The organism is Streptomyces sp. NPDC006193 (genome assembly GCF_040613915.1).
In the GTDB taxonomy this organism is placed as follows: Bacteria; Actinomycetota; Actinomycetes; order Streptomycetales; family Streptomycetaceae; genus Streptomyces.
Map to the genome: position 1 here is coordinate 113,358 of NZ_JBEXTB010000006.1, position 112,548 is coordinate 225,905.

The window sequence follows — 112,548 nt, forward strand, 5'->3', positions numbered from 1 at the left end:
CCGATCCGGAGGTACTGGTGCTGGACGAACCGACCTCCGCGGTCGACGCGCACACCGAGGCCCGGATCGCGGACGGGCTGCGCCGGCTGCGGTCGGGGCGGACGACGGTGGTGTTCACCTCCTCGCCGCTGCTGCTCGACCGCGCGGACCGGGTCGCCCTGGTCCACGAGGGCGAGGTCGTGGCGGTCGGCACGCACCGCGAACTGGTCGGCGGCGAGCCGCGGTACCGGGCCGTGGTGACCCGGGAGACCGACTCGGAACCGGCGCCGGCCGGCGAAGACGTGCTCCTGGAGAGGGAAGAGATGGAGGAACGCGCATGATCGGCGTCGCGCCGCCGGCGTACGATCCGGCCGCCCCGACCACCGCCAGCACCCTGCCCGTCGGCGCCGCCTCGACCGTACGCGCCTACGTCGTCGAACTGCTTCGCCGTCACCGCAGGGCCTTCCTGCTCCTCATCGCGGTCAACACGGTGGCCGTGATCGCCTCCATGGCGGGCCCGTACCTGCTCGGCGGCCTCGTCGAGCGGGTCACGGACGGGAGCAGGGAACTGCGTCTGGGGGCGACCGCCGGAGCGTTCGTGTTCGCCCTGGCCGTGCAGGCCGTCTTCGTCCGGCAGGTACGCCTGCGGGGGGCGATGCTCGGCGAGCGGATGCTGGCCGACCTGCGCGAGGACTTCCTCGTCCGCTCCGTCGGGCTGCCGCCGGGGGTGCTGGAGCGGGCGGGCACCGGGGACCTGCTCTCCCGTATCACCACCGACATCGACCGGCTGGCCAACGCCATGCGCGAGGCCGTGCCGCAGCTGGCCATCGGTGCCGTGTGGGCCCTGCTGCTGCTCGGCGGGCTCGTCGTGACCGCGCCGCCGCTGGCCGCCGCCGTGCTGCTCGCCGTACCGGTGCTGGTGGCCGGCTGCCGGTGGTACTTCAAGCGGGCGCCCTCCGCCTACCGCTCGGAGGCCGCCGGGTACGCCGCCGTCGCCGCCGCGCTCGCCGAGACCGTGGACGCGGGCCGCACCATCGAGGCGCACCGTCTCGGCGCCCGTCGCGTCGCCCTGTCGGAGCGGCGGATCGAGGAGTGGACCGCGTGGGAGCGGTACACGTTGTGGCTGCGTTCGGTGCTCTTCCCCGTCCTCAGCGCCGTCCACGTCATCGTGCTCGGGTCGGTCCTGATGGTCGGCGGTGTGCTCGTCCTGCACGGCTGGCTCGGTGTGGGCCGCCTGATCACGGGCGCGCTCATCGCGCAGATGCTCGTCGACCCGGTGAACCTGATCCTGCGCTGGTACGACGAGGTGCAGATCGCCCAGGTGTCGCTGGCCCGCCTGGTCGGCGTGCGGGACATCGAGCCCGACGCCGGGGACGCCGCCCTGGCCCCGGCGGGGCGGGACGTGCACGCCGACCGGGTCCGCTTCGGTTACCGGGAGGGCGTCGACGTCCTGCACGGGGTCTGTCTGGAGGTCGCCCCGGGCACCCGGCTGGCCCTGGTCGGCCCGTCCGGCGCGGGAAAGTCCACCCTGGGCCGCCTGCTGGCCGGGATCTACGCACCCCGGGACGGCCGGGTCACCCTGGGCGGGGCGGAGCTGTCCCGGATGCCCGCGGAACGCGTCCGCGCGCACGTGGCCCTCGTCAACCAGGAGCACCACGTCTTCGTGGGCTCCCTGCGCGACAACCTGCTGCTCGCGCGCCCCGGAGCGGGCGACGCCGAGCTGTGGGCGGCTCTGGGAGCGGTCGACGCGGACGGCTGGGCACGCGCGCTCGACGACGGCCTGGACACCGAGGTCGGCTCCGGCGGTCTCGCCCTGACCCCGGCGCAGGCGCAGCAGATCGCGCTGGCCCGGCTGGTGCTGGCCGATCCGCACACCCTGGTGCTGGACGAGGCGACCTCGCTGCTCGACCCGCGCGCGGCCCGCCATCTGGAACGCTCCCTCGCCCGGGTGCTCGACGGCCGCACCGTCGTCGCCATCGCCCACCGCCTCCACACCGCCCACGACGCCGACGTGATCGCCGTGGTGGAGAACGGCCGGATCAGCGAGCTGGGCAGCCATGACGAGCTGGTCGCGGCCGACGGGGCGTACGCGGCGCTGTGGCGGTCGTGGCACGGGTGACGGGGTCGGGGTCGGGGGCGGGGTCGGGGTGACGGCGCGGTGGGGCGGACGGAGGCGCCGGCCGCTTGCGGCCCAGGTCCCGTCCAGGGCGCCGGTACCGGGGCCGGCGCCAGCGTGTCCGCCCGGCGTGCCGGTGCTCGCGCGGGCGGGGCCGGACGGGCCGACCGGGCGGGCGGGGCCGGCGGCGGAGAGGCATGTGGCGCCGGCCTCGGGCGTTTCCCCGGCGCACACCGCGACGGTCCTGCCCGCGGCGCCTGTGCCGTGCGGGGCAGAGACCGCCGGACTGCCGGGCACCGGCGCCCTGCGGCCCCCGCCGCACCCGCTCCAGTGGCATCCGTCCTGGCCGGGATCCGTGGCGTTGCGCGGTCCCGAGCCGGGATGGAAGCTGGAGAGCGACACCGCCCCGGGGAGCGCCCGGCAGCCACTCGGTCCACCGCGGGTGTCCCCCGCCCCGTGCGTGCCGGCGGCCCGCCGCCCGCTGGAGCGGCGCCCGGCCGTCCTCACCACCTGGAGGTACCCGTGACCAGCGCCGACGGTTGGGGGGACGACGTCTACCAGCCCGATCCTTCGGAGATACCGGAGGACACCGGAGTGCTCGACGTCGAGGACACACTGGACTTCGACGGCGTCGCCGAACCGCTCGACCGCGGCTGGTCCCCTCCCGAGCGGCCGTGGGCGGTGGATCACACCGGTGTCACGGCGGCCGAGCGCCGGGCGGGGGAAACCCTCGACCAGCGGCTCGCCGAGGAACTGCCGGACCTCGCCGCACCCGAGGGCGACGGCATCGGCGACTGCGACGGCACCGACGGTGAACTGCTCGACAACGAGGTCGGCCGTCTGCGCTCCGGCCGGCTGGTGGCCCCGGACGAGGGAGCGCACGAGGACGACGAGGCCGCCCTCGTCGCCACCGACGTCGGGATCGACGGGGCCGCGGCCTCCGCCGAGGAGGCCGCGGTGCACATCGTCGACGAGGACTCCCTGCCCGGCTGACCCGTCCGTCCCCGGCCCGAACGCCCCGCACCAGGAGGCGCCATGCAGCAGGACAAGCACCCCGACTACCACCCCGTGGTCTTCCGCGACCGAGCCGCCGGGTACGCGTTCCTGACCCGGTCCACCGCACGCAGCGAGCAGACCATCGAGTGGGACGACGGCCGCACCTATCCCGTGATCGACGTGGAGATCTCCTCGGAGAGCCACCCCTTCTACACGGGCAGGGCCCGCACGGTGGACGCCGAAGGCCGCGTCGCGCGCTTCGAGCGCCGGTACGGCGGGACCGACACGGGCGATGCGGGCTGACGGCGGGGCAGCCGTCAGATCACGTTGAGGGCCGCGGCGCAGCCCACTCCCCCGAGCAGCATGAACACCGGCATCAGCACCTTGACCTCGACCCAGCTGCCGGCCCGGAACCTCATCGCCTTCGGCGGCCCGACCGGGTACCAGCGCTTGCGGCCCACCGGTATCGGCCACAGGATCGGGCAGCCCGACACGGTCAGCGCGTCCCCGATGTCGTGCACCAGCGCGCCCAGCACGATCGGCAGCCCCAGCCACAGGTACTCCTGCCCGGGCGCGGTGAACAGCCAGTCGGAGCCGTTGCCCGGCTTGTCCAGCACCCCCGCGATGATCCAGGCGCTGGTGGCCGCCAGCAGCCACACCAGGACATCGCTGCTGGAGCCGCGTGCCGCCCGCCACAGCAGGCCCTCGATGGCCAGCACCATGTGCACGAAAAGGATCGTCAGCACCGCCCAGCGGCCTCCTGTGATCGCCGCCGCGGAGCAGCCCGCGCCGATCAGTGCCGCCCACACCCAGGTGTGCGTCAGCGTGCGGTGGCCGCCGGAGCGGCGCGGGTCCCCCTGCATCCTCGTGGCCTTGTAGACGGCGTACGACAGCTTGTCCACGATCTCGCAGATCCAGCGGGAGACCGGTCCGAAGGACCGGGAGATGGTGGCCGCCTTGTGGTCGAGGTCCGGGGCGAGCGCGGCGCCGGCGCAGATCAGGGCGCCGGACAGGAGGACCGGCCAGGGCATCGGGTGACCGGCCGCGGCGGCGGCCGCTCCGACGCCCAGCCAGGCCGCGGCCCCCGACAGTGAGTGTGCTGGTCCCATCATCGCCGCTTCCCGCCCCATTCCTCGTATGCGGCTGTCCGGTTGACCTGGTGCACGGACGCCGCGTCGGCGACACAGCGTAGCTGTCGTGATCTTCGCACCCGCAGCCGATTCCCCGCTCGGGCCCGAGGCCAGGCAAGATAAGGGCGTGACCCTCATCGATCAGCTGCCGCCGACCGCCGACCCCGATGCCCTGTACGAAGCCTTCGAGTCGTGGGCGCAGGAGCGCGGCCTCACCCTCTATTCCCACCAGGAGGAGGCGCTGATCGAGGTGGTCTCCGGGGCGAACGTGATCGTCTCGACGCCCACCGGCTCCGGCAAGAGCATGATCGCCGCGGGCGCGCACTTCGCGGCGCTGGCCCGGGACGAGGTCACCTTCTACACGGCGCCCATCAAGGCGCTGGTGTCGGAGAAGTTCTTCGAGCTGTGCAAGCTCTTCGGCACCGAGAACGTCGGCATGCTCACGGGCGACGCCTCCGTGAACGCCGACGCCCCCGTGATCTGCTGCACCGCCGAGGTCCTCGCTTCCATCGCGCTGCGCGACGGCAAGCACGCCGACGTCGGCCAGGTCGTCATGGACGAGTTCCACTTCTACGCCGAGGGCGACCGCGGCTGGGCCTGGCAGATTCCGCTGCTGGAGCTTCCTCAGGCGCAGTTCATCCTGATGTCGGCGACTCTGGGTGATGTGTCCTTCTTCGAGAAGGACCTCACCCGCCGCACCGGCCGCCCCACGGCGGTGGTCCGCTCGGCCACCCGCCCGGTTCCCCTCTCCTACGAGTACAAGTACACCCCGCTCACCGAGACGCTCACCGATCTGCTGGAGAACAAGCAGGCGCCGGTGTACATCGTGCACTTCACGCAGGCGCAGGCCGTGGAGCGGGCACAGGCGCTGATGAGCATCAACATGTGCTCGCGTGAGGAGAAGGACCAGATCGCCGAGCTGATCGGCAACTTCCGCTTCACCACCAAGTTCGGCCGCAACCTCTCCCGCTACGTCCGCCACGGCATCGGCGTGCACCACGCCGGCATGCTGCCCAAATACCGGCGCCTGGTGGAAAAACTCGCCCAGGCCGGTCTGCTCAAGGTCATCTGCGGCACGGACACGCTCGGCGTGGGCGTCAACGTGCCCATCCGCACGGTACTGTTCACGGCGCTGACCAAGTACGACGGAAGCCGTGTACGCACGCTGCGGGCCCGCGAGTTCCACCAGATCGCGGGGCGGGCCGGCCGGGCCGGGTTCGACACGGCGGGACTCGTCGTGGCCCAGGCACCCGAGCACGTCATCGAGAACGAGAAGGCGCTGGCCAAGGCCGGTGACGACCCGAAGAAGCGGCGCAAGGTGGTCCGCAAGAAGGCCCCGGAGGGCTTCGTCGGCTGGACGGAGAACACCTTCCAGAAGCTGATCGAGTCCGAACCGGAGCCGCTGACCTCGCGCTTCCGGGTTACCCACACGATGCTGCTGTCGGTGATCGCCCGCCCGGGCAACGCGTTCCAGGCGATGCGCCACCTTCTGGAGGACAACCACGAGCCCCGCAGGCAGCAGCTTCGGCACATCCGGCGGGCGATCGCGATCTACCGCTCGCTGCTGGACGGCGGGATCGTGGAGAAGCTCGACAAGCCGGACGCCGAGGGCCGCATCGTCCGGCTCACGGTCGACCTGCAGCAGGACTTCGCGCTCAACCAGCCGCTGTCCACGTTCGCGCTCGCCGCGTTCGAGCTCCTCGACCCCGAATCGCCCTCCTACGCCCTCGACATGGTCTCCGTCGTCGAGTCCACTCTGGACGACCCCCGGCAGATCCTCGTCGCCCAGCAGAACAAGGCGCGCGGAGAGGCCGTGGCCGCGATGAAGGCGGACGGCGTCGAGTACGAGGAGCGCATGGAGCGCCTCCAGGAAATCACGTACCCGAAGCCGCTGGAGGAGCTGCTCTTCCACGCGTACAACACCTACCGCAAGAGCCACCCGTGGGTCGGCGACCATCCGCTGTCGCCGAAGTCGGTCGTGCGGGACATGTACGAGCGGGCGCTGTCCTTCACGGAACTGGTCTCCTTCTACGAGCTGGCGCGCACCGAGGGCATCGTGCTGCGCTACCTCGCGAGCGCCTACAAGGCCCTGGACCACACCATTCCGGACGACCTGAAGTCCGAGGACCTGCAGGACCTGATCGAGTGGCTGGGCGAGACGGTGCGCCAGGTGGACTCCAGTCTGCTGGACGAGTGGGAGCAGCTCGCCAATCCGGAGGAGATGACCGCCGAGGAGGCCCAGGAGAAGGCCGACGAGGTCAAGCCGGTCACCACCAACGCGCGCGCCTTCCGGGTCCTCGTCCGCAACGCCATGTTCCGTCGGGTGGAGCTGGCCGCGCTCGACCAGATCGACGAACTCGGCGAGATGGACGCCGGGTCCGGCTGGGACGCCGACGCCTGGGGCGAGGCGATGGACAAGTACTGGGACGAGTACGACGACCTCGGGACCGGCCCCGACGCCCGTGGCCCCAAGCTGCTGGTCATCAAGGAGGAGCCGGAGAACGGCCTGTGGCGCGTCCGCCAGATCTTCGACGACCCCAACGGCGACCACGACTGGGGCATCAGCGCGGAGATCGACCTCGCGGCCTCGGACGCCGAAGGCCGTGCGGTCGTCCGCGTCACCGATGTAGGCCAGCTGTGAGCACAGGAGAATCCCACCGATGACGAACCCCGCCGAGAGACTGGTCGACCTGCTCGACCTGGAGCAGATCGAGGTCAACATCTTCCGCGGCCGCAGTCCGCAGGAATCGTTGCAGCGGGTCTTCGGCGGCCAGGTGGCGGGCCAGGCCCTGGTCGCCGCCGGCCGCACCACCGACGACGAGCGCCCGGTGCACTCGCTGCACGCGTACTTCCTGCGCCCGGGCCGGCCGGGCGTGCCGATCGTGTACCAGGTGGAGCGGGTCCGCGACGGGCGCTCGTTCACCACGCGCCGGGTGACGGCGGTGCAGCAGGGCCGCACGATCTTCAATCTGACCGCCTCCTTTCACAAGCCTGAGCAAGGACCGTTCGAGCATCAGCTGCCGCCGGCCCGGACGGTGCCGGACCCCGAGTCGCTGCCGACCGTCACCGAGGAGATCCGCAAGCATCTCGGCGAGCTGCCGGAGCGCCTGGAGCGGATGGCGCGCCGCCAGCCGTTCGACATCCGGTACGTCGACCGTCTGCGGTGGAACGCCGAGGAGATCCAGGAGGCCGAGCCGCGCAGCGCCGTGTGGATGCGTGCGGTCGGCCCGCTCGGCGACGATCCGCTGATCCACACGTGCGCGCTGACCTACGCGAGCGACATGACGCTTCTGGACGCGGTGCGCATCCCGGTCGAGCCCCTGTGGGGGCCGCGGAACTTCGACATGGCCTCGCTGGACCACGCCATGTGGTTCCACCGGCCGTTCCGCGCGGACGAGTGGTTCCTGTACGACCAGGAGTCGCCGATCGCCACCGGCGGCCGCGGGCTGGCCCGCGGGCGCATCTACGACCTGCAGGGCCGGCTGCTCGTCTCGGTCGTCCAGGAAGGCCTGTTCAGGCCCCTGTAGAGCCTGACAGTGCCCGCGCCAGGTGCTGTCCGGCCCGCGTGGGGCGTGGACTTCTCCACCGCAGCCAGGCCCGCGGACCGGGGGACGGCTGCGGCGGGCCGTCCTGTCCGGTCGCGTGCTCCCGCGGCACGGGTCCGGTCTTCCGGGTCACCGTGCGCGCCATCGGCGGGATCGGCCGGGCCGCCGTCCGCAGCGCCGCAGGGCGGCGGCGCTGCGCCGGGCGGAGGGCCGGTGAGACGGCGCGGGCCTCCTCCGCCGCGTGCGCCAGGGCGCTGCGCAGCCAGCGGATCTCGTCCGCGTCCTGGGCCGTCGTGATCCGCTCGGCGAGGTCCGCAGAAGGTGATTTGGGACCACCACGGCCAGGGGGCGCGGGCCGGAACCGGTCGAGCCGCGCGCGTTCGTACGGGTTCCTGACGACGTCGGCGACCTCGGCGGGCCGGAGGAAGGCGGCCACGGCTCCGGCACGGGCCCATGGGCTCTCGGCCTGCCGCAGCAGGAAACCCAGCTGGCGTCCGCGCCAGTTGCGGGCCCGCAGGTCCACTCCGGCCGCCGACCGGGCGCGCAGACTCTCGGGCGCGCGCCCCTGGAGCAGATGGGTGTTGCGCGCGCTCGCGGCGAAGTCCCGCAGCTCCTCCGCCAGGTAGAGCCAGACCACCGCTCGGTAGCGGTTGAGGTAGAAGCGCACGGGGACGAGCAGACCCAGGCGGGCGAGCCGGGTGAACCGGCCGGCCGGGATGCGCATGAGGGCGGCGCCCTCCGCGGTGCCCACGACCCTCACTCGCTCGCGAAGCGCTTCGGGGAAGCCGTCCTGCGCCTGAAGGCGCTCGATCTCCGCGCGCTCCACCCGCCTGCCTCCTCCGCCCTCACCGGGCACGGCGCGGATGCGGCCGAGATGCAGGGCGAGGTCGAACTCGGCGCGCTGGAGACCCAGTTCAAGGGCGGCACGGCCCGGGGCGCAGGTGCTGGACCGGGCCGTGCCGGAAGTGTTCGGCGACATGGTCGTACTCCCCCGTGGAGTGAGCGGCTCACGCCCTGTGCGTAGGCCGTGCACACACCGTAGCCGGATCACCGCCGGTCGTGGTGAGCCTGTGGATAACTCCGCCGGGCCGGCGGATCCGCAGGTCAGGTGTCCGCTATCCGGGTTCGTTCGGGCTGCCTGACGTCGACGCCGAGGTGTTCGCCGACCCGGTTGACGATCAGGGTCATCTCGTAGGCGATCTGACCGATGTCGGCCTCCGCGCCGCTGAGCACGCACAGGCAGCTGCCGGTGCCGGCCGCGGTCACGAACAGCACGGCGTCGTCGTACTCGATCATCGTCTGGCGCACCCTGCCCGCGCCGAAGTGGCGCCCCGACCCCTTGGCGAGGCTGTGCAACCCGGAGGCCACTGCGGCGAGATGCTCGGCGTCCTCGCGGCGGAGGCCCGTGCTCGCTCCGGTGACCAGCCCGTCGTTCGACAGGACCAGTGCGTGGCGCACATGGTCCACCCGCTCGGTCAGATCGTCCAGGAGCCAGCCCAGTCCCTGGTTCTGCGCCATGTCCGTCTCCCCGTGTGACGACTCCCCCTGGCTGGAGGAACTCTCCGCCAGCCTTCCCCACGACCGGCGTGCGGGCAAGCAGGATGGGAGCCATGGCGGAGAAGATGACCGATGAGGAGTGGCGGGCGTTCGTCTCGGACGGCACCCGCACCGGCAAGCTGTCCACCGTCCGCGCCGACGGGAGCCCGCATGTGGCACCGGTCTGGTTCCTGCTGGACGGGGACGATCTGGTCTTCAACACCGGGAAGGACACGGTCAAGGGACGCAACCTGGCCCGGGACGGCCGGGTCGCCCTGTGCGTGGACGACGACCGTCCGCCCTTCCACTTCGTGGTGCTGAACGGCCGTGCCCGGCTGTCGGAGGATTTGGCCGAGGTGCGTCACTGGGCGACCCGGATCGCCGCACGCTACATGGGCGAGGAGCGCGCCGAGGAGTACGGCGCCCGCAACGGCGTACCGGGGGAACTCCTGGTGCGCGTCGGCATCGAGAAGGTGGTGGCGGTGCGGGATCTCGCCGCCTGAACGGCGGGCTCGGCCGGCCGGGTCCGCAGACAGCCCTCGGGACGGTGGGGAATCATGCGCAGCATGAACGACGACCGCGCTCATGTCCAGGAGTTCTTCACCGCCCGGGCGGCCGACTGGGACAGCCGCTTCCCCGACGACGGGCCCGCCTACGCGGCCGCCGTGGCCGCCCTCGGGCTGCGGGAGGGGGACCGTGTGCTGGACGCCGGGTGCGGCACGGGGCGCGCCCTGCCGCCGCTGCGGGCCGCCGTGGGCCCGTCCGGCGTGGTGCTGGGAGCCGACCTGACTCCGGCCATGCTCGAAGCCGCCGTACAGGCGGGCAGGGGCCGTGACGGGGTGCTGCTACGCGCGGACGTCGCCGCGTTGCCGCTGCGTTCGGGCTGCCTGGACGCCGTGTTCGCGGCCGGTCTGCTCGCCCACCTGCCCCGTCCGGTGGCCGACCTGCGGGAACTGGCCCGCGTGGTGCGGCCGGGCGGCACGCTCGCGCTGTTCCACCCGATCGGCCGCGCCGCGCTGGCGGCGCGTCAGGGTCGCCGCATCACCGCCGACGACGTGCGGGCCGAGAGCAACCTCGGCCCGCTCCTGTCCCGTGCGGGTTGGCGTATGACCTCGTACGTCGACGAGGACGCGCGTTTCCTCGCGCGTGCGGTCCGCGAGGACTGACGGCGCGGACGGGCCGGTCGCGGCCGCGGCTGCCGCCGAGGCGGCTTCCAGCTCTTCCGGCCCGGCGGTCCGCCGCCGCTGTCCTGACCTTGCAGGACCTCGGGTCCCGGCGGGCGACGGCACGGCGGCCGACTCACGCGAGCCGCGAGCTGCGAGCTGCGAGCTGCGAGCTGCGACCGGCTGCTTCTCCTGCGACGGGAACGGCATCCGTACGCCGAGGAACTGACGACGGGTCACCGCAGGGTTTCCCCAGTCATGCGGGCCACGAGCCGGGCCGGACCCGGCCTGCCGCGCGACACCCACACGTCACTCGACGGGGTCGGTGGCGGAGGTCTCCCGGTGCCGCACGGGGCAGCCGCGCAGTCCGGGCACCGGGTGGGTGCCGAGGTCGGCCGCGCGGTAGCCGTGCGGATAGCCCTTGACCTCCCAGTTCTGGCGCGCGAAGTGCGGTGTGCGGCGCGGCGGCAGCAACCTGACCAGCCGGCCGCGCGTCCGCACGGCCCGGCGCACCAGGGCGGAGGTGGCCGCGCCCGGTCGCGGGTAGCGGAACGCGCGCAGCAGCGACTCGTCCAGCAGGGCGAGCGTCGCCGTGCGCACCAACGGCGCCAGCGGGCGGGGATACCAGGACGCCACCAGGTCGAGGGTCGCGTCGGAGACCTCTCGGGACGCCTCGTCCCAGCCGAAGTTCGCTTCTTCGTAGCTGTCGAGAAGGGTTTCGAACTCCTCGTACGTCCGGGGAATGCCGGGGATGCCCATGTGCCGGCCGAGGGTGCGGTAGTACTCGACGGTGGCGGCGATCTCGTGCCCGGACAGCCGCCGCCAGCCGTAGGCGTCGATCCAGCGCCGGGGCATCACGACGAAGGTGCTCAGCACATACCGCATGTCGTCGTCGCTGATGTCGTAGCTGCGGTGCATCTGGTTGATGCGGCGGATCGCGGTCCGCCCCTGCTCGGCGGCGAAGCCGTGCTCCACGATCGTGTCCAGGAGAAGCACGGTGTCGTCGTACCGCTTCTGCGTGCGCTCGGTGAACTCCCCTGTCCGTGCGAGCAGCCGCCCGATGCTCGGCACCGCGTAGGTGCGGTAGAGGGCCAGCTCGAGGGCGCGTGCGTAGTCCCAGGGGAACTCCAGTGCCACACTGATCCGGTAGATCTCGTGCGCGTCCGCCACCGGGTCCAGCCGGCGGATCCGCTCGAGCCGCTCGAACCGCTTTACCACGTCGTCCCCCTTATGCCGCCGGATTCCCAACTCTACGTTGAGAAGCAGCAGATGGGCGATCGACACTGACCCCGTCCGGGGAGAGGGTGGTCCACGTGTTCGACATGATCCGCAGATGCGCCGCCAAGCTCCGCACCGCCGCGCCCGCACGGCCGGCGGGGGCCCGGGAGCGACGTGCGCACAACTTGTTCGAAGCGGCGGCCGTCTATGTCGCGGCCCGCGCGGTGGACGACCAGGACCGGATCGAGGAGGCGGCCTGGGTGTCACCGGAGGCCCTGTCGTTCGGCGTGAGCGAGCTGGCCTGCCGGGCGGTCGTGACGCTGGCCCGCGAGCGCGCCCAGTCGCCCGACGCGGTGGCCCGCGCCCTCCTCGGACTGCCCGCCGCCTGAGCGGACCACCCACGGGGCGAGCGGCAGCTCCCAGGGGTGTCCCGGGTCGTGACAAGCGGCTTCCCGCCGCACTAGGGTGCGCGCCGACGGACGGACCACTGGGGAGGCAGGGATGGCCGGGACGGACGATGAGGCCGTCGCCGCCGCGGACGACGCGCTGTACGTGCTGACCGCGGTGCTGCTCACGCCGGCGCAGTTCCCCGGTGTGCTGGGCGACGACTACCCGGAGGCGTGCGCGGCACTGGGCCTGGCGCCGCGCGCCGACGGATACGGCCTGGTGCTGGGCCAGGACGGCGAGGGCGCTCGCTGGACGGTCGTCATCGATGACGTCTCGCTGGTCGCCGTGGCGATCGCGTCCTGGGACTGCGGCATGGAGTGCGAGCTGTCGCCGGACGAGCGCACGGTCGTCACCGCCCTGCCGGGGTGGCCGCTGGCCGTCGCCGTGGCGGCCCCCGGTGTGCCCGCACCGCACGACCCGCCTCACGAGACGGCGGGCCGGCCACCGCTGAGTCCACCGGACACCACTGTCTGGGGGCCGGCCCAGCGCCGGCTGGGCGCCGACGAGATCGCTCTGCGGTGGTCGGCCTGGCGTGAGCAGATCGACGACACCTCCTTCGCGGCACCGGGCAAAGCGGCGGGGGCTGTCGCCTCGCCGGCGGTCGAGGAACGCCGGGAAGGCGGGAACGGGGCCGCGGCGGGGGGTCACGCGGGGGTACGCCGGGTGCTCGCACAGGCGCGGAGCTACGTCGACGCCCCGCCGCCGCTCGGCCGGGTGCGCTCGTCCTTCGCCCCGGGTGAGGCCCGTATGCTGCGCGCGGACGGGCCCGGGTGGTCGATCGTGGCCCGCACGGACGACATCGCGTTCGTCCTGCTGGACGAGGAACCGGGCGCGGTCGTGCCGGTGGGCCGGGGACCCGAGCTGCCGGGACTGCTGGAGGCGCTCGACAAGCTGGCCGTACGGCCTGCGTGAGCCGGGACGGCCGGAGGGGCACCCGCGCAACCCGGGGCCGTCCTGGCAGGGAGGCACGGCTCCCGCGGCCCTGCCGTCCCGGCCAGGCGCCCTCGCGCATCGTCCTGTGCGGCGCCGCGGCGCCTCAGCGTCCGATCTCCCTGCGGGCGGTCCGGCGCAGCCTGCGCCGCTGCGAGGGGTCCAGCGCCAGATACGCGGCCACCGGGACGCCCACCACGACCAGGAACGCCACCCATCAGGGCAGCCATATCAACAGGATGAGCCCGACCGCCACGCCGCCTGCGGCGATCTTCGCGTGTCCGGACATGAGCGTCGCCTCCTTCGCGGCCACTGCCGCCGTCTGAGGTGAGAACGGCTCGCTGCTCCGCGCGGTTCCGGCACGTCACCCTGATACTTCCCTGAAGCGCGTCCCCTAGTGGGCTGGGCCCGGCGGCCTGCGTGACGCGATCGCCGACCCCGGCCGCCCATCCGGGATGCGCCCTCCCCGTGCGGACCCGCGCCCGCACGGTCGGTCCCGCACGCGTACCGGGCCCGGCGGGGCCCGGTACGCGGACCGCTCAGCTCCGCGCCCCCAGCAGGTGGTCCATGGCCAGCTGGTCGAGCCGTTCGAAGGCCATGCCGCGTGCGGCGGCCGCCTCCACGTCGAAGTCCTCGAAGGATGCCCGGTCCGCGAGCAGGGCCTGCAGGCCGTCGGGCGCCGTCGGCAGGGCCAGCTGGTCCAGCCGCGACGCGCGCAGCGCCTCCTGCACCTCCGGGTCGGCACGGAAGGCGGCCGAGCGCTCCTTCAGGATGAGGTAGTTGCGCATGCAGCCCGCTGCCGACGCCCACACGCCGTCGAGGTCCTCGGTCCGCGGCGGCTTGAAGTCGAAGTGGCGCGGCCCCTCGTAGCCGGCGCTCTCCAGGAGGTCGACGAGCCAGAAGGCGGCTCGCAGGTCACCCGCGCCGAACCGCAGGTCCTGGTCGTACTTGATGCCGGACTGGCCGTTGAGGTCGATGTGGAAGAGCTTGCCCGCCCACAGGGCCTGCGCGATGCCGTGCGGGAAGTTCAGGCCGGCCATCTGCTCGTGACCGACCTCGGGGTTGACGCCGTACAGTTCGGGCCGCTCCAGGCGCTCGATGAAGGCCAGTGCGTGGCCGACGGTGGGCAGCAGGATGTCGCCGCGGGGCTCGTTCGGCTTGGGCTCGATGGCGAAGCGGATGTCGTACCCCTGCGAGGTGACGTACTCGCCGAGGAGGTCGAAGGCCTCCTTCATGCGGTCCAAGGCGGTGCGTACGTCCTTCGCGCCGCCGGACTCGGCGCCCTCGCGGCCGCCCCAGGCGACGTACGTCCGCGCGCCCAGCTCGGCCGCCAGATCGATGTTGCGGATCGTCTTGCGCAGGGCGTAGCGGCGCACGTCACGGTCGTTGGCGGTGAAGGCGCCGTCCTTGAAGACGGGGTGGGTGAAGAGGTTCGTGGTCGCCATGGGGACCGTCATGCCGGTCGCGTCCAGGACCTGCCGGAACCGCTTGACGTGCGACTCGCGCTCGGTGTCCGAGGAGCCGAAGGGGATCAGGTCGTCGTCGTGGAAGGTCACCCCGTACGCCCCGAGCTCGGCCAGCCGCTGCACCGTCTCGACCGGGTCGAGGGCACGGCGGGTGGCGTCGCCGAAGGGGTCCCTCCCCTGCCAGCCGACGGTCCACAGGCCGAAGGTGAACCGGTCCTCGGGGGTGGGCTGGTAGCTCATGCCACGGCTCCTCGCTGCGCTCGACTATTTCGTCATGGCCGTTTACAAATTAGTATGCGGACGCACCTCTGGGAAGAGACAAGATGGCGTGGACCGCCGGGTGTCTTCGACAGCCCACCGGCGCTCCCCAGGTCAACCGCACATCCCGCCGCCCCGCGGGAGAGGGAGAACCCGATGTCAGCAGCCGAGGGTCCGCTCGTCGTCGGCGTGGACACGTCCACGCAGTCCACGAAGGCACTGGTCGTCGACGCGGCCACCGGTCAGGTGGTGGCGAGCGGCCAGGCGCCGCACACCGTGACCTCCGGGGCGGGCCGGGAGAGCGATCCGCGCCAGTGGTGGGAGGCCCTGTGCGCGGCGCTGCACCGGTGCGGCGACGCGGCGCACGAGGCGGCAGCGGTGTCGATCGGCGGCCAGCAGCACGGCCTGGTCACCCTTGACGCGGACGGCGAGCCGGTGCGTCCGGCGCTGCTGTGGAACGACGTCCGCTCCGCGCCGCAGGCCCGCCGTCTGGTGGAGGAACTGGGCGGGCCGAAGGCCTGGGCGGAGCGCACCGGCAGCGTGCCCGGGGCGTCCTTCACGGTCGCCAAGTGGGCGTGGCTGGCCGAGCACGAGCCGGAGGCCGTCCGCGCCACCCGCGCGGTACGGCTCCCCCACGACTACCTGACCGAGCGCCTGACCGCGCAGGGCACGACCGACCGCGGCGACGCCTCGGGCACCGGCTGGTGGGCGTCCCGGTCGGAGGCGTACGACGAGGAGATCCTCGGCCACGTCGGACTGGACCCCGTACTGCTGCCGCGCGTGGCACGACCGGGTGAAGTGGTCGGCACCGTCCGCGAACACCATGATCTGCCGTTCTCCAAGGGCACGCTGGTGGCGCCCGGCACCGGGGACAACGCGGCGGCGGCACTGGGGCTCGGCCTGCGGCCCGGCACCCCGGTCCTGAGCCTCGGCACGTCCGGCACGGTCTACGCCGTCTCCCGGCACCGGCCGGCCGACCCGAGCGGCACGGTGGCGGGTTTCGCCGACGCACGCGGCGACTGGCTGCCGCTGGCGTGCACCCTCAACTGCACACTCGCCGTGGACCGGATCGCGGCCCTGCTGGGCCGTGACCGCGAGGCCGTGGAGCCCGGCGGCTCGGTGACGCTGCTGCCGTACCTGGACGGCGAGCGCACCCCGGACCTGCCGCACGCCTCCGGCGTGTTGCACGGGTTGCGTCATGACACGACCGCCGGTCAACTGCTGCAGGCCGCCTACGACGGCGCGGTGCACGCGCTGCTCGGGGCCCTCGACCTGGTCCTCGACGAGGACGCGGACCGCAGCGCTCCGCTGCTGCTGATCGGCGGCGGGGCGCGGGGGACGGCGTGGCAGCAGACCGTGCGTCGTCTGTCGGGGCGGCCCGTGCAGGTGCCGGAGGCGGGGGAACTGGTCGCCCTGGGCGCGGCGGCGCAGGCGGCGGGGCTGCTGACGGGCGAGGATCCGGCCGCGGTGGCCCGGCGCTGGAACACGGCCTCCGGTCCGGTCCTGGAGGCCGTGGAGCGGGACGGGGCGACGCTGGAACGGATCACCGGGGTACTCTCCGACGCGGCCCCGCTGCTGCAGCGGGGGACGCGGACGCAGTGACCCGGCCGCCGGTGACGGGCCGGACGGCAGACACCGAGGATTGACGGAGGCATGACCGCACCGCTGCACGAGGCCCGCCCGCCGGGTGCGGGGCGCGCGCTGCCGGACACCCAGCAGGGCATACGCCGGCGCAATCTCGCCCGGGTGCTGCACGCCGTCAGCGCCGAGGGTTCGCTGTCGCGGGCGGCGGTGGCCTCACGGATCGGTCTGACCCGGGCCGCGGTGTCGACCCTGGTGGACGACCTGATCCGCTGGGGGCTGGTGGAGGAGCTGGGTCCCGAGCGGCCGGGCCGGGTGGGACGGCCCGGTTCGGCGCTCGCGGTGAGCGGCCGGGGACCGGCCGGCATCGGAGCGGAGATCGGCGTCGACCACCTTGCGGTGTGCGCGGTCGACCTGCGCGGCGAGGTCCGCGTGCGGGCCGTCCGGCACGGCGCGAACCGTGGCCGGGCACCCGAGCCGGTCGTCGAGGAGTTGACGGCACTCGTCCACGGGGTCGTGGCGGAGGCCGAGCGGGCGGGACTCTGGCCCGCCGGACTCGCGGTCGCCGTGCCCGGACTGGTGGCGAGGGACGGCCGGACGGTCGTCCGGGCCCCGAACCTCGGCTGGCACGACACCGACCTCGGCCCCTTGCTGCCCGGCGGATGGCCGGTCACCGTGGACAACGAGGCCAACTTCGGCGCCCTGGCCGAACTGTGGCTCGGCCCCGGCGCCCCCGCTGACTTCCTCCACGTGTCGGCGGAGATCGGCATCGGGGCCGCGGTCGTCGTGGACGGCAGGCTGCTGCGCGGGACCCGGGGGTTCGCGGGCGAGCTGGGGCATGTTCCCGTGCGGCCGGACGGTCCCCCCTGCCCGTGCGGCGGCCGGGGATGCCTGGAGCAGTACGCGGGCGAGGAGGCGGTGCTGCGGGCCGCCGGGCTGGAACCGGGCGAGGATCTGGTGGGTCTGCTCGCGGTGCGCGCCGATCAGGGGGACGCTGCGGTACGGGCCGCCCTGCGCGACGCCGGTGCAGCGCTCGGCATAGCCCTGACCGGGGCGGTGAACCTGCTCGACCCCGAGACCGTGGTCCTGGGCGGGGCCCTGGCCGGGCTCTCGCCCTGGCTGCTGCCGTCGCTGGAGAAGGAGCTGAGGGGCAGGACCGCGGGGCCCGGCTGCCCGGTGACGGTGTCCCGGCTCGGCCCGGAGGGCCCGCTGCTGGGCGCCGCGCACTCGGTCATCCGGGCGGTGCTGGACGACCCGGCGACGGTGGGGGAACGTTCCTGACGCCGGCCACCGCCTTACGGGGATGATGATGATGATGTCCGGAGGCCGGCGGCGGACTGGCTGCCGCACGCCCGAGGGTGTGTCCCGCCGTGACGGGCGGACGCCGCCGGCGGTGTGAACGAACCGACGCCATCCGATCGGGTGATCGAGTTGTCCACATGCCAGGGGTTGTCCACGGAACCGTGGCGCACTCTTCTGCCGAGCCGGTCCGCGCCGTACCTTGAATTTCACGCGCGGCGCAGCCGACGGCCCGTCACTTCCGGCCGGCAGCTGGCGCGATCCGCGATGAGGAGAAGACACCACTGGCAGCGGGCGACGGCGGACCGACAGGATCGGGGGACGCATGCGCGGGGAGACGACCGAGGCGCTGCGGCGCGACGCCATCGGGCTGCGCGAGGTCCTGTTCCAGAGCATCACGGCCATGGCACCGGCCGCCGCGGTGGCCGCGTCGATCCCGTCCGGGGCCGCCTTCTCGGGCGGCAGTCTGCCGCTGGCGGTGCTGATCGCTCTGGTGGCGTGCCTGTTCACCGCCTCGTGCGTGGCCGAACTGGCGCGGGAGCTGCCGTCGGCCGGCTCGGTGGCGACGTATGCGGCGCGCGGCCTGCATCCGGCCGTGGGTTTCCTGGTCGGCTGGGCGTACGTCTTCGTGGAGATGCTGGTGCCGCCGCTGCTGCTGTTGCAGCTGGGCTTCACGGCGGCGGGCACGCTCCACGCGGAGTGGTCCCGGTATCCGGCGGACCTGTGGTGGCCGTGGCCGCTGGCAGGAGCCGCGGTGATCGCCGTCGCCGGCTGTCTCGGCGTCCGGGCGTCGGCCCGGTTCGGCACCGCGCTCGGCGTGTTCGAGATCCTCGTCTTCCTGGTCTTCGCACTCCTGCTCATCGGGAAGGCGGGCAGCGCCAACACCCTGTCGGTGTTCGGTACGTCCCACACCGCCGACGGGTACTCCGGGGCCGCCGGCGTGTTCGCCGGGTCCGTGTACACGGTGCTGGCGTTCGCCGGGTTCGAGGCGGCGGCGCCGCTCGCGGAGGAGACCCGGGACCCCCGGCGCACGATGCACCGCGCGGTCCTCGGAGCGGCCCTGGGCATCGGTCTGTTCTACGTGCTGACGACCTATGCGATGACGGTCTACTTCGGTCCCGACCGCTTCGCCCGGTTCGGTGCCTCGGGCGAGGCGTCCTGGGAGGGGATCGCGCGGGCCTCGTTCGGCCTCTTCTGGGTGCTGGTGTTCCTCGCGGTGGTCAACTCCGCGATCGCTAACGCCAACGCATGCGCGAACGTGTCGACCCGCACCGCCTTCGCCCTGGCCCGCGTTCGCGTCCTTCCCCGTTTCCTCGCCACCCTCCATCCCCGGTACCGGTCCCCCGTGGCGGGCGTCGCCGTGCAGACCGCCGTGGCGGTCGGGGCGGTGCTGGGGCTCGGTCTCGGCTACGGTCCCGTGACCGCGTTCGTGCTCCTCGCCACGGTGATCGTCACGGTCGTCGTCGGCGTCTACATGATCGTGAACCTCTCCTGCGCCGGGCATTTCCTGCGAGCCGGCCGAGCTTCCCTCAAGCCGCTACGGCACCTGATGTTCCCCGTGCTGGGGATCGCCGCGTTCGTCCCGGCGCTGCTGACGGCCGCCGGCCTGCCGGTGTTCTCGTTCGTGACCGAACTGACGGCTCCGGTGTCCTACGCCGGTCCGGTCGTCGGCGTGTGGATGGCGCTGGGCGTGATCGTGCTGCTGGTCCTGATACGGCGTCACCCGGACCGGATAGCCGAGACCGCGCGGGTTCACCTCGACGAGCACGACCCGGCTTCCCCGCACACGGACGGCGCCGTCCCCCGCTGACGGCCCCGCCCTCCTGTGGACCTCAGCGCCGAGCCGGCCCAGGCCCCCGAAACCGCCCGGATGACGAGCGGCGCGGCACCGGCCGCCGGGCCCGTACCCCACGACCGCCCCTCCTGAAGGGAGCCATCCCACGATGACCGATCCCCGGATCTTCACGGTACGACCGGAACCGGACCAGTACGCCTGGACGTTCGGCGGAGCGGCGCCCCTCGCGCGGATCGCGCCCGGCACGGTGCTGGACCTGTTCACGGAGGACTGCTTCGCCGGGCGGGTCCGCTCGGAGAAGGACCTCGTGTCCGAAGTGTGCACGTTTCCCTTCCTCAATCCGCAGACCGGCCCCTTCTACGTCGAGGGGGCGGAGCCCGGCGACACCGTGGCCGTGCACTTCGTCTCGGTCGAACCGGCCCGCGACTGGGCGGCGTCGACCACCGTCCCCCTGTTCGGCGCGCTCACCTCCACGCACACCACCGCCACGCTGCAGCCTCCGCTGGCGGAACGGGTGTGGATCTGGCAGCTGGACCGTGCACGGCGCACCGCCCTGTTCCGGGCCCACGACAGCGACCTCGAGCTGGAGCTGCCCCTGGACCCCATGCACGGCACGGTGGGTGTGGCCCCGGCGAACCTGGAGGTGCGTTCCGCACTGGTCCCGGACGCCCACGGCGGGAACATGGACACGCCGGAGATGCGGGCCGGGGTCACCTGCTACCTGGGGGTCAACGTCGAGGGCGCTCTGCTGAGCCTCGGCGACGGACACGCCCGGCAGGGCGAGGGCGAGACCTGTGGCGTGGCCGTGGAATGCGCGATGAACACGGTGGTGGTCGTGGACCTCCTCAAGGACGTCGCCACACCGTGGCCCCGGCTGGAGTCCGACACGCACATCGTCTCGACCGGCTCGGCCCGCCCGCTGGAGGACGCGTTCCGGATATCCCAGCTCGACCTGGTGCAGTGGCTGGTGCGCGACTACGGCTTCAGCGAGCTGGACGCGTACCAATTCACGACCCAGGCGGTCGAGTCGCCGTTGGCGAACGTGTGCGACACGAACTACACGTGCGTGGCCAAGCTCCGCAAGGAGTGGCTGCCGGCGCGGGAGACGTACCGCGGCCTGCACGCACGGCTCAGGGAGACCGCGCGGGCCCTGCGCCCCTGACGTCTCCCCCCACCCCCCGGACTCCCGAAAGGCATCCCCCGATGGACATGGACCGAGCCCAGCCACGGCTCAGCCGGCGACGGCTGCTGAAGGGCGCGGCACTCGCCGCCGTCCCCTGCGCGCTGCTCCCCGCCCCCTCCGCAGGCGCACAGGTCGCGACCGCCGACTACCCGCCCGCCGAATGGCAGCCCGCGAGCACCTCCAACTACACACCGTCCGACCGCCCGCACGCCTACACCATCGACCGTGTGATCATCCACATCACACAGGAGACGTACGACGACACGCTTGCGATCTTCGCCGATCCGCAGAGGCAGGTCTCCGCGCACTACGTGATCCGTTCGCTGGACGGGCACGTCGCACAGTGCGTGCACGAAGCCGACGTGGCCTGGCACGCGGGCAACTGGGGGTACAACACGCGCAGCATCGGCATCGAGCACGAGGGCTGGGTGGACCAGCCCGCCTACCTCACCCATGCGCTCTACGAGCAGTCGGCGAGACTCACGGCGGCCATCTGCGCCAAGTACGGCATCCCCCGCGACAGAGAGCACATCATCGGCCACTACCAGGTGCCCGGCACCGATCACAGCGACCCGGGCCCCTACTGGGACTGGGTGCGGTACATCAGAATGGTCAACTTCGCCTAGCCGGACTCGTCGCCCGTCGTCACACCCGTCGTCACACCCGTTGTCCGCGCGTCCGCCCGGGGCGACGATGGGACCGGCCGACGTACCGCCGCGCCCGACGCGTCACCGCCGTGCCGCCGTGCCGCCGTCCGGAGCGATCCCCGCCCTTGTCCATGCCGTTTCCGTCCGGGAGGCCGAGTTGACCGATCCGTGGGTGGCCCTGCAGCCGGGGGCCGACCCTGCCGAACGCGTCCGGGTGCTGCGCAGGGCGCACGAGATGTTCACCACGGCGGGCACGGTGCCGCGCCCGGTGCGGTCCGTGGTGGCGGAATCGTGGCGGCGCAGCGCACGGGCCGGGGTCGGCCCGGACGGAACGGCCAGCGTGGAGCTGGCCGACGACGACCTCGGCGCCTACCGCGCCGACCATCCGCTGGCCCGGGTGATGCCCCTGTTCCGTGAGCTGATGGGCACCTTCGCGTCCGACGGCGAGCACCTGCTCGCGGTGTGCGACGCGCACGGCAGACTGCTGTGGGTGGAGGGGCATCCGGCGACGCGGCGCCGGGCGGACCGGATGAACTTCGTGCCGGGGGCGCGCTGGTCGGAGTGCGCGGTCGGCACCAATGCGCCGGGGACGGCCGTCGCCGTGGACCGTCCGGTGCAGGTGTTCGCCGCGGAGCACTTCATACGGCGGGTGCAGCCCTGGACGTGCGCGGCCGCCCCGGTGCACGATCCCCGTACCGGACGGGTCCTGGGCGCCGTCGACATCACCGGAGGGGACGGGCTCGCCCATCCGCACAGCCTCGGCTTCGTGCAGGCGGTGGCCCGGGCGGCGGAGGCACAGCTCGCGCTGCTCGGCACGCCGTCTCCCGGCGAGGCACCGCTGCTGAGCGCACTCGGCCGGGACGAGGCCGAACTCGTCCTGGACGCCCGGCGCATCAGGCTCAGCCGCCGTCACAGCGAGATCCTCGTGCTGTTGTCCCGGCATCCCGAGGGGCTGAGCGGTGACGAGCTGCTGTGCGCGCTGTACGAGGACGGGTCGGTGACCCCGGTGACGCTGCGGGCCGAACTGGCACGGCTGAGGAGGCTGCTGGGGCCCGGTCTGCTGGCCTCGCGGCCGTACCGGCTGACGACCGCGGTGGAGTCGGACGTCACCGCGGTCGAGCGGCGGCTGGAGGCCGGTGCGCTCACCGTGGCGGCGGAGGCGTACACCGGCCCGCTGCTGCCCGGTTCGCAGGCCCCGGCGATCGTCCGGCTGCGGGAGCGGCTCGCCGGTGGACTGCGTACGGCGCTGATCGCGCAGCGCGATCCTGACCTGCTGGCGGACTGGGCCCACGCGCCGTGGGGGGAGGAGGACGTCGAGGTGTGGCGGGCGCTCGCCGCGGTGCGTCCCACGGCCCCGGTCCGCGCACGGCTGGCCGCGCTGGAGGCCGAGCTGACGGCGCCGGCCGGCCGGGCGGGGAGGTGGGCGCGCGGCGCAACGTACTTGCAACGTCCGCCTGCCTAGCCTCGCGACGAGAGCTGCCCAGCGGCGGGCAGCGCTGCACCGGGAGGCACACAGCATGACTCGTTACGCGGCGCCGGGCACGGAAGGCGCGATCGTCTCCTACCAGGCACGCTACGACCACTTCATCGGCGGCGCCTACGTGCCGCCGGTCCGCGGGCAGTACTTCGAGAATCCGTCTCCGGTCAACGGGCAGCCGTTCACCGAGATCGCGCGCGGTACCGCGGAGGACGTCGAGCGGGCGCTGGACGCGGCGCACGACGCGGCACCCGGCTGGGGCCGTACGCCGGCGGCGGAGCGCTCCGACGTCCTGCTGAAGATCGCCGACCGCATGGAGGCCTGCCTGGAGCCCCTGGCGGTGGCCGAGAGCTGGGAGAACGGCAAGCCGGTGCGGGAGACGCTGGCCGCCGACATCCCGCTCGCGATCGACCACTTCCGCTACTTCGCGGGGGCGATCCGGGCACAGGAGGGGTCCTTGGGCGAGATCGACGACGACACGGTGGCGTACCACTTCCATGAGCCGCTCGGGGTCGTCGCGCAGATCATCCCGTGGAACTTCCCGATCCTGATGGCGGCCTGGAAGCTGGCGCCGGCGCTGGCCGCGGGGAACGCAGTGGTCCTCAAGCCGGCCGAGCAGACCCCGGCCTCCATCCACTACTGGCTGAGTCTGGTCGCGGACCTCCTCCCGCCGGGCGTGCTGAACATCGTCAACGGCTTCGGCGTGGAGGCGGGCAAGCCGCTGGCGTCGAGCCCGAGGGTCGTGAAGATCGCGTTCACCGGGGAGACGACGACGGGGCGGCTGATCATGCAGTACGCCTCCGAGAACATCAAGCCGGTCACCCTCGAACTCGGCGGTAAATCGCCGAACATCTTCTTCGACGACGTGTGGGCGCACGACGACGACTTCCGGGACAAGGCGCTCGAGGGCTTCACGATGTTCGCGCTGAACCAGGGGGAGGTGTGCACCTGCCCGTCCCGGGCGCTGGTCCAGCGCGGCCACTACGCCGAGTTCCTGGAGGCGGCGGTCGAGCGCACCCGGCTGATCAGGACCGGTCACCCGCTCGACACCGAGACGATGATCGGCGCCCAGGCATCCAACGACCAGTTGGAGAAGATCCTCTCCTACCTGGACATCGGCCGCCAGGAGGGGGCCAAGGTCCTCACCGGCGGTGAGCGCATCGAGCACGAGGGCGAACTGAAGGGCGGGTACTACGTCCAGCCGACCATCTTCGAGGGCGACAACCGCATGCGGATCTTCCAGGAGGAGATCTTCGGCCCGGTCGTGTCGGTGACCTCCTTCGACGGCTTCGACGACGCGATTTCCGTGGCGAACGACACGCTGTACGGGCTGGGCGCGGGTGTGTGGACCCGGGATGCCAACACCGCCTACCGGGCCGGGCGCGCCATTCAGGCGGGCCGGGTGTGGACCAACTGCTACCACGCCTACCCCGCGCACGCGGCGTTCGGCGGCTACAAGCAGTCCGGGATCGGCCGCGAGACGCACAAGATGATGCTGGAGCACTACCAGCAGACGAAGAACCTCCTGGTGTCGTACTCGCCGAAGAAGCTCGGCTTCTTCTAGCCTCTAGCCTCGCGCTTTCACGAAGCGGGCTGTCCGCAGGTGGCCAGGAATGCAGAAAGTGCCTCTGACCAGCGGAGACAGCGGATTGCAACTGGAGTGCCAGGCATTCTCGTTCGGATCAGTCGGTTGTCGGTCCGGGTGTGCCGTCGACTGATGCGCAGTGGGCGCGGATCGAGGCGTCGCTCCCGGACCGGACGCCGAAGCGGGGTGGCCCTTGGCGGGACCATCGTGAGGTGATCGACGCGATCGCCTGCGCGTTCAAGGACCGGCACGCAGCGGGCGCACCTGCCGGAGGGGCACGCCAACTGGCGGGGCGTCCGCAACCGGCTGCGGCTGTGGGCCGTCGACGGCACCTGGGAGCGGGTCTTCACCGCCCTGGGGGCCCAGGCCGACGCGGACGAGGGCCTCGCCTGGGCCGTGTCGGCGGACTCCACCATCGTGCCGGCCCACCAGCACGCGGCAGAGGCACATCACCAGGCCGCGTCCTCGCCTTCCGGTACCGGGACGGTCCTGGCCGCCGGCTCACGGCAGGTCCCCCTGCTTGCCACCCACTCCTGTAACCCAACTCCGTTGGATTCATTGACATTTGACTCAGCAGACGTACCGTTGGGAGCGCTCCCATGACAGCCTTGCGACTGGAAGGAGTTCCCCCCACATGCGCACACAGAGTCCATCGACCGGGCGTTCAAGGTCGCCCCTCCGCCGGCCTCTCCAGACGCTCGTCATGCTGTTCGCCGTGGTTGTCGGCGCACTGACCTGGGCGGCCCCTGCCCAGGCCCACGGCACCGTCGTCGACCCCGCCTCCCGCGCGTACCGGTGCTGGAAGACGTGGGGCAGCAACCACACGAACCCGGCCATGCAGACGGAAGACCCCATGTGTTGGCAGGCCTTCCAGGCCAACCCCGACACCATGTGGAACTGGATGAGCGCGCTCCGCGACGGCCTCGGTGGCCAGTTCCAGGCGCGGACACCCGACGGGACGCTCTGCAGCAACAACCTCTCGAGGAACGCCAGCCTGGACAAGCCCGGGCCGTGGAAGACCACCACCGTCGGCAACAACTTCTCGGTCCACCTGTACGACCAGGCGTCCCACGGTGCCGACTACTTCAAGGTCTACGTGAGCAAGCAGGGCTTCGACCCCAAGACCCAGACCCTGGGCTGGGGCAACCTCGACTTCATCACGCAGACCGGCCGCTACGCCCCGGCGCAGGACATCACGTTCCCCGTTCAGACCTCCGGCTACACCGGACACCACATCCTGTTCGTGATCTGGCAGGCCTCGCACCTTGACCAGGCCTACATGTGGTGCAGCGACGTGAACTTCGGCTGAGCCGGGGGCGCCGCACGCGGCACCGGCCTCTGCCAGGCGCCGGTGACCCGCGGCTCGGCCGACCGGGCTCCGTCGGGGCAGGGGACCCATGTGGTCACCCTGCCCCGACGGGGCACCTGACCAGGCTGACGCCCGGCAGGTGCCCTCTTCCCGGGTGCGGCCGGCCGTGAGTCGAGACGCGACCCTGCTCCCGATGAGGCGCCGACCCGGAGGAATCCGCGCTCGCCCACCCGCCTCCGGGGAAGTTCACCGCGCACACGCCTGGCCTGCCCTCGCCGGTGCGACAGCTCACTGAGGGCATGGAATTCACGCAGGCGCAACCCGCGGACGGCCATAAAACTGTGGACCTCGCACATTCACCAGGGGGCACAAAAACCGTTCGGCCGCAACAGAAGTGGCGAGAAATTTTCAGCTTGACAGCCTTGCACGGCGTGCTTATGGTCCAGTCGCTCAGGTTCCCGCCGATCGACATCCAAAGGATTTCATGACCGCGCCTCCGACGTTGCCGAATTCGAGGCGTGATTCCCATTGCGGGATCGCAGCCGACCCGCATGGGGAGGGGCCGGTAAGGGCGGCCACTGACGCGCAGGACAACGGGCAGAAATGCGGCGGTGGCCGGGGTGACAGTCAAGCCACGTACCTCCTCGACCGCCATATGTTCGCCCTGTGGACCTGGTCCTGTCGGACGGTGGGAGCCGCCCCGCCCGTCGGTGACGTCCAGAAGGTTGCCTTGGTCGTCCCGACGCCGGACCTTTCCGCGTTCGAGGTGGCCGACGTCGACTGCGCGCTGATCGAGCCGGACGAGCTCGCCGGCGCGCTCCTCGACTCGCCCGGTCGGTCGGTCGATGCCTGGCGGACGCGCATCGCGGGCGGCGATTCGGCCCTGCCCGTCGCCGGGCACGCCGTCCCCGATGCCACGGGTGTCGCCGTGACATCGGCGGAGCATGCCGTGGCCGTCTTCCGTCACACCACTGCGGTGGCGGCCGAACTGCGCACCGCACTGGCCGCCGAGCTGCGGCCGTATCAGGTTCGCGGTGTGAGCTGGCTGCGCGAGGCCGTCGGCGCGCACGGCGGCGCGGTGCTCGCCGACGAGATGGGGCTCGGCAAGACGCTGCAGGCGATCGGCTGTCTCGTCGGGCGCGCCGATGAGGGGCCACAGGTGGTGGTGTGTCCCACGTCGCTGGTCGGGAACTGGGCACACGAGATCGCGCGGTTCGCACCTGGTCTGCGGACGATGATCTGGCGTGGCGGGCCGCTGGAGGCGATCGACAGCAAGACGGTGGTGCTCACCGGCTATCCGACGCTGCGCATGCACAGCACTGTCCCGATGGAGCAGCAGTGGGCCACTGCGGTTTTCGACGAGGCGCAGGTCCTGAAGAACCCCCGCACACAAGTGTCGAAGGCCGCGCGAGCCATCGCGGCCGACGCGAGGATCGCGTTGACCGGAACGCCCGTCGAGAATCACCTCGACGAACTCTGGGCACTGCTCTATCTGGTGGCACCACAGTTGTTCGGGCACAAGGCGCAGTTCCGTCGTCGCTTCGTCCGGCCGATCGCGGACGGTTCCCTCGCCGCCGCCACCCGACTGCGCGCGGCGATCGAGCCAGTCGTGTTGATGCGCAAGAAGTCCCAGGTCGCAGGATCACTGCCGCCCAAGATCCACGCCGATCTGATCTGCGACCTCACCGTGGAACAGCAGCAGCTGTACGACCGCGTGCTGGAGCAGGCGATCGACGACGGCTTCGGCAGCGGCGCACAGCGCCAGGCCCGGGTGCTGGCGGCTTTGACCGCACTCAAGCAGGTCTGCAACCACCCGAGCCTGGTCACCGACGACTGCGACGGGCTGTCGGGGAGGTCGGGCAAGCTCGACCTGTGCACCGACATCGTGGCGAACAACCTCGAAACCGATTCGCCGACATTGATCTTCACCCAATACCGGAAGACCGGTGAGCTGCTGGTGCGGCACTTCGGCGAGCAGTTCCGAGTGTCCGTCCCGTTCTTCCACGGCGGTCTCGATCAGAAAGAGCGGGCCGACATCGTGCGCCGCTTCCAGAACGACGGTGGTCCGAAAGTGCTGGTGCTCAGCCTGAAAGCCGGGGGCACCGGGCTCACTCTCACCCGCGCGGCCGACGTCATTCATTTCGACCGGTGGTGGAATCCGGCCGTGGAAGCGCAGGCCTCCGATCGAGTCCACCGGATCGGCCAGACCCGCACCGTGACCGTCACCACCCTGACCACCAGTACCACCGTCGAGGAGCACATCGCGGCCATGCATGCCCGCAAATCCGCACTGTCCGAAATCGCCGATGCGTCCGGTGTCGCCGAGTTGGCGCGATGGGATGACGACCGCCTCATTGCGACCCTGCGCCGGAAGCGAGTGCGTTGACATGGCGGACGGCGATTTCGGGTGCACGGCGTGGGGGCGGGACTGGGTGCGGCTCGCGCAGCCGTTACGCCAGACCCGACCCAACCCGCTGTTGCCGCGCGCCCGCAAGCTGGCGCGCCTGGGTGAAGTGCAGGTCACGATCGACGGCCGTGTCGTGCGCGGCGTCGTCCGGCGTGGCCGCAGCACATACGTGGCCTGCATCGAGGTGGCGTCGATGTCCACGGAGACGATCGCGTCGATCACCGGCCGGCTGTACGGTGCCCGGCCCCTGCTCACCGATGAGGTGCACCGCGCGATCACCGAGGCGGGCCACCCGCCCGCACCGGTGCTCGCAGGCGTCGACTGCTCCTGCCCGGACGGCACGGGGCGTTGTGTCCACGTGCTGGCCGTCTGCTACGAGATGGCACGACATGTCGATGACGACCCTCGGCTCGCGCTCGCCGTCCAGGACTTCTTCCGCGTCTCTTCCGGTGGCACTTCAGTGTCCGCCGGGGCATCACCGCAGCGGTGGACCGCACTCAACGCCCTCGATCCCGCCCGCTACTTCGCGGTGCCGAAGTAGCCGGACCCGCACGGCCCATACCGACGGCTGGTGTACGGCTCGGCTGCCGGTCGCGAGCGGTGCACCAGCGGACACCCCAGCGGCCAGCTCGTCCATGTCGCGAGCGGAGCGCAGGCAGGCTCCGGCCGTGACGGTGATCGCGGCCGTGCCGTACCCCCACTTCCTGGAAGCGGAAGCCCGGCCCGAGGCCTCGGCCGGGGCAGCGGACTTCCGCCGCGCGCGCCCGGCCGGTGGGCCCGGCGGCCGGCGACACCGCGCCGGGCCGCAGCCGGGCGCGGCGGCCGCGGCCGGGCGCGGCGGGCCCCGGCCGGCCGGCGGTGCGACGTGTCAGGAGGCCGCCTCGTTGTAGACGGCGGCGGCCTCACGGCCGTAGTACGGGTGGTACTCGTAGGCGCCCGCGCTGATGCTGATGTTGCCTGTCTGCATGCCCGTGCCGTTGGCCGGGTCGAAGCGCGCCAGGAAGGGGCCGCCGCTGGAACCGCCGGTCTGCACGCAGTCGATGCCCCAGATGCCGCCGCCGGCGTGCCCGCTCTGAAACGTCTCGGTACCGGCGCACCAGTTCATCTGCTCGCCGTTGCCCTCGGCCGCCGAGCCACCGTAGCCGAAGGAGTACACGTACTGCCCGGGTGTCTGGTCGAAGCCGATGCCCTGCCCGCCCACCGTGTCGACCAGGCGCCGCCCGTTCACGGTGCCCACCGTGACGAACGCGGCGTCCCAGGCCGCGTCGGGGTCGCCGATGCGCTGCGGTTCCCAGTGCAGCGCGGTCGCCGCGAAGGTGCCGAAGGGGCGGTCGCCGTGGTCGTAGGCGGGGATGAACACCCAGTTCCTGTAGGCGGTTCCGTCCGTGTCCACGACGCAGTGGCCTGCTGTGGCGACCACCGACTTGTTGCCGCTGTTGACCGCGTCGCCGGTGCAGGCGTATGTGCCACCGTTCTTGGGGTTGGTGAAGAACACCTTGCCCGCGGTGGTGCGGATCAGGCCGCCTCTCGTCCAGCGCTGCGGAGTGGATGCCGACAGGCGCGGCGTCCGCGCGCCTGTCGGCTGTGCCACCCCGCCCGGGGGCGTCGCCGGAGGAACCGAGGTGGGCCGCGCTCCGCGGCCGGGGCTGCGGGGTGCGGCGCCGTGCCGTTCGGACGGCGGCGGGGCTGTGGGGACCGTGTCGAGATCCACGGCATGCGCCATGCGTTCGGGCGTCCAGAACCTGAGCGCTGCCGCCTGCTGTTCCGCGCCGACCTGGGCGGAGGCGACGGGTACGGGACGGGCCGAGGCCTGGGGAGCGGCCAGTGCCAGCGTGCCGAGGACCGCGGCGAGGGCTGTCAGACCCCCTGTGCGACGGGTTGACAAGGTCTCCTCCTGTTCCGACAACGATGTCGGAGGATGTGGGGGGACCCGCTTCACCAGGAGAAGTGAGCGGGCTCGTTCGCACGACGGCGTACAGCGGCGCACAACGGCGTTACCGGAAGCGCCACTTGGGGTGCACACCCGGGGAGCCGGGCGTTGAGGAGGATGTTCGGGTCAGCGGGTGGGCGTGTCAATACGCGGTTCGGGCCAGTGCGGGCGCAGGCGCGAGAACGCGGGTGCCGTTCCGGACGGCGGTCCGATGCGTCGACTCAGCCGGCGGTGCCCGGAGCGGGCCGGTCGACCGCGGCTTTCAGTTCGTGCAGTCGCAGCGCCAGGTGGAGGCGGAGAGCGGAGTCCGGGGTGCGCCAGTCCTCGCCGAGCAGGACCCCGATCCGGTCCAGCCGCTTCAGCAGGGTGTTCAGGTGGACGTGCAGGGAGCGAGCCGTCCGGCTCAGGTTCCCGGAGTGGGCGAAGTAGGCGGCCGCCGTGGCCACGAGGTCGGTCGCCCGTCGTCGGTCGTACTCCAGGAGCGCGCCGAGACTGTCGGCGAGGAAGCGGTCGAGGTCGTCGGCGCGTTCGGGGTCGAAGACCAGCGCATACATCCCGTACTGCGATGTGCCGGCACCGCGGTCGTGCTCCCCCAGGGCGCGCATCACCTTGATGCAGCGCTGGGTCAGCGTGAAGGAGCGGGACCGCTCCTGGCCCGCGATCCGATCGGCGACCACGAGGGCCGGCACGCCGAGCGTGTGGCGCAGCGCGCGGTGCAGTGTGCGCGCCGTCTCCTCCGCGTCGTCGGCGCGCAGCAGCATCGTCGCCCGGCCCAGATACTCGCCCGCCAGGCCGGACGACTCCCGTGAGAGGGAGGTGAGTCGCCGGACGATCTCGCCTGCGGGTCGTCCGGGGCAGTCGACGACGACGAGGACGTCGAGGTGGTCGACGTCGACGCCGCGGGCACGTGCCCTGTCGCGCTGGGCAGGGTGCAGGGCCGAGCGGGACATCAGCTCCATGAGCAGCTCGCCGCGGACCCGTTCCTCGGCTTCGACGCGGGCGTCCCGCATGAGGCTCAGCAGGCCCATGATCTGGGCGGAGCGCTCCAGCATGCGGATGTCCGCCGGTTCCGGTGCGGCGTGACGCGTCAGGGACAGGAATCCGAAGTGGCTGCCGCCGGCCCGGACGGCCACCACGCTGCGGAAGGCCCCGTCCGTGCCGTGCGCCGAGACGCACCGCCCGGTCCTGCGTGCCTCCTCGCGCAGCTCCCGGGCAAGGTCCTGGCCGGCGTCCTCGTCCCGCTCCTCGGCGCACCGGACCGCGAGGACCCTGTCGTCCCGGTCCTCGACAGCGACCGTGCCCCGCAGATGCTCGACCAGCAGCTGTGCGATGTCGCCGGGACTGCCACCGGTCAGCACGACATGGGTGAGGGCCTCGTGCACGGCCGCGGCCCGTTCCATCGTGGCGACCTGGGCCTCGATGGTGCGATACGCCTCCGTGAGCCGCTGCAGCGAGACGCGGCTCGCTTCGTAGAGCCGGGCGTTGTCGAGGGCGACGGCGGCATGGTCGGCGAAGGCGCGGAACAGCGCCACCTCGTCCTTCTCGAAGGGACGCTCGGTGCGGTCGGCGGCGAAGAGGGCGCCGATCGCCTGATCTCCGGCCATGAGCGGTACGCCGAGCAGTGCCATGAGCCCTTCGCGGGGCACGAGCAGGTCGAACTCGGGGTCGTGCGGCAGAGCGTGGGCCTCGCGGTAGTTGCTGACCCAGTAGGGGGCTCGGGACTCGATGACGCGCCCGCCCAGGCCCAGTCCCGGCGGCACCCGGGCCGACGAGAACTCCGGCGAGATGGTACCGGCGGACGCCCTGAGGGTGAGGTACCCCTCGGCGTCCAGCAGCGACAGGTAGACGAAGTCGCATCCGATCAGCTCATGGGCGTGCCGGACGATCGAACGCAGCACCTCGTCGACCTCGCCGAGCGCGGTCAGCGACCGGGCCGTCTGGTACAGGCTGCTGAGTTCGCGCTCGCGACGCAGCCGGTAGGAGGCCAGTTCACCGTCGCCCGTGGCGTCGGCCGCGCCGGGACCGGTTCGTGCCATCGCTGCCCCCGCCGAGGAATCAGGTGGTGAGTTCGGGTGGTGCGTTCACACACCCGGACTTGGCCATGAGTGTATGCACTTTCCATCTCATGGAGGACGCGTACCGCTCTAACCTCGCCCCACGACACACGGTGGTGAGACGGGACGCAGGCGCCTGTCACACAGCGACCGAAGACGCCCAGCCGGTCGACCGCGCAAGCGCCCGCGTCCGGGCCTCATCCAGGCCGTCCGGGCCTGTTCCCAGGGGAGTGACGAGAATGCCCGCTTCCGCCGCCGGCGGCCTGTACGCCGCCGCGACCCGAAAGGCGATGCTGCGGCTGCTGCCGATCCTGTGCCTCGCCTACTTCATGTCCTACGTCGACCGGACGAACATCGCGCTGGCGAAGACCCATCTGCAGGCCGACGCGGGTATCAGCGCGGCCGCGTTCGGCCTCGGCGCCGGTCTCTTCTTCCTGACGTACGCGCTGTTCGAAGTCCCGAGCAACCTGGTGATGTACCGCGTCGGCCCGCGGCGTTGGATCGCACGGATCGCCGTGAGCTGGGGCGCGGTCACGTCGCTCATGATGTTCATCCACGACGACGTCACCTTCTTCCTCGGGCGCATCGCACTCGGTGCGGCCGAGGCCGGCCTCTATCCGGCGATGATGTTCATGGTGACCCGGTGGTTCGCGCAGCAGGACCGCGCCACCGCGATCGGGTTCATCTACCTCGCGCCCACGCTCGGCCTGCTGCTCGGCGGCCCGCTCGGCGGCGCGCTGATGGAGCTCGACGACCTGGGCGGCCTCCACGGCTGGCAGTGGATGTTCCTGACCGAGGGTCTGGTCACGATGGCCATCGGGTGGGTGGTGCTGGCCTTGCTGCCCGAGGTGCCGGCCGACGCGCGCTGGCTGACCGCGCGGGAGGCGGCGGCGCTGACCGAACAGGCGAACGCGGGCTCCGCACCACGCGGCGGGCACACCCTCAGAGGCAACATGGGGCAGGCGTTCGGCCGGCCGTTCATCCTGCTCGTCGGAGCCGTCTACTTCCTCAACCAGGTCACCATGAACGGCGTGACGTTCAACGTGCCGTCGATCATCGAGTCGCTGGACGTGAGCGGGTCGTTCCTGATCGGACTGCTCAGCGGAGTGACCGGTATCGGAGGCACGATCGGCGTGCTGGTGATGCCGGCGGTCTTCCGCCGCGTCCCGCGCGAGTCCCTCACCATCGGTGTCCTGGCCGCGGCCCCCGCCGTGATCGCGGCACTCTTCCTGGCGGTTGCGTCGCCCGCCGTGCGCATCGTGCTGATCGGTGTCCTGTCCGTGATCCTCTTCGGCACGCTGCCGGTCTTCTGGTCGGTCGCGATGGCCCGGATGTCGGGCATCGTGGCGGCCGCCGGGCTGGCGTTCATCAACACGGTCGGCCTGACCGGAGGATTCGTGGGGCCGTACGTGTTCGGTCTGGCCGAGTCCGATTCCGGTGATCCGGCCTCCGGCTTCTACATCGTGATCATAGTTTCCCTGATCGGCGGCGGACTCGCGGTGGCCCTGCGCCGGGCCCTGCGGCAGGAGGACCGCAAGGCCGCCGCCGCCTCGTCCCCCACCGTCGAGCGAGACCCGGAGGTACTGCCGTGACGTTCCTGCCCGAGGACGGATTCCCGCTGGCCGAGATCCCCGGGGCGTACGCCGCCGAGTCCGGGGACACCGTGGTGGTGCGGGCCGGCGCCGCGTCCCTGACCTGGACAGCACTGCACCGCGGGAGCAACCGGGTCGCGCGGGGTCTGCTGGCCGCCGGGGCGGCCAGGGGGCGGATCGTGTCCCTGCTGCTGCCCAACTCGACGGATCTGGTCCTGGCCGTGTTCGCCTGCTACAAGGCCGGGGCCACCCCGCAGGTCCTGTCGCCGTGGATGAGGCCGGCGGAACTCCACGCGATCCTCGAACTCGGCGACCCCGCCGTGGTGGTCACCGAAGCGGGCAACGCGCTCATCGACCGCGCCGGGGCGACGACCGTCGACGACCTGGGCGCCGGACAGCCCGACCACGACCTGGACGCGGAGGTCGCGACGTCGTGGAAGGCCCCGGTCTCGGGCGGTTCGACCGGCCGGCCGAAGATCATCCTGTCCGGCCGGCCGGCGGTGACCTCCGGCTTCGACGCGGGCATGTGGGGGATCGAGGCCGGGGAGCGGGCGCTGATCACCGCACCGCTGCACCACAACGCCCCGTTCGTCACCGCCCTCTCGACGATCTTCCTCGGCGGGTCGGTGACCCTGCTGACCAGGTTCGACCCGGAGCGGACCCTGTCGGCGATCGACGAGTACGGCGTGAGCTGGGTGTATCTGGTGCCCACGATGATGCGCCGGATCGTGGCGCTCCCGCAGGAGGTCCGTGACCGGTACTCCCTCGCCTCCCTGCGTTCGCTCTGGCACTGCGCGGAACCGTGCCCGGTCTGGCTGAAGCGGCAGTGGATCGAGTGGCTGGGGCCCGAGCGGGTCTGGGAGCTGTACGGGGGCACGGAGGCAGAGGCCGGGTGCACCGTCCGCGGGGACGAATGGCTCGAACACGTCGGCTGTGTGGGGAGGGTGACCTGGGGTGAGATCAAGCTGCTCCATCCCGACGGAGCCGAGGTCACCGAGCCCGGTGTCCCCGGCGAGATCCATATGCGGGTGACCCCGGGGACGGATGCCACGTACCGCTACATCGGCGCCGAACCCGTCGTGCGCGACGGCTGGTCCTCGCTCGGGGACATGGGACGGTTCGACGCCGACGGTTACCTGTACCTGCTCGACCGCCGGGCCGACATGATCACCGTGGGTGGCGTCAACGTGTACCCGGCGGAGATCGAGGCCGCGCTCGTCGAGCACGAGCACGTGCTGACCGCCGTCGTGATCGGCCTTCCCGACGACGACACCGGCAACCGGCTGCACGCGATCGTCCATACGCCGGAAGAGGCCGGCGTCACACCGGACGACATCCGCGCCTTCCTCGACGGCCGGCTGTCGCGCCACAAGCTGCCCAAGTCGATCGAACTGGTCCACGACTCCCTGCGCGACGCGGCGGGCAAGGTCCGGCGTTCGGAACTGCGCGCCCGACGCACAGCCGAGCCGACCCGATGAGGGTCCCCCCGGCACTCGAGGGCGACGGCCGGCCCTCCCCGCTCCCCCACACCGGCACGACCGGAAGGAACATGGCTATGCACCCGATGACCACGACCGGGAGAAGGCGCGGCGTGCGGGTGGGGGCGCTCGCCGCCGTCACCGCGCTCCTGGTCGCCCTGGTGAACGCGGCGCCGGCCGCGGCGGGGGCCGCCGCCGCCGTCACCCGGGCGGGATGCGAGGCACTGGCGGGGACGGCGATCCCCGCGGCCGTCATCTCACTGCCCACCCGCGGCGGCCGGGTCGAGGCCGCGTCCGAGGTGACGGAGACCGTCAGCGGCGCACGCGTCACGTACTGCCGTGTCGACGCGGCGCTCTTCCCCGTCGACCGCTCCGCACCGGACATCGGGATGCGCGTCGCTCTGCCCCGTGCCTGGAACCACAGGTCCATGATGTTCGGCGGGGGCGGCTATGACGGCACCGTCCCCGACATCCGGGCGAACGTCCCCTTCGGGCCGCAGGACGGCCTCACCCCGCTGGCGCGCGGGTACGCGGCCTACGCGAGCGACTCCGGGCACCAGGCGGACCCCGCCGGGCACCCCATCTCGTCGCTGGACGGCTCGTTCGCCCTGAACGGCGAGGCGCTCCGGAACTTCGCCGCGGGCGATGCGCTGAAGAAGACCCACGACGCGGCCCAGTTCCTGATCCGGCAGGGCTACGGGGCGAGCCCCGCGCACAGGTACTTCGCCGGCGGATCGACCGGCGGCCGCGAAGCGCTGACCGCGGCGCAGCGGTGGCCCGACGCCTTCGACGGCGTGATCTCCGCCTTTCCGGCGTGGAACAACCTCGCGGAAGTGCTCTACCTGGGGCACGTGACGCGCCTGCTGGCGCAGCCCGGCGCCTTCCCCGGGCCCGAGAAGCAGACCCTCCTCCACGACAGCGTCGTCCGGGCCTGTGACGGCCTGGACGGGCTGGCCGACAACGTCGTCTCGCACCCGGAGGCCTGCCGCTTCGCGCCTCGGACCCTGCGCTGCCCGGACGGCCGTGACACCGGCCCGTCCTGCCTCTCGGACCGTCAGATCGCCTCGGTCCAGGCCGTCTCGGCCCCCTGGAAGTGGCCGTACCAGGTCGCCAGCGGTGAACGGGGCTACCCCGGCTTCCCGTTCCTCTCCGGCGCCGACATGAGGACGCCGCTGCTGGGCCTCGGCACGACCGCCCCGTCCAGTCCTATGCCGCTCACCAGCGGATTCGGAATGCAGTACTGGGACCAGTGGGTCAAGTACTTCCTGACCCGCGACCCCGGCCACGACTCCTCGGCGGTCGACCCGGCCCGGCCGGGCAGATGGCTCGCGCGGATCAGCGAACTGTCCGAGCTCCAGGACCGCAACGACGCGGACCTGCGCCCCTTCGCGCGGTCCGGCGGCAGGCTCCTGCTCCTCCACGGAGCCGCCGACGAACTGGTCTCGCACCGCTCGACGAACGACTACTACGGGCGGGTGGCCGAGACGGTGGGGCCGCGCGAGACGGACGAGTTCATGCGGTACTACCTCGTGCCCGGCGCCAACCACGCGAACGTCGGCAGCCCGGCCTTCGCCGCTGCCTGGGACTCGGTCACCGCGATCGAGCAGTGGTCCGAGCAGGGTCGGCGACCCGTTGCGCCAGTGGTCGCCGACGCACGCGACGGCAGGACCCGGCCCCTGTGCGCATACCCGCTCTGGCCGCGATACCGGACCGGCGACCCCCGCATCGCCGCCAGCTTCGTGTGCTCCCGCTGACAGCGGGTTCGCCCCGGACCCGTCCTGCCGGTCGGGGCCGCCGGTGGTCGGATCCGGGAAGGAGCGGCAGGCGTTCTCCCGGCTGGCATCGCACATGGCCGGGTCACCGGGGAGCAGCGTGTATGCGGCCGGCGGCCGGGAGCCCCGTGCCGGGCACGACGGCCTCGCGCCGCTCCGTCACCACGTCCTCAGGGCTACGGCATCCGACGGCTGCGGCGCATCCGCCCGACCGGCGGTGGCGGCTCTACGGCGCGACGGGGTCGCCGTCGCCCAGCTGCAGCCACCACACGTCGTCGTGGCCGCGGCTCAGGGAGAGCGTCTGCCGCCGCCCGTCGCCGAAGCGCAGCTCGACGCCGGCCAGGTACGGCACGGCGGGGTCCTGCACGGTCGCCGCGACGGGTTCGCCGGCGTGCGGGCCGTACTCGGCGATCAGCCGTCGCGCCGCCCGTTCCCGGCCGCTGTACCAGGGCGCGCCGATACGGGCGAGGCCGGCGGCGTCGCCCGCCGCAAGGCGCTGGACGTACACCTTGACGAGGAGGTCCACGTCGTCGGCCACCTCCCCGGCCTCGGGACCACCGGAGTGCACGGCGTGGACGGTGACCCGCACCGCCGGCGCCGTGCGCAGCGCGTAGGGTGCGGGGTGCTGCAGCAGCCGCCAGGTGGCGCCGGCCGCCGCCAGGACGGCGAGGGCCAGGGCCGCCGCCCGCAGGGGTGTCGTGCGCGTCCCGGGCATCGGTGCCTCCTCGTGCGACCGGTGTCGGTGCGGGTGCCGCCGTGGCGCGCCGGGACGCTCTCGCGCGGGCGCCCCGTGCCTGCCTCGCGGGGGGGATGTGGCGCCGGCCGGTCGCACGCGCCGGCGCTCACCGTCCGGCGCGGCCGGACCGGAGCACGATCTCACGGAACGACGCGACCACGGGCCGCAGGTCGACCCGGTGCCATGTCGCCCACAGGTGCACGCACCTGTCGTGCCAGGGCAGTTCGCGCACGGCGACGGTGTCCGCCATGCCGCGGACCATGCTCTTCTGCACGAGCGCGAGTCCGAGCCCGGAGGCGACCAGCCCGAGCGCGGTCAGCGGCTCGGCGGCCTCCATGCGGATGTCCGGGGTGAACCCGGACGCGGCGCACGAAGCGACGAAGGTGTCGCGCCAGGCCTCGTCCTGGGGGTTCTCCACGGCGATCCACGGCAGGCCGTCGAGGTCCCCGGGCGACAGCTCCTCCCGGTCGGCGAGCGGGTGCCGTGCGGGCAGCGCGAGCAGCAGGGGGTCCTCCAGCAAGGGCGAGGCCAGCAGGTCCGGATCGTCCGCCGGCGGGGGCTCCTGGACGAGCGCGATGTCGAGGCTGCGCTGCCGCAGCCCCTCGAACTGCTCGGCGGGCGGCAGGCTGTACAGGGCGACGTGGATCGCGGGGCGCTCCTCGTGCAGGGCGCGCAGGGCGCCGGGCAGGACGCCGGTGTGCATGGCGTCGGCGATGTAGCCGATGCACAGGCCGCCCTCCTCGCCCCGGCCGAGCCGGCGCCCCAGGTTCTCCAGGCGGTCGGCGTGCCGCAGCAGCGCCTGGGCCTCGGCCAGGAAGACCCGCCCGTCCGACGTCAGCCGGATCCTCTGCCCGCCACGCTCGAACAGCGTGAGTCCCAGGTTCTTCTCCAGCTGGGCGATCTGCCGGCTGAGCGGTGACTGGGAGATGTGCAGCCGCTCGGCGGCCCGGCCGACGTGTTCGGTCTCGGCGACCGCCACGAAGTAGTGGAGCTGGCGTAGATCAAGCATCAAGACCTCGGAGGACTCAAGTGTGTCCAAGCAAGTCTTGGACAGTCTCAAGTCCCCGATCCTAGCCTCGAACGCGTCGGCACGACCGATCGCCCGCACGGGCCTTCCCGTCGTCGCCCGCCGCACTTTCCGCACGCTTCGACAGAAGGATCTGCACTCATGTCCATCGCCTCCCTCCTGCCCGGCGCCCTCGGCTTCGGCACCGCACCGCTGGGCAACATGTTCCGGGCCATCCCCGACGAGGAGGCCGCCGCCACCGTCGAGGCGGCCTGGGAGCACGGCATCCGCTACTTCGACACCGCCCCCTTCTACGGCGCGGGGCTGGCCGAGCTCAGGCTGGGCGAGGTCCTCGCCGGTCACCCCCGCGACGAGTTCGTCCTGAGCACGAAGGTCGGCCGCCTCATCCTCGACGAGGAGGAGGACCCCTCCGCCCGTGCCCTGGGCGAGAAGGGCGGACTGTTCGAACACGGCCGCCGGAACAAGATCGTCGACGACTACACGGCGGACGCCACGCTGCGCTCCGTCGAGGACAGCCTGAAGCGGCTGCGGACGGACCGGCTGGACATCGTGTGGGTGCACGACGTCGCGCAGGACTTCCACGGCGACGAGTGGCTGGCGGTCTACGAGACGGCCCGCACCGGCGCCTTCCGCGTCCTGCAGAGGCTCCGGGACGAGGGCGTCATCAAGGGCTGGGGCCTGGGCGTGAACCGGGTCGAGCCCCTCGAGCTGACCCTCGACCTCGACGAGCCCAAGCCGGACGCGTTCCTGCTCGCCGGCCGCTACACCCTGCTCGACCACGAGCGCGCCCTGCAGCGGCTGCTGCCGGCCGCCGCCGCACAGAACGTCGACATCGTGGTCGGCGGGCCGTACAGCTCCGGCGTCCTCGCCGGCGGGCAGCACTTCGAGTACCAGCAGGCGCCGCCCGCGGTCGTCGCCAAGGTCGAGCGGATCAAGGCGCTCGCCGCACAGCACGGCATCGGCGTCAAGGCGGCGGCACTGCAGTTCTCCCTCGCCCACCCGGCCACCGCTGCGGTCATCCCCGGAGCCACCCGGCCGAGCCGCGTCGCCGAGGACGTCGCCGCGCTCGGCGAGACGGTCCCGGCGGCCTTCTGGAGCGCGCTGCGCCAGGAGGGCCTGATCGCCGAGAACGCCCCCGTACCCACCGCCTGACCACCCGCACCTCCCCAGGAGACGACCATGGCCCACACCACCGCATCCCGCGACATCCCGGCCGAGCCCGACCGGGTGTGGCAGCTCATCGGCGGCTTCGGCTCACTGCCGGACTGGCTGCCGTACATTCCGGAGAGCAAGCTCAGCGAGGGCGGCCGCGTCCGCAGCCTCACCAATGAGGAGGGCTCGGTGATCGTCGAACGCCTCGAAGCGTTCGACGAGGACGCGCGCACCTACAGCTACTCCATCCTCCAGGCGCCCTTCCCCGTCACCGGCTACCGCTCCACCCTGACCGTGCACGAGGTCCCCGGCTCCCGTGCGTCCCGCGTGGAGTGGTCCGGCACCTTCACCCCGGCCGGCGTCAGCGACGAGGAGGCGATCGCCCTCTTCCACGGCATCTACACCGAGGGGCTGGCGGCGCTCGGCCAGGCGTTCGACGCCTGAGGCGTGCGGGGCGGCGCCCCGTTCGGGCCGCGCCGACCGGCTGCGGCCGATGCTCGGGGGGAAGCCCCGGACTCCGGTCCGGGGCTTCCCCCCGAGGCGGGCTCACCGTGGCGCCCTTCCGGCCCTCGCGTCGCGGCGCCCCCGCGACTGCAGGCGACGTATCGCCGGGCCCGCAGGGGGGCACACGGGAGGATCCGCGCCGGGGTCACACCGGTTCGGGGGACGACGTGCGGTCCGGCCTGCCGTCGTCGGCCCGTCCGTTCACTCGTCCGCGACCAGGGTGTAGCGGACGGTCTGGGCCTGGATGAGCCCGTCGCGGAAGACGAAGGTGTCGACGCCGTCCTCGACCCGCGCCGTGGCGGTGGAGGCCGTCCACTCCAGCAGGAGCACGTCCCCGGCGAACTGCGTCCTCAGGTTCCACTCGGCGTCCGGGAGATCGGCCAGCAGGCGCGCGATGCCCTGCCGGACGCCCTCGCGCCCACGCAGGACGCCGTCCGGCGTGACGAAGACCGCGTCTTCCGCGTAGTTGGCGCTGATCTGCTCCAGGTCCCCCGCCCCCAGTCTCCGGCCGTGGTCCTGGAAGATCTCCTGGGGCGTGCGGGTCATGGCGTTCTCCTCTTCTCGTCTTCTCGGGCCACGGAGCGGATCGAGCGCTCCGGTGTGCTGCCCTTGCCGTGCCCGGGCGCGCTCGACACCCGCCTGACACATGGCCCAACACTTGCATACGACCACAGGCAGCGTACGACGTTTGCTCGTTTTGCATGTAACCCGCGTATGCAACTATTGTGAACGCCCGTAAGGCACCCATGCAATGACGGAAAGGTACGCGCATGCCTCTCGCGCTGCTGGCCCTGGCCACAGGGGCCTTCGGGATCGGCACCACCGAGTTCGTGATCATGGGGGTGCTGCCCCAGGTCGCGGACGACTTCGGTGTCTCGATCCCCACGGCCGGCTGGCTGGTGACCGGCTACGCCCTCGGGGTCGTCCTCGGCGCGCCGCTGCTCACCGTGCTGGGCACCCGGGTGTCCCGCAAGAAGATGCTCATGCTGCTGATGGGCCTCTTCGTGGCCGGCAACGTGCTCTCCGCCGTCGCGCCCGTCTTCGGAGTCATGCTGATCGGCCGGGTCATCGCCTCGCTCGCCCACGGAGCGTTCTTCGGCATCGGCTCGGTGGTCGCCGCCGACCTGGTCGCCCCCGAGAAGAAGGCGTCCGCCATCTCCATGATGTTCACGGGGCTGACCGTCGCCAATGTGGTCGGCGTCCCGCTGGGCACCTACATCGGACAGGCCGCCGGCTGGCGCGTCACCTTCACCGTCGTCGCCGCGCTCGGCGTCGTCGGGCTGCTGGGCGTCGCCCGGCTCGTGCCCGAGCAGGGCCGGCCGGAGGGGGTGCGGGTACGCACCGAGTTCGCCGCCTTCCGCAACGTCCAGGTGTGGCTCGCCATGGCGATGACCGTGCTCGGCTACGGCGGCGTCTTCGCGGCGATCACCTACATCACCCCGATGATGACCGAGGCCGCCGGCTACGGCGAGGGCGCGGTCGCCTGGCTGCTCGTCCTGTTCGGCGTCGGCATGTTCGCGGGCAACCTGCTCGGCGGGAAGTTCGCCGACCGCGCCCTGATGCCCCTGCTCTTCGTGTCGCTCGGGGCGCTGGCCCTGGTCCTGCTCGCCTTCACCGCGACCGCGCACGACAAGGTCCTGGCGGCCGTCACCCTCACCCTCATCGGGGCCCTGGGCTTCGCCACCGTGCCGCCGCTGCAGAAGCGGGTCCTGGACCAGGCCGCCGCCGCGCCCACGCTGGCCTCCGCCGTCAACATCGGCGCCTTCAACCTGGGCAACGCCCTGGCCGCCTGGCTCGGCGGCATCGTCATCGCGGCGGGTCTCGGCTACACGGCGCCCAACCGGGTGGGCGCGCTGCTGTCCGGCTCCGCCCTGCTGCTGGCCGTCCTCGCCGCCGTACTGGACCGCCGCGCCGCGGGTCCGGGCCGGGCCGCGACGGCCGCCGAGGCGCACGTGCCGGCCGCCCGCCACTGATCTTCCCGTCCCCCCCGGCGGGCGCGACCGCGCCCCGCCCGGACACCCACCCCGTCAGGAGAAACGTTCTTGAGCACCACCACCGCCGTCGCCCCCCTGACCACCCGGGACGCCGAGGTCCTCGTCACCGCGGCCCGCCGCGCGGCCGAGGCCGCCGGGGTCGCCGTGAGCGTCAGCGTCCTCGACGCCGGCGGCCACCTGCTGGCCTTCCGGCGGGACGACCGGGCGGTGCTGATCTCCGGTGAGACCAGCACCCGCAAGGCCTACACGGCGCTCCAGCTCGACGCCCCCACGGCGGACCTGGTCGACGCCGTCCGGCCCGGCGGCCCGTTCCACACTCTGCCCACGGCCCTGGACCGGCCCCTGCTCTTCATCGCCGGCGGCCTTCCCGTCCGCCGCGACGGCCGCCTCGTCGGTTCCATCGGCGTCGGCGGCGGATCCCCCGAGCAGGACCACGCCTTCGCCGCGGCCGCCGTCGACGCGCCGGCCTGACCCAGCCCTTCGCACCGACGGCCCGTCCTTCCGCACCCACCCACGACCCGCGAGGAACGCACCATGACTTCCGTCCCCACCGTCCGGCTGAACAACGGCGTGGAGATCCCCCAGTTCGGCTTCGGCGTCTTCCAGGTCCCCGACCAGGAGACCACCGCCGCGGTGAGCACCGCTCTCGAGGCCGGCTACCGCAGCATCGACACCGCCGCCGTCTACGGCAACGAGGCGGGTGTCGGCCGGGCCCTGGCCGCCTCCGGCATCGCCCGCGAGGACCTGTTCGTCACCACCAAGCTGTGGAACGCCGACCAGGGCTACGACGCGACCCTCAAGGCCTTCGACGCCAGCCTCGCCCTGCTCGGCCTGGACTACGTGGACATGTACCTCATCCACTGGCCCGCCCCGGCCCGCGACCTCTACCGGGAATCCTGGAAGGCCATCGGCAGGCTGGTCGAGGAGGGCCGTGTCCGCGCGGCCGGCGTGTCCAACTTCCAGCCGGCCCACCTGCGCCGCCTGATGGGCGACAGCCCCCTCGTACCGGTGGTCAACCAGATCGAGCTGCACCCCGGGCTCCAGCAGCGGGAGCTGCGCGCCCTGCACGCCGAGCACGGCATCGCCACGGAGGCGTGGAGCCCGCTGGCCCAGGGCGCGCTGCTCGGGGAGGCCGCGCTGGCGGCGATCGCCGAACGGCACGGCAGGTCGCCGGCGCAGGTGGTGCTGCGCTGGCACCTCCAGCTCGGCAACATCGTGATCCCCAAGTCGGTCACGCCCACCCGCATCCGCGAGAACATCGACGTCTTCGACTTCACGCTCTCCGACGACGAGATGACCGCGATCGCCGGGCTGGACCGCGGCCTGCGCACGGGCCCGGACCCCGACGCCCTGAACTGAGGACGGACCGGGACCCGGTTCCGCCCGGACCCCGTCCGTCCTCCCCTCGGCGCCTCGCGCGGGCGGTGACCGCCCTGACCCCGCCCGCGCGAGGGCCGGCCACGCCCCGTCTCCTCCCCGGAAAGGTGTGCCCGTCATGCCCGCCCCGTCCCCCACCGCACTGGACCGCCTGGTCACCCCCGGCGGCCCCCTGACGATCGGCCTGGAACTCCCCCTCGACAACGACTGGGGGGCGACCCGGCTGCGCGCCGACCGCGAGGCGGGCCGTCCCTTCGGGGTGCCCTCCCTGACCGGGCACGCGGATCTCGCCCGGCTCGCCGACGAACTCGGCTTCGCGGCCCTGTGGGTACGGGACGTCCCGCTGTACGACCCCGAGCAGTTCGGCGACGCGGGGTCCGTCTTCGAGACGTTCACCCACCTGGGCCATCTGGCGGCCGTCACCGAACGCGCGGTGCTCGGCACCGCGGCGGTCGTCCTTCCGTTGCGGCGTCCGCTGCTGGTGGCCAAGGCCGCCGCGACGGTCGACGTCCTGTCGGGCGGCCGCCTCGTCCTCGGCCTCGCCAGCGGGGACCGCCCCGTCGAATACCCCCTCTTCGGCGAGGACTTCCCCGCCCGCGGGACGGCCTTCCGCAAGGGCGTCGGCATCCTCCGCGCCGCCTGGGCGCGGCGGCCGTCGGACGAGGGACTGGCCCTGCCCGAGCTCGGCCTGAGCGCCGACCGCGGGCTCGACGTCCTGCCGAAGCCGACCGGCACGACGATCCCCATCGCCGTCGCGGGCCATGCGCAGCAGTCCGCGGACTGGATCGCCGAACACGCCGACGCCTCCCTGAACTACCCCCGTCCGCTGGGGGCGCTGCGCCTGAAGACGCGTGAGTGGCAGGAGCTGACCTCCGGGGACCCCAAGCCGTACCTGACCCCGATGCAGCTGGACCTCGCGGAGGATCCGTCCACGCCGGCCCGTCCCATCCGCCTCGGCCTGCGCACGGGGCGGCGGGCCCTGCGGGAGCACCTGCACGCGATGAGCGAACTCGGCGTCGCGCACGTCTCCTTCAACCTGCGGCCGGGCGACCGCCCGGTGCGGGAGGTCCTGCACGAACTCGCGGAGGAGGTCCTGCCCCACTTCCCCTCGCCGGCCGCCGCCGCGACGCGGGCGGACGGCAACCGGGCCGCGGTCTGAGGGCACGGTTCGCGGGGGCGGCGCACCCCCGCTTCGCAGGGCGCCGCGCAGGCCCTCGGCCGCTCCGCGTGGTCGCGTGCCGCCGACGCGCACCGCGGCTCCCGGCGCCCGTGCCGCGCGAACCGCCCGGCGGACCGGACCGGCGGCGCGGGCGGCGGAGCCGGGCCGCCGCCCGCCCGTGTTCGCGATGCCGGTCACGGGCGGCTCCATGACCTTGCGCAGGTGCTCCGGCAGCGACATCGGCCAGGCCGGCTCGCCGCCCCCACCGCCGCCTCGTGCGCCGCGCTGCGGAACGCGTCGCCGGCGGCCGTCACGCCGGACCTCCGGCTGCCCACGCGGAGCGCGCCGCCGTGCCGCTTCGACGTGCGCCGGCGAGTCCCGGGCGGGGCGCCGGGACCTCGCGCGGGCTCCGCGCTCCCGCCCGCGGGCGCGACCGTTCACCGACCGTGACCGTGCACGGATTGACGCTCACCGCGACGGTTCCCAAGCTGGTGGGAGGGGCCGGCGAAGGGACCGCGGTCGTGAGTGGTGGGCAGAACGGACTTCCCCGACTGCTGACGGCAGCGGAGACGGCGGCGCCGGTGGACGCCGTCGACGTGGTCGCCGACGACCTGCGGCGGCGTTTCCAGGCCACGAAGGTCTCCTTCCTCATCGTGGACCTCACGGGGAGGGCGGTGGCCCGGCTGTCCACCGCGGCCGTGGAGGGCGGGCGGGAGGCGGAGCGGATCCCCCTGCCCGGCAGCGTCTACGAGGAGGTCATCCGGACGCAGCGGATGCACCGGGAGGCCGCCGGCCGGAAACAGCGGGTGATCATGCCGGTCACCAACCGGGGCGACGCGATCGGACTGCTGGAACTGCTGCTGCCCGGCGACCCCGGCGGCGACGTCCTCGACGCGGTCGGACAGGCCGCCCACGTCCTGGCGTACATCGTGATCGCCAACGGGCGCTTCACCGACCTCTACACCTGGGGCAAACGCTCCAGGCCCCCCACCCTGGCGGCGGAGATCCAGTACCAGCTGCTGCCCCCGTCGCTGTCCTGCGAGGCCGCGCAGTTCACGCTGAGCGGGAGCCTGGAGCCCTCCGAGGACCTCAGCGGCGACACGTTCGACTACACCCTGGACCGCGACACCCTGCACGTGTCGGTGACCGACCCCATGGGCCACGACGTCGGCGCCGCCCTGGCCGCCACGCTTCTGGTGAGCGCCCTGCGCGGCGCCCGCCGGGCGGGGGCCGGCCTGGCCGAGCAGGCCCACCGGGCCGACCTGGCGCTGCGCGACCACGGCCACGGCCACGCCACCGGGCAGCTGCTGCGCGTCGATGTCCGCACCGGGCAGGCCCGGCTGGTCAACGCGGGACACCCCTGGCCGCTCCGTGTGCGGGAGGGGTCCGTGGAGGTGATCCGCTGCGCGGTGGACCATCCCTTCGGGCTGTCCGAGTTCGCCCCGCACGCCTACCGCGTCCAGGAGGTCGACCTGCGGCCCGGTGACCGCCTGCTCATGTTCACCGACGGCATGCTCGAGCGGCACGGGGAGAACGTCGACCTGACCGGCCTGCTGGAGCAGACCCGGGACCTGCACCCGCGGGAGACCGCGCTGGCGCTGACCTCCGCGGTCCGGGAGGCCGCCGGCGGCCGGCTCGAGGACGATGCCACCGCCGTGTGCCTGGACTGGCACGGGCCCCAGGAGACCCAGCGGCACGTCAGCTCGGGGGCGGACACTCGGCAGGCCTCGGGCGGCCGCGCGCAGCGGCAGCCGTGAGCGCCGCACGAAGCAAGTGGCCGGTGTGCTGAGCGCATTGCGTTGTTTCGCATGGCATGACCCGGATACTCGCAAAGCGCGCAATCGGTACATATACACACGGGCGCGACAAGGCCCCCGCACCGCGTCGACGGACGACGACCGTGCTCAGGGGGCGACGGGGGCGATGTTCTCCCCCTGCCGGTCCTCCACCGAAGCCTGCGGGCCGTCCGCGTCCGAGGAAGGGTGACAACCATGAGTGCTGAGTCCGCCGACGGCGGGGCCGGGCGTGCGCAGGCGGCCGGACAGACCGCGAAAGAACAGGCATCGGCCACGGCAGGCCAGGCCAAACAGGCCGCCGGCGAGGTGGTGGGCACCGCGGCGGACCAGGCCAGGACGGTGGCCGGGGAGGCGCGCCGGCAGGCCGGGAGCGCCATGGGCGACCTTCGGAGCCGGGTGACGGAGGAGGTGGAGGGCCAGACGCAGCGTGCGGCCGGGACGGTGCGCCAATGGGCGGACGACCTGGCGGAGTTGGCACGCAACGCGTCCGGCGACTCCCCCGCCCGGGGCCTGGTGTCCCAGGTGGCGGACGGCGGCCGCCGGGCCGCCGACTACCTGGAGCGGCACGGGGTGCAGGGGATGACCGAGGACCTCAGGGGATTCGCGCGGCGCCGGCCCGGTGCGTTCCTGGCCGGGGCGGCCCTGGCGGGCTTCGCGGTCGGCCGGGCGGCGAAGGCCGGCGGCAAGGCGCAGTCCGGAGCGGGGGCACAGCCGGACGGGGCCGCGGTCCGGGGCGACGGGACGCCCGAGGCGGCCGGGCGGCCGGAGTTCGGCGGGTACCCGGAGGTGTCCGGGACGACCGTGCAGCCGGAGCCGCCGCCCTACCCGCAGGGGACCGTGCAGCCGGAGCCGCGGCCCTACCCGGACGTGCCCCACAGGGCGGCGCAGCCGGAGCCGCAGCCCTACCCGCAAGGCGCCGTGGAACCCGAACCGCGGGCCTACCCGGAGGTGTGACATGTCGTCGACGGCACCGGAGCCGCGCGGCCAGGACCCCTCGGTCGGCGAACTGCTGGCGGAGGTGACCTCGGACGTCCAGACGCTCCTCCGGCAGGAGGTGGAGCTGGCCAAGGCCGAGGTCCGGGAGGAGGCCGCCAAGGCGGGCAAGGCCGCCGGACTGTACGGCGGAGCCGGGTTCGGCGGCTACATGGTCGCCCTGTTCGCCTCGCTCGCGGCGATGTACGGCCTGGCCAACGTGATGGACACCGGATGGGCCGCCCTGATCGTCACCGCCGTGTGGGCGGTGGTCGCGGCCGTCCTGTTCGCGAAGGGCCGCTCCCGGATGCGGGAGGTGTCCCCGAAGCCGGAGCAGACCGTGGAGACACTGAAGGAGGACGCGCAATGGGCACGTCACCCGACCAAGTGAGAACAGAGATCGAGGCGACCCGGGGGCGCCTGTCGGAGAACGTCGACCGGCTGGCCGACCGCACCAGCCCCGGACGGATCGTGCGCCGCCGCACCGACCGGGTGCGCAGCGCGGTCTCCGGTGTGCGCCGGCGCGTCATGGGCAGCGCCTCCGGGACGACGCAGCAGGCCCAGGGCCGCGCGCAGCAGGCTGCGGCGTCGGTGCAGGACAGCGTCGGGCAGACCGCGGACACGGTGCGCGAGGCCGCCGGCCAGGTCGGCGAGGCCGTGAGCAACGCGCCGGCGCAGGCGGCCCGGCAGGCGCAGGGCAATCCGCTGGCGGCCGGTCTGATCGCGTTCGGGGCCGGGCTGCTGGCCGCTTCCCTCCTGCCCGCCTCGCAGGCCGAGGAGCAGGCCGCGTCCCGGCTCACCGAGAAGGCCGGCGCGGCGATGGAGCCGGTCAAGCAGGCGGTGACGGAGTCCGCGCAGCATGTGAAGGAGGACGCCGCCGAAGTGGCCAGGCAGTCCGCCCAGCAGGTGAAGGACACCGCCGCGGAAGCCGTGCGCACCACCAAGCAGGAGACCACCGACCAGGCCGGACAGGTCACGGAGCAGGCCCGGCAGTCCGGCCGTCAGGTGGCCGACGAGGCCCGGCAGCAGCCCCCCGGCGCCCTGTGAACAGCCGGACCCCCTGGACCACCTGACCCCGCCCGACCCACCTGTGGCCGCCGCACCGCCCCGGCTCCGCCCCGGTGCGGCGGCACCGAACGGAGGGGGTTGCCATGGCCCGCCACCGCAGGGACCACGAGTCCTCCCGCCCGGACGGGCGCCCGGCCCCGCCCGCCGAGAAGCCGACCCACCTGTCCAGGGGATCGTGGGGAGGCGTCCTGAGACGGACACTGAAGGAGTTCAAGGAGGACGACCTCACCGACTGGGCGGCCGCCCTGACGTACTACGGCGTCCTGGCCGTCTTCCCCGCCCTGCTCGCGCTGGTCTCGATCCTCGGACTGGTGGGCAGTTCGGCGATCCAGCCGATGATCGACAACCTCGGCAAGGTCGCCCCCGGCGCCGCCCGGGACATCCTCGACAGCGTCCTCAAGCAGCTCCAGGGCAACCAGGGCGGGGCGGGCCTCGCACTGATCCTCGGCATCGCGCTGGCGCTGTGGTCCGCGTCGGGGTACGTCGCCGCGTTCATGCGCGCGTCCAACGCCGTCTACGACATCGGCGAGGGGCGTCCCGTCTGGAAGACCGTCCCCGTCCGGCTGGCCATCACCCTCGTCGTGGTGGTGCTGCTCGCCCTCATGGCGGTCGGCGTGGTGTTCACCGGCACGCTGGCCAGGAGGACCGGACAGGTCCTCGGCCTGGGCGACACCTTCGTCACGGTGTGGAACATCGCCAAATGGCCCGTGATGGTGCTGCTCTTCGCGGTGATCGTCGCCCTGCTGTACTGGGCGGCCCCGAACGTCAAGCGCAAGCTCCGGTGGGTCAGTCCGGGCAGTCTCGTCGCCATCGCCCTCTGGCTCATCGCCTCCGCCGCGTTCGCCTTCTACGTGGCCAACTTCGGCAGCTACAACAAGACCTACGGCAGCCTGGCCGCCGTGATCGTGTTCCTGGTCTGGCTGTGGATCTCCAATCTCGCCATCCTGCTGGGACTGGAACTCAACGCGGAACTCGAACGCGCCCGGGCCATCGACAGCGGCCACCCACCGGGCGAGGAGCCCTACGCCGAGCCCCGCGACACCCGCAGACTGTGACGCCCGCCTCTGGCCGCACGACGACGCGACGACGACGCGACGACGCCGGCACGACGCACGTGAGCATGCGCGCACATAATTTGCTGGAGCGATAATTGCGCGCCCGCATGTACAGTCGTCGCATGAAGGCCATCACGCTCAAGAGCTACGGAACCGCCGACGACCTGGAACTCACCGATCACCCAGAGCCCAGGGTCGCCCCCGGAGAGGTGCTGATCCGGGTGAAGGCCGCCGGCGTCAACCCGGTGGACTGGAAGCTGGGCGAGGGCAGGCTGGACGCCCTCATCGAGAGCCGCTTCCCGCAGATCCCCGGGTGGGACGTGGCCGGAGTCGTGGAGCGCGTGGGCTACGACGTCAGCGAGTTCGCCGCCGGGGACGAGGTGTTCGGCTACATCCGCAAGGACACCGCGCAGCTCGGCGCCTACGCGGAGCAGGTCTCGGCGCACGTGCGCATGCTGGCCCGCAAGCCGGCCTCGCTCTCCTGGGAGGAGGCCGCCGGCATGCCGCTGGCCGGGCTGACGGCGTATCAGGCGCTGGAGCGCGTCGGGGTGCGGGCGGGCTGGACCGTCCTGGTGCATGCCGCCGCCGGCGGGGTCGGCGTGCTCGGCGCGCAGATCGCCGTGGCCCGCGGCGCCCGGGTGATCGGCACGGCCAGCGAGTACAACCACGACTTCCTGCGCGGCCTCGGCGTGGAACCCGTGAGCTACGGAGAGGGCCTGGCGGACCGGGTGGCCGCGCTGGCCCCGGACGGAGTCGACGCGGCCCTCGACTTCGTCGGCGGAGACGCCGTGGACGTCTCGCTGGACCTGCTCGGCAGCCCGGACCGGCTGGCCTCCGTCGTCGACCCGGAGGTCACCGCCCGCGGCGGCCACTACGTCTGGGTCCGGCCGGACCCCGGCCACCTGGCCGAACTGGGCCGGATGGCCGACGAAGGGCGCCTGACCGTGCCCGTCGCCAGGACGTTCCCGCTCGCGGACGCGGCCGAGGCCTGGCGGCTCAGCCGCGCGGGCCGCACCCGGGGCAAGCTGGTCCTCACGATCGACCGGTGAGGGCCCGCCCGACGGCGGCGCTCGTCGCGGCGGGCCGCCGCTCCCCGCCACCGGGGGGCAGGCCGGTGTGGGCCCCGCCGCCCGGCGCCGGCCACGAGTCCGCACCGGCCGCACTCCGGCACGTGCCGTACGGCGACGGCACCGCGCTCCGCCGGGCCGTCACCGCCCCTGCGCGGGAGGCGGAGGGTTCCGGCGCGGCCTGATGGTGGCGCGGGGGAGGACGGGCGCGGGGAGGCGGTCGCCGTCGTAGCCGTCGACGCGGCCGAAGCGGTCCGTGCCGTCCTGCCAGTCCTCGCGCGCCCGCACGATGTCGTCGTGGCTGCGGCCGATGAAGTTCCACCACATGACGATCTCCTCCTCGAACGGGGGCCCGCCGAGCAGCACCAGCCGCGCGGTCCCGCGCCCGGGGTTGGCCAGGGTGAGGGCGGTGCGGCCCGGCGCCGCGTAGCCGAGGTCGGACGGACCCAGGGCGGTGCCGTCGAGGTGCAGCTCGCCGGTGTCGACCAGGACGCCGTGCTCGAAGTCCGGGTCGACGTCGAGGGTGAGGACGGCGCCGGGGGCCACGGACAGCTCCGCCCCCAGCAGCGGGGTGAAGGTGCGCACCGGGGACGTGTCCCCGGCGAGGGAGCCGAGGAACACGCGGGCCTCGCCGCCGTCCAGCGGCACCGCGACGGGGGCGTGGTGCCGGAAATCCGCTGCCGTGTCGCGGTGCCGTTCGGGCCGGGCCACCCAGAGCTGCACGCCGTGCAGGGTCGTGGTGGCGGAGGTGGAGACCTCGGAGTGGCTGATGCCGCGCCCGCTCGTCATGAGGTTCAGCTCACCGGGGCGGACCAGGGCGTGGGTGCCGAGGCTGTCGCGGTGCTCGATCTCGCCGCTGAAGAGCCAGCTGACCGTCTGGAGGCCGGTGTGCGGGTGCGGGGGGACGACCATGCCCCCGGTCGCTTCGACGTCGTCGGGACCGTAGTGGTCGGCGAAGCACCAGGCGCCGATCAGCGTCCGGGCCCGCTGGGGCAGCGTGCGCCGCACCCGCATGGCCCGGGGGCCGCCGAGGGGGACCTCACGGGGGGCGAGGATCTGGATGCCCGCCGGCGCCGGCCCGGCGGCCTCGGCTCCGCAGAGGAGTGCGCCGGGCAGTGCTTCCGTGTTGCTCACCGGCCGACTCCTCATCCGTCGAGGGAAGTTCGATTTTCAACCTTCATTGGACGATGATAGTCCGCACACCGCCGGGCCGCGCGCCCGAGCGGATCGGCACACCGGGGCGGACCGCCGTGACGACCCACGCGGGACACGCCGCCCACGACACTGCACGCATCCTCCATTGCGCACGCATTGTCCCGGCGAGCGCGTATAGCATGCGCATGCAAGCATTGACGCCTGAAGGGAAGTCAGCGGATGCGCATCGATCTGGCAGGACGTACCGCTCTGGTCACCGGCTCGACACAGGGCATCGGCGCGGCCATCGCCTCCGGCCTCGCCCGCGCCGGCGCCCGGGTGGCGCTCAACGGCCGCACCGAGCGGCGCGTGGCCGACGCCGCCGCCCGCCTGGCCGAGGAGGTCCCCGGCGCCGACGTGGTCCCGGTGGCCGCGGACGTGTCGGACGAGGAGGGCGCGGCCCGCCTCGCCGAAGCCCTCCCCCACGTGGACGTCCTCGTCAACAACCTGGGCATCTTCGGCGCCGCCGACCCGCTGGAGATCACCGACGAGGAATGGCGCCGCTACTTCGAGGTGAACGTGCTGGCCGCCGTCCGGCTGACCCGGCTGTACCTGCCGGGGATGATGGAACGCGGCTGGGGACGCGTCCAGTACATCGCCAGCGACTCGGCGGTCGTCATCCCCGCCGAGATGATCCACTACGGCATGTCGAAGACCGCCCTGCTGGCGGTCAGCCGCGGGTTCGCCAAGCAGGCGGCCGGCAGCGGAGTGACGGTGAACTCCGTCATCGCCGGGCCCACCCACACCGGCGGGGTGGAGGACTTCGTGTACGAACTCGTCGACCGGGAGCTGCCCTGGGACGAGGCGCAGCGCGCGTTCATGCGGCAGCACCGGCCGCAGTCGCTGCTGCAGCGGCTGATCGAGCCGGAGGAGATCGCCAACATGGTGGTCTACCTCAGCTCGGACCAGGCCTCCGCGACCACCGGAGGAGCCCTGCGGGTGGACGGCGGATACGTGGACTCCATCCTGCCCTAGGCGCTTTCGTGCGGCTGTTCCCGGTCCGGTCCGGCCCCGCCCGCCCATCCGGCGGGCGGGGGCGGCCGGCGGGGTCAGGCGCCGTGCAGGGCGGCGTGCAGCGCCGTCCAGACGCTGTCCGCGCCCTCGTCGACGACCCGCCGGGCGCCGGTGAAGACCTGCGGTGGATGTACAGGACCACCGGCAGGGTGCCGGCGGCCCCGGCGCGCCGGACGATCCGTACGCGGACGCTTCCGGTGGGCCCGCCCGGGACGGTGATCCACTCCTCGTCGGCCGCCGGTCCGGGCGATGCCCCCGACCGGACCTCGTCGACGGTCCTGCGCCCTTCCGCCGGGGACAGGTCGGACAGGTAGGGCGGGGCGGCGCCCGACCGGCGCGCACGGGCGGGCCGGGCGCGGGATGCTGGTGTGCGGACAGGTCCGCGCGAGGCCAGGAGGCTCGGCCGGTGATCGCCGTCAACCCGATGGACAGCGCCTCGGTGCTGGCCGCCTTCGGCGCGCTGGGCGTCCTCGCGGTGATCTTCGCCGAGTCCGGTCTGCTGATCGTCGGCTTCTTCCTGCCCGGCGACACCCTGCTGTTCCCGGCCGGCGTGCTGTGCGCGGGCGGCACGGGCGGGCCGGGACTCCAGCTGTGGCAGGTGCTGGTGTGCGCGGCCGTCGGAGCCGTGGCGGGCGGACAGGTCGGATACCTGATCGGGCGTCACGGCGGGCGGGCGCTGCTGGCGCGCCCCTCCAGGCGGCGGCTCAGGGACGCGGCGGCACGGGCCGAGGAGCTGCTGGCCCGTTACGGCTACGGCAAGGCGCTGGTCATCGGACGGTTCGTACCGGTGCTGCGCACCGTCCTGCATCCGGTGGCGGGCGCCTTGGGCGTGCCCGCGCGGGCCTTCACGCTGTGGCAGACCGTCGGGGGCGTGCTCTGGTCGCAGACGCTGGTCCTGGCCGGATACACGCTCGGCGCCTCGGTCCCGCACGTCGACGACTACCTGCTGCCGCTGGTGGCCCTGGTCGTCGGCCTGTCGCTGCTGCCGCTGCTGGGCGAGGCCCGCCGCGCCCGCCGGGAACGGCGGGAAGGGCGGGACTCCTCGCGCTGAGGACCGCCCGGTGCGCCGCGGCCGTCCAGCGCGCCGCTGCCGTCCAATGCGCCGCGGGCCGTCCGGTGCGGTGCCGCCGCCACCGCGCGCCGACCGCGGGGCCGGACCTCAGGCGGGGCCGGCGCGGTGTGCGGCCCCGGCGTCCCCGGCGGCCCTCGCGGTGCGGGCGGCGGGGGCGGCGGACCGTGCCCGGCTCCCCCACCGGCCGCGCGGACGTGACCGGGTTCCTCCGGCCGGGAGCCCCCGGCGCACCACCAGGACCGGCGTCCGGCGTCGGCGGTCACGTGCAGGCCGGCCCGTGGACGGTGCACACCGGCCGCGCCTGCCGCAGGCACTTCCATGACCGTGTCCCGGGCGACCCCGTCCGCGAGGGCGACGCAGGTCCGTTCGCCACGTCGGCCTCGTCGGCCCGGCGTGCGACGAGGCACGGCGGTGGACCGCGCCGGGACGGGCCGGGGACCGGGGACGCACCCGCCCATCACGCCCCGGCACGGCCGCGCCGCGTGGTCATGGAGGTCGGCTGGCTCATGACGCTCGCCGCCGCCGGCCACCCCGCCGCAGAGGGGCGTCCCGGACCCGGGCGGGCCGGGGTGTCAGCGCGCCCGGCCCTCGCCGATCCCGGCGCACACGGCAACGACGCACCCTGGACGGGTCGCTGACCGTCCGTGAGACTGGACGGGACCGGCGCCCGGCTCTCAGGACGGTGACATGGACGAGGACGTCCCCCGCGTGGCACTCACCCCGCGCGCCGCGGAGCTGGTGCGCCGACTGCGCGCCCAGCACGGTCCGCTGATGTTCCACCAGTCCGGCGGCTGCTGCGACGGCAGCGCGCCCATGTGCTATCCGGACGGCGAGTTCCGCACCGGCGGCTCGGACGTGCTGCTGGCGGAACTCGCCGTGGAGGGCGTGGCGGAGCCCGTCGCGTTCTGGATGTCCCGCAGCCAGTACGCGGCGTGGAGCCACACCCGCCTGATCGTGGACGTCGTGCCGGGGCGGGGCAGCGGCTTCTCGCTGGAGGCGCCCGAGGGGGTGCGTTTCCTCACCCGTTCCCGCGTCGTCGGCGCCTAGTCTCCCCGCGGGCCGCCCCGATCTGCTGCACTGCCCGTACGGACACTACGTGACACGGTAGTTGACGAGACATCAGGGGGAGCGGTGAGCAGACGTGGCGGACGTTCGGCAGCGGGCAGGGCGTTCCTCGCGGTGGCCACGGTGTTCGGCGTGCTCACCGGGGCGGCCCTGGCGGGGGCGGGGCCGGCCGGCGCCGCTCCGGCGGCCCGGCGGATCGCGCCGGGGGTCACCTACCGGCAGTTCGACGTCGACGCCGCCGCTGGAACGGCCCGCGCCCATCTGCTCACGGTCGATCTGGCCCACCCGCACGTCCGCGTCGACCTGCTGCATCCGGGCGCGGTGGCGGCCCGGGCCACCGTGTCCCGGCTGGCGGACTCGGCCGGGGCCGTCGCGGGCGTCAACGGCGACTTCTTCCACATCACCGAGACGCAGCACCCGGGCGTGGCGGCCACCGGAGCGCCCGTCGGGCCGGCCGTCGCGGGCGGGCGGGTGCTCAAGGCGGCGGTGCCGGACGGCCAGCGGTTCGGGCCGGCGCTGCCGCCGGGGACGTCCGCGCGGGACGTGTTCGGGGTCGGCGCCGACCGGCGGGCGCGCGTGGACCGTCTGTCCCTCGCCGGCGCCGTCGGCACCCCGGAGGGCCGGCTGCCGCTCGGCGGCCTCAACCAGTACGCGCTGCCGGAGAACTCCGTGGGCGCCTTCACCGCGCGGTGGGGCGACGCCTCCCGGGCCCGTGCCGTCTGCGGCACCGACGCCCGGCGGTCCGCGCCGTGCAGCGGCGACGCCTACGAGGTGACGGTGCGCGGCGGCCGGGTGACGTCCGTCTCCGGCGCCCCGGGCGGGGGCGCGATCCCCGCCGGCACCACCGTCCTGGTGGGCCGGGAGGAGGGTGCGCGGCGGCTGCGCGGACTGTCGGTCGGTGACCCGGTCGCCGTCACGCACACCTTGACGGCCGCCTCGTCCCGGGTGCCGTACAGGTTCGCGCTCGGCGGTTTCCCGGTCCTGCGCCACGGCAGACCGCTGCCCGGCCTGGACGACGCCACCGCGGCGGTGCGCACGGCCGTCGGATTCCGGCGCGGGGGGCGGCAGATGCTGCTGCTGGCGCTGGACGGGTCCGCGGACTACCGGACGGGCCTGACGGTCGCGGAGGAGGCGGCCACCATGCGGTCGCTCGGGGCGTCCGACGCCTTCAACCTGGACGGCGGCGGTTCGACGGAGCTGGTCGCCCGGGACGCGGACGCCGATGCCGTGACGGTGCGCAACCATCCGAGCGGGGGCGCCGAGCGTCCGGTGCCGAACGGCATCGGGGTCTTCTCCACCGCGTGACTCAGGGCCGCAGACTGCTCACCAGGTCGGCGGTCGCGGTCAGGCCGCTGTGGATGGTGGGCGCCAGACCGGTGCTGGCCAGGTAGAAGCCGAGCAGCATGCAGACCAGGGCGTGGGAGACCTTCAGTGCGCCGTTGCGCATGAAGATCACGGCCAGGATCAGGAGCAGCAGCACCACAGAGATGGAAATGGCCATCGGAACCTCCTCCGCCACGCCCCGATTGCGGCGTTCGGCCGCAAGTGTGGCGTAGCGGAGGGTTCGTCAGGGCGGCTGACGTGTCCCCCGAACGTGTGGTGTCACACGGAGGTGCGGGCGTCCAGGAAGTCCTCCAGGCCGGCGAGGTCGTCGGTGTTGAGGTGGTCGACGCCCGCGGCGAGCAGTTCCGTCCACACCGCGTCCCGGGCGGGACCCGCCGTGTCCGGGGTGGCCCAGAACCGGACGCGCTGCCCGCGTGCGTGGGCGGCGCCGGTGATGCTGCGCAGCTTCTGCCGCTCGGCGTCCGGGAACGTCCCGACGCCCGACCAGGTGAACTGCTGTGTCCAGTTGTCGCTGATCAGCGGGATCAGCGAGGCCGGTGCGGGGCCGCCGAGGTCGGCGAGCCGGCCGTCGTAGAAGGCGCGGCGCGCGGTCTGGGCCTCCATCGGGGCGCGGGCCGCACGGTCGCCGGAGACGACGGCGGTGACCGGGCCGGGGTGGACGCGGCCGTGCGCGTACCGCGTGAACAGGCGCGGGAAGCGGCGCAGGCAGCGGTCGAGTGCGAGGTAGGTGGAGGACCCCTCGGTCTTGATGTCGACGAGGAGCTGCAGCGGCCGGCGCGCACCCGGGTGGACACGGCCGTGGTGGGCCTCGGCCAGGGCGGCGAGCGGCTCCAGGTAGAGGGACTCCAGGGTGCGGGACGGGTCGAGCTCGGAGGTGTCGTGGCCGATGAGGAGCCGGTCGCCGACGAGGAACACATCGGCCTCGACGCTGCCGAAGCGGTGGTCGAGGGCGTCGAACAGGGGCCGCGGGTGGGCGTAGTCGTTGTGGGCGTGGGCGTGCCGCAACGGGCGGGGGTGGCGGGGGCGTTCGGCGGCGAGGGCGCGGTTCGCGGGCAGGGCGAGGGTGCCCGCGACAGCGGAGCCGAGGGTGGTGAGGGCTCTGCGACGGGTGGTGAGGGCCATGCGCTGCCTCCCTGGCGGGGTGAGGGGACCGGGGAGAGTATGCGTGCTCTCGTCGCCCAAGTGACCCCGTCGTGCCGGGAGTTGGCGTTGTGTTCACCTCACCGCGGCGCGGACGCGGAAAAGCCCGCCCCGGGACGGGGCGGGCTGGAACCGGTGGTGGGTCAGGGCGCCTGGAGGTCGGCCAGTCGGGCCAGGGTCTCGCGGTGGGCGCCCGCGGTGCCGTAGGCGATCGAGTCGGCCTTGGCCCGCTTCAGGTACAGGTGGACGGGGTGTTCCCAGGTCATGCCGATTCCGCCGTGAAGTTGCAGCGCCTCCTCGGTGGCGCGTACGGCGACGGGCGCGGCGTAGGCCTGGGCGACGGCCACGGTGATGTCGGTGTCCTCACCGGTGGCGAGGGCGTCCGCCGCGGCGCGGGCGGCGGCCCGGAGGTGCACCACCTCCAGCCAGAGCGCGGCGAGCCGGTGCTTGAGCGCCTGGAAGCCGCCGACCGGCCGGTTGAACTGCCTGCGCTCCTTCAGGTACCGGACCGTCTCGGTCAGCGCCCAGTCCGCGACGCCGAATTGCTCGGAGGCGAGCAGTCCGCCGGCGGCGCGCAGGGCCCGGCGTACGGCGGGCTCCGCGTCGCCGACGCGGCGGCCGGCGGCGCCGGCGAGGGTGACGGTGGCGAGCGGGCGGGTGAGGTCCAGGGAGACCTGCGGGGTGAGTGCCGCGGCGTCGGCGGCGACGGCGTACAGGCCGCCGTCGTCGGCCGGGACGAGCAGCACGTCGGCGACGGCCGCGTCCGCGATGCCGGTCAGCTCGCCGTGCAGCGTGCCGTTCTCGGCGCGTACGACCGGGAAGGCGGCGTCCGGTGCGGTGTGCAGACCCACCGCCAGCGCGCCGAGGGTCCGCCCGGAGCCCAGGCGGCCCAGCAGCTCCGTGTCGCCGCAGGCGAGCAGCGCCTCGGTGGCGACGACCGCGCTGGTGAGGTACGGCACGGGGGCGACGGCGCGCCCCAGCTCCTCCAGCACGACGGCGGCCTCCCGGGCGGAGGCGCCCTGGCCGCCCTGCTCCTCGGGGATCAGCAGACCGGCCAGGCCCATCCCGTCGCCGAGCAGCTGCCACAGGGCGAGGTCGTGCGGGGCGTCCGACTCGGCGCGGGCGAGCACGTCGGACGGGGCGCAGTGGTCCGTGAGCAGGTCGCGGAGGGCGGCGCGCAGCGCCTCTTCCTCCTCGGAGTACAGCAGATCCGGCTGTGCGCTCATCGGGCCAGGTCCTTCCAGGCGACGTCCTTGTCGGTGCGCGGCTCGGCGGGCAGGCCCAGGACGCGTTCGGCGACGATGTTCAGCAGCACCTCGCTGGTCCCGCCCTCGATGCTGTTGCCCTTGGAGCGCAGATAGCGGTAGCCGGCGTCCCGGCCGGTGAAGTCGACGAGTTCGGGGCGGCGCATGGTCCAGTCGTCGTACGACAGGCCCTCCTCGCCGCGGAGTTCGACCTCCAGTCCGCTGATCTCCTGGTTGAGGCGGGCGAAGGCGAGTTTCATGCCGGAGCCCTCGGGGCCGGGCCGGCCCGCGACGAGCTGCTGGCGCAGGCGTTCGCCGGTGAACCGGGCGACCTCGGCCTCCACCCACAGCTTCAGCAGCCGCTGGTGCAGGTCGTGGGTGCGCAGCTCGGGGCGTTCGCGCCAGGTCTTCGCGACGGGGCCGATCATGCCGCCCTCGCGGGGCAGGGCCATGCCTGAGATGGAGACGCGTTCGTTCATCAGCGTGGTCTGCGCGACCCGCCAGCCGTCACCGACCCCGCCGAGGCGGCGGGCGTCGGGGATGCGGACGCCGGTGAGGAACACCTCGTTGAACTCGGCCTCGCCGGTGATCTGGCGCAGTGGCCGCACCTCGACGCCCGGGTCGGTCATGTCGCAGACGAAGTAGGTGATGCCCCGGTGCTTGGGCACGTCGGGGTCGGTGCGGGCGATGAGGATGGCCCAGCGGGCGAGGTGGGCGCTGGAGGTCCACACCTTCTGGCCGTCGACCACCCAGTCCCCCCCGTCCTCGCGTACGGCGCGGGTGCCGAGCGCGGCGAGGTCGGAGCCGGCGCCGGGCTCGCTGAACAGCTGGCACCACACCTCCTCCCCGGTCCACAGCGGCCGCAGGTAGCGCCGCTTCTGCTCCTCGGTGCCGTGTTCGAGGATCGTCGGCGCGGCCATGCCCAGGCCGATGCCGATGCGCCGGGGGTCGTTGTCGGGGGCGCCCGCGGCCGCGAGTTCGGCGTCCACGACGCTCTGGAGCGTGCGGGGGGCGCCCAGGCCGCCGAGGCCGACGGGACAGTGCACCCAGGCCAGTCCGGCGTCGAAGCGGGCCCGGAGGAACTCCAGGCGGCCGGTGCTCCCGGGCGGGTGCTGCGCCAGCAGCTCACGGGTGCGCCGGCGCAGTTCCTCGGCGTCGCTCATGCGGCTGCTCCGTTCCGCGGCAGGACGACGATCCGGCCGGTGGTCACCCCGTCGGCGACCCGCTGCACGGCGCCGGCCGCGCCGTCCAGCGGCACGCGCTCGCTGACCAGGGGCCGGATCGCCCCCCGGGCGGCCAGGTCGGTCAGCTCCCCGTGGCAGCGCCGGACCAGCTCCGGGTTCCTGGCGGCGTACAGGCCCCAGTGCAGGCCGAGGATGGAGTAGTTCTTCACCAGGGCGTGGTTGAGGGCGGGGCTCGGGACGGCGCCCCCGGCGAAGCCGACGACGACGATCCGGCCCTCGAAGGCGACCAGCTTGGCGGACTGCGCGTAGGCGTCGCCGCCGACGGGGTCGAAGACCACGTCGGCGCCCCGGCCGCCGGTGGCCTCCTTCACGGCGGCGACGACGTCCTCGGTGTGCCGGTCGACGACCGCGTCGCAGCCCAGCTCCCGGGCGACGGCGGCCTTCTCGGCGCCGCCCACCACTGCGATCACCGTGGCGCCGGCCGCCTTGCCGAGCTGCACGGCCGCGCTGCCCACACCGCCGGCGGCGGCGTGCACCAGCAGGGTCTCCCCGGCCTCCAGGCGGGCGCGGCGGTGCAGCCCGAACCAGCCGGTCTGGTAGCCGATGTGCAGTGCGGCGGCCTCGGCGTCGTCCAGCGACTCGGGCGCGGGGAGCAGCGCGCGGGCGTCGGCGAGGGCGTACTCGGCGAAACCGCCGTACGGCAGCGCCGGGTTGGCGATCACCCGGCGGCCGTCCCCGGTCTCGCCGCAGATCTCCACACCGGGTGTGAAGGGCAGCGGCGGGCGCACCTGGTACTGGCCCCGGCACAGCAGCGCGTCCGGGAAGTTGACGGCGGCGGCGCGCACCCGGAGGAGCACCTGCCCGTCACCGGGCACGGGCCGCTCCACCTCCGTCAGGCGCATCACCTCGCCCGGTTCGCCGTTCTCGTGCACGTGCCATGCCTGCATGCGGGCCTCCACGGGACTGCGCCCCACTCGTTCGCCTCAGGGCGGCCTCGGCGGGTGTCGCCTGACCGGTCCGACGGCATACTAAGCGGTCGCTTGCCGAAGAGGGAACAGTCCGTGCGATGCGATAGGTGTACGTCACTCCCGGCGGGGCCGCGCCCGGACGTGCATGCGCTCGCCCTGCGGCCCGAACAGGCTGAGGAACTCCACCGGCCCCTGCCCCGCCGACCCGAACCAGTGCGGCACCCGCGTGTCGAACTCGGCCGCCTCCCCCGGCGACAGCACCACGTCGTGCTCGCCGAGCACCAGCCGCAGCCGCCCCGACAGCACGTACAGCCACTCGTAGCCCTCGTGGGTGCGCGGGTCGGGCTCGGCCGTCCGCTGCGGTTCGATCACCTTGTAGGCCTGCAGTCCGCCCGGCTGCCGGGTCAGCGGATACATCGTCCGCCCGCCCCGCACGATCGGCTTGGCGCGCACCCGGGGATCGCCGACGGGCGGCGCGCCGACCAGTTCGTCCAGCGGCACCTTGTGGGCCTGGGCGATCGGCAGGAGCAGCTCCAGGCTCGGCCTGCGCAGCCCGGACTCCAGCCGGGAGAGGGTGCTGACGGAGATGCCGGTGGCCTCGGACAGCGCCGCCAGGGTCACCTCCCGCTGCTTGCGGATCCGCCGCAGCCGCGGGCCCACCTCGGCGAGGACGTCGTCGGTACTCATGCCCTCATTGCAGTTTCGGCAACTTCGTTTGTCAATGCCGCAGATCCCGGGCAACCCTCGGGCACGGAGGTGGTCACCATGACCGACAGTTACGAGGTGGTCGTCGTCGGCGGCGGGGCGGCGGGACTGTCCGCCGCGCTGGTGCTGGGCCGGTCCCGGCGCCGCACCCTGGTCGTCGACGCGGGCGAGCCGCGCAACGCCCCGTCCGCGCACATGCAGGGCTATCTGTCCCGGGACGGCATGTCCCCGGCCGCGTTCCTGGCCGTGGGACGCGAGGAGATCGCCCGGTACGGGGTGGAGCTGGTCCGGGACCGGGCGGTGGACGCGGCCGGGGACGGGGACTTCTCCGTGGTGCTGGCCGGCGGCCGGACGGTACGGGCCCGGCAGCTCGTGGTCGCCACCGGCCTGAAGGACGAGCTGCCGCCGGTGCGGGGACTGGCCGGACGGTTCGGCCGGGACGTCGTCCACTGCCCGTACTGCCACGGCTGGGAGGTCCGCGACCTGCCGACCGGGGTGCTCGCGACGACCCCGCTCAGCGTGCACCAGGCGCTGATGGTGACGCAGTGGACGAAGGACGTGCGGCTGTTCCTGCACGAGGTGAGCGAGTCGCAGCTGACGGACGACGACCTGCGCCGGCTGGCCGCCGCCGGGGTCGCGGTCGTGCCCGGGGCGGTGGCGGAGGTCGTGGTCGCCGGCGACCGGCTCACCGGGGTCCGGCTGGCGGACGGCACGGTCCACGACCGCCGGGTGCTGTACGCCGCGCCGCGCGCCGTCCCCCGCACCGAGCTGCTCCTGCGGCTGGGCGCCGAGATGCGCGAGACGCCGTTCGGCCGCTACCCGGTGACCGACGAGCGGGGTCTGACGAGCGTCCCCGGACTGTGGGCCGCCGGCAACGCCGGCGGCTTCGCCGAGCAGGTGGTGAACGCCGCCAGCCGCGGCTACCGGGCCGGGGCCGCGATCAACGGGGCGCTGCTGATGGCCGACCTCGACGGCCAGGTCCCGTAGCGCAGCGGGCGGCGCGCGCAGCGCCGCCCGCGCCCCGGCAGGGCGCCGCGCATCCGGCACGGCGCTGAGGCACCATGGCTGCATGCTGCTGGCCCGGTTGGCGGAGGTGTCCCGGGAGGTGGCCGCGACGGCGGCCCGGTCCCGCAAGATCGCCCTGCTCGCGGAGCTGTTCCGGGAGGCGGAGCCGGACGACGTGCCGGTCGTCATCCCGTACCTGGCCGGGCGGCTGCCCCAGGGCCGGCTCGGGGTCGGCTGGAAGGTGCTCGGCCGCCGGGTGCCGCCCGCGGCGGAGCCCGCCCTCACGGTCGGCGAGGTGGACGCCCGGCTCACCGAGCTGGGCAAGGTGTCCGGGCCCGGCTCCCAGGCGGAGCGGGTCCGGCTCGTCGGCGAGCTGATGGGCGCCGCCACCGAGGAGGAGCAGCGTTTCCTGCTCGGCCTGCTCAGCGGTGAGGTGCGGCAGGGCGCGCTGGACGCGGTCGCGGTGGAGGGGCTGGCCCGGGCGACGCGGGCGGACCCGGCGGACGTACGGCGGGCGGTGATGCTCGCCGGATCGCTGCAGACGGTCGCCCGGGTGCTGCTGGACGAGGGACCCGGCGCACTGGACCGGTTCCGGCTCACCGTCGGCCGCCCGGTGCTGCCGATGCTGGCGCACAGCGCCTCCTCGGTCGCGGAGGCCGTGGACAGGCTCGGGGCCTGCGCGGTGGAGGAGAAGCTGGACGGCATCCGGATCCAGGTGCACCGGGACGGCGACACCGTGCGCGTCCACACCCGCACGCTGGACGACATCACCGGCCGGCTGCCCGAGGTGACCTCGGCCGCGCGGACGCTGCGGGGCCGGCGCTTCATCCTGGACGGCGAGGTGATCTCCTTCGACGCCGGGGGCCGGCCCCGGTCCTTCCAGGAGACGGCGGGCCGGGTCGGCTCCCGCACGGACGTGGCCGGGGCCGCCGGCCGGACCCCGGTCTCCCCCGTCTTCTTCGACGTCCTCTCCGTCGACGGCCGCGACCTGCTCGACCTGCCCTTCGCCGAACGGCACGCGGAGCTGGCCCGGCTCGTGCCCGAGCCGATGCGGGTGCGCGGGACGGTTGTCTCGGGCCCCCGGGACCTCCCGGAGGCGGAACGGTTCCTCGCCGACACCCTGGCGCGCGGTCACGAGGGCGTGGTGGTCAAGGCGCTCGACGCCCCCTACAGCGCGGGCCGGCGCGGCGCCTCCTGGCTGAAGGTCAAGCCCGTGCACACCCTGGACCTGGTGGTGCTGGCGGCCGAGTGGGGCCACGGCCGCCGCACCGGCAAGCTCTCCAACCTCCACCTGGGCGCCCGCGGTCCCGACGGCGCCTTCACCATGCTCGGCAAGACCTTCAAGGGCATGACGGACGCGATGCTCGCCTGGCAGACCGAGAAGCTGCGGGAGCTGGCGGTCGAGGACGACGGCCGGGTGGTCCGGGTCCGCCCCGCACTCGTCGTGGAGATCGCCTACGACGGCCTCCAGCGCTCCTCCCGGTACCCGGCCGGTGTGACCCTGCGCTTCGCCCGCGTGGTCCGCTACCGCGAGGACAAGCGCCCCGAGGAGGCCGACACGGTGGAGGCCCTGCTGGCGGCCCACCCGGAGGTCGCGCCGTGACGGCGCGCCCGGCGAGGCGCAGCGCCGGACTGCTGTTGTTCCGGCGCACCGGCCAGGGGCTGGAGGTGTTGCTGGGACATATGGGAGGTCCGCTCTGGGCGAAGAAGGACGCGGGCGCCTGGACCGTGCCGAAGGGCGAGTACGAGCCGCGGGAGCCGGCCTGGGAGGCGGCCCGCCGGGAGTTCCGGGAGGAGCTGGGGCTGCCGCCGCCCGACGGGGAGGCGGTGCCGCTCGGCGAGGTCGTGCAGCGCAACGGCAAGATCGTCACGGCGTGGGCGGTGGAGGCGGACCTCGACCCGGCGGCGATCGACCCCGGGACCTTCACCATGGAGTGGCCGCCGCGCTCCGGCCGCCGGCAGCGGTTCCCGGAGCTGGACCGGGTGGCGTGGTTCGCCCTGGACCGGGCCCGTCAGGTGATCGTCACGGCGCAGGCCGCGTTCCTCGACCGGCTGGCGGAGCACTCGGGCTGAACAGGGCCGTACGCGTTGCGACGGGCGCGGTCGCGCGCGAAGGTCGAGACAGGCCCGCTCCCAGGGAGGTCAGCCATGCCCATCGCGACGGTGAACCCGGCGAACGGCGAGACGCTCAAGACGTACGAGCCCATGGGCGAGGAGGAGCTGGAGCGCCGGCTGCAGCTCGCCGAGGCCACGTTCCGCACGTACCGGACGACCTCGTTCGCGGACCGCGCCCGGCTGCTGGACCGGGCCGCGGACCTGCTGGACGAGGACCGGCGCGAGATCGGCCGGGTGGTGACCACCGAGATGGGCAAGCCGGTCGCGCAGGCCCGCGCGGAGGCCGCGAAGTGCGCCAAGGCGATGCGCTGGTACGCCGCGAACGCCGAGCGGCTGCTGGCCGACGAGGAGCCCGCCGAGTCGGACGTGCGGGACTCCGGCGCGTCCCGTGTGCGGGTGCGGTACCGCCCGCTCGGTCCCGTGCTCGCGGTCATGCCGTGGAACTTCCCCCTCTGGCAGGTGATCCGGTTCGCCGCGCCGGCGCTCATGGCCGGCAACGTCGCACTGCTCAAGCACGCCTCCAACGTCCCGCGGACGGCCCTGTACCTGGAGGACCTGTTCCACCGGGCGGGCTTCCAGGAGGGCTGTTTTCAGACCCTGCTGATCGGCTCGGCCGCGGTGGACGACATCCTGCGCGACGAGCGCGTGAAGGCGGCCACCCTGACCGGCAGCGAGCCGGCGGGCCGGGCGGTCGCCTCCACCGCCGGGGAGATGGTCAAGAAGACGGTGCTGGAGCTCGGCGGCAGCGATCCGTACGTCGTCATGCCCTCCGCCGACCTCGACCGCGCGGCCGAGGTCGCGGTCACCGCACGCGTGCAGAACAACGGGCAGTCCTGCATCGCCGCCAAGCGGTTCATCGTGCACTCCGACGTCTACGACGCGTTCGCCGAGAGGTTCGTCGCGGGCATGCGGGCCCTCGCGGTCGGCGACCCGCTGGATGAGGACACCCGGCTCGGGCCGCTCGCCACCGCGCAGGGGCGAGCCGACCTGGAGGAACTCGTCGACGACGCCCGGCGCAGCGGGGCCGGGGTGCTGTGCGGCGGCGAGCGGCCGGACGGACCCGGCTGGTACTACCCGCCGACCGTGCTCACGGGCATCACCCGGCAGATGCGCATCCACCGGGAGGAGGCGTTCGGGCCCGTCGCCGCGCTGTACCGGGCCGGTGACGTCGACGAGGCGGTCCTCATCGCCAACGACTCGCCGTTCGGACTGAGTTCGAACGTGTGGACGCGGGACGAGAGCGAGGTGGACCGCTTCGCCCGGGACCTGGAGGCCGGCGCCGTGTTCGTCAACGGGATGACCGCCTCCCACCCGGCGTTCCCGTTCGGCGGGGTCAAGCGGTCGGGGTACGGACGTGAGCTGTCCGGGCACGGAATCCGGGAGTTCTGCAACATCACCACGGTTTGGCAGGGTGCGTGAGCACCGCGCGGCTACCATCACGTTCTGTGAACCGCGAAGTGACCCTGCCTCTGATCGTCGACGACCGCGGTGCCCTGCAGGTGGCTGCGGCCGATGTGAGCAAGCTGCTGCGGACCGTGGGCGCGCGGTGGCTGCACCTGGTCGAGGCCGGGGAGCAGGGGCTGGACGAGGACACGGTCGCCGCTCTGACCATCGAGCTGGCGAAGCTGGCGGATCGCATCGACGTGGCCTGCATCGCCCACAGCAGCGGAGCGCCCTGACCGTCACGCCGGCCGGTGCCGTTTCTTCCCACGTCAGAACCGTGAAGTAACCCTGCGTGCCCGGCCCTGGGTCCCCGGTTCGGAGTAGTCCAACGAGAGATCGTCGGCCTGCCGGGTGACGGTGGGTGGAGCACCCACAGAGGTGAACCACCTTCCGGCAAGCGGAAAGCAGGGACGGTTCATGGCGACTTTGTGCAGGCCCTCGGTGTCGGTCCCGGAGCACGTGATCACGATGGAGGAGACGCTGGAGCTGGCGCGCTCCCGCCACGCGGACCACCCTCAACTGCCACTCGCGCTGCGGCTGATCGAGAACACGGGCGTGAAGACCCGGCACATCGTGCAGCCCATCGAGGAGACCCTGAAGCACCCGGGTTTCGAGGAGCGCAACAAGCTCTACGAGGCCGAGGCCAAGGCCCGGGTCCCCGAGGTCATCCAGCGCGCCCTGGACGACGCCGAGCTGCTCACCAGCGACATCGACGTGATCATCTACGTCTCGTGCACGGGCTTCATGATGCCCTCGCTCACGGCGTGGCTGATCAACGAGATGGACTTCGGCAGCACCACGCGCCAGCTCCCCATCGCCCAGCTGGGCTGCGCGGCGGGCGGTGCGGCGATCAACCGGGCCCACGACTTCTGCTCGGCCTACCCGAACGCCAACGCCCTCATCGTGGCCTGCGAGTTCTGCTCGCTGTGCTACCAGCCCACCGACCTCGGCGTCGGCTCGCTGCTGTCCAACGGCCTGTTCGGCGACGGCATCGCCGCCGCCGTGGTGCGCGGGCAGGGCGGCACGGGCGTCCAGCTGGAGCGCAACGGCTCGTACCTGATCCCCAAGACGGAGGACTGGATCGCCTACGACGTCCGGGCGACCGGCTTCCACTTCCTGCTGGACAAGCGGGTGCCCACGACCATGGAGCCGCTCGCCCCGGCGCTCAAGGACCTGGCCGGCCTGCACGGCTGGGACGCGTCCGACCTGGACTTCTACATCATCCACGCCGGCGGTCCCCGAATACTCGACGACCTCAGCACCTTCCTGGAGGTCGATCCGCACGCCTTCCGGTTCAGCCGGGCCACGCTCACCGAGTACGGCAACATCGCCAGCGCCGTCGTCCTGGACGCGCTGCGCCGGCTGTTCGACGAGGGCGGCGCGGAGGACCGGGCGCGCGGACTGCTCGCCGGTTTCGGGCCCGGCATCACCGCCGAGATGACGGTGGGCCGCTGGGTCACCGCCGACGGCCACGGGGGGAAGGCATCCCGGAACGGACGCGCGCGCCGGGCCTCCTCGGACGGGGACGGGCGATGACCGAAAAGACGCTCACCGCGACGCCGCCCCCGGTGCGGCGGTGGCCCGCCCTCGACCTGGCCGGGACGGACTTCGACCCGGTGCTGGCCGAGCTGATGCGCGAGGGCCCGGTCAGCCGCATCCAGCTGCCCAACGGTGAGGGCTGGGCCTGGCTGGTCACCCGGTACGAGGACGTGCGGGCCGTCGCCAACGACCCGCGCTTCAGCCGTGAGGCGGTGATGAACACGCCGGTCACCCGGCTCGCCCCGCACTTCATCCCCGACCGCGGAGCGGTCGGCTTCCTCGACCCGCCCGACCACACCCGGCTGCGCCGCTCGGTCGCCGCCGCGTTCACGGCGAGGGGCGTGGAGCGCGTCCGCGCCAAGGCACGCGGCATGCTGGACGCACTGGTCGGCGACCTGCTCGCGGCCGGGCCGCCCGCCGATCTCACGCGCGCGGTCCTCAGCCCGTTCCCCATCGCCGTGATCTGCGAGCTGATGGGCGTCCCGGCCGGTGACCGGCACGCGATGCACACCTGGACCCAGGTGATCCTGTCCTCCGCGCACGGCAAGGAGGCCAGCGAGAAAGCCAAACGCGAGATGAGCGCCTACTTCTCCGACCTGATCGGACGGCTCGCGGACAGCGCGGGCGAGGACGTCACCTCGCTGCTCGGCACGGCCGTGGGCCGGGGCGAGGTCACACCGGAGGAGGCCGTCGGCCTCGCCGTCCTGCTCCAGATCGGCGGCGAGGCGGTCACCAACAACAGCGGGCAGATGTTCTACCTGCTGCTGACCCGCCCCGACCTGATGGAGCGGCTGCGGGCGGAACCGGGGATCCGTCCCCGCGCGATCGACGAACTGCTGCGCTACATCCCGCACCGCAACGCCGTCGGCCTGTCCCGGATCGCCCTGGAGGACGTTCAGCTCCAAGGCGTCCGCATCCGCGCCGGCGACCCGGTCTACGTCTCCTACCTGGCCGCCAACCGGGACCCGGACGTCTTCCCCGATCCGGAGACCATCGACTTCTCCCGCAGCCCGAACCCGCATGTGGCGTTCGGCTTCGGCCCGCACTACTGCCCCGGCGGGATGCTGGCCCGGCTGGAGGAGGAGCTCCTGACGGACGCCCTGCTGGACCGGGTGCCGGGCCTGAGGCTGGCCGTGCCGCCGGACGAGGTGCCCTTCCGCAAGGGCGCGTTGATCCGGGGACCCGAGTCCCTGCCGGTGACCTGGTGAGCGGCCGATGACACAGACCGAGGGACTGTACGTGCCGCCGGGCCACGGCCGCGTCGTCGAGACGCCGGCCCAGCGGGTGACGTTCAAGGTCACCGGCAGCCACTCGCGGATGGCCTCCACCTTCGAGGTGGAGGTCCCGCCGGGCTTCGACGTGGGCGCTCATGTGCACACCCGCAGCGAGGAGTTGTTCTACGTCCTGGAGGGCGAACTGGACGTGCTCGCCTTCGAGCCGCGCGTCCGCACACCCGACCACTGGCGCGCCTGGGAGTCGAGCTCGGGCAGCCGGGTGGTCCGGGCGACCCCGGGCACGGTGATCGTCGTGCCCCCGGGCTGCCCGCACGCCTTCGCCAATCCGACGGACGGGACGGCGCGGATGTTCTTCCAGGCCTCTCCCCCGCCGGACCACGAGCGCTACTTCGAGGAGCTGCTGGAGATCCTCGCCGACGGCGGGCCGCCGGACCAGGAGGCCATCGAGGCGCTGCGCGCCAAGTACGACATCGAGCAGCTCACACCGCTGCGGCACCGATGAGCGCCCCCGCCGGGGCGGGACCGGCCGGGACGCGCCGGCGCCCGCCCCTCACCGTGCTAGCGGATCGGCATCCCGGACAGGGTCCGCGCGATGACGAGCCGCTGGATCTCGCTGGTCCCCTCGAAGATGGTGTAGATCGCGGCGTCCCGGTGCATCCGCTCGACCGGGTACTCACGCGTGTACCCGTTGCCGCCCAGGATCTGGATCGCCTGGGCGGTGACCTTCTTCGCGGTCTCGCTGGCGAAGAGCTTGGACATCGACCCCTCGGCCGCGGTGAACGGCTTGCCATTGACCGCCATCCAGGACGCCCGCCACACGAGCAGACGGGCGGCGTCGATCTGCGTCCGCATGTCCGCGAGCTGGAAGGCCACCCCCTGGTTGTCGATGATCGGGCGGCCGAACTGCTTCCGGGTCCGGGCGTAGTCGAGGGCGACCTCGTAGGCGGCCCGAGCGGTGCCGACGGCCATCGCGCCCACCGCGGGGCGGCTCGCCTCGAAGGTGGCCATCGCCGCGTTCCTGACCCTCTCGCCCCCGCCGGCCTTCGCCCTCTCCCGCGCCCGGGCGAGCCGCTCGTCCAGCTTGTCCTTGCCGCCGAGCAGGCAGGAGCCGGGGACGCGGACGTCCTCGAGGACGACCTCGGCGGTGTGCGAGGCGCGGATGCCGTGCTTCTTGAACTTCTGGCCCTGGGAGAGTCCGGGCGTGCCCGGCGGGACGATGAAGGAGGCGTGGCCCTTGGGTCCCAGGTCCGGGTCGACGACGGCGACGACGACGTGGACGTCGGCGATGCCGCCGTTGGTGGCCCAGGTCTTGGTGCCGTTGATCACCCACTCGTCCTTGGCCTCGTCGTACACCGCCCGGGTGCGCAGGGAGGCGACGTCGGAGCCGGCGTCCGGCTCGGAGGAGCAGAACGCGGCCACCTTGACGTCGTCGGCGTCGCCGTACATCTGCGGGATCCAGGTGCCGATCTGCTCCTCGGTCCCGTTGGCGAGGACGCCCACGGCGGCGAGGCCGGTGCCCACGATGGAGAGGGCGATGCCCGCGTCGCCCCAGAACAGCTCCTCCATCGTCATCGGGATGCCGAGGCCGGTGGGGTCGAAGTACTGCTGCGCGTAGAAGTCGAGGGAGTAGATGCCGACCTTCGCGGCCTCCTGGATGACCGGCCAGGGGGTCTCCTCGCGCTCGTCCCACTCGGCGGCGGCGGGCCGGATCACGTCCGCGGCGAAGCCATGGAGCCAGTCCCGGACCTCTTTCTGTTCGTCGTTCAGCTCCATGGTGAACTCGGCCATGTCCCCTCCAGCGGCGGCGCGATGTTACTTGCGGTAACGGAAGTCTGTTACCGGCCGGTAGGAAAGTCAACCGACCCCGGCCCCTCGCCCTCCGTTCGATGTCAGGACCACCGTCAGTGTTAGTTTGCGCAGGCGTCACCGAATCAGCACGGGTGGGAGAGCACATGGACACCACGCAGCGGACCGATCAGCAGCGCTCCGCCGACCGCCGACGGCGCGAGCTGCTGGAGGCCGCCGACCGGGTGGTGCTGCGCGACGGCCCGCAGGCGTCGATGAACGCGATCGCCGCCGAGGCGGGGATCACGAAACCCATCCTGTACCGCCACTTCGGCGACAAGGGGGGCCTGTACGCGGCCCTGGCCAAGCGGCACACCGACGCGCTGCTGGACTCGCTGCGGGCCGCGCTGGACGCCCCGGCGGGCCGCCGGGAGCGGGTGGAGTCCACGCTGGACACCTATCTCGCCGCGATCGAGGCCCGGCCCCAGGTGTACCGGTTCCTGATGCATCCCGCCGAGGGCGGCGCCGGGGGCGACCAGGGGTTCGACGTCGGCAAGCATTCGGCTCCGCTGCTGCGGCGGATGGGTGAGGAGCTGGCCCGGGTCATCGAGGAGCGGGTGGACCTGGGGCCGGGCAGTCAGCAGCTGGCCCGGGTGTGGGGGCACGGGATCGTCGGGATGATGCATGCGGCGGGTGACTGGTGGCTGGGTGAACGGCCCTGCTCGCGAGCCGAGTTGGTGCGCTCCCTCGCCGACCTGCTGTGGGGCCGCCTGGCGGCCGCGGGAGACCGGGTGGGGGGTCCCGGGTTCTGACGGCCACCTCCCGTGTGCGGGCGGGGCACGCCGCTCCCCGCGGCCCGCGTGACCGATGTCACCGGTGCCACGGAGCCCGGGAGATCTGCCGCATCAGCCGGCGTTTGCGCCAGCCCGTGAGGCGGTCGGCGTACACGCGCCCCGCCAGGTGGTCGCACTCGTGCTGCAGGCACCTGGCGAAGAATCCGGTGCCGTGCACGGTGACCGGCTCCCCGGTGACCGTGAAGCCCTCCACGACCGCGTGGTCGTGACGTTCCGTCGCCGCTTCCAGCCCGGGCAGGGACAGGCACCCCTCGGGGCCGCGGACCACCACGCCGTCCGTCTCCACGAGGCGGGGGTTGACGACGTGGCCGAGGTGACGGACGTCCTCGTCGTCGGGACAGTCGTACACGAACACCCGCAGACCGACGCCGATCTGATTCGCGGCCAGGCCCACCCCCCGGGCCGCGTACATCGTGGCGAACAGGTCCTCCACGAGGGCGGCCAGCCCGGGGCCGAAGTCGGTGACGTCCCGGCACGGCTCGCGCAGCCGTGCGTCGCCGAGCAGGGTGAGGGGCCGGACGCGCCCGCGGGCGCCCGGGATGGATCCGTGTCGCATGGCGGCAAGGGTACGGTTCGTTCAGCTCAAGCCCGCCGCCGAAGGCGTGGGCCGGGATTCGGGTGTGCGAACGGATCTCGATAGGCTGAGGTTCACACCACGCTGCCGGATGGCCCCAGTCGCGGCGCGTACGCAAGGAGGATCGAGAACTGATGGCAGGCAACTCGGACCCGCTCACGCCGCGGGCCAAGCTGGCCGTGACCGCGGCCAAGGCGGTCGCTGCGGCATCGCGCGCCGCGGGGCGCGGCAGCGGGTCGGTGATCGGTGGCCGGGTCGCGCTGAAACTCGACCCCGACCTGCTCGGGCGGCTCGCCCAGAACCTGGACGTCGTCCTGGTCTCCGCCACCAACGGCAAGACCACGACCACCCGGCTCATCGCCGAGGCGCTGCGGGCCGCGGGCCCCGTCGTGTCGAACGCGCTCGGCGCCAACATGCCGGCCGGCATCACGTCGGCGCTGGCGGGCAGCTCGGACGCGAAGTTCGGGGTCATCGAGGTCGACGAGAAGTACCTGGCCGGAGTGGCGCGGGACACCGCCCCCAAGTGCATCGCCCTGCTCAACCTCTCCCGCGACCAGCTCGACCGCGCGGCGGAGACCCGCATGCTCGCCGAGAACTGGCGTGAGGGCCTGGCCGGCTCCAAGGCGGTCGTCGTCGCCAACTGCGACGACCCGCTGGTGGTGTGGGCCGCGTCCTCGTCCCCCAATGTGATCTGGGTCGCGGCCGGTCAGATGTGGAAGGACGACGCCTGGTCCTGCCCGTCGTGCGGCGGCGTCATGCAGCGCCCCGGCGACGACTGGTTCTGCGGCGAGTGCGGATTCCGCCGGCCCACCCCGAGCTGGGCGCTGTCCGGGGACCACGTGCTCGACCCGCACGGGTCCGCCTGGCCGATCCAGCTGCAGCTGCCGGGCCGCGCCAACAAGGCGAACGCGGCCAGCTCCGCGGCCGTCGCCGCCGTCTTCGGGGTGCCGCCGCAGGTCGCCCTGGAGCGGATGTACCAGGTGCAGGCCGTGGCCGGCCGGTACGACGTCGTCCAGTTCCAGAACCGGGATCTGCGGCTGCTGCTGGCCAAGAACCCGGCCGGCTGGCTGGAGACGTTCTCCCTCATCGACCCGCCGCCCGCTCCGGTGATCCTGTCGGTGAACGCCCGCTCCGCCGACGGCACCGACACCTCCTGGCTGTGGGACGTGGACTACACGCGGCTGACCGGCCACCCGATCTTCGTCATCGGCGACCGGAAGCTGGACCTCGCCGTCCGCCTGGAGGTCGCGGACCAGCACTTCCAGGTCTGCGACGACCTCGACCAGGCGGTGCAGATGTGCCCGCCGGGCCGGATCGAGGTCATCGCGAACTACACCGCGTTCCAGGACCTGCGCCGCCGCGTCGGCAACTGATCTTCGAAGGGCGATCACCTCATGAGCGACAACCAACTGCGGCTGGTGTGGATCTACCCGGACCTGCTGAGCACCTACGGCGACCAGGGCAACGCCCTCGTCGTGGAGCGCCGGGCCCGGCAGCGCGGCCTGGACGTGGCCCGGCTCGACGTGCGCAGCGACCAGCCGGTCCCCACCTCCGGCGACATCTACCTCATCGGCGGCGGCGAGGACCGTCCGCAGCGGCTGGCCGCCGAGCGGCTGCGCCGGGACGGCCATCTGCAGCGGGCGGTGGAGAACGGCGCGATCGTCTTCTCCGTCTGCGCGGGCTACCAGATCCTCGGCCACGAGTTCATCAACGACCTCGGCCAGCGCGAGCCCGGCCTCGGCCTGCTCGACGTGGTGTCGGTGCGCGGCGAGGGCGAGCGGTGCGTCGGCGACGTGCTGGCCGACATCGACCCGCAGCTCGGCCTGCCGCAGCTCACCGGGTTCGAGAACCACCAGGGCGTCACGCACCTCGGGCCCACCGCCCGTCCCTTCGCCCGGGTGAAGATCGGCCGGGGCAACGGCACCGGGGACGGCACCGAGGGCGCGTACAACGGGACGGTGTTCGGCACGTACATGCACGGGCCGGTGCTCGCCCGCAACCCGCAGATCGCCGACCTGCTCCTGAAGCTGGCGCTCGACGTCAACGCGCTGCCGCCGATCGACGACCGCTGGTACGAGGCCCTGCGCGACGAGCGCATCGCGGCCGCTCAGCAGCCCGCCTAGGCGGCGCTCCCGCGCTTTCCGGCGTGGTCCGGCAGGCTCCCGGCGGGCCCGGCTGACGGTCCGTCCGCTCACATGTGCGGGTGCGTCCAGCAGGCGGACGCCCGCTGTGGAGCCGCCCCCTCGCGCCGGTAGGGTGGCCGGGAATCCGCCGGACAACGTGGTCCGGTCTCCCGGCCCACGTCGAGAAGGTAATTCGGGCTATGCGCATTGGTGTCCTCACGTCCGGCGGCGACTGCCCCGGCCTGAACGCCGTCATCCGGTCCGTCGTGCACCGTGCCGTCGCCGACCACGGCGACGAGGTCATCGGTTTCCGGGACGGCTGGAAGGGCCTCCTGGAGTGCGACTACGTCAAACTCGACCTGGACGCCGTGGGCGGCATCCTGGCGCGCGGCGGCACCATTCTCGGCTCCTCCCGGGTCCGCCCGGAGCACCTGCGGGACGGGGTCGAGCGGGCCAGGGGCCACGTCGCGGAGCTCGGCCTGGACGCGATCATCCCGATCGGCGGCGAGGGCACGCTGAAGGCGGCCCGGCTGCTGTCGGACAACGGCCTGCCCATCGTGGGCGTGCCCAAGACCATCGACAACGACATCGCCGCCACGGACGTCACCTTCGGCTTCGACACGGCGGTGGGCGTCGCCACCGAGGCGCTGGACCGGCTGAAGACCACCGCCGAGTCCCACCAGCGCGTGCTGATCGTCGAGGTCATGGGGCGGCACACCGGCTGGATAGCGCTCCACTCCGGCATGGCGGCCGGCGCCCACGCCATCGTCGTGCCCGAGCGGCCGTTCGACATCGAGGAGCTGACGAAGAAGGTCGGCGAGCGGTTCGCGGCGGGCAAGCGGTTCGCGATCGTCGTGGCCGCGGAGGGGGCCAAGCCCAGGCCCGGCTCCATGGAGTTCGACGAGGGCGGCAAGGACGTCTACGGCCACGAGCGCTTCGCGGGGATCGCGCGGCAGCTCTCGGTCGAGCTGGAGCAGCGGCTCGGCAAGGAGGCCCGGCCGGTGATCCTCGGGCACGTCCAGCGGGGCGGCACGCCGACGGCGTACGACAGGGTGCTGGCGACCCGTTTCGGCTGGCACGCGGTGGAGGCGGTGCACCGCGGCGAGTTCGGCATGATGACGGCGCTGCGCGGGACCGACATCGTCATGGTGTCGCTGGCCCAGGCCGTGGAGACCCTGAAGACGGTGCCGGCCGAGCGGTACGACGAGGCGGAGTGCGTCCTGTGAGCTGAGCCCGCGCTGACCCGCCGGGCGCGGGTGCGTCACGGCTCCTGCGCGGCCCCCGGTGCGTCGCCGCCCCCGGTCGCAGAGGCGACCGGGGGCGGTTCTACTCTTGGGGGCGGACAGACGCGCACAACCCCCATGAAACAGGAGCCGGCGGATGGATCACAGCGGGCACGGCATGATGACGGATCTGCCGCCGTTCACGCTGGGGCGGGGGCTCCAGTGGTCGGCGGATCCGTTCTTCCTCGTGGCCTGCCTGGCCGGGCTGGCCCTGTACGGGTGGGGCGTGCTGCGGCTGCGGCGGCGCGGGGACGCGTGGCCCGCGGCGCGCACGGTGTCGTACGCCATCGGTGTGCTCACCGTCGCGCTGGTGATGTGCACCCGGCTGAACGACTACGGCATGGTCATGTTCAGCGTGCACATGGTGCAGCACATGGTGATCAGCATGCTCTCGCCGATCCTGATCCTGCTGGGCGCCCCGGTCACGCTGGCGCTGCGCGCGCTGCCGACCGCCGGCCGGGGCCGCAAGGGCCCGCGCGAGCTGCTGCTGATGCTGCTGCACAGCCGGTACATGCGGGTCGTCACCCATCCGGCGTTCACCATCCCGTTGTTCATCGCGAGCCTGTACGCCCTGTACTTCACCCCGCTGTTCGACTTCCTGATGGGCTCCAGGACCGGGCACGCCGCGATGATGGTGCACTTCCTCGCGGTCGGTGTGGTGTTCTTCTGGCCGATCATCGGCGTCGACCCGGGGCCGCACCGGCCGGGGCACCTGATGCGGATGCTGGAGCTGTTCGCGGGCATGCCGTTCCACGCGTTCTTCGGGATCGCGCTGATGATGGCGTCGACGCCGATGGTCGACACGTTCCGGCGCCCGCCGTCCTCGCTCGGCATCGACGCGCTGTCCGACCAGAGCGCGGCGGGCGGCATCGCCTGGGCGTTCAGCGAGATCCCGTCGGTGCTGGTGCTGATCGCGCTGCTGTTCCAGTGGTACGGCTCCGAGCAGCGGCAGGCCAAGCGCAGCGACCGGGCCGCCGACCGGGACGGCGACCGGGAGCTGGAGGCCTACAACGCCTACCTCGCCTCGCTGAACGCCCGCAAGGGCTGAGCGTCCGCATGGGCTGAACGCCCGCATGGGCTGAACGCCGGCGAGGGCCGAGCGCCGGGGCCGGTTCCGCACGGGCCGTCGGCCTCGGCGGCGGCCAGGCCGTGCGGCCGTCTGCCGCCCGGGCGGCGGCCGGGGCACCATGGTCGGGGACGGACCATGAGGAGGCTGCCGCGATGCACGGTTCCGGACAGGGTTCCACCAAGGCGATGGGGGCGCTCACGGTCGGCGGGCTGGTCGTGGTGACCGCCTACACGGTCGCGCTCGGCAGCAACGGCTGGCTGTGGTTCGGATGGGTGGTGCTGGGCCTGCTGACCCTCGCCATGGCCCTCACCCGGCCCTGAGCCGGTCGCGGGGGCGCCCGTTCACTACAGTGCCCGCATGAACAGCAGGACGCCCCCCTTCGACGAGCTGGACCGCCAGATCATCACCGCGCTGATGGGCAACGCCCGGACCAGCTTCGCCGAGATCGGCGCGGCGGTGGGGCTGTCCGCGACCGCGGTCAAGCGGCGGGTGGACCGGCTGCGGGAGACCGGGGTGATCACCGGGTTCACGGCGACGGTGCGGCCCTCGGCGCTGGGCTGGCGCACGGAGGCCTACGTCGAGGTGTACTGCGAGGGCGCTGCCCCGCCCCGGCGGCTGGCGGAGGTCGTCCGCAACCATCCGGAGATCGCCGCGGCGATGACGGTGACCGGCGGCGCCGACGCGCTGCTGCACGTGCGGGCCCGGGACGTGGAGCACTTCGAGGAGGTGCTGGAGCGGATCCGCGCCGAGCCGTTCATCCGGAAGACGATCAGCGTGATGGTGTTGTCCCACCTGCTCCCGGAAAGCCCGGAGGCGGGCGCCACCCATCCGGCTCCGGAGTGACCCGGCAGCGCGCAGCATCCGTGCGCGACCCGCGACACCAACGCAGCAATGCTGCGCTTGTGCGCAGCTCACAGCACTTGTCTGCCACCTCCCTCGGTTCTTAACGTGGTGTCACCCCCCAGTGACACACAGGAAACCGGAGGAACCCCTCTGTGCCCGATGTCCGTGTGCCGCGTCCCCGGCGGTTCCTGGTCTGCGAACCCAGGCACTTCGCCGTCCAGTACGCGATCAATCCCTGGATGCACCCCGACAGGCCGGTCGACGTCGACCTGGCCCAGGAGCAGTGGCAGGCGCTGATCCGCGCCTACCGCGCCCACGGCCACACCGTCGAAGCCGTCGAGCCGGTCCCCGGGCTGCCCGACATGGTGTTCGCCGCGAACGCCGCGTTCGTCGTCGACGGGCGGGTCTTCGGCTCCCTGTTCCACGCCCCGGAGCGGCGCCCGGAGTCGGAGCACTACGACACCTGGTTCAAGGCGTCCGGCTACGACGTCCACCGCCCGGAGTCGGTGTCCGAGGGCGAGGGGGACCTGGTGTGGACGGGCCGGTACGTGCTCGCCGGCACCGGGTTCCGCACCACCCGCGAGGCGCACCGGGAGGCGCAGGAGTTCCTCGGCCACCCGGTGATCGGCCTGACCCTGGTGGACCCGTACTTCTACCACCTGGACACGGCGCTGTTCGTCCTGGACGACGACAACATCTGCTACTACCCGGAGGCGTTCTCGCCGGGCAGCCGGGAGGTCCTCCGGCGCCTGTATCCGGACGCGGTGCTCGCCACCCGCGAGGACGCGATGGCGTTCGGCCTGAACTCCGTCTCGGACGGCCGGCACGTCTTCATCGCGCCCAGGGCCGAGGCGCTGGCCGAGCGTCTCGCCGGACACGGCTACGTCCCCGTCCCCGTCGACCTGTCGGAGTTCCACAAGGCCGGCGGTGGCATCAAGTGCTGCACCCAGGAGATCCGCTGATGACCGCACCCGCGCGCACCCGTACGTCCGCCGACCTGATCCGCGCCGAGGAGCCGGTCCTCGCGCACAACTACCACCCGCTGCCCGTGGTGGTGGCCCGGGCGGAGGGCGCGTGGGTGGAGGACGTCGAGGGCAACCGCTACCTCGACATGCTGGCCGGTTACTCGGCCCTCAACTTCGGCCACCGGCACCCGGCGCTGATCGAGGCCGCGCACCGCCAGCTCGACCGGCTCACCCTCACCTCCCGCGCCTTCCACAACGACCGGCTGGCCGAGTTCGCGGAGCGGCTGGCGGAGCTGACCGGTCTGGACATGGTGCTGCCGATGAACACCGGCGCGGAGGCGGTGGAGAGCGGCGTGAAGGTCGCCCGGAAGTGGGCGTACGACGTGAAGGGCGTCCCGGACGGGCAGGCGACGATCGTGGTCGCCGCGGACAACTTCCACGGCCGCACGACGACCATCGTCAGCTTCTCCACGGACGAGACGGCCCGCGCCGGGTTCGGCCCGTTCACGCCCGGTTTCCGGATCGTGCCGTACAACGACCTGGCCGCGCTGGAGGCGGCGGTCGACGACACGACGGCGGCCGTGCTCATCGAGCCCGTCCAGGGCGAGGCGGGCGTGATCGTCCCGGACGACGGCTATCTGGCCGGGGTCCGCGAGCTGACCCGCCGCAAGGGCTGCCTGTTTATCGCGGACGAGATCCAGTCGGGCCTCGGCCGCACCGGCCGCACCCTCGCCGTCGAGCACGAGGACGTCGTCCCGGACGTGGTGCTGCTGGGCAAGGCGCTCGGCGGCGGCATCGTGCCGGTGTCGGCGGTGGTGGGCCGGCGCGACGTGCTGGGCGTGCTGCATCCGGGCGAGCACGGCTCGACGTTCGGCGGCAACCCGCTGGCGGCGGCGGTCGGCACGGCCGTGGTCGAGCTGCTGGAGACCGGCGAGTTCCAGCGCCGGGCGGCCGAGCTGGGGGTGGTCCTGCGGGACGGGCTGACCGAGCTGGCCGGCAAGGGCGTCACCGGTTTCCGCTCGCGCGGGCTGTGGGCCGGCGTGGACGTGGACCCGGCCCTCGGCACCGGGCGCGAGATCAGTGAGCGCCTGATGCGCGAGGGCATCCTGGTCAAGGACACCCACGGGTCCACGATCCGGCTGGCCCCGCCGCTGACCGTCACGGCGGAGGAACTGCGCTCCGCGCTGGCGGCCCTGGAGAGGGTGCTGGCCTGAGCGGGCAGGGGCGGGGGCCGGCGGCGGCCCCCGCCCCGCGGTTCAGCCCCTGCTCAGCTCCTGCCCGACTCGTGCTCGGCCGGTGCCGAGAAGCCGCCTCATCCGCCTGATCCCGGGGTTCTGCGCCTTCTCGATGCGCGCGGCGCGCTCCTTCACGTGGGCCGAGGAAGCCCGCCCGCCGGGACGGCGGACGCGCCGCCGTGGTGCTCTGCGCCGTGGTGCTCGCTCCCGGTGCCGCCGTGGGCGGCCAGGGCGAGGACGGTCACCGCGGCGCCCGCGTACGGCGGGGCGTGCGGCCCTGGCGGCCTCCGGACCCGCAGGAGCCGCGGTCCGGCCAGGCCGGGCGGCCCACGGGCGCCCTCGGGAGCCGCCGCCGGAGGGAAGCGGGCCCGGTGCGGCAAGGGGGCGGGCCGCCGGGGCGGGCGCCGGCAGCCGGGGGCCGCCGTCCACCGCGCCCCGGGCGCGGCCGGGGCCGACGTGGTGCAGCCGCCGGCCCCCGCGGTGACCGTCGCCGCCCGGGCACTCCTCCGGCGCGATCACCACGGCGCCGTGCGCGGCCGGGGCGTGCCCCGTGTGCCGCATGCCGCCGCCGGGCATGCCTCCGCCCGGCGCCGGAGCGTGCGCCCCGAGCACCCCGGCCGGCACCGCCGGCACGAGCAGCGCGCGACGCCGCCTCCGGGGCGGTCGCGCGGGGTGCGGCGCGATACGGTCATCGGCGCCCTCGTACGGTGGCAGGACGTGACCGGCGGGCGGGAGCGCGTCGCTGTCCGGTCGCACGGGCGCGCAGGCACGCTCCCTCCTTGCGGCGCGGCCCGCCCGTGAGCCGCCAGGAAGGCGCCGCCGGGCGGGATCCGGCCGCGGTGGCGGGGAACTCGGTCACTGCCTCGCCGGGCGGCGCCGGAACCGTCCGTGCCGCCGGACGGCGCGCGAGGTTGCCCCGCGACGGGGCATACGGCAACCAGGCGTGCGGACGAGCGCACGTCACGGCCGCGGCGGCGCGACGAGCCAGGAGGCGAGGACATGGCGGAACCGGAGCACACAGCCGGCGATCGGCGGCAGTTCCCGGCAGCGCCTCCTGCCCGGCTCCCGGACGCCCTGGAGGCCATAGGGGCGGGTGCGTACGTCGTGGACGAAGAAGGCCGCATCATCGCCGTCAACCGCCGCGCCGAACACCTGCTGGGCCGGAGCGCCGAGGAACTCGTCGGCCATGACGCCCACGACCTGCTGCACCGCGGGCCCGAGGGCGACCCGCTGCCCACCAGCCGGTGCACCATGCGTCCGGCGTTCCACGCCGGGCGCCCGGCCCAGTCCGCCGAGGACTACTTCGCGCGCCCCGACGGTTCCCTGCTGACGGTGTCCTGGCTGATCACCCCCTACGCCGTCGCCGACCACCGGGACGGCACGCTCGTCGTCTTCCACATCCCCGAGCAGCCGTCCGGCGCCGCCCGCCCCCCGCGGCAGGCCGCCGAGTCGCTGAGCGAACTGGAGCGGCTGGCCCTGCTGGCGGAGACCACCACCCGGCTGACCTCCACCCTGGACGTGGACGAGGCGCTGCACAGACTGGTGAGCCTGGTCCTGCCCCGGCTGGCGGACTGGGCCGTCATCGACCTGATCACCGAACGCGACGAGGTGTGGCGCACCGCCGTGGTCCAGGCCGACGGCGACAAGCTGGTGCACCACGAGGATCTCCAGGGGCCGATGCCGCCGGTCCCGGAGGAGTCCCCGATGCCGCTGTCCCGGGCGCTGCGCGGCGTGGCCTCCACCCTGGCCGGCCCCGAGACCTACCACCGGTCACCGGACTCCGGCATCGCGGTAGAGCAGCGCCGGCTGTTCGACGCCACCGGCATCCACTCGGCCGCGATCGCCCCGATCCGCACGGCCCGTGAGGTCCTGGGTGCGCTCACCCTGGGACGCGCCGGGAAGCCCGGCGACTTCACCATGGCCGACCTGCCGCTGATCGAGGACATCGCCCGCCGTGCGGGGCTGGCCCTGGACAACGCCCGCCTCTACCAGCGTCAGCGCAAGGTCGCCGAGACCATGCAGAACCATCTGCTGCCGCAGGTGCCGCAGGTGCCCGGGCTGCAGATGACGGTCCGCTATCTGCCCGCCCCCGACGCCTCGCAGGTCGGCGGCGACTGGTACGACGCCTTCACCCTGTCCGACGGCGCCACCGCCCTGGCCATCGGGGACGTCGTCGGCCACGACCTGGAGGCCGCCGCGGGCATGGCCCAGCTGCGCAACATGCTCCGCGCCTACGCCTGGGCCCAGGAGGAGCCCCCCAGCCGTATCGTCGAACGGCTGGACGAGGCGATCATGCCCATCACCGACGTCGCGATGGCCACCCTCGTCCTCGCCCGGGTGATCCGGAACGACAGCGGGTACTGGGAGCTGTCCTGGACCAACGCCGGGCACCCGCCGCCCCTCCTGGTCAGCCGTGACGGCCTGGCGCAGTACCTCACCGACGGGCACGCGCTCCTGCTGGGCACCGGAGTGCTCACACCCCGGCCCGATGCCACGGTCGTGCTGCCTCCCGGCTCGACCCTGCTGCTGTACACGGACGGCATGATCGAGGCGCCGGGCCACACCCTCGACGAGGGGCTGGACCGGCTCCGCCAGCACGCCGCCGCCCTCGCCCACCGCCCGCTGGAGTCGTTCACGGACGAGCTCCTGCGCCGCGTGCACCCGCCCGGCCTCGACGACGTCGCCCTGCTGGTGCTGCGCACGCCCGCACGGGCCCGGTAGACGGCGCCGCCGCCCCGCCCGGCACGGCACGGGCCTGGGTCAGCGCACGGGGGCGGGGTAATCCGCCGCCGCGACGCGCGCGACGGACTCCCTGACCGCCTCCAGGGCGGCCGTCCGTTCCCGGTCGGTCATGCGGGCCGGCCCATAGGTGATCACCGGGTCGAGGACCTGGAAGCCGACGAACTCCAGCATCCCGCGGTGGATGTGGTACAGGAAGTCGTCCATCGGGCCGAAGGCGCCGCCGGGCCGGAACGAGTCGGCGGGCCCGCCCGTCGTGAACAGCAGCATCGCTCGTTTCCCGGCGAGCGCCGCGTCGCCGAAGAGCCCGTGCTTCCCGCCGAAGACGGCACCCATCACGAAGACCCGGTCCACCCATCCCTTCAGGACGGCGGGCAGCGAGAACCACCACATCGGGAACGACAGCACGAGCAGGTCAGCGGCGAGAAGCCGGTCGAGATGGGCCCTGACGGCCGCGTCGAGCGTCCCCTCCTCGACCGCGCGCATCTGCTCGGCCTGCGGCTTGAACGGGCCGTCCACCGGTGCGAACTCCTCGCGGCCGAGGACCGGGGCCCATCCCTCGGCGTAGAGGTCGAGGACGTCGACCCGGTACCCGGCCTCGCGCAGGGTCTGGGCGGCGGTGGTCATCTGGGCGGTGCTGAAGGAGAGCGGCTCGGGGTGAGCGTGGACGATCAGAGCGGTGGGAGCGACATCGAGATTCGACATGCCAGCATCATATCGACGTATTGCGATACGTCAATTAGCGGCTGGGGCGCCGCCGTCCCGGCCTGCACACCCGTCCGCCCCGGGGCGGACGCCCCCCTCACCGCCACGGCGCCCGCCGCCGGTACGACGCGACGCCGCCACTCCCGGAAGGGCAGGAGTGGCGGCGTCGCGTCCTGGTGGGGCGCCTGGGCGGTGGGCCGGGAAGGCGGTGACGAGCGTCAGCCGACCCCGCGGTAGGCGGCGCCCACCTCGTTCGCGGCCGAGCCGTCGTACAGGCCCGTGCCGTCACCGCGGCTGGTGGACAGCGTGAACCACGCGTAGCGCTCGACGAACGAGAGCTGCCCGAGCATGGCGGTGGACTGCCGGACGAACTCCGCCTGCTGGGCCCGGCTCGGGTAGCGCGGGGTGCCGGAGGAGAAGTCGGTCAGGGCGTACTCGGTGAGCCAGACCGGCTTGTGGTACCGGTCGTACACCGCCTGCAGGTACGACCGCAGCTGGCCGGTGGCGCGCGCCGGGTCGAAGTCGGCGCCGTACCAGTGCACCGGGATGAAGTCCACCCGGTAGCCGCGGGCGGAGGCGCCCTGCATGAAGCGGTCGAGCCAGCCGCCGGGGGTGTCCCCGCCGTAGGCGACCGCGGGGGCGCCGAGCCGCAGGCCGGTGGACTGCAGCCGGGGCCACAGGTCGAGAGCCTGCTCCACGGTCATATTGGCCTGCCCGGGCATGTCGGGCTCGTTGAAGCCGAGCAGCGTGGTGCCCTGCTGCTTGGCCCGGCTCAGTTCGGCGTCGGTCACGGAGCCGGCGCCCCAGATCATGGGAACGAACTCCACCCCGGGCGGGGCGGTGATCTGCTGGGGGTCCGACGCCCACGTGTAGAACCAGCCGGAGCCCGAGTCCCGCAGCGCGTCGGTGACGCCGGGGAAGTTCCACGCGCTGACGCCCTTCTTCTTGACCGCGTCCGCGGCGGCCGGGGCGTCGGTGGCGGCGCCGGCCGTGCCGGTGGCGGCGAGGGCGGCCAGCAGCGCCAGCAGAACGGTGATGACGCGTATCCTGCGCACGGTGGTCGCTCCCCTCACGCGCCGGCGTGGAACTCGACGGTGAAGCCGCTGCACGAACTGCACTGCTGCATCACCTGGTTGCCGGGCTCCTGGTCGTGCCGCGACCAGGCGTAGGCCTTCGGGCAGTGCGAGGCGACCATGTTGCTGTAGGCGGTCTTGGCGTCCCTGTTGGGGTTGGTGCACAGCATCGGCTTGCCGTCGGGCCACCGGGTCAGATTCTCGGCCGGACACAGCGGCAGCAGGTTCTCCGAGCAGCCCATCGCGGCGCAACCGCCGCCGCCGGGGCCGACGTTGACCGGAGTGATGGTGATGGGCACCGAGAAGGCGTTGACGTAGCTGACGTCGTACCAGGGGGCCAGGCCGTCGGCGGTGTCGAAGTTGAACTCCGCCAGACTGACCGGCTGTTCACCGGTCTCGCAGTGGTCGGCGTACTTGCCGCAGTCGCCGAGCCGGCAGTGGAAGTCGCTGCCCGAGGTGCCGCTGCAGCCCATGCGGGCGAAGAACTTGCCGCGCCAGTGGCCGGGATCGGACGTCTCGGGGACGGTGATGGTCGCCGACTGGTCCGGCTGCAGCACCGGCAGCCCGGTGAGCTGCTTGGAGCCGTCGGCGTTGACGGTGCTGCCGACCCACACCGTGCGTCCGGTGTGGTTGACGAACGTGACCGTGTGGGCGGTCGCGGCGGCCGCCGCCGGAGCCGCCGAACGGGACACCGGGGTGGGGTCGGCGCCGGCCGCCGCGCCGGTGTGCGGCGTCACCGCCACCAGGACGGCGGCCGCCGCCGCGGCGAGGGTCGTCAGGATCTTGCGCACGGCTCCTCCGTGGAAAGCCTGTGAGTGGGGGGTGGGGCCGGCGGGCCGGACGGCCGAGAGCGTCCGACATCGTTGTCGTGCGCGCATTTGGTCCAGTCGTCACCAACCGAACCCTCGGTCGACCCGGAGCCGACAGCCGCCTATGACACCGACACCCGCCTTCCGTGTCAATGGTCCGGACCGATCGCCGATTGCTTCCGGACATGCGGGCAGGGGTGTCGGCGAGGGGGCGGCCCTCGTGCATACAGCGTCCCGGCGGGGGCAGACGAGTCTCGGAGGAAGCTTCCTCTCCCCTTTCCACCGGGTGCCGTCCGGCGGCGCGGGCCCGTGCCCCGGCCGCCTTCGAGAGAGGTTGTCGCAGTGTTGCTGCCTGCGGAGAAGGAACTGCGTGCGGTGCTGGCCCGCTTTGCCGAGGCTCGTTTCCGCCATGATCTGCAGCCGACCGGCCAGTCGAGCCGCGAACTGGAAGACGCCTCGTACACGCTGTGCGTCATGACCGGCACCCCGTCGGTGGACGAGGCCCTCGCCGCGGCCGACGCTCTGCTGGACCGGATGCGGGCGGACCGTCGCCCGTCGACCGAGGCGCCCCAGATCCTGGCCGCCTGACCGGACCGGCTCCGCGGGACCGCGGGGGCGAAGGACGCGGGACGGCGGCCGACGCCACGCGGCTCGGCGGGCCGGCAGGGACGGGCCGGATCCGCCGACGTGGTCCAGGGGCCGCTGTCCCGGTCGAGCGGAGGGGCGCCGCCCGGCACCGCCGCCGCTTCCGTTCAGCGGGAGCAAGGTGTCCGGATGCGCGGTGGTGACGAAGAAGGCGACGTCGGCCCTGTGCTCGCGGCGGGCGGTACCGACGAACGTCCGCATGTCCCGCGAGGACACACTCCGGTGCGGACACACTCCGGCGCGGCGCATACTTCTTGCACTGGACGACCGGCTTGCGGCCGTCGGCCAGGTACCCGACGACATCCGCGGCCACATCGCCGCTCCCCACGACGGTCGGCGACCGTCCGGACCTCCCCACCGAACGGGCCACCACCGCGCCGGGACGGCCGGACCGGGGCGTCGCGCTCGCGGAGGGTGACGGCCGAGGCTCGCTCGCCGGATCAGCCGGCTGCCAGCAGCGCGCTCAGGGCGGAGGCCTGGGTGCGCCAGTCCCGGATGTCGGGGTGGTCGGTGGTGCCGCCGCCGGACCAGCGTTGACCGAGGCGGTTGAGGCTGTCGCGGGCGGCGGACCAGACACTGTCGGCCTGGGTGGCGGCGAAGGCGAGGTAGGCGTTGCCGGTGGCGGAGTTCAGGTCCTGGAGGTACCGCATGAAGATGCCTTTGAACTGCTTGGCGTTGTCGTCGCAGTCCGAGGGGCCCGAAGCCGGTGCGTCGCAGGACTCGGTGAGGATGCCGCTGCTCACCAGCGCGGGTGAAGCGAGGGCTGCGTCGGCGAGGCGGCGGGCGGCGGCGAGCGCGGCGGCACTGCCGGTCGCCCGCCGGATCTCCACCGCGGCGCCGATCGCCAGACCCTGGTTGTAGCTCCAGACGGTCTGGCCGTTGTTGGCGCAGTCGCGGGTCAGCCCGTCGTTGACCAGGCCGGAGGCGTTGACCAGGCCGCTGCCGAGGAACCAGTTCCAGGCGGTGGTGGCCCGGTGGAGCCAGACGGTGTCGCTGGCCAGCCGGTTGTGCAGCGCGGCGGTGAGACGGACGTACAGCGTGGTGGTGACGGCGTTCTTGTACGTCCGCTCGCGGTCCCACCACACTCCGCCACCGCACCTTCCGGTGTCCCAGTATCCGCTGACGTAGTCCGCGATGGTGACGGCCTCGTCGAGGTAGCGGCGGTCGTGGGTGAGGTCGTAGGCGTCGATCCAGGCCAGTGCCCACCATTCGCTGTCGTCGGTGGCGCGGCTGATGAAGTGTCCCTCGATGGGGTCGGAACTGCGCGCCCCGGCCGGAAAGGCCACCCGGTTGGTGCGGAAGGTGCGGTCGACGATCCAGGTGTACCGCGTGTCGCCGCTCTTCCTCAGGTAGTCGATGACGGTGGTCAGTGCCACCGCGGAGTTCCACCAACTGGAGGGCCAGTAGGCCGTGGTGGGGTCGTAGGAGTACATCAGCGCGTCGGCTGCCGCGGCCGAGCGGGTGGTCACCGGCCGGGCCCAGGCGGTGCAGCTGCCGTTCTGGCCCTCCACCGCACGGCCGCAGGCCCGCACTGCGCCGCCGTAGAGGCGGCCCAGCGGGTCCGTGGCGTTGAACCGCGCGGTACCGGTACCGGTCGCCCCGGCGGGCACCGGCAGCCGGCCGAGCGAGGATCCGTCGGGCCAGCTCTCGCCGCCGTTCCAGGACCGGTCCAGCCAGACCTCGTCGCCCGCCCGGCCGCCTGCCAGGGTCGCCCAGACCCTCCCGGCGCTGTCGGCGTGCAGTGCGACGGTCCGTCCGGCGAGCTCGGTGGGGGCCACCGGCCGGGTGTCGCCGGGGGCGGTGCCCGTGCCGTCGCAGACCGGTGCGCAGACCGCCGTGTGCGCCCACGCGGTGCAGGTCACGCCCTGGGCGTCCCCGCAGGCGCGCAGCAGGCCGCGCCGGTGGGCGCCGGGGTCGTAGAGGTTGTACATGAGCGTGCGGGCACCGGTCCGGGTCGCCGGGACGGCGGCCTTCCCCAGCAGTCCCTCCCAGGTGGCGCCACCGTCCCAGGAGCGGTCCAGCCAGACGGCGTCGTCCGGCCTGCCACGGTCGATGCTGGCCCAGGCCATCCCCGCGGCGTCATCGACGTGCAGCCGCAGCAGACGGCCGTTGACGTTCACCTCGGCCACCGGGAAGGTCTCCTGGGTGGCCCGCGACGGGTCCGTCGCGTCGCAGTGCAGGGAGCAGACCGCGGCCGGCGCCAGGGGGCGTGGCGCGGCGGCTTCCGGCGCCCGGATCCGGCCCGCGGCGAGCAGCAGGGGGACCAACGCCAGCACCAGCAGGAGTCTCGGCAGGGGACGGACGGACACGGCTGGTCCTCCTCGCGCAGGCTGCGGGGGAAAGCTGTGGGACGTCGCCGGCCGCGCCGAGGCGCCCGAGGGTCGGCCGGGGCGCCGCGGCTGGTCCGGACGTGGCTCAGGTCCGGGCCGGGTTGCCGGCGGGCGGCCTTCGTTTCGACGGTGCAGGGGAACGCGCTGAGCGGATGACACCACCGCCACGCGGTCATGTCCATGCCTCAGACGGAAGTCGCCGGCGGCACCGGTGTTCCAGTGGGCCCGAGGAGTGGTTTCTCGCCGTCAGGGCCGCCGGGGATGTGACCGGGGGTCAGTACGACGATCCCGGTGTGGCGGCGGCGCGGGCCCGTCGCCGGTCCGGAAGCCGGTGGCCGTGCACGGGCACCGGCCGGCGCCCGTGCACGGCCTGCCGGGTCACGGCACGGAGGGGACAGGCGACGCCCGCACCCTCACCCTCTGGGCCGGTCCTGCGAGGGGTGCACAGGCACGTCGGACGAGACTGCCCAGGGCATCACCCGTGCCAGGTCGCGGCGTATACGGTCGGCTTCACCGCGTACCTCGGCGACGATGTTGCCGCGCTCGGCGACGAGGCGGCTGAAGATGGGGGTTTCCTGGAACACGCGTACGGTCTGCTTTCTACTGGTGGGCGGCCGTCGGCCGGTGCGGGGAGCTTACAGATGCGGGGGTGAGGCCGGTCCGGGACGGCGAGCGGGCCGGCGGCGTACCGAGGTGCGTGCGCAACAGCGTCCAGGAGCGGGCCATGTCCGGCACCCTATGGGGTGCCGCTGACAGTGCGGCACCCGGCCGTTCACCCGGCCGTTCGAAGGGGGAAGCGCCGCGCCTCGGCGCCACTGCTTCACGCACCTGCGGTGACCGATGAGCCCGCCCCTGATCGCCGACGGGTGCACCAGCACTTCGACAGACGCGCCGTGCCGGGTGCGGGGTCAGTCGCTCCTCTGCTTCTCCTTCTCGCCGCGGTGTGCGTCCGCCGCCTCGGAACCGGCCTGCGACGTCCTGGAGCGCCGGCGTGCGTCGGTTGCCCAGACGATCAGCGCACAGGTCGCGAACCCGGCCCCGAGGAGGCTGGAGGCGGCCCAGCCGTGCGAGGTGAGGACGGAGGTGGTGGCGGCCGCGCCGAGGGCTGAGCCGAGGGAGTAGAAGACCATGTAGCCGCCGATGACGCTGCTCGTGCGCTCCGGATGCACGGTGGTCAGCAGGTGCTGGTTGCTCACGTGCACGACCTGGACCGCGAAGTCGAGCGCCACGATGCCGATGACGAGCAGCCACAGCGACCAGGACAGCTGCGCGGTCGCGGCCCAGGAGGCGATGAGCAGGGCCAGCGCGAGGCCGGTGACCGGGACCGCCCGTCCTGCGTCCGCCCACCGTCCCGCACGCGCCGCGCCCAGTGCGCCGGCGAGTCCGGCGATGCCGAACAGTCCGATCCGGCTCTCGCTCAGGTGCCACGGCGCGTTCGCCAGCGGCAGGGACAGCCCGCTCCACAGGGTGCCGAACGATGCGAAGAGGAAGAACGCGATGAGACCGCGCGTCAGGAAGAGACGCTGCCCGAACAGCGCGCCGAACGAGACGACGGCCTGCCGGTAGCCCGCCGGCCGGCGAGATCCGTCGTCGGGCGGCAGCGCGCGCAGCACCAGGGCGGCGAGGGCGGCGGCGAGCACACCGAGCACGGCGTACACGCTCGGCCAGCCCCACACCTGCGCGAGCACGCCGGTGACGAACCGCGCGCCCAGGATGCCCACCACCACGCCCGACGTCACGACACCGATGGTGCGTCCGCGCTCGGCGGGCGGCGAGACCGACGCGGCGTAGGCCACCGTGGTCTGCACCACGACAGCGAACATTCCGGCCAGCGCGAGCCCGGCGAAGGCCGCCCACGCAGCCGAAGCCGCAGCCGTGAGGAACAGGCCTGCCGCGGTGGCGGCCATGTGCACCGCGATGAGCCGACGCCTGTCGGCGACCACGTCGCCGAGCGGCACCAACAGCACGAGACCGGCCAGATAGCCGATCTGGCCGGTCGAGACGATCCACCCGGAGTGCCGTGCGGACACCCCCAGGCTGTCTCCCATGGACGCCAGCACTGTCTGCGCGGCGTAGACGCTCGCTACCGCGACACCGCACACGGTCGCGAGGAGTAACCGTCGCCCGACGTCCATCACGCCCCTGAGGAGATGAGTAGCAATCTGAAACCAATTCGACCGTAGGGCATGATGGTCTCACTGTGCAACTCATCGGGAGGTGTCATGCCGCGCCCCTCCACGGGCTCTTCGAGCCCTGCCTGGACCGATCCCGACTGCCCGGTAGCCCGCGCGCTCGACCTCGTCGGTGACCGGTGGAGCCTCCTGGTCGTCCGGGATGCGATGGACGGGGCACGGTCCTTCACCGAGTTCCAGCGACGGACCGGCATCGCCCGCAACATCCTCACCGACCGCCTGCGCAGGCTCACCGCCCACGGAGTCCTGACCCAGCGGACCGCGCCCTCGGGCCGCCGGCGGCAGTACGTCCTCACCGACGCCGGCCGCGACCTGTTCCCGGTCCTGCTCACCCTCCGCCAGTGGGGGGAGCGCCACGCCTTCGAACCCGGCGAGCCGCACTCCACACTGGTCGACCGGCACGGCGCCCGGGTGCCGGAGATCAAGCCGACCGGCGCCGACGGCGCCCTCGTCGACGCCGACACCACTCACGTGCAGAAGACCGGCGGCGAACGGCGCCGGGCGGCCCCGGCGGCCGACTGCCCGTCAGCCGACCCGGCCGGAGGGTCAGCATGAGACCGCCGGAACGTGGTTACAGATGACGGCAGGTGAACATCAGCCGATATCCGTGCTCCCCGGGCTGCGCCGGGGAGACGCCGGTTCGAAGGGGAGCCGGCAGAGTGAGGAGCGAGCCGTGTTCTACTACCTGCTCAAGTACGTGGTCCTGGGACCTGTGCTCAGGCTGGTCTTCCGGCCGCGGATCGAGGGACTGGAGCACGTGCCCGCGTCGGGGGCGGCGATCATCGCCGGCAACCACCTGTCCTTCTCCGACCATTTCCTGATGCCGGCGATCCTGAAACGGCGCATCACCTTCCTGGCCAAGGCGGAGTACTTCACCGGCCCCGGGCTGAAGGGCCGGCTCACCGCGTTCTTCTTCCGCAGCGCCGGCCAGATCCCGGTGGACCGCTCCGGCAAGGAGGCCGGTCAGGCGGCGGTGCGCGAGGGGCTCAAGGTGCTGGGTCGGGGCGAACTGCTGGGCATCTACCCGGAGGGCACCCGCTCGCACGACGGCAGGCTGTACAAGGGCAAGGTGGGCGTGGCGGTGATGGCGCTGAAGGCCGGGGCCCCGGTCGTGCCCTGCGCGATGATCGGCACGTTCGAGGCGCAGCCGCCCGGCAAGGTGGTGCCGAGGATCCGTCCGATCACCATCCGCTTCGGCGAGCCCCTCGACTTCTCGCGCTACGCCGGGATGGAGAACGAGAAGACCGTGCTGCGGGCCGCCACCGACGAGATCATGTACGCGATCCTCGCGCTCTCCGGCCAGGAGTACGTCGACGAGTACGCGGCCGATGTCAAGGAGCGTCAGGCGGCCGCGAAAGGCGCGAGGGAGCGCAGGTTCCCGCGGGCGCCGCTCAGTTGACCCGTGCCCCCACCGAGGGGCGCTCACCGCGAAGGGGCGGCCGGAAAGCTCCGGCCGCCCCTCGTCGCCGCAGGGATGCGGTTACGGCTTGGGCGTGGCGTGCGGGGCGCAGGTCACGTCCTTGCGGTCCAGCGTGCCCTTGAGCAGGTACGCGTCGACGCGCTCGTTGACGCAGGGGTTGACCAGGCTGGTGACGCCGTGGGAGCCCGCGTCCTTCTCGGTGATCAGGCGGGAGCCCTTGAAGCGCTTGTGCAGCTCGACGGCGCCCTCGTACGGGGTGGCGGCGTCACGCGTGGACTGCACGATGAGGACCTTCGGCAGGCCCTTGTGCGTCCTGACCTCGACCGGGGTGCGCTGCTTGGCGGGCCAGGTGGCGCAGGGCAGGTTCATCCAGGCGTTGGCCCAGGTCATGAACGGGTGGTCCCGGTGGAGCCGGGTGTTGTCCCGGTCCCACTTCCTCCAGCTGGTGGGCCATTTGGCATCGGTGCACTCGACGGCCGTGTAGACCGCGTTGGAGTTCTCCGAGGCGATGTTGCCCGCGGTGTCGGACAGGTCGGGGGCGGCGGCGTCGATCAGTGCCTGGGTGTCGCCGGCGACGTACTTGCTGAAGACCGTCGCGACCGGCACCCACGAGGAGTCGTAGTACGGCGCGCTCTGGAAGAAGGAGATCAGCTCGGCCGGGCCGACGACCCCGCCGATCGGGCTCTTCTTTGCCGTGGCGCGCAGTTCGAGCCACTTGGCCTGGACGGCGGCGCGGGTGGTGCCGAGGTGGAAGGCGGCGTCGTTCGCGGCGACCCAGTCCTGCCAGTCCTTCCAGCGGCCCTCGAAGGCGACGTCCTGGTCCAGGTTGGCCTCGTACCAGATCTTCTCGCGGGAGGGGTTGACCACGCTGTCCACGACCATGCGGCGCAGGTGCCCCGGGAAGAGGGTGCCGTAGACGGCGCCGAGGTAGGTGCCGTAGGAGACGCCGAGGTAGTTGAGCTTCCTCTCGCCCAGCGCGGCGCGGACGACGTCCAGGTCGCGGGCGGTGTTCGGCGTGGTCATGTGCGGCAGCATCCAGCCGCTGCGCTCGGCGCAGCCCTGGGCGTAGGCGCGGGCCAGCTTGCGCTGCGCGGTCTTGTCGGCCTCGCTGTCCGGGACCGGGTCCGGCTTCGGGGCCTTGACGAACTCCTGCGGGTCGACGCAGGAGATGGGCGTGGAGTGGCCGACGCCGCGCGGGTCGAAACCGACGAAGTCGTAGGCCTTGGCCGCGTTGGCCCACAGCGCGTTCTTCGTGGTGACCCGACGCGGGAAGCGCAGGCCGGAGCCGCCGGGGCCGCCCGGGTTGTAGACGAGCGCGCCCTGGCGCTCACTCTTGCTCCCGGTGTTGCCGATGCGGTCCACGGCGAGCTTGATCTGCTTGCCGTACGGGTGGGCGTAGTCCAGCGGCACCGTGACCCAGCCGCACTGGATGGGCTTCTCGAGCCCCCAGTCGGCGGGGCAGTCCTGCCAGTCGACGCCCGCCTGGGCGGCCCGGGCGGCGGCGATCCGGACGCCGTTCGCCTCCCGGTCCTGACTGTGCCGGCCGACCGCGCCGGCCGTCGGAGCGGACACCGCCCCGGCGATCAGGGTGGCGGTGACGAGCACTCCGGCCGAACTCAGCGCCGCCACGCGGCTTTTCGGTCTGTAGTCCCTCAAGTGGGCCCTCCCCGTGCTTCGCTGCGAGTGGTCAGGCGGGGATCCTCTCGACTGCGAGCCCGCTGAGGACAGGGTTTACCGCCCTTCTTTACCAATCCGATAACCGGATGATCACGTCTCGCTGAGCGGAACCTCGGTCACCGGTCGATCTGTCGGCGTGTCGCGCGCCGCGGCCGCAGCGTCCCACGCGGGACCGTGGGCCAGCACGGCACTTCTGGCGAGCGGCACGCGCGTGGGCGGGGCGCACTCCCCCGGCATCGCCGGGGTCGGGGCGCTCGGCATGGGACGGGCGGCTCGGCGGTTCCGCCCGCCGCACGGGGTCTTCGGAGCGGTCCCCGCTCCGACGGGAACGGCCGCGGCGACCCCGCGAGGACAGCCGTCCGGTGGGTGCGGCGTTCGACGCCCGCGGTCGCGGGCCGCACGGCAACCGTCCGCGGGGAAGCACGGCGGCTCGCGAGCCCGTCCGGCGCACCCGGTCGCGGAGCTGCTGGGACATGGGCTGTGGGACGGGCGCCCGTCGGCAGGCGCCGGCGGATGCCGAGCGCGGTCCCCGCTTCAGCGGATCGGGCCGGTGGCCCGCGGGGTCAGCCGTCCGGTGAGCGCCGGCCTCGGCGTCCTCACCGGTTCGGGCCGGGCGCTGCACCGCGGGGCCGGGGGCACCCGGCGAGCCGGCGTCCACCGGGCTCCGGGCTCCGGGCTCCGGCGAGGGGCCGGTGCCCGGCGCGGCTCAGGTGGTGCCCGGCCTCCTGTGTTCCGCGGCGATGCCGAAGCGCTGCTGCTCGCGCACGGCGGGCCCGGTCTCGCGCACCAGGGACACGGAGCGGACGATCTGCTCCTCGCCCGGCTCGTCCAGGGCGTCCAGGCGTTCCAGGTCGGCGGCCGAGACCAGGGCGACGAGGGGCTTGCCGTGCCGTGTCACGACGACGCGCTCACCGCCGTACACCACGCGGTTGATCAGGTCGGCGAGCTCAGCCCTGGCTTGCGTCACCGGAATCTCGTAGGCCATACCCCCAGCTTACGGGCACCCCCTGACAACCCCCTCGGCCGTCGCGCGCACGGGCTGCCATCCACCCGGCCGGGCGGGCCGGGTCCGGAAGGGCGCGCGGCAGCACCCTCCAGGTTCCCTCCCTCGCCGCCCGACACCCCACCACTCTGTACGTCCTGTACATTTTCAACAGACGAGCCGGCCGACGGCTCCGCCGCGAAGAGGGGTGTGCCCATGTCCCGACCATCCGCCCGCCATGTCCTGCCCGAGTTCACCGAACGCACCGGATCCGCCGTGCGGACGCTCGACCCCTACGCGAAGCTCTTCGAGGACCGGGTCGTGTTCCTCGGCACGCCGATCGACAACGCGGCGGCGAACGACGTGACCGCGCAGCTCATGTACCTGGAACACGCGGTTCCGGACCGGGACATCACGCTGTACATCAACTCGCCGGGCGGTTCCTTCGACGCGATGGCCGCGATCTACGACACGATGCAGTACGTCAGCTGCGACGTGGCGACCTACTGCCTGGGCCAGGCCGCCTCCACGGCCGCCGTGCTGCTCGCGGGCGGCGCCCCCGGCAAGCGGTTCACGCTGCCCGGCGCGCGCATGGTGCTCGGGCAGCCCGCACTGCCGGAACCGGTGCGCGGGCAGCCCAGCGACCTGCTCATCCAGGCCGGGGAACTGACCCGGGTACGGGAGCTGCTGGAGGCGATGCTCGTCCGGCACACGGGGCGCACGGCCGCACAGGTCCACCAGGACCTGGAGCGGGATCTCGTCCTGGACGCCCCCGGAGCGCTCGCCTACGGCCTGGTGGACGGCGTCGTGCCCAGCCGCCGGGACGCGCTGGGCGCACCGGGCGCGCGGTGAGCCCCCGATGCTGCCGGAACTTCCGCCGCTGCCCGCCCTGACCCGGGCCGAGGGCGAGCTGATCGACTGTTATCTGGAGGCGGTCGACCTGCTCGGCCGCGTCAACCCGGCCCGGAGCGGTGACACGTACGGCGGTCTGCGCGCGGCCCAGGCCCTGGTGCGCAAGGCGGCAGAGCTGCGTGACGCCCTTGCGCTGATGCACCAGCGGGGCGAGACGGAGCTGCACGGGGACACGCTGGCACGGGCGTTGCGGGTGCTGGACGGTGAGCGCCGGACCGCTCGCGTCGCGCTCCCGACCGACGGCGTGGGCTGAGACGGACACACGTCCGGACCGATGGGTTCGCCCCGTCGACGCGTGCCGTTCGGGCCGGACTTGAAACGGCCCGAACGACGTACGCCCGACCGGGTTACATCCCGAGCCGTTCCCGGGTTCCCCGAGTTGCGCGCGGCGGGGGCCCAGGAAGCGTCGCGTGACGCTTCGTCGCAGGTCGGGGGCTACGTACGGGAACTGACGGAGGTTCGAACACAGCGCGGTCCACCCGGACGGGTGAGTGGTGAGTAACACCACAAATCCCCGATTCCGTTGGGATTTTCGGACAGGTGTGAGTGAAGATCCCGTCTGACGACAAGCCCCCGCCACAGCGGCGGGGCGGTCCGGGCGGACGCCGAGTCCTGCCGCCGCCTGGATGACCGGTCGACGGAGTGGATCGGCAGGAGTGGAGGACCCGAGCAAGACGGGTCGCCGGCGCGGAAGCGCGTCTGCTCGACGCAGACGGGCGGAGGTTCCGGGCGATCCTTGGGGTGAAGCCGCGGCAACGCGGCCGGGCAACTTCGCCAGCCCGAATCCGACAGGTCATCCTTCACAGGCGGCTGACGAAGGGTTGCGCATGACTGCGCTGAATCGTGTCCCGTCGCTGATGGCCCGGGCCGGCACGGCCTCGGCTCTCACCCTCGCCGCCGTGGGCGGCTCGATCGCGGTGCCCGGACTGGCCACCGACGCCTCCGCCGCGACCACGGCGACGAAAGCACTGCACATCGCCGCGTCCAAGAAGGGCTCCCCGTACCGTTACGGGGCCACCGGGCCGCGCAGGTTCGACTGCTCGGGGCTGACGCTCTACTCGTTCAAGAAGGCGGGCAAGAAGCTGCCGCGCACCGCCGCCCAGCAGTACAACAAGACGCACCACATCTCCGCCAAGCACCGCAAGGCCGGCGACCTGGTGTTCTTCCACTCTGGTTCCAGCGTCTACCACGTCGGCATCTACGCCGGTCACGGCAAGATATGGCACGCCCCGAAGACCGGTGACGTGGTGCGGCTCCAGAAGATCTGGACCAAGAGCGTCTGGTACGGCCGGGTCAGCTGACCGCCGCCGACGCGGGAGCGGCTCCGGCTGGGGAGCCGCTCCGAGCCCGCCGTCGCCGCCCCGGCCGCCCGCCCGCACCGCACGGGCGGCCGGGGCGGCCACGGCCGCCCGCCCCGCCGTTCACCCGGCGCGGCGGCCGCCCTGGAGGCGGCCCCTGCGCCGGTCTCCGGGCGACCGCCGCGGCTTCCGGGCCGCCGCGGCGCCCCCGGTGCGCACGCCGGGCCTCGGCCCGCAGCCGCCCGCCCGGCAGCGCACAGGCCCGGACCGACGCGGGCACGGGCACGCGTGACGCGGGCACGGGCACCCGCGGCCACGCACGAACGGCCCCCTCAGCGGTGCGGGCCCCGCGACCCCTGCCACGCGGGCAGGGCCACCGGCACGGCCGCTGCGCCGGCTGCCGGCGGTGCGGTGCGGTGCGCACCCCGGCGCTCCCCCGCGCCCGCTCTCCCGGCCGGGCGCCCACACCCCGCGCGCTCGCCGTCCGGACCGCGACCGAAGCGGCCGGTGCGGCCCGGACGAGGGCGCCCGCCAACCCCTCCGCACGACGTGCCGCCCGCCGCGCGGAGGTGACGCATCCGGCCGCATGCCTTTCGCGCGCCCCTGCGCGCGCCACCGGGCCCGCCGGCTGCGGGCGTCAGGGGCCGGGCCGGCCCACCGGGGGGAGCGGAGCGGCCGGTGCGGCCCAGGGGAGTTCGATGCAGACCGTCTTGCCGCCCTCGCGGGTGGGGCGGACGCGGAGCCTGCCGCCGCACTCCGCGGTGAGCCACCGGATGATGACCATGCCGCGGCCGTTGTCCTGCTGGACGGCCGCGGGCAGTCTCTTCGGGAAGCGCGGGTGGCTGTCCGTGACGCCGATGTGCAGGTGCTCGTCCCGGTCCAGCGCGATGGCGACCGTGAAGGTGGGCGACTGGCCGAAGGTGTGCTGGACGGCGTTGGTGGCGAGTTCGGAGACGATGAGCCGCACGGTCTCGGCCGCCTCGGTGTCCGACGGGAGGCCCCACTCCGCGAGCGTGCCCACGACGTAGGAGCGGGCCGCGGAGACCGAGGCGGGATCGCTCGGCAGAGTGACGGATGCTTCCAGGTGGCCTGCCATGGCGACGTCGTCCCTTCCCGCGGGACCGCGGTCCGACATACAGCGGAGGGTTCGCGTACGGTCCCGGACTGGTGCTTGTCCGCCAGACTGCCACCGACGGGCCGGTCACGGGGGGCGATCCACCAAGATATGCATATATCTGTCGCTCGATGCGGTGAACTCCGCGCCGCGGGACCGTATGCGGGCGGCCCGGTCGGAGTAAGGAGGAGCCCATGCAGAACGGTCCGGCGGTGCGCCGCCGCAAACTGGGCGCCGAACTGCGCATGCTGCGTACCGGCGCCGGGCTCACCAGCGGTGAGGCCGCCCGGCTGGTCGGCTGGCACCAGTCGAAGGTGAGCCGCATCGAGACCGGCGCCAGCGGTGTGAAACCGGCCGATCTGCGCTTGCTCCTGGACGCCTACGCGGTGCGGGACGGACAGCTGCGCGAGTTACTGCTGATGCTGGCGGGGTCGGACGAGGCGGGCGGACGGCACCGCTGGTGGCACGCCTACCGGGGGGTGCTGCCGCCCACCTACCGCGACTTCATCAGCCTGGAGTCGCAGGCGCGCGCGATGCGCACCCTGGAGACCACGGTCGTGCCCGGCCTGCTGCAGACCGCCGACTACGCCCGCGCGGTCACCCGGGCGGCCGTGAAGGACCTGGACGAGGACCGCCTGGACACGCTGGTGGAGGTGCGGCTGGCCCGGCAGGACGTGCTGCGTGCGGACCCGCCGCTGCTGCTGAGCGCCGTGCTGGACGAGGCGGTGCTGCGCCGCGAGGTCGGCGGCCCGCAGGTGATGGCCCGGCAGCTTCAGTGGCTCACGGAGGCCGCCCAGCTGCCCCAGGTACGGCTCCAGGTCCTGCCGTTCGGGGCCGGGGCCCATGTCGGCCTCACCGGGCCTTTCGTTATCTTCTCATTTCCGAGCACTTCTGACCTGGACGTAGTAGTTCTCGACCAGTTGACGAGTAGCCTCTATCTGGAACGGAAAGAAGACCTCGTGGCCTACTCCGAGGCCTTCCGCACCCTTCAATCCCAAGCCCTCTCCCCCGAAGACTCGGTGGACTACATCGCCGGGATAGGTGACGGCGCGTAAGGAGGCACCATGACCGCACTGCCTCGGAACGTTCCTGCCAGTACCGACCTGCGCGGCGTGCGCTGGCTGCGCAGCAGCCACAGCACGGGCGCCAACAACTGCGTGGAGACGGCCCAACCGGGCTCCGGCCCCGGCGCCGGCCTGCTCGCCGTGCGCGATTCGAAGAACCCGGCCGGACCCGCGCTGCTCTTCTCCACCGGCAGCTGGACCGGTTTCGTGACCGCCATCTGATCGGTTTCGATCGCCCTCACCCGTCCTCCGTGCGACTCACGGCCGTGTCACCCCGCCTCACGGCGGCGTCACGGCGGCCTCACGCCGCCTCACGGCCGTGTCTCGCCGATGACCCGTACAGCGCGTTCGATCTCGGCCTCGGACAGGTCCGCGCGGGCGGTCAGCCGCAGCCGTGAGATGCCGTCCGGCACGGAAGGCGGGCGGAAGCAGCCCACGGCCAGTCCCGCCGTACGGCAGTCGGCCGCCCAGCGCACCGCCTGCTCCGGGGACGGAGCCCGCACGGAGACCACCGCGGCGTCCGGACGCACCGCTTCCAGGCCCGCGGCGGTCAGCCGTGCGTGCAGGGCGGCGGCCACCTCGCGGGCCCGCGCCGCCCGCTGCGGCTCGCGTTCGAGCAGCCGCAGCGCGGCCAGCGCGGCCCCGGCCGCCGCGGGCGCCAGTCCCGTGTCGAAGATGAACGTCCGGGCCGCGTTGACCAGGTGGTCGATCACCCGGGCGGGGCCCAGCACCACTCCGCCCTGGCTGCCCAGCGACTTGGACAACGTCGCCGTCACCACCACGTCGGCGGCGCCCGCGAGTCCGGCCGCGTGCGGCGCGCCCCGGCCGCCCTCGCCCAGCACGCCGAGCCCGTGGGCGTCGTCCAGGACCATGCCCGCGCCGTGTTCCCGGCACGCCGCGGCCAGCTCGGCCAGCGGGGCCCGGTCGCCGTCGACGGAGAAGACCGTGTCGGAGACCGCGATCGCCGCTCCCCGGTGCGCGGCGAGCGCCTTGCGCACCGCCTCCGGGTCGGCGTGCCCGACGACCTGCGTGCCGCCCCGGGCGAGCCGGCAGCCGTCGATGAGGGAGGCGTGGTTGCCCGCGTCGGAGACGATCAGCGAGCCGTGCGGGCCGAGCGCGGTGACCGCGGCCAGATTGGCTGCGTAGCCGGAGGAGAACACCAGCGCCGCCTCGAAGCCGCAGAACGCGGCCAGCGCGCGCTCCAGTTCGGTGTGCAGCTCGGTGGTGCCGGTGACCAGCCGGGAGCCGGTGGAGCCGCCGCCCCAGACCCGCGCGGCCCGGGCCGCCCCCTCGGTGACCTCGGGATGGCGGGCCAGGCCCAGGTAGTCGTTGCTCGCCAGGTCCAGCAGCGGCGAGCCGGCGGGGCGCGGACGCAGGGTGCGGACGAGTCCGGCGCGGCGGCGCGCCCCGGCCTGCTCGTCGATCCAGCCGAACGCCATGGGTCCTCCGTGGCTTTTGTAGGTAGCGGACAGACATTAGCGGGACGGCCCACCGCCCAGGGTGTGGCAATACCCACACGGCGAACCGCGCCCGTTGTGCGACCCCTCCTTGGCCGGGGGCGGTCCGGTAGGACAGGATCGGGCCTCATGGACCTGCTGAACACGCTCGTGGACAAGGGGCTTCGGCGCGAGCTGCCGACCCGCGAGGAAGCGCTCGCCGTGCTGGCCACCTCCGATGACGACCTGCTCGACGTGGTGGCCGCGGCCGGCAAGGTGCGCCGGCACTGGTTCGGCCGCCGCGTGAAGCTGAACTACCTGGTCAACCTCAAGTCCGGCCTGTGCCCTGAGGACTGCTCGTACTGCTCCCAGCGGCTCGGTTCCAAGGCCGACATCCTGAAGTACACCTGGCTCAAGCCGGAGGAGGCCTCGCAGGCAGCCGCCGCGGGCCTCGCGGGCGGCGCCAAGCGGGTCTGCCTGGTGGCCAGCGGCCGCGGTCCGACGGACCGGGACGTGGACCGGGTCTCGGAGACCATCAAGGCGATCAAGGAGCAGAACGAGGGCGTCGAGGTGTGCGCCTGCCTGGGCCTGCTCTCCGACGGCCAGGCGGAGCGGCTGCGCGAGGCGGGCGCGGACGCCTACAACCACAACCTCAACACCTCTCAGGCCACGTACGGGGACATCACCACCACCCACACGTACGCCGATCGGGTGGAAACGGTGCGGAAGGCGCACGCGGCCGGTCTGTCCGCCTGCTCCGGGCTCATCGCGGGCATGGGCGAGAGCGACGAGGACCTGGTCGACGTCGTCTACTCGCTGCGCGAACTGGACCCCGACTCGGTGCCGGTGAACTTCCTGATCCCGTTCGAGGGCACCCCGCTGGCCAAGGAATGGAACCTCACCCCGCAGCGCTGCCTGCGGATCCTGGCGATGGTCCGGTTCGTCTGCCCGGACGTGGAGGTCCGCATCGCGGGCGGCCGCGAGGTCCATCTGCGCACCATGCAGCCGCTGGCGCTGCACCTGGCCAACTCCATCTTCCTCGGCGACTACCTGACCAGCGAGGGCCAGGCCGGCAGGGCGGACCTGGAGATGATCGCCGACGCGGGCTTCGAGGTGGAGGGCGCCGGGGAGGTCACCCTGCCGGAGCACCGGGCCACGGCGGCCGGGGGCGGCTGCGGGTCGCACGCGGACGAGGGCCCGGGCGAGGGTCGCGGGGCGCACGCCGGGGGCGGCTGCGGCCCGGACGCCGACGCCGCGTGCGGCTCGCACGCCGGCGGCGGGGTCTGCGGCACGGCGTCCGCGCCGGCCGCGGCCGGGCCGCGCCCCGACCTCGTCGCCGTCCGCCGCCGGGGCGCGGGAACGGACCTCGCGCCCAATGCCTGAACTCGGGGTGCCGGAACTGCTGGAGCTGGACCGGCGGCACGTGTGGCATCCGTACGGCCCGATGCCCGGACGCGCCCAACCGCTCGTGGTGGAGGCCGCGAGCGGGGTCCGGCTGCGGCTGGCCGACGGCTCCGGCGAGCTGATCGACGGCATGTCGTCGTGGTGGTCGGCCGTCCACGGCTACAACCACCCGGTGCTGAACGAGGCCGCGCGGCGGCAGCTCGGGCGGATGAGCCACGTGATGTTCGGCGGGCTCACGCACGAGCCCGCCGTCCGCCTGGCCAAGCACCTTGTCGACATGTCGCCCGAGGGTCTTGAGCATGTGTTCCTGGCCGACTCGGGATCGGTGTCGGTCGAGGTCGCGGTGAAGATGTGCCTGCAGTACTGGCGTTCGCTCGGCCGGGCCGGCAAGCGGCGGCTGCTGACCTGGCGGGGCGGCTACCACGGGGACACCTGGCAGCCGATGTCGGTGTGCGACCCGGAGGGCGGGATGCACGAGCTGTGGTCCGGCGTGCTGCCCCGCCAGGTGTTCGCGGACGCGCCGCCCGCGGAGTACGAGGAGTCGTACGCGGAGCACCTGCGCGAGCTGATCGGCCGGCACGCGGACGAACTGGCCGCGGTGATCGTGGAGCCGGTGGTGCAGGGCGCGGGCGGGATGCGCTTCCACTCCCCCGGTTACCTGCGGGTGCTGCGCGAGGCGTGCGACGCGCACGACGTGCTGCTGGTGTTCGACGAGATCGCCACCGGTTTCGGCCGTACCGGCGCGCTGTTCGCGGCGGACCACGCGGCCGTCTCCCCGGACGTGATGTGCGTGGGCAAGGCGCTGACCGGCGGCTATCTGACGATGGCGGCCACCCTGTGCTCCGCGCGGGTCGCCGACGGCATCTCGCGCGGCGAGGTGCCGGTGCTCGCCCACGGTCCCACCTTCATGGGCAACCCGCTGGCGGCGGCCGTGGCGTGCGCCTCCATCGAGCTGCTGCTGGGACAGGACTGGCGGGCGGAGGTCAAACGGATCGAGGCGGGCCTGCGGGAGGGCCTGGCGCCGGCGCGGGAGGTTCCCGGGGTACGGGACGTCCGCGTGCTCGGGGCCATCGGGGTCGTCCAGCTCGACCACGCGGTCGACATGCGGGCCGCGACCGGCGCCGCGGTGCGGGAGGGCGTGTGGCTGCGCCCGTTCCGCGACCTGGTGTACACGATGCCGCCGTACGTCACCTCGGACGACGACGTGGCACGGATCGCGCGCGCGGTGTGCGCCGCGGCGCGGGAGGGATGACATGCCGGTACTGGTGATCACGGGGACGGGCACGGAGGTCGGCAAGACCGTCACCACCGCCGCCGTCGCCGCCGCGGCGCTCGCGGCCGGGCGGTCGGTGGCGGTGCTGAAGGCCGCCCAGACGGGGGTACGGCCGGACGAGCGCGGGGACGCCGACGAGGTCGCGCGGCTCGCGGGACCCGTCACGGCCGCCGAACTCGCCCGCTACCCCGATCCGTTGGCGCCGGGCACGGCGGCCCGGCGGGCCGGGATGCCGCCGGTGCACCCGCAGGAGGTGGCCGAGCGGGCCGCCAAACTGGCCACCGAGCACGATCTGGTGCTGGTCGAGGGGGCGGGCGGGCTGCTCGTCCGGTTCGACGCGGCCGGCGGCACGCTGGCCGACGCGGCCCGGCTGCTGGGCGCGCCGGTGCTGCTCGTCGCGCAGGCCGGGCTCGGCACGCTGAACACCACGGAGCTGACGGCGCGCGAACTGCGGCGGCGCGAGCTGGAGTTGGCCGGGGTGGTGATCGGTTCCTGGCCCGACTCGCCCGACCTGGCGGCCCGCTGCAACGTGGTGGACCTGCCGCAGGTCGCCGCCGCCCCGCTGCTCGGCGCGCTGCCGGCGGGGGCCGGCGCGCTGCCGCCCGCCGCCTTCCGCGCAGCGGCCCCGGACTGGCTGGCCCCCCGGCTGGACGGCACCTGGGACGCCGAGGCGTTCCGCGTCCGGGAAGCACCGTGACCCACCGGCCGCGGCACCCCCGGAGCAGGGCCGCACCAGGTCCAAAAGGCCCGTGACCCACCGGCCGCGGCGCCCTGGGAGCAGGAGCGCTCCGGCTCCGGAAAGCGCGTGACCCACCGGCCGCGGCACCCCGGAGGCGGAGGCGTTCCGCGTGACGGAGGCGCTCCAGGTCCCGGAGGCCCCGTGACCCACCGGCTGCGACATCCCAGGCGGAGGGCGCGCCAACTCCGGGAAGCGCGGTAACCAACCGGCTGCGGCACCCCGGGACCGCGGGCCCTCCGGGTCCGGGAAGCGCGTGACCCACCGGCTGCGGCACCCCAGGCGCATGGCCACTCCGGGTCCGGAAGGCCCGTGACCCACCGGCTGCGGCGCCCCGAGAGCAGGGGCGCTCCAGGTCCGGGAGGCGCGCGACCCACCGGCTGCGGCGCCCCGGAGGCGGAGGCGTTCCGCGTGACGGAGGCGCTCCAGGTCCCGGAGGCCCCCTGACCCACCGGCTGCGACATCCCAGGCGGAGGACGCACCAACTCCGGGAAGCGCCGTAACCAACCGGCTGCGGCACCCCGAGAGCAGGGCCGCAGCCGGTCCGGAAGGCCCGTGACCCACCGGCTGCGGCGCCCCGGAGGCGGAGGCGTTCCGCGTGACGGAGGCGCTCCAGGTCCCGGAGGCCCCCTGACCCACCGGCAGGACGGGCCTCCGCAGGCGCACCGGCCGGGCCACGCAACCACCGGTGGCCCAGCGTCCGGCCCGCGCACCAGGCCGCCGGGCCGCCGCACCGGCGGCGGTGGTCGCGTCGTCGGGACACCGTCCGCGAGGGCCGCGCGGCGCGGCCGACCGCCGCACTTCCGCGTCCGGCTCCGCGCACCCGGTCGGTGAAGGGTGCGGCCGCACCGGCCGCCGCGCACCACCGGTCCGTCCCCCGGGCACCGGCTGGTGGCGCCCGGCAGCGATGTCCAGCCACCCGCCACCGGCGGCCCGGCAGCCCGGCGCCCCCGCACCGGGCCTGTGATCCGGTGGGCGGGCCCCACACCGGCACCGGTGTCGCCCGGTGAGGGAGGGAGGCCGCCGCCGGGCAGCGGCCCGGCACTGCCCGGGCGAGCGGTGGTCGCCGACGTTCCTGCCGGAGCACACCGCCTCGGCCAGGCGTCCCAGGCCCACGGCTCGGTGCACCACAGGAGCCGTTGTGCTGCGGTGGGTCTGCCGGGGGCGCGTCCGGGTCGCTCGTCGGCGGGCGGGGTGGGGCGGGGGACACTTCTGGCAGGGCTTGTCCGGTTTCCGGGAGGTTGCCATGCGCCTGCTGTCCACCCGCTCCGACCACGGGACGCGGAGTACCGTCCACCATCCGGTGTTCGCCCGCTGGTACGCCCGGGTCAGTGCGGGCGCCGAGACCCGGCTCGGGATGGCCGGGGTGCGGGAGCGGCTGCTCGCCGGGCTGTCCGGGCGGGTGATCGAGATCGGCGCGGGCAACGGGCTCAACTTCCGGCACTACCCCGCCACCGTCGCGGAGGTGGTCGCGATCGAGCCGGAGCCGCTGCTGAGGCGGTTGGCGCTCCAGGCCGCGCTGCGCGCCCAGGTGCCGGTCGACGTGGCGCCGGGCGCCGCGGAGGCCCTGCCGGTCAAGAGCGAGGCGTTCGACGCGGCCGTGCTGTCGCTGGTGCTGTGCAGCGTGCGGGACGTCGGGCGGGCGCTCGGCGAGGTGCGGCGGGTGCTCCGGCCCGGCGGCGAGCTGCGGTTCTTCGAACACGGGCGGGGCGGCGGCCGGGCGATGAGACTCACCCAGCAGGCCCTGGACCGCACGCTGTGGCCGGTCCTGAGCGGCGGCTGCCACCTGTCGAGGGACCCGGTCGCCGCCGTGCGCGCGGCCGGTTTCGAGCTCGGGCCGCACCGCCGTCTGCTGCTGCCAGAGAACGGCCCGGTGCTGCCGGCCTCGTACTGTGCGCTGGGCGTCGCCTGGCGGCCGGACGAGCCGGACGAGCCGGACGCGCGCTGATCCGCCGCCCCGGCCCCGGACCGCAGCCGCGGCTCAGCCGCTCCAGCGCCGCAGTTCCCGCGCGATGTCGTCGACGCTCGCCGCGCCGTCCTTGACCAGCCGGGCGAGGCCCCGGACCCGCTCGGGAGTGGTGACGACCTTCACCCCGCTGGCGACCAGGTAGCCGTAGGCGACGGCCGAGGCGAACAGGGCGTTGGAGCGCTCCAGCGCCGGCACGTGGATGAGCAGCTGGAGCAGGGCCGCGGCCCGCGCGTGCGGGGTGTCGTAGACCGGTACGCCGAATATCTCGGCCCGGTGCCGGGCGACGGCGGCGACCAGGGCGCCCCAGTCGGTGACCTGCGGGTCGCCGGGGGTCTGCTGTTCGGCGAGCATGAGCAGCCAGGCGAGGTCGATGCTGACGTCGTTCAAGGGATCGGCTTCGAGGCTTCGGTGATCAGCCGCGGCCCTCACCCGCCCCGCCGCCGCGGGGCTCGGCGTGCTCCTGCGCGAACACGGACGCGTACTGCTCCATGAAGTCGGCGGCGGCCTCGACGAACGTGCGGCCCGCCTCGCCGGTGTCCTGGCGGACCAGCTCCTCGATGTAGCGGTTCACGCTCATGCCGCGGGCCAGGGCGCGCTCGCGGGCCGCGCGGGCGGTGCCCTCGTCCACGCGCACGTTCAGCTGGGTCTTCGCCATGCCTCGACGCTAGCGCCGGGGTGCTAGCGTCGGCAAGGGGCGCACGGAAGCGCTGCGCCGGCCCGGTGCGTCCCTTACGCTCGCCCCCGACGGGGCGGTTCAGGCGACCGGGAGGCGGCCTTGTCCACACCTGCTGAGCAGCACGCGGCGGACGGCGGTCCGGCGGCCCGCGCCCGCGGGCTGACCAAGGCGTACGGCTCCGGGGAGACGGCCGTGGTCGCCCTGGACGCGGTGGACGTGGACATCGCGCGGGGCCGTTTCACCGCCGTGATGGGGCCCTCGGGGTCCGGCAAGTCCACGCTGATGCACTGCCTGGCGGGCCTGGACACCGTGTCGGCCGGCCGGGTGTGGCTCGGCGGCACCGAGATCACCGGGCTCAGGGAGCGGGAGCTGACCCGGCTGCGGCGGGACCGGGTCGGGTTCGTCTTCCAGTCGTTCAACCTCATCCCGACGCTGACGGCGGCGGAGAACATCACCTTGCCGTTGGACATCGCGGGCCGGAAGCCCGACGCGCAGTGGCTCGACCGGGTCATCGACACGCTCGGGTTGCGGGACCGGCTGGAGCACCGGCCGGCCGAGCTCTCGGGCGGTCAGCAGCAGCGGGTGGCGTGCGCGCGGGCGCTGGCCTCCCGGCCCGAGCTGATCTTCGCCGACGAGCCGACCGGCAACCTGGACTCGCGGTCCGGGCGGGAGGTGCTGGGTTTCCTGCGCGGGGCCGTCGACGACCTCGGGCAGACGGTGGTCATGGTGACGCACGATCCGGGTGCCGCCGCCCGGGCCGACCTGGTGCTCTTCCTCGCCGACGGGCGGATCGTGGACGAGATGGCGGAGCCGACGGCTCAGACGGTGCTCGAACGCCTCAAGCGCCTGGACCGGGCCCGCGGCCGGCTCGGCGCCGACGGCGGCGTCCAGGAGGGCTGACCCGGTGCTCAGGGCGACGTTGCGGAGTTTCCTCGCGCACAAGGGGCGGCTGGCGCTGTCCGCGCTGGCCGTGGTCCTGTCCGTGGCGTTCGTGGCGGGCAGCCTGATCTTCTCCGACACGGTCACGCGCACGTTCGACCGGTTGTTCGCCTCCACCGCCGCCGACGTGACCGTGGGGCCGAAGGACGATCTGAGGTCGCCGGTGCGCAGCGGCGCCGTGCAGACCGTGCCGGCCGCGCTGCGCGACCGGGTGGCGAAGGTGCCCGGTGTCGCGGCGGCCCGTGCCGACGTGTCGGTGCGCAACGTCGTGGTGGTCGACCGCCGCAACAGGCCGGTCGCCCCCGCGGCCGGCGCCCCCACCGTCGCCGCCGCCTGGTACGACACGCGCCGCAGCCCGGTGCGGCTGACCTCCGGCCGCGCGCCGCGCGGGGACGGGGAGGCGCTGCTGGACGCGGACACGGCCGGCCGGAGGCACGTGCGGATCGGGGACACGCTGACCGTGCAGGCGCGGCCGGGCTCGTTCCGGGTCCGGGTGACCGGCATCGCCACGTTCACCACGACCAACCCAGGGGCGGCCCGGCTGTTCCTGGACCCGGCGGTGGCCGGCCGGAAGCTGCTCGGCTCGTCGGCGCGGGCGACCGCCGTCTCGGTGGACGCGGCCGCGGGCGTGTCCGACGCGGAGCTGGAACGCCGGATCGGCACGGCGATCGGCACCGGGACGTACGACCTGAAGACCGCCGGTGAGCAGGCCGAGTCGGCCGCCGCCACCCTCGGCACCTTCCTGGACGTGATCAAGTACGTGATGCTGGGGTTCGCCGGTGTCGCCCTGCTGGTCGGCGTGTTCCTGATCGTGAACACGTTCTCCATGCTGATCGCGCAGCGCACCCGCGAGCTGGGCCTGCTGCGGGCGCTGGGCGCGGACCGGCGGCAGGTGCGGCGCTCGGTGCTCACGGAGGCGCTGCTGCTGGGGCTGTTCGGGTCGACGTTCGGGCTGGCGGCCGGGATCGGACTGGCGGCCGGGCTGATCCGGCTGATGGGCGTGTTCGGGATGAACCTGAGGGCCGCCCAGATGGTGATCGGCTGGGGCACGCCCGTCGTGGCCTATGCGGTCGGCCTGGCCGTGACCTTCGTGGCCGCCTACCTGCCGGCGCGGCGCGCCGCAGCCGTCTCGCCGATGGCGGCGCTGGCGGAGGCCGAGGTCGCGGGGGTGGGCCGGCCGCTCCGGCTGCGGGCGGTCGCCGGGGCGGTGGTCGGGGCGGCCGGTGCGGCGGCGCTGGCCGGGTGCGCGGCGGCGACGCGGACCGGGCAGGCGGCCGCGCTGCTGGGGCTGGGCGTCGTGCTCACGCTGGTCGGGACCGTGGTCGGCGGGCCGCTCCTGGTGCGGCCGGTGATCCGGGTGCTGGGCGCGGCGTTCCCGGCGCTGTTCGGCCCGGTCGGCCGGATGAGCCAGCGCAACGCCCTGCGCAATCCGCGCCGTACCGGGGCGACGGCCGCCGCGTTGATGGTGGGCCTGGCCCTGGTGGGCGGGATGTCGGTGGCGAGCGCCTCGATGTCGGCGTCGTTCGACCGGCAGATCGACCGGACGCTGGGCGCCGACTTCGTCGTCCAGAACGCCGAGTTCGTGCCGTTCACGCAGGAGATCACCGACCGGGTGTCCGCGACGCCCGGGGTCGGGCTCGTCGTTCGGCAGCGGCTCAGTCCCGTCGCCCTGCGGCTGCCGGACGGGCGGCGGGTGACGACGGCCGTCGCCGGGTACGGTCCGGGGCTGGACGACGTCGCGCACATCACCTACGCGCGGGGCGGCTCGGCGGCTGCTCTCGCCGACGGGCGCCTCGCCCTGGACGCCGGCTTCGCCGCGGACCACGGGGTGCGTCTCGGCAGTGTGCTGCCGGTCGAGTTCCCGGGCGGGCGCCGGACGGAGCTGACCGTCGGCGCGCTCACCGACCAGGAGTCGGCCGAGGGCTTCGGCACCCAGGGCGGTGTCTTCCTCGGCCTCGCGACCCTGCGGCGGAACGTGCCGGACGGGCAGGACTCGGCGCTGTTCGTCAACGCGGCCGCGGGCACGGACGCGGCGGAGCTGCGGCCCCGGCTGGAGCGGGCCCTCAGGCCGTTCCCGCAGGTGCAGGTGCGCGACCAGGCCGACTACAAGGAGCTGGTGCACGACCAGATCGCCGTCCTGCTGTACCTGGTGTACGCGCTGCTCGGGCTGGCGATCGTCATCGCCGTGCTCGGCGTGGTCAACACGCTCGCCCTGTCGGTGGTGGAGCGGACCCGGGAGATCGGTCTGCTGCGGGCGATCGGGCTGGGGCGGCGGCAGCTGCGCCGGATGATCCGGCTGGAGTCGGTGGTGATCGCGGTGTTCGGCGCGGTGCTGGGGCTGGGTCTCGGGCTGGTGTGGGGCGTGTGCATGCAGCAGGTGCTCGCCCTGCGCGGGCTGACGGCGCTGGCGATCCCCTGGGGCACGATCGTCGCGGTCGTCGCCGGGTCGGCGGTCGTGGGGGTGGCGGCGGCGCTGCTGCCGGCGCTGCGGGCGTCGCGGATGAACGTGCTGACGGCGATCGCCCACGAGTGATCGGCACGGGCGGAGCACGAGACGGCGGGCCTGCCCTGCGGCTCGCCGCGCGAGCGGGTGGACCAGCCGCGGCGCCGCCCGGGGTCTTCTCCTGGGCGGCGCCGAACTCGCCCCCCGCTCAGCCGCTCGGCGATCTGCGCCGCCGGGACCGGTGACAGCCGCCGGTCGCGTCGGTTGCCCGCGCAGCACCCCGGCCGCCCGGCGCACCCTCGCCCGTCCCTCGGCTCCCGCGCGGCCGGCCGACGCGTCCGTGGGCGAGCCGGCTGACTGCCGGTGCACGGCGGCGGATCCCGGCGGCTCGGCGGCCGGGGCGCGGCCGGGCGGCGTCGTCACCCGGGCCGGTGCCGCGGCGCCGGTGGCGGATTCATCGACCGGCGGCGCAGCGGGAGGACCGGACAGAGCGCCGACCGCCTCCGACGGGCCGGCGGCCGCGTGCTTCGGGCCTACCGCCGCGGCCGGGGCACCCGGCAGGCTCGGCAGCGCGTCCCGAAGCAGGCCCGGCGCCGCCCGCACCCCCCAGCTCGCCCTGCTCGGTCGACGCCGCGGACAGAACCTCGTCCGCCGCGGGCAGCTCGTCCCCGCCGACCGGCGCCTACATCTCCAACCCATTTGCCTATAGCCTGTAGGAAGATGCACATTGCCTTTAGGCACAGAGGTCAGGTGGACAGGCAGGCGGGCAGGGAGTGCGCGCGGGCCGGGACGTGCGGGAGGGGAAGGCCATGGCACGCGCAGGACTGACTCCGGAGCGACTCACCCGTGCGGGCGCGGAGCTCGCGGACGAGGTCGGCTTCGACCAGGTGACGGTGTCCGCGCTCGCCCGGCGGTTCGGCGTCAAGGCGGCGAGCCTGTACGCGCACGTGCGCAGCTCGCAGGACCTTCGGGTGCGGATCGCCCTGCTGGCCCTGGAGGAACTCGCCGACCGCGCCGCCGACGCGCTCGCCGGACGGGCCGGCAAGGACGCCCTGACCGCCCTGGCCAACGTCTACCGCGACTACGCCCGGGAGCACCCCGGCCGGTACACGGCGGCCCGGATGCGGCTCGACCCGGAGACCGCCGCGGCGAGCGCGGGCGTGCGGCACGCCCGGATGACCCGCGCCCTGCTGCGCGGTTACGCCCTGACCGAGCCGGATCAGACCCACGCAGTCCGGCTGCTGGGCAGCGTCTTCCACGGCTACGTCAGCCTGGAGCTCTCCGGCGGGTTCAGCCACAGCGCCCCCGACAGCCAGCAGTCCTGGGACCGCGTCCTCGACGCTCTCGACGCACTGCTGCGCAACTGGCCCGCGCCCACCGTCCCCTGACTCTCGCCCCCACCCGCCCGAGGCCCGTTCCCACGGGGCCTTTTCGCCAACGGACCGGATCACCATGCCCACCGACTGGATCACCACGCCCCTCACCGCCGATCTGCTGCGCGGCGCCCTCGAACTGGAGCGCACCGAGCGCGGTCTGCTGCCGCACCGACTGCCCGCGTGGGCCCGCGCGCAGGCCGCGGACCCCCAGCTCGCCCTGGCCGAGGAACAGCCCTCCGGCGTGCGGCTGGTGTTCCGCACCCGGGCCACCGCGGTGGAGCTGGACACCCTGCCCACCAAGCGCGCCTACGCCGGTGCGCCGCCCCGCCCCGACGGGGTCTACGACCTGCTGGTCGACGGCCGGCCGGCCGGGCGGACCACGGTGACCGGCGGTGACACCCTGACCGTGGACCTCACCGACGGGTCCGCCGAGCACCGCCCCGGCCCGGTCGGCACCGCCCGCTTCACCGGCCTGCCCGCCGAGGACAAGACAGTGGAGATCTGGCTGCCGCACAACGAGACCACCCGGCTGGTCGCGCTGCGCTCCGACGCCCCCGTCGAGCCGGCGCCCCGCGACGGACGGCCGGTGTGGCTGCACCACGGCAGTTCCATCAGCCACGGCTCCGACGCGGCGAGCCCCAGCACCACCTGGCCCGCGCTGGCCGCCCGGCTCGGCGGCGTGGAGCTGGTCAACCTGGGGCTGAGCGGCAGCGCCCTGCTCGACCCGTTCACCGCGCGGGCGATGCGCGACACCCCGGCCGACCTGATCAGCGTGAAGATCGGCATCAACGTGGTCAACACCGACCTGATGCGCCTGCGCGCCTTCGGCCCCGCGGTCCACGGCTTCCTCGACACCCTCCGCGAGGGCCACCCCGACACGCCGCTGCTGGTGATCTCCCCCCTGCTGTGCCCCCTCCACGAGGACACCCCGGGGCCCACCGCCTACGACCTCACCGCGCTCGGCGAGGGGCGCCTCGCATTCCTGGCGACCGGGGACCCGGCCGAGCGGGCCGCCGGGAAGCTGACGCTGACCGTCGTGCGGGAGGAGCTGTCCCGGATCGTCGCGGAGCGGTCGGCGCAGGACCCGCACCTGCACCACCTCGACGGACGGGAGCTGTACGGCGAGGCCGACGCCGCCGAGCTGCCGCTGCCGGACGGTCTGCACCCGGACGCCGCGACCCACCGCCGCATCGGCGAACGCTTCGCCGCACGCGTGTTCGCCGAGGGGCCGTTCGCCGGGCGGCGCGCCCAGGGAACCGGCCGATCGCAGGGCAGCACACCCTAGGGCGGCTCCCCCCCGTGAACGTCCTTGTCGCCGTCGCCGAGCTCCGCGTCGCCACCCGTGGGCACGGTCTCGTGCAGCGCGACGTCGTGAGGACCCGCAGCGGGAGCGGGCCGCGGCCGCCCCACCGGACGGCTTTTTGCCCATCCTTTACTCTTGATGGAGCACTCGGCCCTCTATGAAAGGTTGTGGCGTCCGCCCATGGGCGAGCCTCCCGGTCCGCGACACCGCGCGATCCCCCCTGCCCCGTCCGACC

General features: G+C 73.4%; 104 protein-coding genes, 2 pseudogenes and 1 riboswitch (1 of these 107 cut by a window edge). Of the genes and pseudogenes, 73 read left to right on the forward strand and 33 right to left on the reverse strand.

All coding sequences use genetic code 11. The features are described from left to right. The 4 genes from ABZ261_RS09065 to ABZ261_RS09080 all read left to right on the forward strand — a co-directional run. Window positions 1–320 carry the final stretch of an ABC transporter ATP-binding protein gene (locus ABZ261_RS09065; protein WP_356856890.1) on the forward strand. 1,474 nt of this gene lie to the left of the window's left edge, so 320 of the gene's 1,794 nt are visible here — the last part of the coding sequence; its start codon lies off the left edge, out of view; the stop codon is at window positions 318–320. Then, entirely contained in the window at window positions 317–2,098 is a 1,782-nt protein-coding gene (locus ABZ261_RS09070) for an ABC transporter ATP-binding protein (protein WP_356856892.1), read from the forward strand. Before ABZ261_RS09065 ends, ABZ261_RS09070 begins: the two co-directional genes overlap by 4 nt. Window positions 2,099–2,617: 519 nt before the next feature. Continuing rightward, entirely contained in the window at window positions 2,618–3,088 is a 471-nt protein-coding gene (locus ABZ261_RS09075; RefSeq protein WP_356856894.1) for a DUF5709 domain-containing protein, read from the forward strand. 42 nt (window positions 3,089–3,130) lie between these two features. Further along, entirely contained in the window at window positions 3,131–3,394 is a 264-nt protein-coding gene (locus ABZ261_RS09080; protein WP_356856896.1) for a type B 50S ribosomal protein L31, read from the forward strand. A gap of 14 nt (window positions 3,395–3,408) precedes the next feature. Here ABZ261_RS09080 and ABZ261_RS09085 read toward each other — a convergent pair whose 3' ends face one another. Next, entirely contained in the window at window positions 3,409–4,203 is a 795-nt protein-coding gene (locus ABZ261_RS09085; RefSeq protein ID WP_356856898.1) for a metal-dependent hydrolase, read from the reverse strand. 145 nt (window positions 4,204–4,348) lie between these two features. Between ABZ261_RS09085 and ABZ261_RS09090 the strand changes: the two genes are divergently transcribed. Both ABZ261_RS09090 and ABZ261_RS09095 read left to right on the forward strand, forming a co-directional pair. After that, on the forward strand, window positions 4,349–6,862 hold the full coding sequence (locus ABZ261_RS09090) for a DUF3516 domain-containing protein (RefSeq protein WP_356856900.1): 2,514 nt from the start codon (window positions 4,349–4,351) through the stop codon (window positions 6,860–6,862). Window positions 6,863–6,881: 19 nt separating this feature from the next. Then, the gene (locus ABZ261_RS09095; protein ID WP_356856902.1) at window positions 6,882–7,748 is read left to right on the forward strand and encodes an acyl-CoA thioesterase II; all 867 of its coding nucleotides are present in this window, start codon (window positions 6,882–6,884) and stop codon (window positions 7,746–7,748) included. Here the strand turns inward: ABZ261_RS09095 and ABZ261_RS09100 are convergent. After that, entirely contained in the window at window positions 7,735–8,745 is a 1,011-nt protein-coding gene (locus ABZ261_RS09100) for a DUF6397 family protein (protein ID WP_356856904.1), read from the reverse strand. The two genes, ABZ261_RS09095 and ABZ261_RS09100, sit on opposite strands and share 14 nt — an antisense overlap. Window positions 8,746–8,870: 125 nt before the next feature. Next, complete coding sequence (locus ABZ261_RS09105) at window positions 8,871–9,284, reverse strand: roadblock/LC7 domain-containing protein (protein ID WP_356856906.1); 414 nt, start codon at window positions 9,282–9,284, stop codon at window positions 8,871–8,873. A 92-nt stretch (window positions 9,285–9,376) separates the two neighbouring features. On the opposite strand from ABZ261_RS09105, the gene ABZ261_RS09110 reads away from it, so the two are divergent. Together ABZ261_RS09110 and ABZ261_RS09115 are read left to right on the forward strand one after the other, a co-directional pair. Further along, window positions 9,377–9,805: a PPOX class F420-dependent oxidoreductase gene (locus tag ABZ261_RS09110; protein WP_356856908.1), complete on the forward strand. Its 429-nt coding sequence runs from the start codon at window positions 9,377–9,379 to the stop codon at window positions 9,803–9,805. A 63-nt stretch (window positions 9,806–9,868) separates the two neighbouring features. Then, a complete protein-coding gene (locus ABZ261_RS09115; RefSeq protein ID WP_356856910.1) occupies window positions 9,869–10,468 on the forward strand; it encodes a class I SAM-dependent methyltransferase in 600 nt (199 codons plus the stop codon). Between the two features lie 306 nt (window positions 10,469–10,774). On the opposite strand, the gene ABZ261_RS09120 is transcribed toward ABZ261_RS09115, so the two are convergent. Then, entirely contained in the window at window positions 10,775–11,683 is a 909-nt protein-coding gene (locus ABZ261_RS09120) for an oxygenase MpaB family protein (RefSeq protein ID WP_356856912.1), read from the reverse strand. A 104-nt stretch (window positions 11,684–11,787) separates the two neighbouring features. On the opposite strand from ABZ261_RS09120, the gene ABZ261_RS09125 reads away from it, so the two are divergent. Together ABZ261_RS09125 and ABZ261_RS09130 are read left to right on the forward strand one after the other, a co-directional pair. Further along, window positions 11,788–12,072 (forward strand): hypothetical protein, encoded by a 285-nt coding sequence (locus ABZ261_RS09125; RefSeq protein WP_356857238.1) that lies wholly within the window; start codon window positions 11,788–11,790, stop codon window positions 12,070–12,072. A gap of 112 nt (window positions 12,073–12,184) precedes the next feature. Then, complete coding sequence (locus tag ABZ261_RS09130) at window positions 12,185–13,042, forward strand: hypothetical protein (RefSeq protein WP_356856914.1); 858 nt, start codon at window positions 12,185–12,187, stop codon at window positions 13,040–13,042. Window positions 13,043–13,166: 124 nt separating this feature from the next. Here ABZ261_RS09130 and ABZ261_RS09135 read toward each other — a convergent pair. Together ABZ261_RS09135 and xylA are read right to left on the reverse strand one after the other, a co-directional pair. Next, window positions 13,167–13,349, reverse strand: a pseudogene (locus ABZ261_RS09135) (hypothetical protein). 250 nt (window positions 13,350–13,599) lie between these two features. Next, complete coding sequence (xylA, locus tag ABZ261_RS09140) at window positions 13,600–14,766, reverse strand: xylose isomerase (RefSeq protein ID WP_356856916.1); 1,167 nt, start codon at window positions 14,764–14,766, stop codon at window positions 13,600–13,602. Between the two features lie 174 nt (window positions 14,767–14,940). On the opposite strand from xylA, the gene xylB reads away from it, so the two are divergent. The 10 genes from xylB (at window position 14,941) to ABZ261_RS09190 (ending at window position 28,608) form a co-directional block, all read left to right on the forward strand. Next, the gene (gene xylB, locus ABZ261_RS09145; RefSeq protein ID WP_356856918.1) at window positions 14,941–16,386 is read left to right on the forward strand and encodes a xylulokinase; all 1,446 of its coding nucleotides are present in this window, start codon (window positions 14,941–14,943) and stop codon (window positions 16,384–16,386) included. 51 nt (window positions 16,387–16,437) lie between these two features. Further along, on the forward strand, window positions 16,438–17,646 hold the full coding sequence (locus tag ABZ261_RS09150) for an ROK family transcriptional regulator (RefSeq protein ID WP_356856920.1): 1,209 nt from the start codon (window positions 16,438–16,440) through the stop codon (window positions 17,644–17,646). A gap of 343 nt (window positions 17,647–17,989) precedes the next feature. Beyond that, window positions 17,990–19,474 (forward strand): APC family permease, encoded by a 1,485-nt coding sequence (locus ABZ261_RS09155; protein ID WP_356856922.1) that lies wholly within the window; start codon window positions 17,990–17,992, stop codon window positions 19,472–19,474. Window positions 19,475–19,607: 133 nt separating this feature from the next. Continuing rightward, the gene (locus ABZ261_RS09160; RefSeq protein WP_356856924.1) at window positions 19,608–20,621 is read left to right on the forward strand and encodes an acetamidase/formamidase family protein; all 1,014 of its coding nucleotides are present in this window, start codon (window positions 19,608–19,610) and stop codon (window positions 20,619–20,621) included. 47 nt (window positions 20,622–20,668) lie between these two features. Further along, window positions 20,669–21,268, forward strand: a complete 600-nt coding sequence (locus tag ABZ261_RS09165) for an N-acetylmuramoyl-L-alanine amidase (protein WP_356857240.1) — start codon at window positions 20,669–20,671, stop codon at window positions 21,266–21,268. Between the two features lie 178 nt (window positions 21,269–21,446). Further along, entirely contained in the window at window positions 21,447–22,751 is a 1,305-nt protein-coding gene (locus tag ABZ261_RS09170) for a GAF domain-containing protein (RefSeq protein ID WP_356856926.1), read from the forward strand. Window positions 22,752–22,806: 55 nt separating this feature from the next. After that, on the forward strand, window positions 22,807–24,330 hold the full coding sequence (locus ABZ261_RS09175; protein WP_356856928.1) for an aldehyde dehydrogenase family protein: 1,524 nt from the start codon (window positions 22,807–22,809) through the stop codon (window positions 24,328–24,330). Between the two features lie 724 nt (window positions 24,331–25,054). Next, window positions 25,055–25,660 (forward strand): lytic polysaccharide monooxygenase, encoded by a 606-nt coding sequence (locus tag ABZ261_RS09180; protein WP_356856930.1) that lies wholly within the window; start codon window positions 25,055–25,057, stop codon window positions 25,658–25,660. Window positions 25,661–26,390: 730 nt separating this feature from the next. Further along, window positions 26,391–28,046, forward strand: coding sequence for a DEAD/DEAH box helicase (locus ABZ261_RS09185; protein ID WP_356856932.1), 1,656 nt, complete (start codon window positions 26,391–26,393; stop codon window positions 28,044–28,046). A gap of 1 nt (window position 28,047) precedes the next feature. Next, a complete protein-coding gene (locus tag ABZ261_RS09190; protein ID WP_356856934.1) occupies window positions 28,048–28,608 on the forward strand; it encodes a hypothetical protein in 561 nt (186 codons plus the stop codon). A gap of 327 nt (window positions 28,609–28,935) precedes the next feature. Here the strand turns inward: ABZ261_RS09190 and ABZ261_RS09195 are convergent, their stop codons facing one another. Both ABZ261_RS09195 and ABZ261_RS09200 read right to left on the reverse strand, forming a co-directional pair. Next, window positions 28,936–29,952: a hypothetical protein gene (locus ABZ261_RS09195; protein WP_356856936.1), complete on the reverse strand. Its 1,017-nt coding sequence runs from the start codon at window positions 29,950–29,952 to the stop codon at window positions 28,936–28,938. A gap of 266 nt (window positions 29,953–30,218) precedes the next feature. Further along, a complete protein-coding gene (locus ABZ261_RS09200) occupies window positions 30,219–32,033 on the reverse strand; it encodes a GAF domain-containing protein (protein WP_356856938.1) in 1,815 nt (604 codons plus the stop codon). A gap of 257 nt (window positions 32,034–32,290) precedes the next feature. On the opposite strand from ABZ261_RS09200, the gene ABZ261_RS09205 reads away from it, so the two are divergent. The 3 genes from ABZ261_RS09205 (at window position 32,291) to ABZ261_RS09215 (ending at window position 36,875) form a co-directional block, all read left to right on the forward strand. Further along, window positions 32,291–33,643: an MFS transporter gene (locus ABZ261_RS09205; RefSeq protein WP_356856940.1), complete on the forward strand. Its 1,353-nt coding sequence runs from the start codon at window positions 32,291–32,293 to the stop codon at window positions 33,641–33,643. Continuing rightward, the gene (locus tag ABZ261_RS09210; protein WP_356856942.1) at window positions 33,640–35,121 is read left to right on the forward strand and encodes an AMP-binding protein; all 1,482 of its coding nucleotides are present in this window, start codon (window positions 33,640–33,642) and stop codon (window positions 35,119–35,121) included. The genes ABZ261_RS09205 and ABZ261_RS09210 overlap by 4 nt, the downstream gene beginning before the upstream one ends. 77 nt (window positions 35,122–35,198) lie before the next feature. Further along, a complete protein-coding gene (locus ABZ261_RS09215; RefSeq protein ID WP_356856944.1) occupies window positions 35,199–36,875 on the forward strand; it encodes a tannase/feruloyl esterase family alpha/beta hydrolase in 1,677 nt (558 codons plus the stop codon). 244 nt (window positions 36,876–37,119) lie between these two features. On the opposite strand, the gene ABZ261_RS09220 is transcribed toward ABZ261_RS09215, so the two are convergent. Beyond that, a complete protein-coding gene (locus tag ABZ261_RS09220) occupies window positions 37,120–37,608 on the reverse strand; it encodes a hypothetical protein (RefSeq protein WP_356856946.1) in 489 nt (162 codons plus the stop codon). A 127-nt stretch (window positions 37,609–37,735) separates the two neighbouring features. Beyond that, window positions 37,736–38,638 carry a LysR substrate-binding domain-containing protein gene (locus ABZ261_RS09225; RefSeq protein WP_356856948.1) on the reverse strand — a complete coding sequence of 301 codons (903 nt, stop codon included), beginning with the start codon at window positions 38,636–38,638 and terminating at the stop codon, window positions 37,736–37,738. A gap of 159 nt (window positions 38,639–38,797) precedes the next feature. Between ABZ261_RS09225 and ABZ261_RS09230 the strand changes: the two genes are divergently transcribed. Together ABZ261_RS09230 and ABZ261_RS09235 are read left to right on the forward strand one after the other, a co-directional pair. Continuing rightward, the gene (locus ABZ261_RS09230) at window positions 38,798–39,808 is read left to right on the forward strand and encodes an aldo/keto reductase (RefSeq protein ID WP_356856950.1); all 1,011 of its coding nucleotides are present in this window, start codon (window positions 38,798–38,800) and stop codon (window positions 39,806–39,808) included. A 27-nt stretch (window positions 39,809–39,835) separates the two neighbouring features. Then, complete coding sequence (locus tag ABZ261_RS09235; protein ID WP_356856952.1) at window positions 39,836–40,252, forward strand: SRPBCC family protein; 417 nt, start codon at window positions 39,836–39,838, stop codon at window positions 40,250–40,252. Between the two features lie 261 nt (window positions 40,253–40,513). Here ABZ261_RS09235 and ABZ261_RS09240 read toward each other — a convergent pair whose 3' ends face one another. Continuing rightward, the gene (locus tag ABZ261_RS09240; protein WP_356856954.1) at window positions 40,514–40,858 is read right to left on the reverse strand and encodes a nuclear transport factor 2 family protein; all 345 of its coding nucleotides are present in this window, start codon (window positions 40,856–40,858) and stop codon (window positions 40,514–40,516) included. Between the two features lie 224 nt (window positions 40,859–41,082). Here ABZ261_RS09240 and ABZ261_RS09245 point away from each other — a divergent pair, with 224 nt between their 5' ends. The 10 genes from ABZ261_RS09245 to ABZ261_RS09290 all read left to right on the forward strand — a co-directional run bounded on the left by ABZ261_RS09245 (window position 41,083) and on the right by ABZ261_RS09290 (window position 50,782). Then, window positions 41,083–42,285 (forward strand): MFS transporter, encoded by a 1,203-nt coding sequence (locus ABZ261_RS09245; protein ID WP_356856956.1) that lies wholly within the window; start codon window positions 41,083–41,085, stop codon window positions 42,283–42,285. 69 nt (window positions 42,286–42,354) lie between these two features. Further along, the gene (locus ABZ261_RS09250) at window positions 42,355–42,777 is read left to right on the forward strand and encodes a heme-binding protein (protein WP_356856958.1); all 423 of its coding nucleotides are present in this window, start codon (window positions 42,355–42,357) and stop codon (window positions 42,775–42,777) included. Between the two features lie 63 nt (window positions 42,778–42,840). After that, a complete protein-coding gene (locus tag ABZ261_RS09255; protein ID WP_356856960.1) occupies window positions 42,841–43,665 on the forward strand; it encodes an aldo/keto reductase in 825 nt (274 codons plus the stop codon). Window positions 43,666–43,801: 136 nt separating this feature from the next. Continuing rightward, window positions 43,802–44,842, forward strand: a complete 1,041-nt coding sequence (locus ABZ261_RS09260) for a TIGR03571 family LLM class oxidoreductase (protein ID WP_356856962.1) — start codon at window positions 43,802–43,804, stop codon at window positions 44,840–44,842. A gap of 521 nt (window positions 44,843–45,363) precedes the next feature. Then, complete coding sequence (locus ABZ261_RS09265) at window positions 45,364–46,599, forward strand: PP2C family protein-serine/threonine phosphatase (RefSeq protein WP_356856964.1); 1,236 nt, start codon at window positions 45,364–45,366, stop codon at window positions 46,597–46,599. Window positions 46,600–46,833: 234 nt separating this feature from the next. Continuing rightward, entirely contained in the window at window positions 46,834–47,592 is a 759-nt protein-coding gene (locus ABZ261_RS09270) for a hypothetical protein (protein WP_356856966.1), read from the forward strand. A gap of 1 nt (window position 47,593) precedes the next feature. Further along, window positions 47,594–48,001 (forward strand): phage holin family protein, encoded by a 408-nt coding sequence (locus tag ABZ261_RS09275; protein ID WP_356856968.1) that lies wholly within the window; start codon window positions 47,594–47,596, stop codon window positions 47,999–48,001. After that, window positions 47,977–48,657, forward strand: coding sequence for a DUF3618 domain-containing protein (locus ABZ261_RS09280; RefSeq protein WP_356856970.1), 681 nt, complete (start codon window positions 47,977–47,979; stop codon window positions 48,655–48,657). The genes ABZ261_RS09275 and ABZ261_RS09280 overlap by 25 nt, the downstream gene beginning before the upstream one ends. A 104-nt stretch (window positions 48,658–48,761) precedes the next feature. Beyond that, complete coding sequence (locus ABZ261_RS09285; RefSeq protein ID WP_356856972.1) at window positions 48,762–49,733, forward strand: YihY/virulence factor BrkB family protein; 972 nt, start codon at window positions 48,762–48,764, stop codon at window positions 49,731–49,733. A gap of 122 nt (window positions 49,734–49,855) precedes the next feature. Further along, window positions 49,856–50,782, forward strand: coding sequence for an NADP-dependent oxidoreductase (locus tag ABZ261_RS09290; protein WP_356856974.1), 927 nt, complete (start codon window positions 49,856–49,858; stop codon window positions 50,780–50,782). Window positions 50,783–50,941: 159 nt separating this feature from the next. Here ABZ261_RS09290 and ABZ261_RS09295 read toward each other — a convergent pair whose 3' ends face one another. Next, complete coding sequence (locus ABZ261_RS09295; RefSeq protein WP_356856976.1) at window positions 50,942–51,934, reverse strand: pirin family protein; 993 nt, start codon at window positions 51,932–51,934, stop codon at window positions 50,942–50,944. Window positions 51,935–52,174: 240 nt separating this feature from the next. Between ABZ261_RS09295 and ABZ261_RS09300 the strand changes: the two genes are divergently transcribed. Next, window positions 52,175–52,969, forward strand: a complete 795-nt coding sequence (locus ABZ261_RS09300) for an SDR family oxidoreductase (RefSeq protein ID WP_356856978.1) — start codon at window positions 52,175–52,177, stop codon at window positions 52,967–52,969. Window positions 52,970–53,132: 163 nt separating this feature from the next. On the opposite strand, the pseudogene ABZ261_RS09305 reads toward ABZ261_RS09300, so the two are convergent. Beyond that, window positions 53,133–53,339, reverse strand: a pseudogene (locus ABZ261_RS09305) (esterase); the annotation flags it as partial. A gap of 75 nt (window positions 53,340–53,414) precedes the next feature. On the opposite strand from ABZ261_RS09305, the gene ABZ261_RS09310 reads away from it, so the two are divergent. The 3 genes from ABZ261_RS09310 to ABZ261_RS09320 all read left to right on the forward strand — a co-directional run bounded on the left by ABZ261_RS09310 (window position 53,415) and on the right by ABZ261_RS09320 (window position 56,450). After that, complete coding sequence (locus tag ABZ261_RS09310; protein WP_356856980.1) at window positions 53,415–54,059, forward strand: DedA family protein; 645 nt, start codon at window positions 53,415–53,417, stop codon at window positions 54,057–54,059. 708 nt (window positions 54,060–54,767) lie between these two features. After that, complete coding sequence (locus tag ABZ261_RS09315; RefSeq protein WP_356856982.1) at window positions 54,768–55,127, forward strand: DUF779 domain-containing protein; 360 nt, start codon at window positions 54,768–54,770, stop codon at window positions 55,125–55,127. An 84-nt stretch (window positions 55,128–55,211) separates the two neighbouring features. Continuing rightward, window positions 55,212–56,450: a phosphodiester glycosidase family protein gene (locus ABZ261_RS09320; protein ID WP_356856984.1), complete on the forward strand. Its 1,239-nt coding sequence runs from the start codon at window positions 55,212–55,214 to the stop codon at window positions 56,448–56,450. 1 nt (window position 56,451) lies between these two features. On the opposite strand, the gene ABZ261_RS09325 is transcribed toward ABZ261_RS09320, so the two are convergent. From ABZ261_RS09325 to ABZ261_RS09350, 6 genes are all read right to left on the reverse strand, one after another. Further along, window positions 56,452–56,646: a hypothetical protein gene (locus tag ABZ261_RS09325; protein ID WP_356856986.1), complete on the reverse strand. Its 195-nt coding sequence runs from the start codon at window positions 56,644–56,646 to the stop codon at window positions 56,452–56,454. Between the two features lie 101 nt (window positions 56,647–56,747). Then, the gene (locus ABZ261_RS09330; RefSeq protein WP_356856988.1) at window positions 56,748–57,611 is read right to left on the reverse strand and encodes a phosphatidylinositol-specific phospholipase C/glycerophosphodiester phosphodiesterase family protein; all 864 of its coding nucleotides are present in this window, start codon (window positions 57,609–57,611) and stop codon (window positions 56,748–56,750) included. Between the two features lie 161 nt (window positions 57,612–57,772). Then, complete coding sequence (locus tag ABZ261_RS09335) at window positions 57,773–58,855, reverse strand: acyl-CoA dehydrogenase family protein (RefSeq protein ID WP_356856990.1); 1,083 nt, start codon at window positions 58,853–58,855, stop codon at window positions 57,773–57,775. Further along, complete coding sequence (locus ABZ261_RS09340) at window positions 58,852–60,036, reverse strand: acyl-CoA dehydrogenase family protein (RefSeq protein ID WP_356856992.1); 1,185 nt, start codon at window positions 60,034–60,036, stop codon at window positions 58,852–58,854. The genes ABZ261_RS09335 and ABZ261_RS09340 overlap by 4 nt, the downstream gene beginning before the upstream one ends. Further along, entirely contained in the window at window positions 60,033–61,004 is a 972-nt protein-coding gene (locus ABZ261_RS09345) for an NADPH:quinone oxidoreductase family protein (RefSeq protein WP_356856994.1), read from the reverse strand. The genes ABZ261_RS09340 and ABZ261_RS09345 overlap by 4 nt, the downstream gene beginning before the upstream one ends. 135 nt (window positions 61,005–61,139) lie before the next feature. Beyond that, on the reverse strand, window positions 61,140–61,712 hold the full coding sequence (locus ABZ261_RS09350) for an XRE family transcriptional regulator (protein ID WP_356856996.1): 573 nt from the start codon (window positions 61,710–61,712) through the stop codon (window positions 61,140–61,142). A gap of 78 nt (window positions 61,713–61,790) precedes the next feature. On the opposite strand from ABZ261_RS09350, the gene ABZ261_RS09355 reads away from it, so the two are divergent. From ABZ261_RS09355 to ABZ261_RS09390, 8 genes are all read left to right on the forward strand, one after another. Continuing rightward, window positions 61,791–62,717, forward strand: coding sequence for an NAD(P)/FAD-dependent oxidoreductase (locus ABZ261_RS09355; protein WP_356856998.1), 927 nt, complete (start codon window positions 61,791–61,793; stop codon window positions 62,715–62,717). Window positions 62,718–62,799: 82 nt separating this feature from the next. After that, on the forward strand, window positions 62,800–64,338 hold the full coding sequence (locus tag ABZ261_RS09360) for an ATP-dependent DNA ligase (protein WP_356857000.1): 1,539 nt from the start codon (window positions 62,800–62,802) through the stop codon (window positions 64,336–64,338). Beyond that, window positions 64,335–64,808: an NUDIX domain-containing protein gene (locus tag ABZ261_RS09365; protein WP_356857002.1), complete on the forward strand. Its 474-nt coding sequence runs from the start codon at window positions 64,335–64,337 to the stop codon at window positions 64,806–64,808. Before ABZ261_RS09360 ends, ABZ261_RS09365 begins: the two co-directional genes overlap by 4 nt. A gap of 75 nt (window positions 64,809–64,883) precedes the next feature. Further along, window positions 64,884–66,269, forward strand: a complete 1,386-nt coding sequence (locus ABZ261_RS09370; protein WP_356857004.1) for an NADP-dependent succinic semialdehyde dehydrogenase — start codon at window positions 64,884–64,886, stop codon at window positions 66,267–66,269. 26 nt (window positions 66,270–66,295) lie between these two features. Then, complete coding sequence (locus ABZ261_RS09375) at window positions 66,296–66,529, forward strand: DUF6213 family protein (protein ID WP_184962473.1); 234 nt, start codon at window positions 66,296–66,298, stop codon at window positions 66,527–66,529. A gap of 181 nt (window positions 66,530–66,710) precedes the next feature. Continuing rightward, window positions 66,711–67,829: a type III polyketide synthase gene (locus tag ABZ261_RS09380; protein WP_356857007.1), complete on the forward strand. Its 1,119-nt coding sequence runs from the start codon at window positions 66,711–66,713 to the stop codon at window positions 67,827–67,829. Continuing rightward, window positions 67,826–69,040 carry a cytochrome P450 gene (locus ABZ261_RS09385; RefSeq protein WP_356857009.1) on the forward strand — a complete coding sequence of 405 codons (1,215 nt, stop codon included), beginning with the start codon at window positions 67,826–67,828 and terminating at the stop codon, window positions 69,038–69,040. The genes ABZ261_RS09380 and ABZ261_RS09385 overlap by 4 nt, the downstream gene beginning before the upstream one ends. A gap of 7 nt (window positions 69,041–69,047) precedes the next feature. Continuing rightward, window positions 69,048–69,569 carry a cupin domain-containing protein gene (locus ABZ261_RS09390; RefSeq protein WP_356857011.1) on the forward strand — a complete coding sequence of 174 codons (522 nt, stop codon included), beginning with the start codon at window positions 69,048–69,050 and terminating at the stop codon, window positions 69,567–69,569. Window positions 69,570–69,625: 56 nt separating this feature from the next. Here the strand turns inward: ABZ261_RS09390 and ABZ261_RS09395 are convergent, their stop codons facing one another. Further along, window positions 69,626–70,855: an acyl-CoA dehydrogenase family protein gene (locus tag ABZ261_RS09395; RefSeq protein ID WP_356857013.1), complete on the reverse strand. Its 1,230-nt coding sequence runs from the start codon at window positions 70,853–70,855 to the stop codon at window positions 69,626–69,628. Window positions 70,856–71,019: 164 nt separating this feature from the next. Here ABZ261_RS09395 and ABZ261_RS09400 point away from each other — a divergent pair, with 164 nt between their 5' ends. After that, window positions 71,020–71,664 (forward strand): TetR family transcriptional regulator, encoded by a 645-nt coding sequence (locus ABZ261_RS09400; protein WP_356857015.1) that lies wholly within the window; start codon window positions 71,020–71,022, stop codon window positions 71,662–71,664. 58 nt (window positions 71,665–71,722) lie between these two features. Here ABZ261_RS09400 and def read toward each other — a convergent pair whose 3' ends face one another. Next, on the reverse strand, window positions 71,723–72,262 hold the full coding sequence (gene def / locus ABZ261_RS09405; RefSeq protein WP_356857017.1) for a peptide deformylase: 540 nt from the start codon (window positions 72,260–72,262) through the stop codon (window positions 71,723–71,725). Window positions 72,263–72,414: 152 nt separating this feature from the next. Here def and ABZ261_RS09410 point away from each other — a divergent pair, with 152 nt between their 5' ends. The 9 genes from ABZ261_RS09410 (at window position 72,415) to ABZ261_RS09450 (ending at window position 82,519) form a co-directional block, all read left to right on the forward strand. Further along, on the forward strand, window positions 72,415–73,653 hold the full coding sequence (locus ABZ261_RS09410) for a MurT ligase domain-containing protein (RefSeq protein ID WP_356857019.1): 1,239 nt from the start codon (window positions 72,415–72,417) through the stop codon (window positions 73,651–73,653). A 21-nt stretch (window positions 73,654–73,674) separates the two neighbouring features. Beyond that, window positions 73,675–74,403, forward strand: a complete 729-nt coding sequence (locus ABZ261_RS09415) for a glutamine amidotransferase (protein ID WP_356857021.1) — start codon at window positions 73,675–73,677, stop codon at window positions 74,401–74,403. A gap of 200 nt (window positions 74,404–74,603) precedes the next feature. Beyond that, a complete protein-coding gene (locus ABZ261_RS09420; protein ID WP_356857023.1) occupies window positions 74,604–75,629 on the forward strand; it encodes a 6-phosphofructokinase in 1,026 nt (341 codons plus the stop codon). A 154-nt stretch (window positions 75,630–75,783) separates the two neighbouring features. Further along, the gene (locus ABZ261_RS09425; protein ID WP_356857025.1) at window positions 75,784–76,734 is read left to right on the forward strand and encodes a cytochrome c oxidase assembly protein; all 951 of its coding nucleotides are present in this window, start codon (window positions 75,784–75,786) and stop codon (window positions 76,732–76,734) included. Between the two features lie 173 nt (window positions 76,735–76,907). Then, entirely contained in the window at window positions 76,908–77,075 is a 168-nt protein-coding gene (locus tag ABZ261_RS09430) for a hypothetical protein (protein WP_356857027.1), read from the forward strand. A 37-nt stretch (window positions 77,076–77,112) separates the two neighbouring features. Further along, window positions 77,113–77,598, forward strand: coding sequence for an Lrp/AsnC family transcriptional regulator (locus tag ABZ261_RS09435; RefSeq protein ID WP_356857029.1), 486 nt, complete (start codon window positions 77,113–77,115; stop codon window positions 77,596–77,598). 152 nt (window positions 77,599–77,750) lie between these two features. Then, window positions 77,751–78,560, forward strand: coding sequence for a dimethylargininase (gene ddaH / locus ABZ261_RS09440; protein ID WP_356857031.1), 810 nt, complete (start codon window positions 77,751–77,753; stop codon window positions 78,558–78,560). After that, entirely contained in the window at window positions 78,560–79,777 is a 1,218-nt protein-coding gene (gene rocD / locus ABZ261_RS09445) for an ornithine--oxo-acid transaminase (protein WP_356857033.1), read from the forward strand. Before ddaH ends, rocD begins: the two co-directional genes overlap by 1 nt. 1,020 nt (window positions 79,778–80,797) lie before the next feature. After that, window positions 80,798–82,519 carry a SpoIIE family protein phosphatase gene (locus ABZ261_RS09450; protein WP_356857035.1) on the forward strand — a complete coding sequence of 574 codons (1,722 nt, stop codon included), beginning with the start codon at window positions 80,798–80,800 and terminating at the stop codon, window positions 82,517–82,519. A gap of 39 nt (window positions 82,520–82,558) precedes the next feature. Here the strand turns inward: ABZ261_RS09450 and ABZ261_RS09455 are convergent, their stop codons facing one another. The 3 genes from ABZ261_RS09455 to ABZ261_RS09465 all read right to left on the reverse strand — a co-directional run bounded on the left by ABZ261_RS09455 (window position 82,559) and on the right by ABZ261_RS09465 (window position 85,106). Then, window positions 82,559–83,242 (reverse strand): NAD(P)H-dependent oxidoreductase, encoded by a 684-nt coding sequence (locus ABZ261_RS09455; RefSeq protein WP_356857037.1) that lies wholly within the window; start codon window positions 83,240–83,242, stop codon window positions 82,559–82,561. A 218-nt stretch (window positions 83,243–83,460) separates the two neighbouring features. Next, window positions 83,461–84,297 carry a glycoside hydrolase family protein gene (locus ABZ261_RS09460; RefSeq protein WP_356857039.1) on the reverse strand — a complete coding sequence of 279 codons (837 nt, stop codon included), beginning with the start codon at window positions 84,295–84,297 and terminating at the stop codon, window positions 83,461–83,463. A gap of 14 nt (window positions 84,298–84,311) precedes the next feature. Continuing rightward, window positions 84,312–85,106: a thaumatin family protein gene (locus ABZ261_RS09465; protein WP_356857041.1), complete on the reverse strand. Its 795-nt coding sequence runs from the start codon at window positions 85,104–85,106 to the stop codon at window positions 84,312–84,314. Between the two features lie 360 nt (window positions 85,107–85,466). Here ABZ261_RS09465 and ABZ261_RS09470 point away from each other — a divergent pair, with 360 nt between their 5' ends. Next, entirely contained in the window at window positions 85,467–85,712 is a 246-nt protein-coding gene (locus ABZ261_RS09470) for a DUF5133 domain-containing protein (RefSeq protein ID WP_356857043.1), read from the forward strand. Between the two features lie 497 nt (window positions 85,713–86,209). On the opposite strand, the gene ABZ261_RS09475 is transcribed toward ABZ261_RS09470, so the two are convergent. The 3 genes from ABZ261_RS09475 to ABZ261_RS09485 all read right to left on the reverse strand — a co-directional run bounded on the left by ABZ261_RS09475 (window position 86,210) and on the right by ABZ261_RS09485 (window position 90,234). Further along, entirely contained in the window at window positions 86,210–88,078 is a 1,869-nt protein-coding gene (locus ABZ261_RS09475) for a glycoside hydrolase family 76 protein (protein WP_356857045.1), read from the reverse strand. 434 nt (window positions 88,079–88,512) lie between these two features. Then, entirely contained in the window at window positions 88,513–88,683 is a 171-nt protein-coding gene (locus ABZ261_RS09480) for a hypothetical protein (RefSeq protein WP_356857047.1), read from the reverse strand. Window positions 88,684–89,007: 324 nt separating this feature from the next. After that, the gene (locus ABZ261_RS09485; protein ID WP_356857049.1) at window positions 89,008–90,234 is read right to left on the reverse strand and encodes an MFS transporter; all 1,227 of its coding nucleotides are present in this window, start codon (window positions 90,232–90,234) and stop codon (window positions 89,008–89,010) included. An 87-nt stretch (window positions 90,235–90,321) separates the two neighbouring features. On the opposite strand from ABZ261_RS09485, the gene ABZ261_RS09490 reads away from it, so the two are divergent. Both ABZ261_RS09490 and ABZ261_RS09495 read left to right on the forward strand, forming a co-directional pair. Then, window positions 90,322–90,846, forward strand: coding sequence for a helix-turn-helix domain-containing protein (locus tag ABZ261_RS09490; protein ID WP_356857051.1), 525 nt, complete (start codon window positions 90,322–90,324; stop codon window positions 90,844–90,846). 118 nt (window positions 90,847–90,964) lie between these two features. Continuing rightward, window positions 90,965–91,690: a lysophospholipid acyltransferase family protein gene (locus ABZ261_RS09495; protein WP_356857053.1), complete on the forward strand. Its 726-nt coding sequence runs from the start codon at window positions 90,965–90,967 to the stop codon at window positions 91,688–91,690. Window positions 91,691–91,771: 81 nt separating this feature from the next. Here ABZ261_RS09495 and ABZ261_RS09500 read toward each other — a convergent pair whose 3' ends face one another. Continuing rightward, window positions 91,772–93,367: an alpha/beta hydrolase gene (locus ABZ261_RS09500; protein ID WP_356857055.1), complete on the reverse strand. Its 1,596-nt coding sequence runs from the start codon at window positions 93,365–93,367 to the stop codon at window positions 91,772–91,774. Window positions 93,368–94,094: 727 nt separating this feature from the next. Further along, entirely contained in the window at window positions 94,095–94,373 is a 279-nt protein-coding gene (locus ABZ261_RS09505) for a type II toxin-antitoxin system Phd/YefM family antitoxin (RefSeq protein ID WP_356857057.1), read from the reverse strand. A gap of 213 nt (window positions 94,374–94,586) precedes the next feature. Here ABZ261_RS09505 and ABZ261_RS09510 point away from each other — a divergent pair, with 213 nt between their 5' ends. The 3 genes from ABZ261_RS09510 (at window position 94,587) to ABZ261_RS09520 (ending at window position 96,583) form a co-directional block, all read left to right on the forward strand. Continuing rightward, window positions 94,587–95,222: an ATP-dependent Clp protease proteolytic subunit gene (locus tag ABZ261_RS09510; RefSeq protein ID WP_356857059.1), complete on the forward strand. Its 636-nt coding sequence runs from the start codon at window positions 94,587–94,589 to the stop codon at window positions 95,220–95,222. 7 nt (window positions 95,223–95,229) lie between these two features. Continuing rightward, window positions 95,230–95,535, forward strand: coding sequence for a hypothetical protein (locus tag ABZ261_RS09515; RefSeq protein WP_356857061.1), 306 nt, complete (start codon window positions 95,230–95,232; stop codon window positions 95,533–95,535). 433 nt (window positions 95,536–95,968) lie between these two features. Continuing rightward, window positions 95,969–96,106, forward strand: a riboswitch (cyclic di-AMP (ydaO/yuaA leader). Between the two features lie 3 nt (window positions 96,107–96,109). Continuing rightward, window positions 96,110–96,583 carry a C40 family peptidase gene (locus ABZ261_RS09520; RefSeq protein ID WP_356857063.1) on the forward strand — a complete coding sequence of 158 codons (474 nt, stop codon included), beginning with the start codon at window positions 96,110–96,112 and terminating at the stop codon, window positions 96,581–96,583. A 634-nt stretch (window positions 96,584–97,217) separates the two neighbouring features. Here ABZ261_RS09520 and ABZ261_RS09525 read toward each other — a convergent pair. After that, complete coding sequence (locus tag ABZ261_RS09525) at window positions 97,218–97,676, reverse strand: ATP-binding protein (protein ID WP_356857065.1); 459 nt, start codon at window positions 97,674–97,676, stop codon at window positions 97,218–97,220. Window positions 97,677–97,888: 212 nt separating this feature from the next. Here ABZ261_RS09525 and ABZ261_RS09530 point away from each other — a divergent pair, with 212 nt between their 5' ends. Beyond that, window positions 97,889–98,749 (forward strand): helix-turn-helix transcriptional regulator, encoded by an 861-nt coding sequence (locus ABZ261_RS09530; protein WP_356857067.1) that lies wholly within the window; start codon window positions 97,889–97,891, stop codon window positions 98,747–98,749. A gap of 9 nt (window positions 98,750–98,758) precedes the next feature. Next, the gene (locus ABZ261_RS09535; protein ID WP_356857069.1) at window positions 98,759–98,980 is read left to right on the forward strand and encodes a DUF397 domain-containing protein; all 222 of its coding nucleotides are present in this window, start codon (window positions 98,759–98,761) and stop codon (window positions 98,978–98,980) included. Between the two features lie 89 nt (window positions 98,981–99,069). Here the strand turns inward: ABZ261_RS09535 and ABZ261_RS09540 are convergent, their stop codons facing one another. Next, on the reverse strand, window positions 99,070–100,197 hold the full coding sequence (locus ABZ261_RS09540) for an 8-amino-7-oxononanoate synthase (RefSeq protein WP_356857071.1): 1,128 nt from the start codon (window positions 100,195–100,197) through the stop codon (window positions 99,070–99,072). Window positions 100,198–100,344: 147 nt separating this feature from the next. On the opposite strand from ABZ261_RS09540, the gene bioB reads away from it, so the two are divergent. The 4 genes from bioB to ABZ261_RS09560 all read left to right on the forward strand — a co-directional run bounded on the left by bioB (window position 100,345) and on the right by ABZ261_RS09560 (window position 105,555). After that, window positions 100,345–101,577, forward strand: a complete 1,233-nt coding sequence (gene bioB, locus ABZ261_RS09545; RefSeq protein ID WP_356857073.1) for a biotin synthase BioB — start codon at window positions 100,345–100,347, stop codon at window positions 101,575–101,577. Next, window positions 101,570–102,850 (forward strand): adenosylmethionine--8-amino-7-oxononanoate transaminase, encoded by a 1,281-nt coding sequence (locus ABZ261_RS09550; protein ID WP_356857075.1) that lies wholly within the window; start codon window positions 101,570–101,572, stop codon window positions 102,848–102,850. Before bioB ends, ABZ261_RS09550 begins: the two co-directional genes overlap by 8 nt. 1 nt (window position 102,851) lies before the next feature. Next, window positions 102,852–103,568 (forward strand): dethiobiotin synthase, encoded by a 717-nt coding sequence (gene bioD / locus ABZ261_RS09555; protein WP_356857077.1) that lies wholly within the window; start codon window positions 102,852–102,854, stop codon window positions 103,566–103,568. A 1,285-nt stretch (window positions 103,569–104,853) separates the two neighbouring features. Continuing rightward, a complete protein-coding gene (locus tag ABZ261_RS09560) occupies window positions 104,854–105,555 on the forward strand; it encodes a class I SAM-dependent methyltransferase (protein ID WP_356857079.1) in 702 nt (233 codons plus the stop codon). 33 nt (window positions 105,556–105,588) lie between these two features. Here ABZ261_RS09560 and ABZ261_RS09565 read toward each other — a convergent pair whose 3' ends face one another. Further along, window positions 105,589–105,963, reverse strand: a complete 375-nt coding sequence (locus ABZ261_RS09565; protein WP_356857081.1) for a fic family toxin-antitoxin system, toxin component — start codon at window positions 105,961–105,963, stop codon at window positions 105,589–105,591. A gap of 25 nt (window positions 105,964–105,988) precedes the next feature. Next, the gene (locus ABZ261_RS09570; protein ID WP_356857083.1) at window positions 105,989–106,231 is read right to left on the reverse strand and encodes a toxin-antitoxin system HicB family antitoxin; all 243 of its coding nucleotides are present in this window, start codon (window positions 106,229–106,231) and stop codon (window positions 105,989–105,991) included. A gap of 120 nt (window positions 106,232–106,351) precedes the next feature. Here ABZ261_RS09570 and ABZ261_RS09575 point away from each other — a divergent pair, with 120 nt between their 5' ends. From ABZ261_RS09575 to ABZ261_RS09590, 4 genes are all read left to right on the forward strand, one after another. Then, window positions 106,352–107,152 carry an ABC transporter ATP-binding protein gene (locus ABZ261_RS09575; RefSeq protein WP_356857085.1) on the forward strand — a complete coding sequence of 267 codons (801 nt, stop codon included), beginning with the start codon at window positions 106,352–106,354 and terminating at the stop codon, window positions 107,150–107,152. Window positions 107,153–107,156: 4 nt separating this feature from the next. Further along, a complete protein-coding gene (locus ABZ261_RS09580; protein WP_356857087.1) occupies window positions 107,157–109,724 on the forward strand; it encodes an ABC transporter permease in 2,568 nt (855 codons plus the stop codon). 719 nt (window positions 109,725–110,443) lie between these two features. Next, window positions 110,444–111,022 carry a TetR/AcrR family transcriptional regulator gene (locus tag ABZ261_RS09585; RefSeq protein ID WP_356857089.1) on the forward strand — a complete coding sequence of 193 codons (579 nt, stop codon included), beginning with the start codon at window positions 110,444–110,446 and terminating at the stop codon, window positions 111,020–111,022. Window positions 111,023–111,086: 64 nt separating this feature from the next. After that, window positions 111,087–112,295 carry a GDSL-type esterase/lipase family protein gene (locus ABZ261_RS09590; protein WP_356857091.1) on the forward strand — a complete coding sequence of 403 codons (1,209 nt, stop codon included), beginning with the start codon at window positions 111,087–111,089 and terminating at the stop codon, window positions 112,293–112,295. Window positions 112,296–112,548: the final 253 nt, after the last annotated feature.

Excerpts from the sequence above, each read along its gene's own strand:
- ABZ261_RS09070 (WP_356856892.1), top strand. The coding sequence starts at position 317 with ATGATCGGCGTCGCGCCGCCGGCGTACGATCCGGCCGCCCCGACCACC.
- ABZ261_RS09080 (WP_356856896.1), top strand. The coding sequence starts at position 3,131 with ATGCAGCAGGACAAGCACCCCGACTACCACCCCGTGGTCTTCCGCGAC.
- ABZ261_RS09085 (WP_356856898.1), bottom strand. The coding sequence starts at position 4,203 with ATGATGGGACCAGCACACTCACTGTCGGGGGCCGCGGCCTGGCTGGGC.
- ABZ261_RS09095 (WP_356856902.1), top strand. The coding sequence starts at position 6,882 with ATGACGAACCCCGCCGAGAGACTGGTCGACCTGCTCGACCTGGAGCAG.
- ABZ261_RS09100 (WP_356856904.1), bottom strand. The coding sequence starts at position 8,745 with ATGTCGCCGAACACTTCCGGCACGGCCCGGTCCAGCACCTGCGCCCCG.
- ABZ261_RS09105 (WP_356856906.1), bottom strand. The coding sequence starts at position 9,284 with ATGGCGCAGAACCAGGGACTGGGCTGGCTCCTGGACGATCTGACCGAG.
- ABZ261_RS09110 (WP_356856908.1), top strand. The coding sequence starts at position 9,377 with ATGGCGGAGAAGATGACCGATGAGGAGTGGCGGGCGTTCGTCTCGGAC.
- ABZ261_RS09115 (WP_356856910.1), top strand. The coding sequence starts at position 9,869 with ATGAACGACGACCGCGCTCATGTCCAGGAGTTCTTCACCGCCCGGGCG.
- ABZ261_RS09125 (WP_356857238.1), top strand. The coding sequence starts at position 11,788 with ATGATCCGCAGATGCGCCGCCAAGCTCCGCACCGCCGCGCCCGCACGG.
- ABZ261_RS09130 (WP_356856914.1), top strand. The coding sequence starts at position 12,185 with ATGGCCGGGACGGACGATGAGGCCGTCGCCGCCGCGGACGACGCGCTG.
- xylA (WP_356856916.1), bottom strand. The coding sequence starts at position 14,766 with ATGAGCTACCAGCCCACCCCCGAGGACCGGTTCACCTTCGGCCTGTGG.
- xylB (WP_356856918.1), top strand. The coding sequence starts at position 14,941 with ATGTCAGCAGCCGAGGGTCCGCTCGTCGTCGGCGTGGACACGTCCACG.
- ABZ261_RS09150 (WP_356856920.1), top strand. The coding sequence starts at position 16,438 with ATGACCGCACCGCTGCACGAGGCCCGCCCGCCGGGTGCGGGGCGCGCG.
- ABZ261_RS09155 (WP_356856922.1), top strand. The coding sequence starts at position 17,990 with ATGCGCGGGGAGACGACCGAGGCGCTGCGGCGCGACGCCATCGGGCTG.
- ABZ261_RS09160 (WP_356856924.1), top strand. The coding sequence starts at position 19,608 with ATGACCGATCCCCGGATCTTCACGGTACGACCGGAACCGGACCAGTAC.
- ABZ261_RS09165 (WP_356857240.1), top strand. The coding sequence starts at position 20,669 with ATGGACCGAGCCCAGCCACGGCTCAGCCGGCGACGGCTGCTGAAGGGC.
- ABZ261_RS09175 (WP_356856928.1), top strand. The coding sequence starts at position 22,807 with ATGACTCGTTACGCGGCGCCGGGCACGGAAGGCGCGATCGTCTCCTAC.
- ABZ261_RS09180 (WP_356856930.1), top strand. The coding sequence starts at position 25,055 with ATGCTGTTCGCCGTGGTTGTCGGCGCACTGACCTGGGCGGCCCCTGCC.
- ABZ261_RS09190 (WP_356856934.1), top strand. The coding sequence starts at position 28,048 with ATGGCGGACGGCGATTTCGGGTGCACGGCGTGGGGGCGGGACTGGGTG.
- ABZ261_RS09200 (WP_356856938.1), bottom strand. The coding sequence starts at position 32,033 with ATGGCACGAACCGGTCCCGGCGCGGCCGACGCCACGGGCGACGGTGAA.
- ABZ261_RS09205 (WP_356856940.1), top strand. The coding sequence starts at position 32,291 with ATGCCCGCTTCCGCCGCCGGCGGCCTGTACGCCGCCGCGACCCGAAAG.
- ABZ261_RS09215 (WP_356856944.1), top strand. The coding sequence starts at position 35,199 with ATGCACCCGATGACCACGACCGGGAGAAGGCGCGGCGTGCGGGTGGGG.
- ABZ261_RS09220 (WP_356856946.1), bottom strand. The coding sequence starts at position 37,608 with ATGCCCGGGACGCGCACGACACCCCTGCGGGCGGCGGCCCTGGCCCTC.
- ABZ261_RS09225 (WP_356856948.1), bottom strand. The coding sequence starts at position 38,638 with ATGCTTGATCTACGCCAGCTCCACTACTTCGTGGCGGTCGCCGAGACC.
- ABZ261_RS09230 (WP_356856950.1), top strand. The coding sequence starts at position 38,798 with ATGTCCATCGCCTCCCTCCTGCCCGGCGCCCTCGGCTTCGGCACCGCA.
- ABZ261_RS09235 (WP_356856952.1), top strand. The coding sequence starts at position 39,836 with ATGGCCCACACCACCGCATCCCGCGACATCCCGGCCGAGCCCGACCGG.
- ABZ261_RS09240 (WP_356856954.1), bottom strand. The coding sequence starts at position 40,858 with ATGACCCGCACGCCCCAGGAGATCTTCCAGGACCACGGCCGGAGACTG.
- ABZ261_RS09245 (WP_356856956.1), top strand. The coding sequence starts at position 41,083 with ATGCCTCTCGCGCTGCTGGCCCTGGCCACAGGGGCCTTCGGGATCGGC.
- ABZ261_RS09255 (WP_356856960.1), top strand. The coding sequence starts at position 42,841 with ATGACTTCCGTCCCCACCGTCCGGCTGAACAACGGCGTGGAGATCCCC.
- ABZ261_RS09260 (WP_356856962.1), top strand. The coding sequence starts at position 43,802 with ATGCCCGCCCCGTCCCCCACCGCACTGGACCGCCTGGTCACCCCCGGC.
- ABZ261_RS09270 (WP_356856966.1), top strand. The coding sequence starts at position 46,834 with ATGAGTGCTGAGTCCGCCGACGGCGGGGCCGGGCGTGCGCAGGCGGCC.
- ABZ261_RS09275 (WP_356856968.1), top strand. The coding sequence starts at position 47,594 with ATGTCGTCGACGGCACCGGAGCCGCGCGGCCAGGACCCCTCGGTCGGC.
- ABZ261_RS09280 (WP_356856970.1), top strand. The coding sequence starts at position 47,977 with ATGGGCACGTCACCCGACCAAGTGAGAACAGAGATCGAGGCGACCCGG.
- ABZ261_RS09285 (WP_356856972.1), top strand. The coding sequence starts at position 48,762 with ATGGCCCGCCACCGCAGGGACCACGAGTCCTCCCGCCCGGACGGGCGC.
- ABZ261_RS09290 (WP_356856974.1), top strand. The coding sequence starts at position 49,856 with ATGAAGGCCATCACGCTCAAGAGCTACGGAACCGCCGACGACCTGGAA.
- ABZ261_RS09300 (WP_356856978.1), top strand. The coding sequence starts at position 52,175 with ATGCGCATCGATCTGGCAGGACGTACCGCTCTGGTCACCGGCTCGACA.
- ABZ261_RS09315 (WP_356856982.1), top strand. The coding sequence starts at position 54,768 with ATGGACGAGGACGTCCCCCGCGTGGCACTCACCCCGCGCGCCGCGGAG.
- ABZ261_RS09325 (WP_356856986.1), bottom strand. The coding sequence starts at position 56,646 with ATGGCCATTTCCATCTCTGTGGTGCTGCTGCTCCTGATCCTGGCCGTG.
- ABZ261_RS09330 (WP_356856988.1), bottom strand. The coding sequence starts at position 57,611 with ATGGCCCTCACCACCCGTCGCAGAGCCCTCACCACCCTCGGCTCCGCT.
- ABZ261_RS09335 (WP_356856990.1), bottom strand. The coding sequence starts at position 58,855 with ATGAGCGCACAGCCGGATCTGCTGTACTCCGAGGAGGAAGAGGCGCTG.
- ABZ261_RS09340 (WP_356856992.1), bottom strand. The coding sequence starts at position 60,036 with ATGAGCGACGCCGAGGAACTGCGCCGGCGCACCCGTGAGCTGCTGGCG.
- ABZ261_RS09345 (WP_356856994.1), bottom strand. The coding sequence starts at position 61,004 with ATGCAGGCATGGCACGTGCACGAGAACGGCGAACCGGGCGAGGTGATG.
- ABZ261_RS09350 (WP_356856996.1), bottom strand. The coding sequence starts at position 61,712 with ATGAGTACCGACGACGTCCTCGCCGAGGTGGGCCCGCGGCTGCGGCGG.
- ABZ261_RS09355 (WP_356856998.1), top strand. The coding sequence starts at position 61,791 with ATGACCGACAGTTACGAGGTGGTCGTCGTCGGCGGCGGGGCGGCGGGA.
- ABZ261_RS09360 (WP_356857000.1), top strand. The coding sequence starts at position 62,800 with ATGCTGCTGGCCCGGTTGGCGGAGGTGTCCCGGGAGGTGGCCGCGACG.
- ABZ261_RS09370 (WP_356857004.1), top strand. The coding sequence starts at position 64,884 with ATGCCCATCGCGACGGTGAACCCGGCGAACGGCGAGACGCTCAAGACG.
- ABZ261_RS09380 (WP_356857007.1), top strand. The coding sequence starts at position 66,711 with ATGGCGACTTTGTGCAGGCCCTCGGTGTCGGTCCCGGAGCACGTGATC.
- ABZ261_RS09385 (WP_356857009.1), top strand. The coding sequence starts at position 67,826 with ATGACCGAAAAGACGCTCACCGCGACGCCGCCCCCGGTGCGGCGGTGG.
- ABZ261_RS09390 (WP_356857011.1), top strand. The coding sequence starts at position 69,048 with ATGACACAGACCGAGGGACTGTACGTGCCGCCGGGCCACGGCCGCGTC.
- ABZ261_RS09395 (WP_356857013.1), bottom strand. The coding sequence starts at position 70,855 with ATGGCCGAGTTCACCATGGAGCTGAACGACGAACAGAAAGAGGTCCGG.
- ABZ261_RS09400 (WP_356857015.1), top strand. The coding sequence starts at position 71,020 with ATGGACACCACGCAGCGGACCGATCAGCAGCGCTCCGCCGACCGCCGA.
- def (WP_356857017.1), bottom strand. The coding sequence starts at position 72,262 with ATGCGACACGGATCCATCCCGGGCGCCCGCGGGCGCGTCCGGCCCCTC.
- ABZ261_RS09410 (WP_356857019.1), top strand. The coding sequence starts at position 72,415 with ATGGCAGGCAACTCGGACCCGCTCACGCCGCGGGCCAAGCTGGCCGTG.
- ABZ261_RS09415 (WP_356857021.1), top strand. The coding sequence starts at position 73,675 with ATGAGCGACAACCAACTGCGGCTGGTGTGGATCTACCCGGACCTGCTG.
- ABZ261_RS09420 (WP_356857023.1), top strand. The coding sequence starts at position 74,604 with ATGCGCATTGGTGTCCTCACGTCCGGCGGCGACTGCCCCGGCCTGAAC.
- ABZ261_RS09425 (WP_356857025.1), top strand. The coding sequence starts at position 75,784 with ATGGATCACAGCGGGCACGGCATGATGACGGATCTGCCGCCGTTCACG.
- ABZ261_RS09430 (WP_356857027.1), top strand. The coding sequence starts at position 76,908 with ATGCACGGTTCCGGACAGGGTTCCACCAAGGCGATGGGGGCGCTCACG.
- ABZ261_RS09435 (WP_356857029.1), top strand. The coding sequence starts at position 77,113 with ATGAACAGCAGGACGCCCCCCTTCGACGAGCTGGACCGCCAGATCATC.
- rocD (WP_356857033.1), top strand. The coding sequence starts at position 78,560 with ATGACCGCACCCGCGCGCACCCGTACGTCCGCCGACCTGATCCGCGCC.
- ABZ261_RS09450 (WP_356857035.1), top strand. The coding sequence starts at position 80,798 with ATGGCGGAACCGGAGCACACAGCCGGCGATCGGCGGCAGTTCCCGGCA.
- ABZ261_RS09455 (WP_356857037.1), bottom strand. The coding sequence starts at position 83,242 with ATGTCGAATCTCGATGTCGCTCCCACCGCTCTGATCGTCCACGCTCAC.
- ABZ261_RS09485 (WP_356857049.1), bottom strand. The coding sequence starts at position 90,234 with ATGGACGTCGGGCGACGGTTACTCCTCGCGACCGTGTGCGGTGTCGCG.
- ABZ261_RS09490 (WP_356857051.1), top strand. The coding sequence starts at position 90,322 with ATGCCGCGCCCCTCCACGGGCTCTTCGAGCCCTGCCTGGACCGATCCC.
- ABZ261_RS09505 (WP_356857057.1), bottom strand. The coding sequence starts at position 94,373 with ATGGCCTACGAGATTCCGGTGACGCAAGCCAGGGCTGAGCTCGCCGAC.
- ABZ261_RS09510 (WP_356857059.1), top strand. The coding sequence starts at position 94,587 with ATGTCCCGACCATCCGCCCGCCATGTCCTGCCCGAGTTCACCGAACGC.
- ABZ261_RS09515 (WP_356857061.1), top strand. The coding sequence starts at position 95,230 with ATGCTGCCGGAACTTCCGCCGCTGCCCGCCCTGACCCGGGCCGAGGGC.
- ABZ261_RS09520 (WP_356857063.1), top strand. The coding sequence starts at position 96,110 with ATGACTGCGCTGAATCGTGTCCCGTCGCTGATGGCCCGGGCCGGCACG.
- ABZ261_RS09525 (WP_356857065.1), bottom strand. The coding sequence starts at position 97,676 with ATGGCAGGCCACCTGGAAGCATCCGTCACTCTGCCGAGCGATCCCGCC.
- ABZ261_RS09530 (WP_356857067.1), top strand. The coding sequence starts at position 97,889 with ATGCAGAACGGTCCGGCGGTGCGCCGCCGCAAACTGGGCGCCGAACTG.
- ABZ261_RS09535 (WP_356857069.1), top strand. The coding sequence starts at position 98,759 with ATGACCGCACTGCCTCGGAACGTTCCTGCCAGTACCGACCTGCGCGGC.
- ABZ261_RS09540 (WP_356857071.1), bottom strand. The coding sequence starts at position 100,197 with ATGGCGTTCGGCTGGATCGACGAGCAGGCCGGGGCGCGCCGCCGCGCC.
- bioB (WP_356857073.1), top strand. The coding sequence starts at position 100,345 with ATGGACCTGCTGAACACGCTCGTGGACAAGGGGCTTCGGCGCGAGCTG.
- ABZ261_RS09550 (WP_356857075.1), top strand. The coding sequence starts at position 101,570 with ATGCCTGAACTCGGGGTGCCGGAACTGCTGGAGCTGGACCGGCGGCAC.
- bioD (WP_356857077.1), top strand. The coding sequence starts at position 102,852 with ATGCCGGTACTGGTGATCACGGGGACGGGCACGGAGGTCGGCAAGACC.
- ABZ261_RS09560 (WP_356857079.1), top strand. The coding sequence starts at position 104,854 with ATGCGCCTGCTGTCCACCCGCTCCGACCACGGGACGCGGAGTACCGTC.
- ABZ261_RS09570 (WP_356857083.1), bottom strand. The coding sequence starts at position 106,231 with ATGGCGAAGACCCAGCTGAACGTGCGCGTGGACGAGGGCACCGCCCGC.
- ABZ261_RS09585 (WP_356857089.1), top strand. The coding sequence starts at position 110,444 with ATGGCACGCGCAGGACTGACTCCGGAGCGACTCACCCGTGCGGGCGCG.
- ABZ261_RS09590 (WP_356857091.1), top strand. The coding sequence starts at position 111,087 with ATGCCCACCGACTGGATCACCACGCCCCTCACCGCCGATCTGCTGCGC.